Consider the following 112668-nt stretch of genomic DNA (forward strand, 5'->3'; position numbering starts at 1 on the left):
ATCCCAGACTTTTTGGGGTTATATGGTCAAGCGACTAAGCGCATACGGTGGATGCCTAGGCGGTAGGAGGCGATGAAGGACGTGGTAGCCTGCGATAAGCCTCGGGGAGTCGGCAAACTGACTTTGATCCGGGGATTTCCGAATGGGGAAACCCGATTATCGTAAGATAATCATCGTGCACTGAATACATAGGTGTACGAAGCGAACCTGGGGAATTGAAACATCTAAGTACCCAGAGGAAAAGAAATCAACCGAGATTCCGTTAGTAGCGGCGAGCGAAAGCGGATTAGCCCTTAAACCTGACTTGTTTTAGTGGAATGCTCTGGAAAGTGCAGCCATAGTGGGTGATAGCCCCGTACACGAAAAGGCATATCAGGTGAAATCGAGTAGGGCGGGACACGTGAAATCCTGTCTGAACATGGGGGGACCATCCTCCAAGGCTAAATACTACCTACCGACCGATAGTGAACCAGTACCGTGAGGGAAAGGCGAAAAGAACCCCGGAGAGGGGAGTGAAATAGAACCTGAAACCGTATGCGTACAAGCAGTGGGAGCACCTTATGGTGTGACTGCGTACCTTTTGTATAATGGGTCAGCGAGTTACTTTCAGTGGCAAGGTTAACCGTATAGGGAAGCCGTAGGGAAACCGAGTCTGAATAGGGCGATTAGTCGCTGGGAGTAGACCCGAAGCCGGGCGATCTATCCATGGCCAGGTTGAAGGTGGGGTAATTCCCACTGGAGGACCGAACCCACGTCTGTTGAAAAAGACGGGGATGAGCTGTGGATAGGAGTGAAAGGCTAATCAAGCTCGGCGATAGCTGGTTCTCCCCGAAAGCTATTTAGGTAGCGCCTCGTGTCTCACTCTCGGGGTAGAGCACTGTTATGGCTAGGGGGTTCACAAGAACTTACCAAACCATTGCAAACTCCGAATACCGAGAAGTGCAATCACGGGAGACACACGGCGGGTGCTAACGTCCGTCGTGGAGAGGGAAACAACCCAGACCGCCAGCTAAGGTCCCCAAATCATGGCTAAGTGGAAAACGATGTGGGAAGGCATAGACAGCTAGGAGGTTGGCTTAGAAGCAGCCATCCTTTAAAGAAAGCGTAATAGCTCACTAGTCGAGTCGGCCTGCGCGGAAGATTCAACGGGGCTAAGCCATGTACCGAAGCTGCGGATTTGCGCTATGCGCAAGTGGTAGGGGAGCGTTCTGTACGCCTGCGAAGGTGAACTGTAAGGTTTGCTGGAGGTATCAGAAGTGCGAATGCTGACATAAGTAACGATAAGATGGGTGAAAAACCCATCCGCCGAAAGCCCAAGGTTTCCTGCGCAACGTTAATCGGCGCAGGGTTAGTCGGCCCCTAAGGCGAGGCAGAAATGCGTAGTCGATGGGAAACAGGTTAATATTCCTGTACTTTTTGTTACTGCGATGGGGTGACGAAGCAGGTTAGACCATCCGGGCGTTGGTTGTCCCGGTCTAAGCGTGTAGGGAGTGTGTCTTGGCAAATCCGGACATGCAATTCTGAGGCGTGATGGCGAGTCCCATTATGGGATGAAGTGGTTGATACCAAACTTCCAGGAAAATCCTCTAAGCTTCAGGTAACAAGGAACCGTACCCGAAACCGACACAGGTGGGCAGGGTGAGAATCCCAAGGCGCTTGAGAGAACTCGGGTAAAGGAACTAGGCAAAATGGTACCGTAACTTCGGGAGAAGGTACGCCCCCATTACGTGAAAGGCTTGCGCCTCGAGCGGAAGGGGGTCTCAGAAACCAGGCCGCTGCGACTGTTTATTAAAAACACAGCACTCTGCAAACTCGAAAGAGGACGTATAGGGTGTGACGCCTGCCCGGTGCCGGAAGGTTAATTGATGGGGTTAGCGCAAGCGAAGCTCTTGATCGAAGCCCCGGTAAACGGCGGCCGTAACTATAACGGTCCTAAGGTAGCGAAATTCCTTGTCGGGTAAGTTCCGACCTGCACGAATGGCGTAACGATGGCGGCGCTGTCTCTACCCGAGACTCAGTGAAATTGAAATCGCTGTGAAGATGCAGTGTACCCGCGGCTAGACGGAAAGACCCCGTGAACCTTTACTACAGCTTTACACTGGACTTTGAACCTGCTTGTGTAGGATAGGTGGGAGGCTTTGAAGCTGGGACGCTAGTTCTGGTGGAGCCACCCTTGAAATACCACCCTGGCATGTTCGGAGTTCTAACCTAGGCCCGTTATCCGGGTCAGGGACAGTGTATGGTGGGTAGTTTGACTGGGGCGGTCTCCTCCTAAAGAGTAACGGAGGAGCGCGAAGGTATCCTAAGAACGGTCGGAAATCGTTCGTTTAGTGCAAAGGCATAAGGATGCTTGACTGCGAGACAGACACGTCGAGCAGGTGCGAAAGCAGGTCTTAGTGATCCGGTGGCTCTGTATGGAAGGGCCATCGCTCAACGGATAAAAGGTACTCCGGGGATAACAGGCTGATACCGCCCAAGAGTTCATATCGACGGCGGTGTTTGGCACCTCGATGTCGGCTCATCACATCCTGGGGCTGAAGCAGGTCCCAAGGGTATGGCTGTTCGCCATTTAAAGTGGTACGCGAGCTGGGTTTAGAACGTCGTGAGACAGTTCGGTCCCTATCTGCCGTGGGCGTTTGAGACTTGAGAGGAGCTGCTCCTAGTACGAGAGGACCGGAGTGGACGTATCTCTGGTGTTCCGGTTGTCACGCCAGTGGCATTGCCGGGTAGCTATATACGGACGGGATAACCGCTGAAAGCATCTAAGCGGGAAGCCCCCCTCGAGATGAGGTCTCACTGGACCCTTGAGGTCCCTAAAGGGCCCTTGAAGACTACAAGGTTGATAGGCTGGGTGTGGAAGTGCAGTAATGTATGAAGCTAACCAGTACTAATTGCCCGTGAGGCTTGACCATATAACACCCAAATAGTTTGGGTTGCTGTTTGATGCAACTTGATAACGCCAATGCCTTTTCAGATTCCCAGCGATGCTGGAACCGGTTTGCCTGGCGGCAATAGCGAATGGGAACCACCCGATCCCATCCCGAACTCGGAAGTGAAACCATTCAGCGCCGATGATAGTGTGGGGCTTCTCCATGCGAAAGTAGGTCACTGCCAGGCTCTTAAGTGAAAACCCCGTTAGGCTGTAAAGCCTAGCGGGGTTTTTTTTTAAATCCGAAAAATATAATTGCATATCAAGCTATTGTGATCTGTCAGCAAAGATCATCACCCGCCATTTACTAGTTTTCGATAATGAGCCAAGACCCGTGATACGTAATTTTGTGTCTCCGGGTAAGGCGGTACGCCATCGTATTTGAGGACAGCTGTCGGACCAGCATTATATGCCGCGAGCGAAAGTCTTACGTTGTTTGAAAATCGCCGCATCAATGACTTGAAATAACGCATGCCGGCTTCTAAATTGTTGATTGGATCGTATAAGTCATGTATGCCCATGTGCGCACCGGTTGTGGGCATGAGTTGCATGAGGCCTCGTGCACCCACACTCGATGTCGCGTGTGCGTCATAACACGATTCAACTGTTATTATGGCGCGCATAAGTAGTGGGTCGAGTCGGTTACTGGCCGCGATCCTTTCAACAGTAAGAGCATACGCTCGTGCGCGCTTTTTCAATATAGAGCGTGTGATGCCTAAACATGATGCTGTCGCGGTTGGTCTGCCCATTCTCTTGAGAAGAGTATAGTTATGCTTATTGACGTTTTTATCCGTAAAAAGGTAAGCACCATTAGGCTGTTTGTAGATGTATATATAGCCGTCAGCTCTCGCGGTATGTGTGAGATTCAATGCTGCTGTGGCAACCACAGCAGCCATGATGGAGGCGTATCGCATAGTAATGATGCCGTATCGTGATTAGTAAGTCTTATGCGTACTCATGTAATCATAACAGCTCGTGTATTGAATCGCTAAATGTCGATGGATAGCAACTGTGAATCTATAGAAAAATTGAGCGCTACCGCGATACGTTCAGAAATGTCAGCTAGCGCAAACGCAATTTGCAACGCAATCATCATTCATGATGAAATTCATTCAACTAATCGATGGATGATGGATGAGTTAACTGCGGGGCGGCTTTGCAAAGGGGATATCTGCATCGCGGAATCGCAAACAAATGGCAGAGGACGCCTCGGTCGGAAATGGGAATCGCCGGGTAATAGTGGTCTATATGCTTCATTATTATGGAGTGAAAAAAATGGTGAATTTTCAGAGAAAAACGCTTCATTATTAACGCTGGCTATGGGGGTTGCCGTAGCAAATGCGTTGAAAGGGATTGGCATAAGCGAGATAGGGATTAAGTGGCCTAATGATATTTTGATGCGTGAAAAAAAAATATCAGGCATTCTTGTTGAACGAGTCGTAAAAAATTCTGTTACATATTGGGTTGTTGGTATTGGGTTGAATATAGGGGGAGAAATCCCTGTGGTAGATTCTAGCGCTGTAATGCCAGGCTCCTTAAGCGAGTGCTACCCAGATAGTTTGGAAAAAAGGAATTATATAGCTTCGAAGATCTTTTGCTCAGTGTTTGAGAGTTGTTCTGATTTGTTTATGCGAGGCGGAGAATCTGTCGTGCAGAGCTGGGGCAGTTATGATTATTTGAATGGAAAAAAAATTGTCATCAAAAACGCGGATGGCACGGTGCTTCGTGGAATGGCGGGTGGTGTATTTGATGATGGAAGTCTAAGAGTTTTCCATGGCAGTGTAATAGCGAGGTATTACTCCGGGGAAACGAGTGTGAGAATACAATGACCGATCTTCTTGTGGATATCGGTAACACAAGAGTTAAATGGTGTTACCGGGAGCTTGGTTGTTTTTATGGAGCTGGCGCGTGTGCGAGTGATTTGGCTAATTTTAAAGATTCAATATTAAATATAATTCACAAAAAAAATCCTGACCGCATTGCTGTGTCATGTGTTTTAGATGGCAATCGCATGGCTCAATTTAAAGATGTGCTGTCCATGTTGGTTGGTGTGCCCCTGATATTCGTTGACTCCATAATGCCTGCCGTTTCGCTGCTCGCAACAAATTACTCGGACTATACTGCACTAGGGGTGGACCGGTATTTTGCTTCCGCAGCCGCGTTTTCTGATGCATCTAGTGCTGTGGTTGTCGTCAATGCAGGCACTGCGACCACTGTCGATTCTGTTTCAGTCAATGGCATCCACCTTGGTGGTGTTATTATGCCAGGTAAATACATGATGCTTGCTTGTTTGGGAGAAAAAATACCACGACTACACAAACCATTCATTAATAAAGATGATTTAAATAATTCTCCTTTTCAGCGAGATACGGTTTCATGTATGTATCGCGGTGCAATGTACGCCTGGTTGGGCGGTATTTCTGCTGCGATTTCTGCTATTTTTGAAAGAATGGAAGTGAGACCAAGGATATATGTGACGGGGGGGATGGGGGGATATTGAATGACTATTTCGATGGTCAAGTGACTTACGATCCGCTTCTCGTTTTGAAGGGACTTGCTGCATATATTGATGGGGGTTGAATGCGAACCCTTTTTTTATTGTTGATTTTGCTGAATGTTATGTTTTTATGGTTGCGTGACTCGGATGGCGGTCGAAGTCAAAATCTTAGTCTGGCGAAAAATTTGGCGGTAATCCCCAGGTGATGGCGCTTGATGTCGTTCATGTTGAATTGCCAGCTGCCAGACAACCTGTAGCCGATAATGAATCGCATACGAGAGGTTATACGCCTTCTAAGAATGGCATCCAGCACGCCATTTTGAGTAAAAAGCGGAGCGCTGTCACCGAACATAGTCTGGCCGATGAGAGCTGTTTCTCATTGGGGCCATTTTCGAATCGGGCGAGCCTAATAAAAGCAAAAGCCATTTTGCTTGGCAAAGTAAGGCCTGTTTCTGTAAGGGCGATAAATCAGCAGGCGGCTGCTGCATACTGGGTGTATCTCCCTCCATATGCTTCATTGGCGCAGGCGCAAGGAGTGGCTAGGAGATTGAAGAAAAAAGGTTACTTGGACTATTTCATAGTCGCAGGCAATCAGAATGCGAATGCAATTTCATTGGGATTGTTCAAAGAGCAGCGCGGTGCTGAGCGTCGCCTCACTAGAGTGAAGGGTTTGGGCTTCCCTGCTCGTATTGCAACTCAATACCAAACCGTCACGCTATACTGGCTAGATTATGTGCAATCCAGCAATGTCCCTTTGGATTCCAATAAATGGCGAGGGGTTAATGGTGGGGCAGGAGAGTTACAGATATTACATAGAAGTTGTCCAGTGAGCGCTAAATCGCTTTCATAGTTTACTTAATGGTATCTGGTTGACTACAATCGCAATGCGTATGGCTGGCGTAGCTCAGTTGGTAGAGCGGCTGATTTGTAATCAGTAGGTCGCGGGTTCGATTCCTGCCGCCAGCACCATTCAAAGCGGTTCTTGCTGTACTTCCCGTACCTTGCTCAGCTTGCATTCTTAAAATTAGCAAACACAATCAATCCTTTTCATGCGATTCCCAACTGTGAATACTACCCATTAGGGTGGTGCGGCCCGCTACTGCGTACGTTTTGCAATAGCTGCTATTTGCGCATTTTCCCACCGCATTGCCTATCATTATTTATTCTGTGTGCGGAGCTTTCATGGAGATCATGACTGACCAATAGGGGTATGCGATGTCGGATGAAAAGCGAGACTATGATGAGAAACGCGACTTTATTCGCATGACGATCGATTGTGACGTTAGCTATCATCTTGTGGATGGGTCGGTTATCGATCAAGGGCGAGTAAGGAATTTAAGCGGCCGTGGTGTGTTGTTCCAGACAGGCCGATTTTTAGATATCGGCGCGGTTTTGGATCTTTCCATCACTTCTCGGAGTTCTTCGATACCGCCCTTGAATGCCCGTGTGGAGGTGGTTCGTGTACATGAGGTCAAATCGGGGCTTGTATATGAAATCGGTGCGGTATTCCATGAGCTCCTCTAGAGTTCGTGAGGATAAGCTGGTGGATTGTCGGTACACTTCGTGATGATACAAAAAACACTGCAACAAACAACGCCAGAGCAAATTCTGGCGTATTGGTACTCCGAATCGATACGCGCTCAATGGTTCTGTGCGACGCCTGAATTGGATGCTGAAATCCGTCAGCGTTATGAGGAGGTGTGGCGCCAGGCACATGCTGGCGGTATGGCTGCCTGGCGTGATACGCCTGAGGGGGCTTTGGCGCTGGCCATCATCCTGGATCAGTTTCCTTTGAACATGTTTCGTGGCTCCGCGCGGGCATTTTCGAGCGAACGGGAAGCTGTGCAACTTGTGCATGCGTCGATAGCACGAGGATTTGACAAGAAACTTCCGGTGTCGAAGCGCATCTTTATGTATATGCCCTTGATGCACAGCGAGGTGTTGGCTGATCAAGATGCATCCGTTTGCCTATTCGAGGTTGCAGGCCTGCTCGACAATCTCAAGTTCGCCAAACACCACCGCGAAATTGTACGCCGTTTTGGCCGCTTCCCACATCGCAATGCTTTGCTCGGTCGTGTGAGTACGCAAGAGGAACATGCCTATCTCAATTCGGAAGAGGCCTTCAAGGGTTAATCAGCGTAACCCCGTAAGTTAGATGAGATTCGCGCCGTAATAAATGTCGGTAAGGACGGGCGCCGCCGCCGCCGACACAGGCCCGCGGTGGCGTTTTTATGTCTCTCCGTGCGTTGGGAATTCTTCCAGACTTCGGCGGGTGGACACGCGCTTCTAGATATCTGCAGTATGGTTGCGGTTCTGTAGGTGACCGAGTGGTTAACGTCTGGCGCTGCGTCGCTACAAACGTTGTGGTACGCCATATTAGTGGCTAGTGTGGTAACCACTTTGCCACGAAGGCTCTTAGTTCGTTCTCGGCGATCACACCGGTAAACGAATCGACAACCTCTCCGTCAATATAAATCCGTACGTCCGGTATCCCACGTATGCGATTTAACCGATGCAGTTGTGGGTTGGCATCGAGATTGACTTTGACGAATCGTAGCTTGTCGGTGAAGAACGGGTCATCTGCGAGTTTGGCAATCATCGGGCCGATGATACGGCAGGGGGCGCACAGAACTGGACCCACCTGATTGGACAGTGATTGAACGCTGATAAGTGCTTCCTTCATCATGAGCGAGACGCTCTGGAGAGAAGCGATGAGACGGAAAAGACGAAACCATTCGCCTGAGTTCAAGGCCAAGGTAGCGCTTGCAGCGCTACAGGGTGACCTGACGATGGCTGAGTTGGTCAAGAAGTTCGATGTACATGCCAATCAGATCGCGGACTGGAAGAAGCAGCTGCTGAGCAACGCCTCGGATGTGTTCGGCAAGGGCGCACAGAAGGCTGAACAGTCGGCCGAAACCATTGAGCAGTTGCACGCCAAGATCGGCCAGCTGACGATGGAGAATGATTTTTTAGAACGCGGGCTCGAACGGATTCACGGGCCCAGAGGAAAGCAATGATAGATCGTCAGGATCCGCTGCCGGTAAGGCGGCAATGCGCGTTGCTGGACCTGCCGCGCTCGACGTTCTACCGCGTGGCCAAGCCGGTTACAGACGAGGAACTGGAACTCATGGCGCTGATTGATCGCTGCCACCTGAAGTATCCTTTCTATGGCAGCCGACGCATCCACGACTGGTTGGAAGACCAGGGTCACCGCGTAAACCGCAAGCGGGTTCAGCGCCTGATGCGCACGATGGACCTGAGGGCACAGTACCCGAAGCGCAACCTCAGCTTGGCCAATCAGGCGCACAAGGTCTATCCGTACCTGCTGCGGGATCGGGTTATCGACCGCCCGAACCAGGTCTGGGCGACCGACGTGACCTACATCCCGATGGCGCGGGGCTTTGTGTATCTGGTGGCCATCATGGACTGGCACTCGCGCAAGGTGCTCTCCTGGCGCGTATCGAACACGCTCGATGTGAGCTTCTGCGTCGATGCGCTTGAGGAGGCGATCGAGGCCTACGGCGCCCCGGAGATCTTCAATACCGACCAGGGGAGTCAGTTCACGAGCGAGGCGTTCACCGGCGTTCTCAAGCACCATGGCATCCGCATCAGCATGGATGGCAAGGGTCGGTGGGTCGATAACGTGTTCGTCGAGCGCCTGTGGCGCAGCGTGAAATATGAGGAGGTGTATCTGAAGGCCTACGACAATATCGCCGATGCACGAAGGTCACTGGGGCGATACCTGGCCTTCTACAACGCTGAGAGGCGGCACCAGTCACTGGACCGGCGCACCCCCGACAGCGTGTACTACGAATCCGCCGCCAGACTGGCGGCATAACCCGAGAGAGCACTTAGCGGGCTGTCCAATTTCCCGGGTCCACTTCTCACCAAGGTGCCCAAAAATCCACGAGCACGGGCAATCTGGCGGATGTGTCGATCACGGCGTGGTCAAAATCCGTAGTGTCGACATCGATGGGGGCTGATACAGGAGGCAGAGAAGCGGTTCGATTCGGCATGATCGATACCTCGGTCATAGTTTGGATCAGCGGCTGACATAGCCGAATTCGCCGCGCCATTGTCCGGCTTTGAAGTCAAGGCGGAGCCAGCGAGGGAGGAATGGTTCTATGCGTTTGATCGGAAATGTTTGTAGATCCGGTACCGGCTGGTCCGAGATCAGGCAAGTCTTGGTTCCGACAGCGCGGAACCAAGCTTGTACAGCCTTGTTGCCGCAGTCGAGTGGCCGTGCGTCGGGGTGAGTAGATTCTGGAAATGACACCTGTTTTCGGATCATGCAGCTGAACAGCAGCTCCAAATGTACCGTTAGAGGATGATCGCGTGCGGCCAGCGCGCGTGCCGCAGGGCCGGACAAGCGGAGTTCGACTGATCTGACGAATGCAGGTGTGGTGTCGAGTACTGGTGCAGTTTCAATCATGTGTGTGTTCTCCGGTCGCGACAGATGAGGCGCGGAGGGCCTCGCCGACTACCTGTACGCCGAGGCTATAGGCCGGCATGCCGCCGACAACCGCAGCGGTCTCGCAGACGCCATGTAGCTCGGCTGGGCTTGCCCCGGCATTGACGGCGGCGTGCGCATGCAATTGTGCGGGCGCCTCTCGTCCAAGTGCTAACAACATCCCCAGATGGACCATTTGCTGGATTTTTCGTTCGAGTGGGTTGTGGTGAATCAGTGCGTCGCGGAAATTTTCAATGGCCTCAAGTGCGGACTCGCGGCCAGCGAGACGGGCTAATTCGATGCGCTGGCGCACGCCATCGGGCACCTTGCCAAACAGATCGATATGGCGCGTCTCAATGGGAGATTGATTCATGTTGCGGTTTCCTTGAGCGTTGGGGTCGAATGAACTTCCAGGGCATCGTATCGTTGGATGAAGAGATCAAATGCCTCGCGCCGTCTTGCGATGTCTTCACGCCACTCGCCTAGCTCCTTGAGGCCGGCAGGCGTGATCTCGTAAACGCGTCGGGCAGCACCGGCACCTTCGGTGCGCCAGCCGGAGCGCAACGAGCCACGCGCCTCCATTTCGCGTAGTAGCCGATATAGATTGCCGGCATCAACCTTGAGGCCATCGGGGAGTAGCGTGTTGATATCGCGGTGCAGGCCAAGTCCGTGCGCTGGCTCCTCCGCGAGGAGGAGCAACGCAAAACTTGCCAGATGCCGACCCTGGCGATTGGTTTCCTTGGGGCTCACGAAGCTTGCCGAAATTGCTGCATGCGATCGGCTACTTCGCGGTAGGCGATCTCTGGAAGCGCCTTGGCGCCACCAAGTGCGCGGGCATGTATCACCAGTTCTGCGGCCTCTTCAAGTGCGGTCAAGCGGTTGAGGGCGTCATCTGCCGTGGCGCCGGTGACCAGCACGCCGTGATTGGCCAGGAGTACGGCGACGGTAGAGGACGTGTTGAATGCCTCAAGGATGCCGTTGACTGAAGCGGTTGAGCCGCGTGGTGCCCATGCAACGACCGGTACATCGGTGTGCATGCCCTGACGCAACATGGGTTCATATACTGCGGGGATAGCCTGGTGAGCGACGGCGAAGGCGGTAATGTGCGTAGGGTGGCAGTGGACTATCGCGCCAATGTCTGCCCTGTGTCGGTACAGCCTTGTATGCATATCAATGATTTCGCGGTGATTGGCGTCGAAGCCTTCTTGCATGCCTTCCGCAGAAATCGGCAACCACGCAAGGTCGTCCGTGCGTAGGTTGGCAACCGAGCCGCCGCGGGTGATCAACATGCGATCGTTTGCGCGAGCGGAAAGATTGGCGTGGGCACCGCGGAATAGCAGGCCACGTTGACGCAGCGTGTCGGCGACACGAATCAAGATGTTTTCAAGGGCTGGGGTATGGTCGGTCATGGGGGCCTCGGTATTGGATGCTATGTGTATATATATGTGAATTACATATATTAGCCGTCAGACTATACTTGTCTGCTCAGGAATACAACGATGTTTTAGAAGCTGAGGCGCATTCCGGCGAAAATGTGGCGCTTGTCGGCGGTGTGAAAATTGCGAAAGCTGGGGCGGCGCGTGTGGGCAGGCGTAAAGCGGCTGGCGCCACGTAGTGTGTAGTGCGCGCTGTCGAACCACGGAGCAGAATATTCGTGATAGGGGAATGGCTTGAAGCCGGCGTAGGGAAAGAATGTGTTGTCGCACCACTCCCAAACTTGTCCGGCCAGTGAGAGCCGCCCCTGTCGGGCGGCGGTTTCCCACGCAAGCTCGTGTGGCAATGTGGCTTGCGCCCAACGTGCGAATGCGCGTGCTTCGTGTAGGTTGATCCCGTACACGGCAGCGCGAGGTTCAAGGTCATGAGGGCCATCGAGGCCGATGCCATACCACCAGCCCCGGCCATCACGGCGCCAGTGATCGGGTGCCTCGATCGGATGCTGGCTGAGCCATGCGCGACCGTCGTCCTCCCAAAGGTTCATGTCGGTATAGCCGCCGGCCTCAATGAATCCTAGGTACTCGGCGTTGCTGACGGGGCGTAGGCCTATGGCACTGGCCTCAAGGCGCGCGGAACCCGCATTCAGTTCATTATCGAAGGCTAGAGGTTTGGAACCGCCGATGGGGTAGTCGCCACTTGCGATGGGGATGGCGTCGCGCGCGAGGACGGAGGGTCGTAGCCGGGTTTGCGGATGGAAGGCGTTGCGGTGACGCGACAGCGCTCTCTGGGTCAGCACCATCCTCAGGGTTTCAAGGTGTTGGCTGTGATGCTGGAGCAGGAATAGTGGCAGGTAGTTGTCCACCATCAGTGGGTGCTTTGGATCGAGCTGCCCCGCTTCGCCCGCGAGCAGCAGAATGTTGTCCTCAAAGCCGGCGGCAACGGTATTCAGCAGATGGTCTTGGTGCGGTAGTTTGGCGCCGCGTTCGGGTTTGGCGCTGTACTGGGGCTGATAGTAACGGGCGTCGGCCCGGGTGCGTCGGGCGTCGCCTTGTACAATCGCACGCAACCAGTGATTCTCGACCCACAGGCAATGACCGAGGTGCCAGCCACATGGGCTGAGATCGAAGTGATATTGCTGGCGGTAATCGGTATCGTTCAGTGTGCCGACGACGCCGAGCAGGTGCCGATGTAGCGCCCTGAACTGCGTCAGCATTGCCAACGGTGTCATAGGGCGAGTAACTCCGGTGGGGCATCCGGGTCGAGAATCAGGATGTGGTGTTCGGGTACGGTTTGCCAGAACGCACGGTCGTTGAGTGGCTCGGAGGCAACTAATTGAGCACCCTCCGGGAAGCGTTCGTCATCGATGCTGTAATACAGGCTGGGGCATTCGCCGTTGACCGCGTGTCGGGCGGCATAGACGCGTTCGCCGTCGCTGATCACGAGGTTGAGCAGCGCAGTGCCGCCTTCGCCAGCCCAGTCGCCGATGAGTCCCAGAGCCTCTCCGATAGCGGCCTCAATGGCCAATTCCTCGTCGTCCGTGAGCAGTTGCCGAATGAGCGCGAAGATATATTCGGAGTCAGTGTTGCCAAGTATCCCCGATTCGATCTCAGCGGAAAGCTCACGCTGGAGAATTGGGCGGGCGGTCTCGCGGAAGCGCTCAATATAACCGTTGTGCGTAAAGAGCAGTTCGCCATCGCGGTAGGGCTGGGTATTGGCGATATGGTTGCCGAATCCCGGTGTGGCGCTGCGGACCATGGCCAGCCAGAGGTCGCTGCGTAGTGTGCGCGCCAGCGTTGGCAAATTGTGGTCGGCCCATATCGGGGCAGGATTGAGGTAAATCTCTGGCTGGCCTTCGCGATCGAACCAGCCGAAGCCGAAGCCATCGGCATTGAGGCGCGCGAAACGCAGTTCGCGAGGCGCCCAAGACTGAATGAGCAGGCTGTGCTCGGGGTCGATGAGGAGCCTTTCGAGTGGAATTTCAGGGCCAAGATAGGCGGCGATCCGGCACATGCGGGCTTCCTCTTGCGGTGTCCTCAATCTGGTGCCCATGTTAGCCTGAAGCGACATCTCATGCATCCGGGGACGGGATATATGGTGATCAGCCACGAACAGGGAAGGTGTCAGCGGGTGAGGCCAGCCCGACGAGTGAAAACATTGGCGGAGGATGCGCGCGAAGGCTTGATCGAGCCACCCCGCACCTTGCCGCCAAAATACTTCTACGACGCGCGTGGCTCGGCATTATTCGATCGTATCTGCGATACCGAGGATTACTATCCAACCCGCACCGAGGATGCCTTGCTGGCACGCTACGCGGGTGAAATCATGTGCAAGGTACAGCCGCGCCATATCCTCGAATTGGGTAGCGGGACCTCGCGTAAGACGCGTCACCTGTTGAGCGCATGCGAGGGGCAGGAGGGTATGATTTACTGGCCATTCGACGTTTGCCGCGAGGTACTGGAAGAGACGGGGGAGGTCCTTATGACCGACTACCCTTGGCTCGAAATCAACCCCTTGTTGGGCGATTACTCGGCGGGTCTTGATCATCTGCCGTGCCCGGATGGTGGTTGCCTGTATGTCTTTCTGGGCGGGACACTGGGCAATTTCGAAGAGCGGGAGGCTATCACATTGCTACGCGAGCTCGCGGTCCGGATGTCGCCGCTGGATCGCCTGTTACTCGGCGTCGACCGGGTCAAATCCGTACATGTGTTGCATGCAGCCTACGACGATGGCGAGGGTATCACCGCTGCGTTCAACCGCAATGTATTGCATGTGCTTAATCGCGAACTGAGGGGAGATTTTCAACCGGATGCCTTTGCCCACCGTGCCGTATACAACGAAGATGCGGCGCGTATCGAGATGTACCTGGTCGCGGATACTCAGCAACAGGTGCATCTCGACGAGCTGGACGCCACGTTGCGGTTTGCTGCAGGCGAAACCATACTTACAGAGATCAGTCGCAAGTTCACGCTGGAATCTGTGACGCAGCTGCTGGCACGTGCGGGCATGGCGATTGAGGGTCACTACGCACCTGAGAATGAATATTTCTCGCTGCTGATCGCGGCACCGCAACGCAATGTTCATGTGGCGGTCATTTAAGCGGCGGCATGTAACAGGTCTGTAACCTTGGTGGGCTCTAATAAGATGATTCAAGCCATACCGGGTAAACACATGACGGCGAATGACATCCTGCTAGTGGAGGACGAGCCAGCCATCCGCGAGATGGTCGGATTTGCATTGGGGCGTGCCGGTCTCGAGGTGCGCGAGGCGGCGGATGTAGGTCAGGCACAGACGCTGCTGGCGGAGCGCCTGCCGGACCTTGTGCTGCTCGACTGGATGCTGCCAGGGGTCAGCGGGATCGACTATGCCCGCCGTCTCAAGCGCGAGGAATACACGCGCGAACTGCCGATTATCATGTTGACGGCGCGCGGCGACGAAAATGACAAGGTCGGTGGTCTGGATGCGGGTGTGGACGACTATGTGACCAAGCCCTTCTCACCGCGTGAACTGGTGGCGCGGATACGAGCGGTATTGCGTCGGGCGAAGCCGGAGCCGGGAGAGCAGCCACTTGAGGTTGCCGGGCTCGCGCTTGACGGATCCAGCCATCGGGTGACGGCCGATGGTACCGAGTTGGAAATGGGCCCTACCGAGTTTCGTTTATTGCAGTTTTTTATGGCCCACCCAGAGCGGGTGTACAGCCGTGAGCAGCTGCTAGATCGCGTCTGGGGACGCAATGCATATGTCGAGGAGCGCACGGTGGATGTCCACATCCTGCGCCTGCGCAAGGCACTTAATCCCTATGGTTACGATAGCTTGGTGCAGACCGTCCGCGGCGCGGGTTACCGCTTTTCCGCTCGAGATTGAGTCATGACAAAGGCCTGGCTTGCAGAGCTTGGCCGACTGGCGCTCATCTTGTTGGCGGCCGCGATTTTGGGCGGGATTGCCGGGCAGCTTGTGTGGATGCTGCTCGCAGGCTTGTTATTCGCCCTGTGTTTCCATCTGTATCAACTTTATCGTGTCCACCACTGGATACTGCATGTGGAGGATCGCGGCAATCCGCCAGATGCGATGGGTGTGTGGGGCGAGCTGGTGGACAGCCTCTATCGCTTCGGCAAGCGTCATCGAAAGCGAAAGGAACGCCTAGCTTCGCTGCTCGAGCGTTTCAACGAGTTTACTTCCGCAATGCCGGATGCCACCGTGGTTATCGGCCCTAACAACGAAATTCGCTGGCTCAATGAGGCGGCGACGGATTTGTTTGGGCTCCGTAATCCGCAGGATATCGGGCAGCGATTGAGCAACCTGATTCGCCACCCGGATTTCATCAGTTACCTGGCCGGGGGCGATTATCATGAACCCATCGAGATCACTTCACCGGTGCGCGACGATGTGCGTCTGAGCTTGCGTATCGTTCCCTTTGGCAATCACGAGCGGCTGCTGGCGGCACGCGATATTTCCCATCTTTATCGCTTGGAGCAGATGCGCCGCGATTTCGTCGCGAACGTATCCCATGAGCTACGCACGCCGCTAACCGTGCTGATGGGGTATCTCGAGACATTTGAAGACATGGAGGACGAGTTCCCGTCGCCCCTCAAACGCTCGTTGTCGCATATGCAGGGCCAGGCGACCCGTATGCAGGGCATCATTGAAGACTTGCTAATGCTTTCCCGGCTTGATGGCGAGGGGCCCATGGCTAGCGAACAATCGGCGGTTGCAATTCCGGGGCTGGTATCCGCGTTAAGGGAAGATGCAGAGGCCTTGAGTGGCACTGCAGGGCATCGGATCAGCGCCGAAATCGATGAAATGCTCTGGTTGAGAGGCGACGCCAAGGAGCTACATAGTGCATTTGCCAACCTGGTTTCGAACGCTGTGCGCTATACGCCTATGGGAGGGGAGATCGCGCTGCGTTGGGTCAGGGATGGCGCGGGTGCTAGTTTCGAAGTGCGCGATACCGGCATCGGAATCGATCCCGAGCATATCCCGAGATTGACCGAGCGCTTCTACCGGGTCAACAAGGATCGTTCTCGCGATACGGGCGGTACAGGTCTGGGCTTGGCAATCGTCAAGCACGTGCTGCAGCGGCATGGCGCAAAACTGGTTATTCGCAGTCGTCCCGGTGAGGGCAGTGCGTTTGTTTGCCTCTTCCCCTCCGCTCGCGTGGTGCATAAAGTCAGGGAGTCACATATCGCCTAGGCCTGATGTCCGTGCGTGTTAGAATCGGCTTCCTCGCGGCATGGCCGCCTTCTAACCCGGTCGACATTCATGTGGGTTAAACGCCGCGTCCCTGAGTCGGTGGCTGCCATTGACCTGGGCTCCAATAGTTTTCATATGGTCGTCGCCAGTGTCTTGCCGGGTGGCGAGCTGCGTGTGGTTGATCGCCTCAAGGAGATGGTCCGGCTCGCGGGTGGGCTGGATGAGTCGAATCAGCTCACCGCTGAGGCACAAAATCGGGCGATCGAGTGCTTGCAGCGTTTCGGGGAACGTATCCGTGGATTTCCGCGTGGTTCCGTACGCGCAGTAGGTACAAATACGCTGCGCCAGGCGCGCAATTCCGCTGTGTTTCTCGACCGAGTGGCAGAGGCGCTCGGGCATCCCGTTGAGGTCATTGCTGGGCGTGAAGAGGCTCGCTTGGTCTACCTGGGCGTGGCGCATTCCCTAGCGGCGGGTAATGAGCAGCGGTTGGTCGTCGACATTGGCGGCGGCAGCACCGAGCTGATCATAGGCCAGGGCTATGAAACCCTGATCACGGAAAGCGTATACATGGGATGCGTCAGCACGAGCGCCGAATGGTTCGCCGATGGGCAGATTACCGCCCCAAACTGGTCACGAGCGGTGTTGGCGGCCCGGCTGGAGCTGGAGCCGCTGGTGGAGTCCTACCGGCAGATGGGGTGGGGGCATGCCATCGGCGCATCAGGGACGATCATCACAACGGAACGCGTAATCAGCGAGGCTGGTTTGGGGGCATATATCACGCTGGCGGCGTTGCATGCTCTGCGTGATCGATTCATTGAGGCCGGCGAGATAGGGAAATTAAAATTGTCCGGGGTCAGTCGTGAGCGATTGCCGGTCTTTCCCGGAGGTGTGGCGGTGCTACAAGGTGTGTTCGAAGCGCTGGGAATCGAACGCATGGAGGCGGCGACAGGGGCGCTCCGCGAAGGCGTGCTTAACGATCTTGTGGGGCGCATTCGACACGAGGATGTTCGCCTGCGCACGGTTCAGGGGTTTTCGAAGCGCTACCATGTAGATGCTGATCATGCGGCGCGTATCGCACGGACGGCAGCTGAGCTGCTCACGCAAGTGAGCGAAGCATGGCAATTGGACGAAGAGGACGCGGATCACCTCAATTGGGCAGCGCAACTGCATGAAATCGGCCTGGATGTCGCGCATAGCGAGTATCACAAGCACGGGGCTTATTTGTTGGAACATGCGGATCTGCCGGGTTTTTCGCGGCAGGATCAGATGGTTCTTGCGGTTCTGGTGCGTACGCATCGTCGCAAATTCGCACCGCGGTTGTTTGAGTGCTTGCCGGCCGAACTTCGCGGCCGCGTCATGCGACTGTCGACGCTATTGCGCCTAGCGGTCGTGTTGCATCGCAGTCGCGTCCCTGACGGCTTGCCTGAGACTTTATCGCTTCAGGTTGACGGCGACGTTCTGTCGCTGCGACTGGACAGCGCCTGGCGCGAGACCCATCCCCTGATCGAGGCGGATATCGAGAACGAGCGACAGTTCCTCCGCGGGGCGAAGTTCAAACTGGCCGTGACCTGACGAGCGGGTGTCCGGGCGCGGCGCCGACTTCAGTGAGGCATTTGCGCTTGATGTATGTAGTAGCGTGCGCGGCGAACCTTGTTGATGCAGTTCGGGTATTTGCCGAATTGCTGCTGAACCTTGGCCGCGGTGAGCAGGCCGGCGGCCTTGGTCCATTCCACGCTGCCATCGAATCCGTGCGCGCGGGCCTGTTCGAGCTCCGAATAGGCGGTGCGTAACCCATCCGAACATTCGTTTGCCTGATTCTGGTGCAGGGGGGCACCGGCGCATGCGCTCAGCAGCAGAGGGAGGGCAAGCGCGAACAGCGGTAGGCTCAGTCGGGACATGGTGATTCTCCTTGGTAGACGGCTGCCTGAAAACACGTCAGGCAGCCGCGAAAGGGTTCCGAAGGACGGGGGTCAGGTGTGTTCGGCAGCGTTAATCTGTTGCAGCAGCAGCCCCTGTGCAGGACGTGGTTTTGAACGGTCGCCGCCCACGCGGTGATAGCTGCCATCGGATTGCAGCACCCAGGCTTGGGCATTGTCCTTGAGATAAATTTCAAGACCTTCGTGGTAGACCCGTTGGGCCAAGCTGCGATCCTCAATGGGAAATGCGCTTTCGACACGACGAAAGAAATTACGCGGCATCCAGTCGGCCGATGAGCAGAAGACTTCGGGCTCCGCGCCATCGTTCTGGAAATAAAATACGCGCGAGTGTTCAAGGAAGCGGCCAAGCACCGAGCGGACGCGGATGTTTTCAGAGGCGCCAGGCACGCCTGGGCGCAGGCAGCAAATACCGCGCACGATCAGGTCGATTGATACGCCAGCGCGCGAAGCCTGATAGAGAGCCTGGATGATCTGCGGATCGATCAGTGCATTCATGCGGGCGATGATCCGGGATGGGCGTCCGGCCTTGGCTGCCTCGGCTTCACGGCTGATGCGTGCAAGGATGCCCTTGTGCAGGGTGAAGGGAGCCTGCAGTAACTTTTTGGGGCGTGAAACACGACCCAGACCGGTGAGTTGCTGGAATATTTTGTGTACGTCTTCCCCGATAACCTTGTCTGCCGTGAACAGGCCGAAGTCCGTGTAGTGTCGCGCGGTGCCAGCGTGATAATTGCCGGTACCCAGATGGACATAGCGCTTTACGCGTCCCTTATGGCGCCGAACCACCATTGATATCTTGGCGTGGGTCTTATACCCGACCACGCCGTAGACCACATGTGCGCCGGCGTCTTGCAGATGGCTGGCGAGTTCGATATTGGCTGCTTCGTCGAAGCGTGCGCGTAGTTCGACCACGACGGTAACTTCCTTGCCCGCGCGCGCGGCTTCGACGAGGAGGCCGACGATGCGCGAGCCGGCGCCCGTGCGGTAGAGCGTTTGCTTGATTGCCAGTACTTCCGGGTCGCGCGCGGCCTGACGGATGAATTCGATCACCGGATTGAAGGATTCAAAGGGATGATGCAGCAAGACATCGCCCTTGTCCAAGGCCTCGAAGTAATTGCTGCCTAGCTGCAACGCGGTGGGCAGCACCGGTGTGAACGGCGTGAATTTGAGGTCGTTTCGGTCGACCAGATCCACTACGGCGAGCAGGCGATTGAGGTTGACGGGGCCATTGACCTGGAACAGGTCGGCTTGTCCGAGTCCGAACTGACGCAGCAAGTATTCGGCGGTATGTGCGGTGCAGTTGTCGGCCACCTCAAGACGCACGGCCTCGCCGAAATTGCGAGATGGCAGTTCCCCTTCGAGCGCATGCAAGAGGTCATCGATTTCCTCTTCATCGACGAAGAGGTCGCTGTTTCGGGTGACTCGGAATTGATAGCACCCCGTTACCCTCATGCCAGGAAAGAGGTCGCCGACGTGGGCATGGATGATGGATGACAGGAATACAAATCCATACTCGCTACGGGAAATTTCGTCGGGCAGGCGGATCAGGCGGGGTAACGAGCGGGGTGCCTGTACGATGGCAAGCCCGCTGTCGCGCCCAAAGGCGTCCTTGCCCTCCAGGGTAATGACGAAATTCAAGCTCTTGTTGAGGGTGCGCGGAAAGGGGTGCGAGGGGTCAAGACCGAGTGGACTGAGCACGGGCAGTAGCTCTCGGTTGAAGTAGCGCTTGATCCATTCCGCCTGTTCTGTATTCCAGTGCGTGCGGCGCACAAAGCGGATGCCCTTTTCCGCAAGAGCGGGTACCAATACTTCGTTAAAGATACGGTATTGGTCGTCGACCAGGGCATGGGCCTGAACACTGACGCGATCAAACTGCTCGTTGGCAGATAACCCGTCAGCGCCGGGCGTGGATACACCAAGGGCGATCTGTTGCTTGAGGCCGGACACCCGAATTTCGAAGAATTCGTCGAGATTCGTGCTCGATATACACAAAAAGCGCAGACGCTCCAGAAGCGGGATGCTCGCATCCTTGGCCAAGTCGAGCACGCGACGGTTGAATTCGAGCAGGCTTAGTTCGCGATTGATGTAGAGATCTTTGCTTGCGAGGTCGATCTCCGCGGTCATTGGGGATATTCCGATACTGGTTGTCACGGCGCTGTCATGATCCCTCGGGTAGGCTAGCCGGGAAGCTGCCCGCTACGCCCTTGGCAGGCTAGCACGGCCACATGGAGTTTGCCATTATAGCCATATAGGCCCGGATGGCCTTCCCCCAATCAGGTGACGTCGATGAATCAAGACATGCTCAAGAAACACATCTCGCAGCAATTCAACGCGGAGCTCGAGGATGTGCGCAACCGCGTGTTGACCATGGGTGGCCTCGTCGAGAAAAACGTTGGCGAGGCGATCGAAGCATTGGTCAATGGCGATGCCGCGCTGGGTGAACTGGCGGCAAAATCCGATTATCAGGTCAATCGGATGGAGCTGAGTATCGACGAAGAGTGTTCGCGCATTCTGGCGCGTCGTCAGCCGGCGGCGCTGGATCTGCGCTTGGTGATGACGGTCATCAAAACGATCACGGATCTTGAACGCGTAGGCGATAAGGCGGAAAAGATCGGCCGCTTGGCCATCGAGTTGGCGAATCAGGAACGTCTCGATCGCTACAAGGAGCTGCGTTACATGGGCGATCTCGCCCGTGAAGCGCTACATCAGGCGCTAGACGCGTTTGCACGTATGGACGTCGAGCTGGCCATGCAGGTCGTGCGCGGAGACGAGGTGATCGATGATGCCTACGACGGGTTGACCCGACAGCTGGTGACCTACATGATGGAAGACCCACGTAATATTCGCCGAGGCATCGATGTGCTGTGGTGCGCGCGTGCCCTGGAGCGGGTGGGCGATCACGCCAAGAATATCGCGGAATATGTGGTCTATATGGTTCTTGGCAAGGATGTGCGCCACGTGACCCCTGAGCAGATCGAGGACGAGGTTCGCAAGGCCGGGCATTGAGTTCGCCGCCTGTGTTCTGTGAGTCTTAGCCCAATAGGGAAATCCTGCTGGCCAAGGTCACGACATCAAGTTCCAGCAGGATTTCGCAGTATTCGTTTTGGGGTTCGATCGGAGTGGGGTCGTCGGCGCAACTGCAGCCCGCCACGATGCCAGTATAGAAAACGCCCGCCTTTACCCGAATCTTGTCCCCACGACGCTCGGTCTTGAGAAGCGTTGTCTCGATGGGGGCGTCCAGCGCATAGCTAGTGGCACGGAGCCCCTGCTGTAGGGGCAGCGCCTCGGGGCCCATCTGGGTCAGCGCGTGTTTGATCTCGGTTTCAAAGTGATCGGTACCCCAAGCATCGATCACACTGTCGAAGTCAGTCATCTCAGCGTCCCGTGGTGACGGTTTGTCCAATGTGTTGTCCGTCTATTGCTCATTGAGCCTGTTCGTGAGTGGTACCCACCACGCCGCTTGGGTCGCGTCCGCCGACGTCTATGTAGTCTGCAATCTCCCTCAGCACAGTGGTGGCGAAGGCGCCTGCCGGGAGGCTGAAATCGAGCACCAGACTGAGGCCGTCGTTTTCCCAGCCCCAAGTCAGCTCGCTGGGCCTCAATCTCAGTGGTCTGCGTTCCTGTCGCAGACCTGCGGCGCTCAGGCCCGCGGCAATGTCTTGGAAGTCCGCGGCAACGGCATGCTCGATTGCCCTGGCCTCCCCACTGCTGGGTGGCTCGCCGGTGCCCCATAGCGCGCCGCTGGGATGTATGTCCCAATCGGCGAGCCGCAGATCGAGTGCAGCATCGCCTGGGGTGGCCGTAAAGTAGCTGCGACTGCCATCGAGCAGGACTGCCTCGCCGGGCAGTAAGCAATTCCAGCTGTGCTGTCGGACGCGCTCGGCGAGAATGGCATTGAACAAGGCGCTGCGGGCGGCCGAAAGGTACAAGCTGCGCCGGTTGCGGTCACGCTCTGGGCGCCCCGCGAACATGGCTCTAGCCCTGGCTAAGTTACCTCCGGCGCGTCCAAAGCGCTGTTCGCCAAAGTAGTTAGGCACGCCTTGCATCGCGATCTGTTGGATGCGCTCCGTGACCGCGTCCCGATTCCCGGTCACGTCACATAAGCGCAGCCGGAAGCGATTGCCGCGCAAGGCCCCGACCTTGAGCTTACGAGAGTGACGTGCTTGGCGAAGTATTCGCAGACTGCTTTCAGCCAGGGTTTCTGCGGTTGGGTCATCACGACCGGGGAGGTGCAGGCTGAACCACTGGCGCGCGATCGCGTGCTTGTCCTTACGTCCGGCATAACCGACCGCAGCAGGGGGAATGCCGGTGGCGCGGGCCAGCCGTCGCGCCAGATCATCGGTGTTTTCGCCGCGTTTTTCGATCAGCAGCCAAAGGTGTTCACCTTCGCCTTCGGGCTCGGTCAGCGGGATTTCCTCGACCAGGAAGTCGTCTTGCCCGCGACGGATGATGGCGCTGATCGGGGGGGCACGCAGTATGGCAGAGCGTCGGATTGTTCATGAGGAGCGGGCAAACGTTCGTTCACGCGGTGGCTATCCTTTATGCTGAATCAGGGTGGGGATGGGCAAGGTGGTGGCAATTTAACTGGAATAAACCGAATCGTCGCCACGTCTTACGCAACCGTACACCAACAACAAAGCCTGGGGTGACGCCCCCGTGGTCTATAGGATGAATAACCGGTGCCTTGTGCGGGCGACACTGCGTCAGCCAGACCGGCGAGGCATTTCATACCAATGCAGTTAGGAGGGTCGCAACCCCATGAGTATATCGCGCCGAGAGTTCATGCAAATGATGGCCGTAGCAGGCATCGCCGGCTTCCTGAGCCCCCGCTTCGCACAGGCGGCTGGTAAAAGCGCCGAGGATTTTTATGCGATCCCCGACTACGGGAACGTGACGCTGCTGCACTTCACGGACTGTCATGCTCAGCTCAATCCAGTGTACTGGCGCGAACCCGATACCAACATTGGCGTCGGCGCGGCGATCGGCCGGCCGCCGCATCTGACGGGTGATCACTTCCTCAAGTTCTACCATGAGATGGCCGGCACCCAAGACGCCTACGCCTTCGACTGCCTGGATTACACCGAACTGGCGCATAAATACGGCAAGATGGGCGGCTTCGCGCATCTGACCAGCCTGATCAAGCGCTATCGCGAGGAGCGCAAGGATCGCACGCTGCTGCTCGATGCCGGCGATACTTGGCAGGGTTCCGCCACCTCGCTGTGGACCAAGGGCGCGGACATGGTGGGCGCGCAGAACCTGATGGGCGTGGATGCCATGGTCGGTCACTGGGAGTTCACCTACGGTCAGGCGCGGGTCAAAGAGCTGGTCGAAAAGCACCTCAAGGCCGAATTCCTGGCCCAGAACGTCAACGACAGCACCTGGGGCGATCTGGTCTTCAAGCCGTACACGATCCGCGAGGTGAGTGGGCGCAAGATCGCGATCATCGGTCAGGCCTTCCCATATACGCCGATCGCCAACCCGCGGTACATGATTCCCGACTGGACCTTCGGCATCAAGCAGGATCACATGCAGAAGATGGTCGACGAGTGCAAGCAGAAGCACGCCGCCGATCTCATCGTGCTGCTCTCGCATAACGGCGCCGACGTCGACATGAAGATGGCCGCCAACGTCAAGGGCATCGACATCATCCTCGGTGGCCACACCCACGACATCATGGGGCCGCGCCCGGTCAAGATCGGTAACACCTTGGTCATCAACACATCGACCAACGGCAAGATCCTGGCCCGCTTCGATCTCGACGTCGGCAAGGGTCGTCTCAAGGGCTATCGCTTCCACTACATGCCGGTCTTCTCCAATCTGATTAAACCGGACGAGGAAATGGCAGCCTACATCCAGAAGGTGCGTGCGCCCTACGAGAAGAAGCTCTCCGAGCCGCTCGCGGTGACGGAAAGCCTGCTGTACCGCCGTGACAACTTCAACGGCACCTTCGATCAACTGCTGGTGCAGGCACTGATGGAGGAGATGGATGCCGAGGCGGCGTTCTCGCCAGGTTTCCGCTGGGGTTACGCCAAGCTGCCGGGCGAAACCATTACCTTCGACGACGTGATGGGGCAGACGGCGATCACCTATCCGCAGGTAACCATCAACGAATACACCGGCGAGACCATCAAGACCATTATGGAGGATGTCGGCGACAACCTGTTCAACAAGGATCCCTACTATCAGCAAGGTGGCGACATGATTCGCGTCGGCAACATCCAGTACGTGATGGACCCGAACAAAAAGATCGGTCACCGCATTAAGGAGCTGCATGTTGGCGGCAAACCGATGTCCATGAAGAAGAAGTACAAGGTTGCGGGATGGGCGGCCGTATCCCGCCCGGTCGAAGGCACGCCAGTATGGGACGTGTTTGCCAAATGGTTACGTGACCAGAAACATGTCCGCGTGGACAAGCTCGATGTCCCACGTCTGGTCGGGGTCAAGGACAATCCGGGTATCGCCTTCCCGAAGGACTACGGGCTTTAAGCCCGCGCTTTGTCTTAAGCGCTATGACCCGCGGTGCCGTGCTGATCGGTGCGGCACCGCATGTGGCGGGAGGTGCCAGAGGCATCATTGCCCGCCGATTCGCCGGCCCCGCGGGGTCGGTTCGCTTGGAGAATGATCGTGAGTTGTCATGCACTGCGTGCCCCATCCCTGCGTGCCCTGTGGTTGGGTTTGTGTTTTTGGCTCGGTCTCACGGGGGTGTCGCAAGCGGCAGCATCCGGCGAGCCCGCCTTGATCCGTGAAGCGGCACAATCGCACTGGATCGCGGAGGGGCACGGCGATCGCGTGATTTACGTTATTTTCGATCCCAATTGTCCCTATTGCCACTTGGTATATGTCGACTCCCAAGCTTATCTGAAGCATTACCAGTTCCGTTGGGTGCCGGTGGCAATATTGACCCCGACGAGTCCGGGCAAGGCGGCGGCCATGCTGGAAGCTCATGACCGTAACGCTGCGCTCAAGGAAAACGAAGATCATTTCGTGCGTGCGCACGGCAAGCTGGGTGGGCTCAAGCCGCTGGCGCGGATGACCGCCGAGACGCGTCGTGAGTTGGCCGAAAACAAGGCACTGTTGACGAAGACGGGTATAGAGGTCGTGCCTACCATCGTGTTTCTTAACAAGCATGGCAAGGCGAAGGTTATCAAGGGCGCGCCTGCAAAAGCGGATTTCCCGACCCTGCTGAATGAAGTGGCCAAGTCCTCGAGTAAATCTCCACACGCCAAGTGATGCTTCTGGCTTCGTTTAGTCGACTGCCGGCAGCATCCTGATTGCAGTGGGCGCGCAGGATAGCGTGACCTCACTGCCGACATGAAGAGGGTCGTGACGAGGCGTGCGCCTCGGAATTTGAACCTCCAGGGCAACGGCGAGGCCGGCATCACAGCACAGGTGCAAGCCGAGCCCGTGCATGCGTAAGCGGGCGATGCGGGCGGGTAGTTGATTGTGGCCATGCGTGGGCACGGTATCCGCGTATCCTAGGTCAATATCATCGGCACGCAGGGCAAGGATGACCCGCCCGTGTGAAGGCGCGCCATGCGCCAAAGCCACATTCAGGCCAATGTCGTCGCAAGACACGCGCGTTTCCGTTTGGGTCCGTTGCGTAATCCTACCCTCGAACAGGTTGTGATAACCGACCAGCCGCGCTACCTCGACCCCCGCTGGGGCGCCGAAGACCTCGGATGGTGTTCCTTGCTGGACGATCCGCCCGCGTGACAGGACCGCCATGCGATCCGCCATCGCGGCCAGATGTGGGTCGTGCGTGACCGCGAGTGCCGGGATACCCAGGGCGCCGATCAACTCGATCAACTCGCCGAGAATCTGATCTCGTGTGGTTGCGTCCAGGGCCGAAGTAGGCTCATCCAGCAGCAGCAGTTCCGGTTTCCTGGCCAGTGCCCGGGCAAGCGCTATGCGTTGCTGTTGACCGCCGGAAAGGGTATGCGGTCGGCGGTCGGCGAGGTCGGCGAGGCGGACGCGTTCAAGCAATGTCTGTGCCTCGGCGCGTTGCGCCGATTTCGGACCACGCAATGCGAAGGCGATGTTTTCCCAGACGCTCAGGTGGGGGAAGAGCGCATAACCCTGGGGTAGGTAGCCAATCGGACGCCGCTCTGGAGGCAGATTGTCGTAGGGTGTGCCGCGTGCCGAGAGCAGACCGGCGACGGCCTTGAGCAGCGTGCTTTTGCCTTCGCCACTCCGCCCGAGCAGGACACAGAAGCCCTCGATGTCCAACGAAATGTCGAGGGCGATCGGCTGAGGCACGCGATAGTCGATGCGGATCATGTGCCGAGTGCACTCTGTCGGCGGGATAGTATGCCCAGCAGCAGAGGGACGGGCATGGCGATCAGAAAGAACAGCCATAGCAGCGGGTAGACCGCAGACAGGCCGTAGTCCTGCAGGTTGACCCAGAGCTTCACGGGGATTCCCTGGGGGAAGTAGGCAATGATGAGGACCACGCCGAATTCGCCCAATGCGCGTACCCAGGCGAGTGCCGCGCCAGCAGCCAGCCCGAGTCTGGCTAGCGGGAGTGTGACGGAGACAAAGCATTGCCAACGTGTTTTCCCAAGCGTCAAGGCGACCTGTTCGAGCTCGCCGGGCACCGCTTCGAAGGCAGCGCGGGCCGCGACGATGTAATACGGTGCGGCGCTATAGACTTGGGCGAGCACAAAAGCATAAGCGGAATTGGAGAGTTCCACGCCAATCTTCGCGAACGGCGCGCCGGCCCAGCCATAGGGTCCGTAGAGCGTACTGAGCAAGATGCCCATCGCCAATGGCGGCGTCAGTAACGGCAGCAGGATCAGCAGTTCGGCAAGCCACTTGCCGTGGAATCGATGGCGAGCCAGCCAGTAGGCGACTGGGGTCCCGAACCCGATGATGATGGCCAGTGCGGCAGCGGTATAGATTAGCGAAACCCGGACGGCATCGAAATCGCCCGGTACCAGCCGGAAGTGCGTCCATTCGGTGGAATGGACCAAACCGGCGAAGGGCAGAATCAGCAGGACGAGTCCGAGGCCACCGCAGGCGGCAAGGAGATGTCGCGCGCGGCTCACGAAAGTGGATGGCCCTGGGGCGGGCTATAGCCCGTGGCGTGGAACATCGCTTGTGCTGCAGGGCTGCGCAGGAAATTGACGAAGTCATGCGCCAGTCGGGGGTGGCGGGCCTTACCCAGGACGGCGGCATAGAATACCAGTGGTTGGGGTTTTACCTGAACAGTTTTGCCACCAGCCGCTTGGACACTGAAGCTGGCGCGGTTGTACCAGCTTTGCATGTAGGCCGGTTCGCCCAGATTGATTTCATCGGGTAGCCGGATATAGGGCAGATGATGGGAACGCACGGCACTCAGATAACCGGCCACGGCATCGATCTGTCCTGACTCCAGTCGACTGAGCAGTGATGGCTCGGTAAATATCTGACGCGGGTTGCGCAAGGGGCCCAATATCGTCTTCACCAGATTGGGTTGGCGGTAGTACAACGCGGCGAGCTGGAAGCTCAGGATGATGTTGCGGCCCTGAGGGTCGGTCGCGGGATCGGTGCGGCCAAAGCGCAATCCCTTGCTTTCCAGTATCCGGTACCAGGCTTGCTTGCCTTGGGCAGCCTGGGCAAATCGCGCGGCGAAGCGTGATTTAGGACTATACGCGATGACCATTTGGGTGCTCGCAACCGGTACCGCGTGCTGCACCAAGCCCTCGCTGATCAGCAGCTGCATCGGCCCAGGTGTCACCGAGACGAAGACGTCGGCGTGTAGCTGTCCCGCCGCCAGCAGCCGGGCCAAGGCCCAGGCGCCTTGGCCGATACCGTGGATACTTGCATCATGGGTCTGTGCGAAGTTTGGGTCGATGTGACGGTCCATCACCACGCCCATGGAGCCGGCATAGGCAACGGTCAGGGTGGGCTTGGCCTGCGCCACCGAGCAGGCGACGGTCAGCAGGCCGAGCAGCAGTATGAATGGCGATTTACGCATGAGGTGATTCCTGGTTGGCGCGGTCGGCTTCGGTGGGGCTCTATCATAGAGCCGTTGGGTTCGAAATATATCACCGTATATAGCGACCGTCACCGTCATCGCGCAGATGCTCAAGAAGTCGATGGGCGTTCTGGAAGTAGAGGAGAAGTGCCTCGCCGCGCGAAGACGGTTATTCCGGGTCGCGCGGGGGATTGAGCAACAGCTCAAGTGCTTCGATATCGTCGGCGATAGCCATGCGGGCCTTGTGCTCCATGCTGCGATAGCGTTGCAGGATTTCGCGCCCGCCTGGCGTCAGCTGCGCGCCACCGCCACCGCTGCCGCCGGTCGCGGTATCAACGAGAGGGGTGCGGAAGCTTTGGTTCATGGTGTCGACCAGCACCCAGGCACGCCGGTAAGACATGTTCATGTGACGCGCGGCCGCTGAGATGGAACCGGTGGATTCGATGGCTTCAAGCAGATCGGCTTTGCCCGGCCCTAGGGCGATAACCGTGCCGAGCAGTATGCGGATACGAGGTCCGCGCGAACTCATCCGCGTAATGAAACGTCGAGCAGGAATTCCAGTAGCGACTTCTGCGCGTGCAGGCGGTTTTCCGCTTCATCCCAGACGACGCTTTGCGGACCGTCGATCACGCCGGCAGCGACTTCTTCTCCGCGGTGCGCGGGCAGGCAGTGCATGAATAGCGCGCCGTGTGCCGCGCAGGCCATCACCGCTTCGTCGATCTGGTAGGCGGTAAAGGCCTCGGCACGCCGCGCCTGCTCCTCTTCCTGGCCCATGCTCGCCCAGACGTCGGTGACCAGAAGATCGGCATTCGTAGCGGCGAGTTTTGCATCCTGCATGAGGGTGACGTGGTCACCGGCCTTCTCGATGAAGCGCGTATCCGGTTCGTAGCCTGGGGGGCAAGCAATGCGAAGGTGGAAGTCGAGCAGGCGCGCGGCATTCATCCAGGAGTGGCACATGTTGTTGCCGTCGCCGATCCAGGCGACGGTTCGGCCGCTGATGTCGCCACGGTGTTCGGTATAGGTCTGCAGGTCGGCAAGTAATTGACAAGGATGTACGTCGTCGCTGAGGCCGTTGATCACCGGCACCCGCGAGTGTGCGGCGAAGCGTTCCAGCGTTTCATGCGCGAAGGTACGGATCATGACCACGTCGACCATACGCGAGAGGACGCGGGCGGTATCCTCGATCGGTTCGCCGCGGCCGAGTTGAGTATCGCGTGGCGACAGAAACAGGGCGTGACCGCCGAGCTGAGCCATGCCGACCTCGAAGGATACGCGGGTACGCGTCGAGGCCTTTTCGAAGATCATGCCAAGGGTTTTGCCCTGTAGAGGGGCATGGCGATCACCTCGGTGCTGGATCGCTTTAAGCTCGCTCGCGCGTTTGATCACGGCACGGAGTTCGTCCGTGTCCAGGTCGTCCAGGGTCAGGAAGTGGCGCCGTTTCATGCTTGCGCAATCTCCGGGGAGGTGGCCAGAAAGTCCTCGATCAGCTCGCAGAGGGTCGTGACCAGCGTGTTTGCCTGGATGTCGTCCAGCACCAGTGGTGGCAGTAGGCGGATCACATTGCCGGCGGTGACATTGATGAGCAAGTGACGTTCCAGTGCCTGCTGCACGAGTGCGCCGCACGGGCGGTCGAGTTCGATGCCGAGGAGCAGACCGCAACCGCGGATCGCTACGACTCCAGGCAGGCCGGCGAGGCGCTCGCGCAGTGCGTCAAGCAGGTGTGTGCCGAGTGCGGCGGCCCGCTCGACCAGGCCCTGGGTCTCGATGGTCTCAATGACCGCTTCCGCGGCGCGACAGGCCAAGGGATTGCCGCCAAATGTGGAGCCGTGATTACCGGGGCCGAGCACTTCGGCGGCATGGCCGCGTGCAAGGCAGGCGCCTATCGGTACGCCATTGCCCAGCGCCTTGGCGACCGTCATCACATCGGGGCGGATGCCGCTGAGCTGGTGCGCGAACCAGCGCCCGGCCCGGCCCATGCCGGTCTGTATTTCATCGAGCATCAGTAACCAGCCGAATTCGTCGCATAGCGCTCGTAGGGCCGGCAGGTAAGTCTCTGACGGGATGCGGATACCACCTTCGCCCTGTATTGGCTCGACGAGTACGGCCACAACATTGGGGCGATTGGCTGCGATGGTGCGCAGCGCGTCGATGTCGTCGTAGGGCGCGCGCACGAAGCCGCGCACTAGCGGTTCGAATCCGGCCTGAACCTTGCGGTTGCCGGTAGCAGAGAGTGTCGCGAGGGTGCGACCGTGGAAGCTGTTTTCCATGACCACGATCTCGGGCAGGTCGATCCCGCGCTGATGTCCATGCAGGCGTGCGAGCTTGATGGCGGCCTCGTTGGCTTCGGCACCGGAGTTGCCGAAGAACACACGGTCCATGCGTGCGATTGCACACAGGCGGTCACCCAGGCGCTCCTGCAGGGGAATGTGGTACAGATTCGAGGTATGCAACAGCGTGGCGGCCTGGTCCGACAATGCGGCCCCGATGGCAGGGTGTGCGTGCCCGAGTCCGCAGACAGCGATGCCTGAAAGGGCATCCAGGTATGCCGTGCCCTGATCGTCGTACAACCAGGCACCTTCGCCGCGTACGAAGCTGACGGGTAGCCGTGCATAGGTATGCATCAGTGTGTCACTCATGGGTATAGGCCGCCATAAACGAAAACGGCAGCACTCGGGCTGCCGGAAAAGCCGATTATAAGCGTCGTCCGCCGAAATAAAAGCCCCTGCCCAGCGTGTGGCTGGGCAGGGGCTTGGTGCGATTAGGCGCCGAGGTTCTTCGCGACGAAGGACCAGTCGACCAGATTCCACCAGCCTTCCAGGTATTTCGGGCGGGCGTTGCGATAATCGATGTAGTACGCATGCTCCCAGACGTCCACGGTCATCAACGGTGTGAGACCGTCGCGCAGCGGGTTGGCGGCATTGCCGGTGTTGACGATTTCGAGGTTACCGGCGGCGTTCTTGACCAGCCAGGTCCAGCCTGAGCCGAAGTTGGTGGTAGCGGACTGGGCGAATTTTTCCTTGAACGAGGCAAAATCGCCAAAGGCCTTGGTGATGGCCTCAGCCAGGGCGCCGGTGGGTTCGCCGCCGCCATTGGGCGACAGACCATTGAAATAGAAGGTGTGGTTCCATACCTGCGCGGCATTGTTGAAGATACCGCCGGCTGGCGCCTTGCGAATGATATCTTCCAGGCTGGCGCCCTCGAATTCGGTGCCGGGCACAAGCTTGTTGAGATTGGCCACGTAGGTGGCATGGTGCTTGTCGTGATGGAACTCCAGCGTCTCGGCTGAAATATGGGGTTCCAGGGCATTCTTGGCGTAGGCCAGAGGTGGCAGTTCGAAGGCCATCTGATTTTCTCCTTTGGGTTGTCGGGGGTTTCTGCGTGGGCAGGCGTGACGCCCGGCCCGACGTTCTGGATGAGGGTGCCTAACATAGGCCAGGCAGGTCGGACATGCAATAATGCCTCGCCTTTGAACTGCCGATGAGGACGCTATGTGTGGGATCGCCGGTGAACTGGGTTTTGGAGGCAGACTTCCCGAGTCGGCCGTTTTGCAACGCATGCTCGACCGCCTGCGTCGGCGCGGGCCCGATCACGAGGGGCATTATCGCGAGGGGCCGGTACTGCTGGGCCACCGCCGGCTGGCGATCATTGATCTGTCGTCCGCAGCCGACCAGCCGATGGTCGATGCCGCGACGGGTGCCACGATCGTATTCAACGGCACCATCTACAACTATCCGGCCTTGCGCAATGAGCTGATCGGGAGAGGGCATAGCTTCCGTTCCACGGGAGATACGGAGGTCATTCTCAAGGCCTATGCGGAATGGGGAGAGGCCTGCGTCGAAAGGCTGATTGGCATGTTTGCCTTCGCCATCTGGGACGTGCGTGCGCAGCGATTGTTCCTGGCACGGGATCGGCTGGGCATCAAGCCCCTGTATTACAGCGAAACGCGCAATGGTTTCCGATTCGCCTCCAACGTTCAGGCGTTGCTGGCAGGGGGGGATGTCGACAGTGGAATCGATCCGATCGCGCTGCACCACCATCTGAGTCTACACGCCGTGGTACCGGCACCGCGGACTTTGCTCAAGGGCGTGCGCAAGCTGCCGCCCGCTCATACGTTGAGCATTGGCTCCGACGGGCGTCAGCAAATGCGTGCCTATTGGCGGCTAGAGGCGCGTCGCCCGGCCGAGCCGCGCAGCGAGCAGGAGTGGATCGAGGCCGTTCACGGTGCCTTACGCACGGCGGTCGAGCGGCGTATGCGCATTGCCGATGTGCCGGTCGGCGTGCTGCTCTCTGGTGGGCTGGACTCCAGCCTGTTGGTGGCCTTGCTGGCCGAATCCGGTGTCGACAAGCTCAAAACCTTTACCGTGGGTTTTGAGGATCAGCCCGAGGAAAAGGGTAGCGAGTTCGAGTATTCAGACCCGGTTGCCGAACGCTACGCTACCGAACATTACAAGTTTGAAATTCCCAATGGCGAGGTGCTTACGCGCCTGCCCGAGGCGGTCGATCAAATGTCCGAGCCGATGGTGGCGCAGGATGCGGTGGCCTTCTATCTGCTATCCGGCCAAGTGTCGCGTCACGTCAAGGCCGTGCAATCCGGCCAGGGCGCGGACGAGGTCTTCGGCGGCTATTTCTGGTATTCGCAAATGGCTGAGGCTCAGGGGACGCCGATTGAGCGTTTCCGGCCGCGCTATTTCGACCGAGACCATGCCGAATACCTGCGCACGGTCATGCCCGCCTATGCCACCGAGGATGTCACATCAGCCTATATCGCCGAGCGTCTTGCCGAACCCGGTGCCGATGAATTCATCGATCAGGTGCTGCGCCTCGACACCACCACGCTGATCGTCGACGATCCGGTCAAGCGCGTGGACAACATGACCATGGCCTGGGGCTTGGAGGCGCGTGTGCCTTTCCTCGATCACGAACTCGTCGAGCTGGCCGCGAGCATGCCACCTGAACTCAAGCTGCGTGGCGGCGGTAAATATGTACTCAAGCAGATCGCGCGTGGGCGCATCCCAGATGCCGTCATCGACCGCCCCAAGGGGTATTTCCCGGTGCCCGCGCTCAAGTACGTGCGTGGGGAGGCCTTCGATTTCATGGCCGATATCGTCAATTCGCAGGCGAGCCGGGAGCGCGGTCTGTTCCGACGCGAGTATGTCGATGCGCTGTTGGCGGATCCCGAGGGCGAGGACAGTTTCACGGCCATTCGCGGCAACAAGCTCTGGCATATGGCCTTGCTGGAGTTGTGGCTGCAACGCCACCTGGGTGGAGATGCCCTATGACGGGTCGAATACTCGATGCGTCATAGGGGGCTGCCCACTATCAGCTACGCGAAAATTTCATACTAAATCGGGGTGCCGATAAAGATGGTTTTGGCATGCCGAGACTTCGTTAGAGGCCATGTGAAACCCGATTTCTGCATCACCGGGGTGCCAGTCATGCCGGCGCAGCAAACGACCGTCCGTAATCGGATATCGGACGGCTGCTGCATACAGACCGCTGCGCTTTCGCCCGTTGCGCACGCCTGATGCGTCATCGGCCGATCCAAGCGGTATTTCGGGGTGCCGGCGCAAATATGTTCGTGGCGAAGCCTTCTATTTCATGATGGGTGCCGTCAAGCCGCGGACGTTTCCAGAGCCGATCTGCCCTGATGCGCGTATGTTGATGCTCGATTGGCTGATCTTGAGGGCAGCATCACGGCTATCCGAAGTCACAAACTCTGGCATCTGGAGTTTCTACCGTGACACCGTGACACCCGGGCGACGATGCCGGTCTAACGCCGTGACCGCAAAACCGCGTGAACAGCGGGCTTAATTTTCCGGGTTAACGCGGTAGACTGCTTGCGTCACGGAATTTCCTTTCCGCTCCCAAACCAGACCGAACGAGGTGACGCATGGACGTCATGGAACGAATTGACCAGCAGGTGAAAAGCAATCCCGTGGTGTTGTTCATGAAGGGCACGCCGCAGTTTCCCATGTGCGGCTTCTCCAGTCGCACAGCCGAGGCGCTCAAGCGCTGCAGCGAAGATTTTGCCTACGTGAATGTATTGGCGGACCCCGAAGTGTTCGAGAATCTGCCCCGTTATGCCAATTGGCCAACCTTCCCGCAGCTCTATATTAATGGCGAGTTGGTGGGTGGGTGCGACATCACGCTCGAGATGTACCAGAGCGGCGAACTGGAGACGGCCGTGAAAGCCGCGATCACGCGCAGCAGCGGGGTGGCCTGATCTGAATTCGGATTTGGGGTGGTCGGTTCAGCGGTAAATGAAGCCGTTGCGTCCGGCCACCTTGGCGGCGGCCAGATTGTCCTCGGCTGCACCGATGAAGGTGCTTAGCGGCTCAATCGCCTGATCCGAATGGTGACAATGGGCGCCCACCGAGACCGTGATCTCGATGTCGCCCATGTCGCTGTGATACGCGCGCATGCCTGTGGTTTCGACGAGGCGGGCAAACAGATCGGGGCGCGGCAGGCTCGGTTCCTGATAGGCCATCGCGATTGCGAAGGTATCTTCCCCGTGGCGGGTGATTACATCGGTGGGTCTCACCGCGTTGCGTAGACGCAGGGCGACGTTGTTTAGCATGTCGTCGCCGATGTCGTAGCTGTAGCGCTCGTTGATGCGCTTGAAATGGTCGATGGCCACCAGGGCGACGCAGACGCCGCCGTGGCGTGCCTGGGCCACTCGCAGCATGGCCTCGATCCGCTGTTCCAGATAACGACGATTGCCAAGTCCGGTCAGGGCGTCTATCTGGTTCGAGGCGATGAGTTCGCGATTGGCGGCCTGGACCGCATCGGCGGTTTGCAGCAGGGCGTTGTGTAGCGATGCAATACGCCCCGCGCCGTAGACGCGGGCGGCGAGCGCATTGGCTTCCGGCGGCTTGACCAGATAGTCGTCAACGCCACGCCTGAAGGCCTCAAGTAAGGCCTCGTTCTCGCCTTTGGCGGTGAACAGCAGGACGGCGGTATACCAGTGGCGGCGCTCGTCCAGACGTCGAATTTCGTCAAGCAGGTCGAGCCCGCTCATGCCGGGCATAACCCAGTCGGCAAGGATCACGTCGGCGCGGCGCTCGGTGGCCATTTTGAGCGCCTCGGCGCCGGTGGGAGCCAAGCGTATGTCGGTATAACCGATCTTCCGTAGGCTCTGTTCGAGCACCACGCGGGAGAAGCGCATGTCATCGACGACGATCAGGCTAAGTTCCGGCGGCAACGTTCCCCCTCACGCTTATGCGAACGGTTGGTAGTTGATCATAATAAACGATTATCGCCGTATAATGCGTGCCTTGATGCCTTGCTCGTGGTAGGCAGTTTCAGTTCGCTTCGCCGATCGTGTGTCCGTGGCTTTTTTGCCAGCGATTGAGTACACCGCAGAACAGTTCGGCGGTCATCTCTGCATCATAGGTCGCGCTATGCGCCTGCGCCGTATTCCACTCCAACCCGGCCGCGCGTACGGCGCGCGCCAGCACGGTCTGACCATAGGCCATCGCGGCGAGTGTGACCGTGTCGAAATTGCTGAATGGATGAAAGGGGTTGCGCTTCAGCCCGGTGCGGGAGACTGCGGCGTTGACGAAGCCTAGGTCGAAGGCCGCGTTATGTCCCACTAGGATGGCGCGGGTGCACTCGTTCTCGCCGACTGCGCGTCGCACTTCCTTGAACACGTCGCTCAAGGCCTCTTTCTCGGGAATGGCCAGACGTAGCGGATGCCAAGGATCGATGCCGTTGACCTCCAGCGACGCGGGTTCGAGATTGGCGCCATCGAAGGGTACGACATGGCGACTGATCGTCTGGTCGCGATGGATGTAGCCCGACTCGTCCATGCGCAGCGTGATCGCAGCGATCTGCAGCAGGGCGTCGGTCTGGGCGTTGAAACCGCCTGTTTCGACATCGACAACTACAGGTAGGAAACCGCGAAAGCGCTGGCCGATCGGGACGTATTCACTCATTTGAGGCAGGTTCGTGGCATATGGCATATCACCCAGCTTACCCTAGCGGGATGCTGCGGGGGAATCGTTGTTTCATGTGCCCTAGGCGTGCTATGTCGCTGGGAGGGTTCTTGACCACCTCAGGAAAAAACATGATGATGGCGCCGCTTCTTGAAGGCACCCGTATTCCGTTGCACGGCCGGCGCATTGACGTCGGGCGTGCACGCCTGCGCTGGATCCGGTGAGGGTCCAACGCCAAGCTTGGAGGTTCGCCATGAATACTCATGTCCAGTTGCAGGACGCCGATGCCATCGAGACCCAGGAGTGGATCGATGCACTGGAATCCGTGATCGAGCAGGAGGGTGTCGAACGCGCGCATTACCTGCTGGAACAACTGATAGACAAGGCCCGCCGCTCAGGTGCCTACCTGCCATATTCCGCCAACACGGCTTACGTCAATACGATCCCGCCGCATTTGGAAGCGATTCTACCCGGCGACCAGGCGATGGAGCGGCGTATCCGCTCGCTGATCCGCTGGAACGCGCTGGCCATGGTCGTCAAGGCCAACCGTAAGAGCTCCGAGCTGGGTGGGCATATTGCCAGCTTTGCTTCCATCGCCACGCTGTATGACGTTGGCTTTAACCATTTCTGGCGCGCGCCGACGCATGAACACGGTGGTGATCTTGTGTACTTTCAGGGGCATTCATCCCCAGGCAACTATGCCCGCGCCTTCCTCGAAGGTCGACTGAGCGAGGAGCAGCTCGACAACTTCCGCCAAGAGGTCGACGGCAAGGGTATTCCTTCTTACCCACATCCTTGGTCGATGCCAGACTTCTGGCAATTCCCTACAGTTTCGATGGGACTTGGCCCGTTGCAGGCGGTCTATCAGGCTCGCTTCATGAAGTACTTGAGCGATCGCGGTCTGGCCGACACGCGCGACCGCAAGGTCTGGTGCTTCATCGGTGACGGCGAGATGGATGAGCCCGAGAGCATGGCCGGTATCTCGCTGGCGTCGCGCGAGAAACTCGACAATCTGATCTTCGTCATCAACTGTAACTTGCAGCGCCTGGACGGGCCTGTGCGCGGCAATGGCAAGGTCGTCCAGGAATTCGAGGCACTGTTCCGCGGGGCCGGCTGGAATGCCCTGAAGGTGCTCTGGGGGCGTTACTGGGATCCGTTGCTCGCACGCGACCAGGACGGCCTGCTGCAGCGCCGTATGATGGAGGCGGTCGACGGCGAGTATCAAAATTACAAATCCAAGGATGGTGCCTACGTCCGCGAGCATTTCTTCGGCAAATATCCGGAGCTCAAGGCGATGGTCGCGACCATGTCAGACGAGGATGTGTGGCGTCTGAACCGTGGGGGCCACGATCCATACAAGGTCTACGCGGCCTATGCGGCGGCGGCCAAACACACCGGCGAACCCACGGTCATTTTGGCGCACACCGTCAAGGGCTATGGTATGGGGCGCGCAGGACAAGGGCAAAATCGTACCCATCAGCAGAAAAAGCTGCACGACGAGGAACTGCTGGCCTTTCGCGACCGCTTCGACATCCCACTGTCTGACGAGGACGTGGTGGCTTGCAAGTACTTCCGCCCAGCCGAAGACAGCGAAGAGATGCGCTACCTGCGGGCACGTCGTGAGGCCTTGGGTGGTTACTTGCCAATGCGTAAGCGGCTGGCAGCACCGCTGGAGGTGCCTGGCCTGGATGCATTCGCGCCGCTACTGGAGGACAGTGGCGACCGCGAACTGTCGACCACCATGGCCTTCGTGCGCATGCTCACCGTGCTCACCCGCGACAAGAAAATCGGCAAGAACATTGTGCCGATCATTCCCGACGAGGCGCGTACCTTCGGCATGGAAGGCATGTTCCGGCAGCTCGGGATCTATTCCTCCGTCGGCCAGCTCTACACGCCGGAGGACAAGGACCAGATCATGTTCTACAAGGAGGACAAGAGCGGTCAGATCATCGAAGAAGGCCTCAACGAGGCCGGCGCGATCGCCTCTTGGATCGCCGCCGCCACGGCCTACAGCAACCATGACGTGAACATGGTGCCGTTCTTCACCTTCTACTCCATGTTTGGCTTCCAGCGCGTGGGCGACTTCATCTGGGCCGCCGGCGACATGCAGGCGCGCGGCTTCCTGATGGGCGCGACCGCCGGGCGCACCACCCTGGCCGGAGAGGGTTTGCAGCATCAGGACGGCCATAGCCATGTGATGGCCGGTTTCATCCCCAACTGCGTCAGCTATGACCCGACCTTCGCTTACGAGCTCGCGGTGATCGTGCAAGACGGCATGCGCCGGATGTACGACGAGCAGGAGAATGTCTTCTACTACATCACCGTGATGAACGAGAACTACCACCACCCGGCGATGCCCAAGGGTGCGGAAGAAGGCATCATCAAGGGCCTGTACTTGTTCCGGCAGGGAGGGCGCAAGAAGAAAAAGGTACAGTTGCTTGGCTCCGGTACGATCCTGCGTGAGGTCATCGCCGCCGCTGAATTGCTGGAACAGGACTTCGGTGTGACCGCGGATATCTGGAGTGCGACCAGCTTCAACGAACTCCGCCGCGAAGCGGACGATGCCGAGCGCTGGAGTCGCCTGCACCCGGAGGCCCCTGCGCGCGAGGCCTACGTATCGGCTTGCCTCAAGGGACGTGCCGGGCCGTTCGTCGTCGCCACCGATTACATCAAACAGTACGCCGACCAAATCCGGGCCTGGATACCAGGGCGCTACGTGGTGCTCGGGACCGATGGCTTCGGCCGCAGCGATACACGCCAGCAGCTGCGTAAATATTTCGAGGTGGATCGTTACCACGTCGCGGTCGCCGCGCTCAAGGCGCTGGCCGACGAGGGCACGATTTCGGCCACAGAGGTCAGCCGCGCTATAGCGCTTTATGGTGTGGATCCGAACAAGCCGCATCCGACCACCGCCTGACGAGCCCGGGAGCAAGCGCATGGCAGAATTGAAGGAAATTCGCGTCCCCGATATCGGGGACTTCAAGACCGTTGAGGTCATTGAGGTGTTGGTCAACCCCGGCGACGTAATTTCGGTCGACAGCTCGTTGATCACGCTGGAGTCGGACAAGGCGAGTATGGAGATTCCCGCCCCCGAGGGTGGACTGGTGCGCGAGGTGCGCGTCAAGGTGGGGGATCATGTCGCGCAAGGTTCGCCTATCTTGGTGCTTGAGCCGCAGGCGGAGGCTGTTCCCGCGGCCACCGCACCGAAAGCGGAGGCGTCGCCGCCGGCTGCCGCAGTGAGTAAGCCGTCTGCGCCGACAAGCGATGCGCCCCCGATATCCTCCCCGCCGGCCTCCGTGCAGGGCACAACGCCCAAGCCCTCACCGACGGCACATCTGAACGAACGGCGATTCCGCAAGGCGCATGCAAGCCCTGCCGTACGGCGATTCGCGCGTGAGCTGGGGGTGGATCTTGGCGAGGTGAGTGGCAGTGGCCCCAAGGGCCGCGTGCTCCGCGAAGACGTGCAGGGTTACGTTAAGCGTGCCTTGAGTCAGGGGGCCGCGACGGGTGGGCTTGGCGTGGCGGCGATGCCTGAGATCGATTTCAGTCAGTTTGGCGAAATCGAGATGCAAGGCTTAACCAAAATTAACCGCCTGACCGGTCAGAATCTGCATCGTAACTGGGTGACGGTGCCCCACGTCACGCAGTTCGATGAGGCCGATGTGACGGAGCTGGAATCCTTCCGTAAGCAGATGGTTGAGGAGTATGCCGCCAGGGGCGTGAAGCTGACCCTGCTGGCCTTTCTGATGAAGGCAGTGGTTTCGGCGCTACGCGAGTTTCCGCGCGTGAATGCTTCGCTGGATCCGACTCAGCAGCAGCTGATTCTAAAAAAATATTTTCATATCGGTATCGCCGTCGATACGGCCGATGGCCTCGTCGTGCCTGTGATCCGCGACGTGGATCGTAAGAGTCTGATCGATCTGGCCCGTGAGCTCGGCGAGATTTCGATCAAGGCGCGTGAAAAGAAGCTCAAGCCCTCGGACATGCAGGGTGGCTGCTTCTCCATTTCCAGTCTCGGCGGACTCGGCGGCACTGCGTTTACGCCCATCGTCAATGCGCCCGAGGTGGCCATTCTGGGCGTATCGCGCGCACGTTGGCAGCCGGTCTACGAGGACGGCGAGTTCGTGCCGCGCCTGATGTTGCCGCTATCGCTGTCCTACGACCACCGCGTCATAGACGGCGCGTTGGGCGCGCGTTTCACTACCTTCCTGAGCAAGCTGCTGTCCGATACGCGACGCATGCTGCTCTAGTGCTTCCGGGAGTCGCGGATCATGGGTCAAATCATCACCATAACAGTCCCTGATATTGGGGATTTTAAGGACGTCGAGGTGATCGAGGTACTGGTCGCGCCGGGCGACACCGTCGTTCCGGATGCTTCTCTGATCACCTTGGAGTCGGACAAGGCCAGCATGGAAATTCCCGCGCCGCAGGGCGGCGTGGTACATGAATTGTTGGTCAAAGTGGGCGACCGTATCGCTCAAGGGGCCGCAATTCTGACTTTGGAACCCAGCGAAGCTGATGCGCCCACACCTGCGGCAACAGCACCGCCGGACAACTCTGCCGTCACCCCATCAGCGACGTCTGCTCCCGCAGACGAAAACGGCATCGTGGATTGGGAGGCCGAGGTTTTGGTGCTCGGCTCCGGCCCCGGCGGTTACACGGCGGCCTTCCGCGCGGCGGATCTCGGCAAGCGGGTGGTGCTGGTGGAGCGCCACGCGGTGATCGGCGGCGTCTGCCTCAACGTTGGCTGTATCCCTTCCAAGGCGTTGTTGCACACCGCGCAGGTGATCAACGAGGCAGCCGAGTTCGCCGAACATGGCGTGCGCTTCGGTGCGCCTGAGATCGATCTCGGTACCATCCGCGCCTACAAGGACGGGATCATCGGCAAGCTTACGGGTGGCCTTGCGCAGCTGGCCAAGCAGCGCAAGGTGCAGATCGTGCACGGTGAGGGGCGATTCTCCTCACCCAATACGGTGTCGGTGGAAACCGCCGAGGGTGTGAAGCGGGTTCGCTTCGAACAGGCAATCATTGCTGTGGGTTCCCGTGTAGCCAAACTGCCGTTCGTGCCCTGGGACGATCCGCGTGTGATGGATTCCACCGATGCGCTGGAGATCGAGGAAGTACCGGATCGCCTGCTGGTGATCGGCGGCGGCATCATTGGTCTGGAAATGGCCACGGTCTACCACGCCCTGGGCGCGAAGGTCAGCGTGGTCGAACTGGCCGACGGTCTCATCCCTGGCGCCGACCGTGACATCGTGCGGCCGCTGGAGCGGCGCATCAAGGCGCGCTACGAAAGCATCTTCCTCAAGACACAGGTGACCGCGATCGAGCCACGTGAGGATGGCTTGCTGTGTCGATTCGAGGGTGACAAGGCGCCGGCCGAGGATCTGTTCGATCGCGTTCTGGTAGCTGTTGGGCGCTCGCCCAACGGTAAGTCGATCGGTGCCGAGGCGGCCGGCGTGAGCGTGGACGAGCGCGGTTTCATCGCAGTCGACAGCCAGCAACGCACCAACGTGCCGCACATCTACGCTATCGGTGATGTCGTCGGCCAGCCCATGCTCGCACACAAGGCAACGCACGAGGGCAAGGTGGCGGCTGAGGTTGCCGCTGGGCAGCCGTCGCACTTCGATGCCCGCGCCATTCCTTCGGTGGCCTACACCGATCCCGAGGTCGCCTGGATGGGCCTGACCGAGACGGAAGCCAAGGCTCAGGGTATTGCCTACCAGAAGGGCGCCTTTCCGTGGGCGGCGAGTGGACGCTCGTTATCGCTGGGGCGCGACGAGGGGCTGACCAAGATATTGTTCGATCCAGAGACGCATCGCGTACTTGGGGCCGGCATCGTAGGCCCGAATGCTGGCGAATTGATTGCCGAGGCAGTATTGGCGCTGGAAATGGATGCCGAGGCCGGCGATCTGGCGTTGACGGTGCATCCACACCCCACGCTGTCGGAAACACTGAATTTTGCCGCTGAGATGGCGGAGGGCACTATTACCGACCTGTATGTGCCGAGGCGTGGCTAGCTCGGCGCCTGGATACCTTGGAGCGAAAGGCCTGCCTCGACCTTTGCGGAGCGCGGCGGGCGGTGGTGCACCGGGGATCGGGGATCGGGAGCAAATATTGATCGCATCGGATCAGCTTGGGATGGACGGAGGGCTGTGACAGTGCTTTCCGCCAGCCCAGAATCAAAACCTGGCTCGTGAGAACCTTGAGTGCTCCAGAACCTTGAGTGTGCGGCTGACGTTAGCTGGCTTGACTCAGCATGCCGGCACGGTTGCAACGCAGTACGTGAAACCAAAACCCGCGAGTGCCATGCCGAAAAACCATAGCATCGACGGCTCGGAGACACGCGATTCGGTGACCGCTGCGAGCTTTTGATCAAATCGATGTGGGTATCGCTGACGATGCTAGAAATGCCCGCTTGCGTCGATCTGGCCAGTACCTCGCCGTTGCTCAGTCCATCGCCAAAATCAACGGCAGCCGGTGCGCCGCCAAAGCCGGCCGTGCCGCCGCTGGCATCGCCGGTTTCTCATTGCATGCGCTCGTAAAAAAAATCCGATGCCGTCCCGACCGCTGGGAATTGCGTAACCAGGGCCGTGTAGTACCAGCGGGAAGTAATTCAGCTTGTCGGCATGCGAGTGATAGTCGCCGACGCCATCCCTGGTCACGATCACTTCGCTCGGTATGTCGTACATCAGCCTGCTGGAGGGGTTGCGCGTGCCGACGTCGGAGATGAAGGGGGCGATGGCCGGTTGTGACGCGTCTTACGGGCCGGGGGGGGCGTAACGGCATATACCCTACCATTGAAGCCGATATTGCCGTTTTCGTATGCCCGCTTGTGTTGATCCGGGATGGCCTGCCAAGCCCTTCAGGGCGAGGCATTCGGGTCCGGTTTGGGCACCCATCCTGACACCCAGCCAAGTGGCGTCAGCAATTCATAGAGTCCCTGAAAGGCGGCAGGGTCGGCGGGGATGAAATGGGTTGCGCTCCTGGCGAATCGATGGAAAATTGGAGCAGCCGGCTTGGCGCCTTCGGGGTTGCTCAGTGCTGCGATAATGCGCGCGCGCGCGGCTGCAGGGATATCCGGGCTAGCCGTCAGTGTTTGGTTGGGCATTGGTGTGGCTGATGTGTAGATAACCCGCAGCTTGGAGCGCTGAACTGCGCTCAGATGGTGTTTGAAGTATGAATCTCGATAGATCGCCGTACTGCATTTTCCAGCCAGTTGGGCACGGTAGATCGCTGGGAAACCGCCGCTGTCGATGGCTACGATGATCGGTTGTTGCAGTGGGTCGCTATACCGGCTCATGAAGCTAAGCGTTAACAGGTTTGGAGAGTCAAGCCCGCAGACGCGACTGCCGATAAGATCTTTGAGCGCATTGATTTGTGGATTTGAGGTTGCGACGACATAGGCAAGATGCCCGGGCAGGCTGACCAGCGGAACATCGTGCAAGTACTTCATGCGCCAAGAGACGAACTGAGGGCCGTCGAAGACGAAGGTGAAGGCGCCTTTTTGCATGCGATGGCTATAGGTGCCCCAGTCGCCCATATACAGTCCGGGATATTTGTAGACGACCGGTTGGCCGACGAGCTTGGTCAGTTCAGCGGCAAGCGGCCCATATAGCTGCTCTGCGGCGGCCGGCGTTTCGCGCGGCGGAGCGGTCAGAATCAGAGGTTGGGCCGCTTGCGCGAGGCTTGGGGCTACCAACAGGCATGCGAGCAGCATGCGAGGGAATATCCGTGTATTCATGCCAATACCTTTGTCTTCGTTCGGTTGCATTCTTATGCGGTGGCAAGGGCATTAATAACATAGTTGCGGTAACCCTGCATGACCTCTCCGTGTTTGGAATTCCGAGTATCAAGGTGTCCTGCGATGAGGATAGGTCGCCACCTATTCATCATTCGAATCACGGTCTTGCCCATGCCTGGAGGCACGATGTCGATAGATTGATGCGGCTTGCGTGTGATTCGCGCAACATGCTGGCACATTGATGGGAACCACGCCACGTTGTTGCGGGCGATACATGATTTTGCGGAAGCCGTTTTTCTAGCTGTCGACCTAAAGTCTTTGTCGTTGGCGATCGGTTCGATAATAGAGGTAATTGGCGGAAAAAATCTTGATAGATAATCCCGGGCGGTCGCTAGAGTGCCCGGGATTATCCGTCTTGCACATGCTTATTTGTTTCCGCGCAGAAAGCGATAAGCGAACTCGATCGCAAAGCGCAAGACATATTGGGTCTTGCGAGAGAATACGATGCCGAGCAGGCCGAAGATGCCGCCACCTTTCTTCTCGGTACCTTCCATGGCCTTGAGTGCGCCATCGAGCGCGGGTAGTGCACCGGCAATTTGAGGTTGATAGCGCTGCGCCAGGACGGTACCTTGTTCCAACCAACGCTTGAGTTCGTCGTCGGCGGGCATATGGGGTTCGAGCGTGCTCAGCAGCATGTTCATTTTGCGCAGTAGGCCCGTCCGATTGACCGTGCCGAGCATGACCATCAAATCGGGGATCATCTGATCAAGACCGGCCTCTCGGGCGCCTTCGAGCATCAAGCGGACGCGTGCGGCCAGTGATTCGCTATCGCCCTTGACTAGGCTGTGGGCCTGTACGCCGACCTCGATCCATTCGATGGCGCCGCTGGTGATCTTGGCGGCGATGGTAGAAAAGTCGATGGACTTGAGTGCTTCGGGCGCCAGTTCGGCGAGCGCCCCGACCACGGGCCCGATTTGCGCGCTGAGCCGTTCGGCATGTCCCAGCAGCCATTCGACGCGGTCGCCGAGACTTTCGTCGTCTCCCTGAGCCAAGCGCTTGGCACGCAGGGCGATGTGCCACCATTGATCGGCGAGGTCTTCAAGCTTGGCGAGTTGCCCGGGGATATCGAGCTCGCCGAGCTGGTCACCGGCGATACGCAGTCCTTCCCGCGCACTATCGGCCCAATACGACAGGGAGGCATTGAATCCGGCGATGCGCTCGCCCAGGCGGTCTGCATCAATGCCGTCCGTAACGCCGCCCAGTTGGGTCAGGATGGGCGGTAGCAGCTTGAGTAGGCCACTATCGTGCAGGCTGCCGATCAGTGCCAGCAGCTCCGGCGCCGCTTCGATCACGTGTGATGCCTGTAGCGTCTGAACGCTCGCGTGGACCTTCTCGTGCAGTGTCTGCACGGAATCCACCTCGATCAGGCGCATGATCTCGCCCAGCGTCTGGACCAGTGCTTCCATCTCGGGGCCGATGCGATCGGCGATGGCATCCACATCAATGCCGTCACGTAGATCCTCCAGCACGGTCTGAGACATTTTGAGTAGATCGGTGACCTGATTGGCGGTTTCCCCGATCTTGCCCAGGCCAGACAGTTGTTCAGCGGTGAGTTCGACTCCGGTTGTAGCGTCTTGCAGTGTTCTTGCAGCGTTGGACATGTTGCGTGGCCTCGCTTGTGTAGTAGTTCATCCGACGGGATGGGTCGGGCGTCATGTCGCCTAACGACTTGCCGTGGCGGCAGGTTATTTTGCCATTTTTTGTCGTGCAGGTGAGGCGGAGAGGGTTCTGTAGGGCATCCCCGACATCGCTTCGACAGTGTTTAATTATGCGCGTTCCCGCCATTGGGTGTTAAAGGTCTTGGGTCGGCGGCCGATATTCTGATCGTCCGGAATCGGAGTTGATGACACATGTATGCCCGTATACGAGCGGCCCTGACGGCTGTGATTTCGTTGGCGTCCTTGGGCGTACACGCGGCTCCGCTGTTGGCCTTCGCGGCCCCGATGAGCGATGTGCGCTGGGACTTACGGAGCGGGCCGTTCGAATGTCGCCTTGAACAATCGATACCCGATTTCGGCCGAGTGAGTCTGATTCAGCGAGCCGACGGCCATCTGTCTTTCGTGGTCAGTGTACGCAGGGGCCTTTATCAAGGGCAGTCGATGCGCCTGCGCGTGCAGGCGGCGCCCTGGCAGCCTGGGCAAGAGGTAGCGCGCAGTACCCTGGCCAGCGACAGCGTCTCGGGTGGCAACCTTGTGAGCTTTGGCGAGTCGCCGGCGCGCGCGGTGATGTTGGCGTTGCGTCGAGGGCATTTCGCGGCCCTCGATTACACGATTGACGATCAGGCGCAGATACACGCCGAGGTGTCGTCCTTACGATTCGCGGCCGCCATGAGGCGCCTGCAGAAGTGCACGGCAAGTCTCAAGCCCGCGCGCTTCGCGGACTATGAAAAAACGATGATTCATTTTGCCAGCGGCAGCTCGCAGCTTAATGCCAAGGTTAAGGCGCGTTTGAGACGCTTGGCCGAATATCTGCATATATTCGGCGGTAGTGTCCGTATTATTCGGGCCACCGGCAATACGGACAATGTTGGTACGGCCTATGCCAATTACGGTTTGGGTTTGCGCCGAGCTGAAACCGTATCCGGATATCTCAAGGCCCAAGGTGTTACGCAATCCATCCGGATCGCCTCCCAGGGCGAATACAGCCCTGTCGCGACCAACCGCACAGCACAGGGGCGTGCGCGCAATCGCCGGGTCTCGGTGCTGCTTATCCGATGAGCCAACGCTAAGTTATAATCGCCTTTTCCCCTTCGTCGAAGATGGGGATGCGTACTCAAGCGGAGCAAAGCAACATGGCTGATGTGAACAAGATCGTGCTCGCCTATTCAGGCGGCCTCGACACCTCTGTGATTCTCAAGTGGCTGCAGGAAACCTATGGCTGCGAGGTGGTGACCTTCACTGCAGATCTTGGGCAGGGCGAGGAGGTCGAGCCGGCGCGTGTCAAGGCGCAGCAGCTGGGTGTGAAGGAGATATACATCGAGGATCTGCGCGAGGAATTCGTGCGCGACTTCGTGTTTCCGATGTTCCGCGCCAATGCGATCTACGAGGGTGAGTACCTGCTGGGCACCTCGATTGCGCGTCCGTTGATCGCCAAGCGCTTGGTCGAGATCGCCAATCAGACTGGCGCTGACGCGGTGTCCCATGGCGCGACCGGCAAGGGCAACGATCAGGTGCGTTTCGAACTGGGCGCTTATGCCCTGAAGCCGGGCATCCAGGTGATCGCGCCTTGGCGCGAGTGGGATTTGACCTCGCGCGAGCGTCTGCTGGCCTATGCCGAGCAGCATGGCATCCCTATCGAGCGCCATGGCCACAAGTCGCCGTACTCGATGGACGCCAATTTGCTGCATATCTCTTACGAAGGCGGCATTCTGGAGGATACCTGGGCCGAAGCCGAGGAATCGATGTGGCGCTGGAGTGTGGCGCCTGAGCAGGCGCCGGATACCCCCGCCTATATTGAACTCACCTTTGCCCGAGGCGATGTGGTTGCCATTGATGGGGAGGCGATGAGTCCGGCCACGGTGCTGACGACACTCAACAAGATCGGTGGCGCCAACGGTATCGGCCGGCTTGATATCGTCGAAAACCGTTACGTGGGCATGAAGTCGCGCGGCTGCTACGAAACACCCGGTGGCACAATTCTGCTCAAGGCGCACCGCGCAATCGAATCCATTACCCTGGACCGCGAGGCGGCGCACCTCAAGGACGAGTTGATGCCGCGTTACGCCAGCCTGATCTACAACGGTTACTGGTGGAGTCCGGAGCGGCGGATGCTACAGTCGATGATCGATATCTCACAGACACCGGTGAACGGTGTGGTGAGACTCAAGCTCTACAAGGGCGGCGTCAGCGTGGTCGGGCGCAAGTCCGACGACAGTCTGTTCGATGCCAGCATCGCGACCTTTGAAGACGATGCCGGCGCTTATGATCAGAAGGACGCGGCGGGATTCATCAAGCTCAACGCGCTACGTCTGCGTATCGCGGCCGCGCGCGGCCGATCCGCCTGAGTTCTGAGGACCTCACCCGCGTCGTTCCGGCGCGGGTTGAGTTCGAGGTCTGTGTCGATCGCGCCCCGGCGGACCCCGGCGCGCGAGCCAGCCGCTGATTAGGCTCCAGAACCATTCCTTGATGCGCGTACGCCGGCTGCGCGCACGCCATGCGGACAGCGTGATCTCGCGCGCTTGTGCGAGATCATCCTCGAAGGCAAGTTGTGCGACTTCCGCGAACGATGCACCGTCCACCTCCAGGTTGGCCTCCAGGTTCCAGCGCAGCGTCCAGTGGTCGAGATTGGCCGAGCCAAGGCTCACCCAGTCGTCGCAGATCATCAGCTTTACGTGGGTGAAGCGTGGCGTGTATTCGTGGATGTGTACGCCAGCGCGCAATAGTTGCGTGTAGAAGCGTCTTCCAGCATAGCGCGCCGCCTGATGGTCGGTGTGGAGGCCGGGGACGATCAAATGTACTTCGACGCCGCGCAGGGCGGCGCGTCGTAGGGCCGCGCGAATGCGTAGCGGCGGGACGAAATAAGCGACGCTGATCGATATTCGATGGTGCGCCTGCGTGATGCAGCGGGCCAGGCGGCGCTGGATGTCGCGCCGACGCCCATCGTTAACCACCACGCGCGCGACGTGTGGACCGGCGGCGCTGGGTGCAGGCCTCGGCAGCGCCGGTACGTCGTCAGAAATCGATCGATGCCAAGCGTTTTCGAATAAGTGCTGCCAGTCTGCTGTTACCGGACCCTCGATGCGTAACATCAGATCATGCCACCAGCCTTGCGGGCGGACCGTGGGATCGAAGTCGTCGGTGATGCCGCTACCGCCGGTAAAGGCTACCTGGCCATCGACCAGTAGCAACTTGCGATGATCGCGGTGCAAATTGGCGGAAAGCCGGCCCACTCGAAGGGGATTGTAGAAGGCGAGCGTGACGCCACCCTCGCGGAGCCGCGATCGGTCTTGTGCTTGCAGGCCTAGGGCGCCGAAGTCGTCGATCAGCAGCCGCACGGTCACATCGCGCGCGGCGGCCGCCAGCAAGGCATCAATGAAGCGCTCGGCCAAGGCGCCTGATTCGAACAGATACATCTCCATCAGGATGTATTGACGTGCCTCGGCAATGGTTTCAAGCATGGCCGGGAAGAAGCGCTGTCCATCCACAAGCAGATCCAGCCGGTGTCCGCTTCGTTTGGGGAAGCTCGCCGCGCCGTGTTTGCGTGTGAAGGGGGGGCGTATCATTATGGGGCGGTAGTCACGTGTTATCCTAAACAATTTGTATCATGCCAGACGCCGTGTCATTTCTCAGTTTCCTCAAGCGCATACTCAATCTCTGCATGATGCGAGCGGGGCCGCAGGACATGCCGGCATCGTTCGGCTGGATGGCGTTCAGCCTTGCGGCTTACCTGATGGTGAGCGCCGTCAACGTGTTGCCGCTTTCGGGTTGGTGGGGCGGACTGTTGCAGGCCGTGGTCGAGACGGCGGTGTTGGTGGCTTGGGTCTATGGTGCGCTGATGCTGACCCAGCATCCACAGCGTCTGGTGCAGACGCTCACCGCGTTGGCCGGTAGCGGTGCTGTAATGGGTCTGCTGTTGGATGCCGCAACTGCTCACGCTTTATCACGCTGAAGCCGCCGAAACGCCGGCGCCGTTCGCCGCTATCGCGTATCTGATTACGCTCGGCTGGATGATCGCCGTATTCGGACGTATTTTTCGCCACGCGCTGGACTTGCGGCAGGGTTGGCTTGGAGTGGCGACCGCGCTCGGTTTCATGTTCACGGCATCGCTGCTGATCATCGGGTTTTTCGGCGGCACCATGGGCGGCTGACGCCAGTCCATGGGCGACAGGATAAATAATCGCATGCATATACACATACTGGGCATTGGCGGCACCTTCATGGGCGGGCTCGCACAGCTCGCGCGCGCGGCGGGGCACACCGTCAGTGGCGCGGACGGGCCGCTGTACCCGCCGATGAGCACCCAGCTTGCCGCCGTGGGTATTGAGGTTCATACGGGCTATGATCCAGAGCAGCTCGCGCCGGTGCCGGATCAGGTGGTGGTGGGTAACGTCATGCGCCGCGGCTTGCCGGTGGTCGAGGCGCTGCTAGATCGCGGCATCGACTATACCTCGGGCCCGCAGTGGTTGGCCGAGCATGTGCTGCGCGGACGCTGGGTGCTCGCGGTGGCAGGGACCCACGGTAAGACCACCACGGCCAGCTTGCTGGCGCATATTCTGGAGCATGCCGGGCTGTCGCCGGGGTTTTTGATCGGTGGCGTGCCCGCGAATTTCGGCGTTTCCGCGCGTCTGACGGAAAGCCCATTCTTTGTGGTCGAGGCCGACGAATACGATACCGCTTTCTTCGACAAGCGATCCAAGTTCGTACATTATCGTCCACGGACCCTGGTGCTCAACAATCTTGAGTTCGATCATGCGGACATCTTCCCCGATATCGAGGCGATACAGCGGCAATTTCACCATTTGGTGCGTACCGTGCCAGGTAATGGTCTGATCGTCGACAATACGGACGATGCCTGCCTGCGGGGCGTGCTGGCACAGGGCTGCTGGACGCCCACCGAGGATTTCGGTGCGGCGGAGATGGGAGACCAGGGCTGGCGTGTCCGCCTCTTGCGACCCGACGGGAGCCGCTTCGAGATATTGCAGGATGGCGAGTCGCGGGGGGCGGTGTCGTGGGATCTGCTCGGCCGCCATAATGCCAGCAATGCACTCGCGGCATTACTGGCCGCGCGCCATGCGGGGGTGCCGCTCGCGGTCGGATTAGACGCGTTGCCGGGCTTCCGCGGCGTGGCCCGTCGTCTGGAAATGTTGGGCGAGGTGGCAGGCGTACACCTGTACGACGATTTTGCCCATCATCCCACTGCGATCGCCACAACACTGGAGGGGCTGCGCGCACGCGTTGGCGCCGCGCGCTTGGTGGCGGTGCTCGAGCCGCGGTCCAACACCATGCGCATGGGTGTGCATCGGGATCGACTTGCCGCTGCCCTGCGGGAGGCAGATCGAAGCTGGCTATATCGGCCGGCGGATCTTGGCTGGTCGTTGGATGAGGTGGCCACCGCATTGGGCACGCGGGCACGCGTCGAACCGGATATCGATCGCTTGGCCGCGGAGCTGGTCGATACGCTGGTGCCTGGTGACCACGTCGTATTCATGAGCAATGGTGGTTTCGGTGGTCTGCCGGCCAGGGTTCGCGCAGCGTTGGCCGAGCGCGAGGCGCGGTCGTGAATACGGCAACGACACGGCGGCGTATTGCGCTGGCGATGACCGGTGCCTCCGGGGTGCAGTATGGCCTGCGCCTGCTGGAGTGCCTGATCCAGGCCGATGTGCATGTTTATCTGATGTTGTCGCAACCGGCACGGGTGGTGATCGGCATGGAAACCGATCTCAGTTTGCCCGGTCGTCCCGCCGAACTGGCACGGACGCTGTCGGCGCTTTATGGCGCCGCGCCCGGCCAGCTCGAGGTCTTCGGCGAGCAGCAGTGGACGGCACCGGTTGCCAGTGGTTCGGGGGCGCCTGAGTCAATGGTGATCTGCCCTTGCACGACGGGGACGTTGTCCGCGGTGGCGGTAGGCGCTTCGCGTTCGTTGATCGAGCGCGCCGCCGATGTGATGCTCAAGGAACGCCGGCGCCTGATTGTGGTGTTACGGGAAACCCCGTTGTCTGAGATTCACCTGGAGAACATGCTCAGACTTACCCGCATGGGTGCGGTGATGATGCCGGCCAATCCTGGGTTCTATCACCGCCCGCAAAGCATCGAGGACTTAATCGATTTCATGGTTGCCCGTGTGCTTGATCATTTGTCGGTGCCGCAAGGGCTGTTGCCGCCCTGGGGCGAGCCCAGCGCAGGCGACTGAGTATGCCGCTGCCCTTATTTCCACTGCACAGCGTGCTCTTCCCGGGGGGCCTGTTGCCGCTGCGCATCTTCGAGGCGCGTTATCTGGACATGGTCAGAGATTGTCTAAGAGACGACAGCGGTTTCGGAATCTGTCTCATTGAATCTGGCGATGAAGTCGGTCCCGCACCACGTATTTACCGCTTCGGTACTATGGTGCGTATCGTCGACTGGGATCGCCGCGCTGACGGCTTGCTCGGTATCGTGGTGCAGGGCGAACAGCGTTTACACGTACTTGATTATGCACCTGCACCGAACGGACTCTTGCGCGCCGAGGTCGCCTTGCTGCCGTCGGAGGCCGCGGTGCCAATGCCGGCAGACCAGCTAACCCTGTCCGAGCTGTTACGACGTATGCTCGATCAATTGGGCCCCCCATTCAGCACCTTGGAGGGTCACTATGAGGATGCGGTTTGGGTGGGCGCTCGGCTGACTGAGTTGCTGCCGTTGCAACCGGCAGCGAAGCAGCATCTCTATGAGCTGAAGGATCCGCTTCTGCGTCTGGACGAGTTGCGTACCGCACTGCGTCGAGGGCTTGCCTGAACCAAGGCTAGATTCTGCGCTCAGGATTTGGTCGGTTGTCTGACTTGTTGTATCATAAAACGCTAATAAACCCTCAACAGACGAGGAGGCCATCATGGCTGTAATGGAACTGACCCAGGACGACTTCGAGCCGACGATACAGAACAATGACATCGTGATTATCGATTTCTGGGCCCCCTGGTGCGCGCCCTGCCGCGCCTTTGCGCCGACCTTTGAGGCTGCGGCCGGGAATCATCCCGATATCGTGTTTTCGAAGGTGAATACGGAGGAGCAGCAGGGCCTTGCCGCAGCCTTCCAGATTCGGTCGATTCCCACCCTGATGATCTTCCGCGAGCAGGTCATCTTGTTTTCCCAACCGGGCATGCTATCGGCTGGTCAGCTGGAGGATGTGATCGGTAAGGTGCGTGAGATCGATATGGCGCAGGTACACGAGGACGTGCGGCGTCAGCAGGCAGAACAGGCTCCGGCAACGTCTGAATAGGCACTGGAATGCGCTACCGCGTCAGCGCTGGCTACCGAAGCGTAAACACTGTCTGCGCCCATTATCGTCGACACCGCCGTTGCGATAGGCGACCTGCCTGCTGACGATCGTGGCCTGGATGCTGGAGCGGAAGGTGGAGTCGACGAAGGGCGAGCAGCCGCACTTATAGAGAGTGGGTTTTCGCGGAGTACTTCGAATGATCTGCGTACCCAGGCGCTCGAAATCGCGGTCGTCGAAGGCCAGAAAGTGCACGCATGCCTCAGCGGTGGTCAACTTGTCGGCTATCGGGCCCGGCTCGAACAGTTCGAGTTCCCGTGCGGTGGAGATATGCAATACGTGCAGTGGGGCGCCGTGGTAGCGGGCCAGAGACACAGCCATCTCGCGCTGGACAGGTAACAGGTCTCGGCGCTGCGTATCAGCGAGTGGGCGGCGATGGGCACTTCCTCGTCGTAGCGCTCGCGATAGCGTGCCTCGTTGGCGAGATACGCCGGTGTGTGCCCGCAGTGGTTAGCGATTAGCGATTAGCGCCGGTGCCTCGGCGAAGATACGTTCAAGCACATCGGTTGAGTCGAGCAGCATGTTGCCGGTGGAGGCGCCCATGAAGACCTTGATGCCGCAGGCCGCGCCTACCGGCAGGCGCCGTATATCATCGAGATTGTCATTGCTGGCACCGAGAAAGAAGGCGAAATTGGCGACCAAGCATTCCGCGGCACGGGCATACTTGGCCTCCAGCGCATCGATATTGAGCGCGAGCAGACGAGTATTCGGCATATCCATGAAGCTGGAGATGCCCGCCTTGTCCGGCATGCCGGGTTCGCGGAAGTGGACCTGATCGCCGAACATCTCCGGCATGAAGACCAGCCCAACGGCATCGATGACGATGTCCGCGGTGCGTCCAGCCAGGTCGCCGCCGATGGCCTCGATGGGCCGTCGCGAACGAATACGTCCAGTTTCCAGGTCTAGCTCTCATTCACAATCTGTGCATTGGCGATCAGCCGAGACGTCATCTTGATCTCGTCAGGCTTGCGCGCGCAGCTATGCTACAGAGGGTATGCCAGCAGGCAGGACATTAGCCTTGTAAACTTAGAATCCGAAACGACCGTCCGACTACGAATGCGAAACGGAGAATCACAATGGACGTCTACAACCTGTTGTCGCTGGGACCGGGGCTTATCTGGGAATCCATGGTGTTATGGGGATTGTTTGCGTTGGTCCTCCTGTACCTCGCCAGGACTCATGCGCACCGATTGCTGCTGGGTTTGAGTCGGGCGCTGGCCCGCGCGCTTCGTGGCCTGGCAGCGCTACTCTGGCGACTGCGGCGCAGCGGGCAATCCCTCCAAGCCGAGGTGATGGAGGCCGCAGCCCGCGCGGAGGCAGAGCGACGGCTGACGCGAGATTTTCGGCGTTTGGCCGATGTTGTACGCAATGAACTTGGCGAATATCCCAGTCTGCACCGTCAGGCGACCGAGCAGATCACACGCATCGAACGCGACTACGATGCCAGCGTTGAGATCCCACCCGCTCCGCCCAACTGGCTAGAGGCGGTGGATGCGGTGGCGCATACGTCGGGTGGAGCGGAGCCGGCACTGGTCAAGATACTAGATGCAATGCATTCGACCCTGACCCGCGCGAGTCACGATGCCCTGGAAGAATATCGTTACGCCAGTCGTAAGCGTCACCTGTTGCTGCGCCGTGCGGCACCGCAATGGCGCAAGACGGCAGCCATACTCGAACGCATGGAGCGTACGGTGATGGAGCTGGCAGATCGCGTAGCGTTGACCGACACGCATATGGGGGAGTTCGAGCGCGTACGCAGCGAGCCGCCCGTGCCAGGGTTGGCTTTACAGCTGCGCTACCTGACACGCTTTACGCTGGCAATACTGATGCTCGGTGGCTTCGGCGTGTTGGTTGCAGGGGAGCTCTCACTGCTGAAACTTCCGCTGACACACCTACTCGCTGCGCAACCGCAAGTGTTCGGGTGGTCGTTACCGGAAATCAGCGCTTGGGCACTGGTGAGTGCGCCCATACTGCTCGGTGCGCTCTTGCTGGAGCTCGGACGTATGACGCGGCTGTTGCCTGGGCTCGGCGTCTTGCAGGAACGGGTGCGCGGTCGGCTCATGGCGGTACTTGTGATCTTGGTTTTTCTACAGCTTGCATTCATGGCCGCACTGGTGGTCTTCGGCAGTCCTGTGCCAGTCGGCCCGGTTCCGCCGGGTGCAGCGCCGGTCTTCGCCGCAGGAGGTCTGAGCATCCTGCTCGCGCTGCTGCTGCTGGCGACCGAGTTGCCGTTCGAAGCAGCGTTGCGCAGCGGTCGTCAGGTGGGGATGAGCCTGTTGGTAGCGGTGTTGGGGCTGTTCGCCATGCTGTCTCGGATGCTGGCCTGGTCGGCTCATCTGGGCGGCCAGATAGCCGTGCGGATTTATGATCTGGTGATTTTTCTGCCCCTGGTTATCGACGAGGCCTGGGCCGCACGTCGCCAACGCAATGCACAGGCCTCGTCCACTATCGAGCGCCTGGAATCCTAGCCATTCGCCTTAGTGAATGCTGCCGCTAGCGCCAGGTTCGATGCCGCGTTTGCGGCGATGCATCTCGACGAGGGTGAGCAGGGGCTTGAGGTTGGCTTTCTCGACGGCAGAGATCTTGCGGTCGCGCTCAATGGCGTCGCGCCCGAGCCGCTCAAGGGTGAGCAGCTCCTCGTCGCTGAGGCGGTCGAAGCTGAACTGGTCGCCATAGCGGGTTTCCAGTTCATCGAAGTAGACCGCTAGCGGTGGTTGGTAATCCGAGGTTGCGTTCATGTTGGTTCCCTCGCGTGATTTCCGGCACACACGACGTTTTAGTTCGCCGGTTTGGTCTCGCTGGCCAGGGTCACGTTCAATTCTAGAATTTCCCGTCCACCGGCCTTGTCGACGCGCAGATCGACCTGTTCGTCGGTAATGGCGTGGTAGCGGCGGATGACCTCCAGGATGTCCTGCTTGAGGCGTGGCAGGTAATCCGGACTGCCTCGGGCAGCACGTTCGTGGGAAATGACGATCTGCAGGCGCTCCTTGGCGATCTGCGCGCTGGTCGTCGGTTTGGTCTTGCGGAAGAGATCGAACAGGCCCATGGCGTTATCCGAACAGTCGGTTCAGGAGGCCGCGCTTCTCGGTCTTGATGAAGCGGAGAGGCCGATCATCGCCGAGGAATCTGGCGACTACGTCGGTGTAGGCCTGGCCCGCGTCGGTCTTGTCCTCAAGAATGACGGGGGTGCCGGCATTCGAAGCCTTGAGCACCGCAGGCGATTCAGGGATCACGCCGAGCAGCGGGATGGCGAGAATTTCAAGGATATCCTCCATGCTGAGCATGTCGCCAGAGGAGACGCGGCCGGGGTTGTAGCGGGTGATCAGTAGGTGTTCCTTGACCGGGTCCATGCCTTCCTCGGCGCGCTTGGATTTGCTCTGCAAAATGCCGAGGATACGGTCGGAATCGCGCACCGACGAGACCTCGGGATTGGTGACCACCAGCGCCTCGTCGGCGTGATACAGGGCCATCTGCGCGCCTTGTTCGATACCGGCTGGCGAATCGCAGACGACGTAATCGAAGCCCATGTCGTGCAGTTCCTGGAGCACCCGCGCCACACCCTCGCGGCTGAGCGCATCCTTGTCGCGCGTTTGCGAGGCAGGGAGGATGTGCAGGGTATCGATGCGCTTGTCGCGGATCAGCGCCTGCTTGAGGTTGGCCTCGCCTTGGGTGACGTTGATGAGGTCATACACCACGCGTCGCTCGCAGCCCATGATGAGATCGAGGTTGCGCAAGCCGACATCGAAGTCGATGACGGCGGTCTTGTGCCCGCGCAGGGCGAGCCCGGTGGAAAAAGCTGCGGCGGTCGTGGTCTTGCCGACGCCGCCCTTGCCCGAGGTTACGACAATAATCCTGGCCACGCGTGTCTCCAGTGTGCCAAAGGTCGATGCGATGTTGCGGGATGCCTGTCCCGACGGGGTGGGGCGGGTTGTCGGTCGAGCCGCAATCCCACCGGCAAGCGGGGATCGTCACCCGCCTGTCACAGAATAGATCATAACGGCGCGAAGTATATCAGAGCATGTCGATCATCAGGCGTTCGCCGTTGAGCCAAGCATGCGCTGGACGTCCCCGAGCCTCGCTCGGTTGGGCATCGAGTACGCGGTAGCAACCGGCGATGGAGAGCAGTTCGGCTTCGAGCGACTGGCAGAAGATACGTGCCGATTCGTTGCCGCGCGCGCCGGCGAGGGCTCGCCCTCGTAGTGCACCGTAAACGTGGATGCTGCCATCGGCAATGACCTCGGCACCGGCGCTAACCGCGCCCAGTATGACCAGATCGCCTCCCTCGGCGTAGATTTGCTGACCCGAGCGTACTGGCCGTGTGATAGTGCGCGGCCCTGTTTCGGCCATTCCCTGATGCGGCGTTTCGGCGGGTTCGGCCGTCTGTGCGTTCGGCGCCGGCGTTGGCGTCGACGCGGAGGGCGACCCTGGCATCATGGCCAACCCGGCGCGCGCGGCGCGCGCACGTAGCGCGTCACTGCCGCCACGCAGGGCGACGGGGATCAGCGCGTGTGATCGCAACAGCGCGGCTAACGCGTCCAGATCGAGTGCGTCCGGGTCGTCAAGGGGGCCGGGCTCAAGTACCACGGGGGCCTGGTCGAGAAAGCCAGGCGCCTGCGCCAGCAGGCCCGCGAGCTGGGCGTCGATGGCGGCAAGATCAGTGCTGTGCAGATTGAGCACCGACAGTGTGAAGCGGCTGCCCTTGAGTTCGCAGGCTGGCGAGCCGCTGCCGCGGGTCGGTGCGTGACTCAATGCCGCGCGCCCAGCAGCTCAATGGCGTAGCCGTCGGGGTCCTCGACGAAGGCGATAATCGTGCTGCCGGCATTCATCGGACCGGGCTCGCGGATAATCTTGCCGCCGCGCGCGCGAATCGCCTCGGCGGCTTGGTAGATGTCGTCGACCTCGATGGCGACGTGGCCGAAGCCCGAGCCGAGATCGTAGTGGTCCTGGTCCCAGTTGTAGGTCAGTTCCAACACGGTGTTGCTGTCTTCGTCACCGTAGCCGACGAAGGCGAGGGTGAATTGCCCCTCTGGGTATTCCTGACGGCGCAGCAGCTTCATGCCGAGCATTTCGGTGTAAAAGCCGATGGAGCGATCGAGGTCGCCGACACGAAGCATGGTATGCAGCATGCGCATGGGAGTCTCCTGAATTTGATGAAGATGGGGCCGGCGCGAAGGCGCCCGCGAGCGAGTGGGGCGATTGTAAATTCTGCGGCCCGGTGTGGCCAGTACGAAGGCCAGAGGGAGCCCCTAATCCAGCGACTTGAGGAAGATTCTCGAGTTGCGTTGGTAGTTGTAGAGCGCCCGGCGGGCCACAGGCAGATGATCGATCTGCCCCGGTACGAAGCCACGTTCGCGGAACCAGTGCGCGGTGCGCGTGGTGAGCACGAAGAGGCGACGCAGGCCTTGCGCACGTGCCCGCTCTTCGATGTGGCCGAGCAGGGTGTCGCCGTGACCGTTGTGTCGGTAGTCCGAATGAACCACGAGGCAGGCCAGTTCGCCGACGTCCTCGTCGGGGAATCCGTAAAGCGCGGCGCAGGCGATGACGAGGCCGTCGCGCTCGATGACGCTGAAGTGGCCAATTTCGAGTTCGAGCTGCTCGCGCGACCGGCGCACCAGCACGCCTTCGGCCTCCAGCGGCGCGATCAAGGAGAGGATGCCGCCGACGTCGTCGATGATCGCCGGCCGCAGGTGCTCGTAGCCGCCGACCGAAATCAGGGTGCCGATGCCGTCGCGGGTATACAGCTCCAGCAGTAGTGCGCCGTCGATGCGCCGGTCGACCAGATGGGCGCGGCGCACGCCGTTGAGGCAGGCGTCTATCGCGCCGCGCAGATGCTGGCGCGCTTCATCCGTCAGGCGGCGACGGCCGCCAAGCAACGCCTGGGCTTCGGCCAGTCCGAACTGGCGCAGCGGTCGTCTGCGCGCGTCGCGCAGTCCTGCGGTTTCTTCCAGGAAGATGAGCTTGTCGGCGCGTAGCGCGCAGGCCACGGCGGTGGCGATCTCGGCGGCGCTCAGGTTGAACATCTCGCCAGTGGGCGAGTAGCCGAGCGGCGAGATCAGCACAAGCTGGCCGAGTTCGAGCTGGGCCCGGATCGCGGCGGCCTCGACACGCCGTACCTCGCCGGTGTGCTGATAGTCGACGCCATCGCGCACGCCGACCGGCTTGGCGATCACGTGATTGCCGCCGACCACGGTCAGGCGCATGCCGGACATGGGCGTGTTGGCCACGCTCATCGACAGCCGCGCCTCGATCTCCGCGCGTGCGCTGGCGGCGCCGGCGATGACCGAGGTCATGGCTTCGGTGTCGGTGACGCGCAGGCCGTTGACGTAGTGCAGCTCGCCGCCGGCCGCTTTGAGTCGCGCCTCGATCTGCGGGCGCGCACCGTGCACCAGCACCACGCGCACGCCGAGGCTGGCGAGTAGCGCGATGTCGTGGACCAGATCGTGGAAGGTGGCGTCTGCCACGGCCTCGCCGCCGAAGGCGACCACAAAGGTGCGGCCGCGATGGGCGTGGATGTACGGCGCGGCATGACGGAACCAGGCGATATTCGGGCTGGGCGAAGCGGCTTGACTCACGCTGGGCGGTCCTTGGCAATCATTGAAAATAACGCATTACTATAACCAATTCCCCAGCGCGTGCGCTTGGGGCGGATGGGCTTCAGGCCGTTACGCACAAGCGCTGAATCAGCGTCCGCAAGATATCGACGGTCTGCCCCAGCGCGGCCTGCTCGATGTACTCGTCCGGCTGATGCGCTTGATCGATGCTGCCGGGGCCGATGACCACGGTTTCGATGCCCAGATCGCGGAAGAAGGGCGCCTCGGTGCCGAAGGCGACGGCCTGTGCCGGGTGGCCGGTCAGCTCCGTGAGCATGGTGACCAAGGTGGCGTCCGCCGGCGTCTCGAAGGCCTCGATGCCGCAGAACAGGGGATGAGTCTCGAAGGCGAGACCGCGCCCGGCAAGCGCGCGACCCACGCGATGCTGCAATTCGCTGCGCAGGGCATCGATCTCCATCCCCGGTAGCGGGCGTAGATCGAAGTGCAGCTCGCAGCTGGGACAGATACGGTTGGGGTTGTCGCCGCCATGCACGTGCCCGAGATTGAGCGTGGGGTAGGGCACGGCGAAGGCGGGGTGATGGTGCCCGCGCAATTCGTCGCGCCAGGCGAGCAGCTCGCCCATGACGTGATACATACCTTCCAGCGCGTTGCGCCCGCGGTCGGGGTCGCTTGAGTGACCGCTGCGGCCGGTGACACGGACGGCCTCCATGATGATGCCTTTGTGCATGCGCACCGGGCGCAGATCGGTGGGCTCGCCGATGACGCAGTAGCGGGCGCGAGGGCGGCCCAGGCGCGTGAGCATGCGAGCGCCATCCATACTGCTTTCTTCATCGGCGGTGCCAACGATGATCAGCGGGTGTTTGAGCTGTGCCGGATCGAGGCCGCGTGCGGCCTCGATGGCGAGCGCCAGGAAGCTCTTCATGTCGGCCGTGCCAAGGCCGTATAAGCGTCCATTGTCAGCGGTCAGACGGAATGGGTCGTGGGTCCACAGGCCGTCGTCAAAAGGCACGGTGTCGGTGTGACCTGAGAGCACGAAGCCATCCTCGCCCTCGCCCAAGGTCGCGATCAGGTTGGCCTTATCCGGGAAGTGCTCCAGCGGGATGATTTCGACGCGAAAACCGGCATCCTCCAGCCAGGCCGCGAGTTTTTCCACCAGCGCGAGGTTACCGCCGTCGAATTCTGGCGAGACGCTGCTTACCGTCGGTGTGGCGATTAGTTCGGCGAGCATGTGGTCGAGCGAGGGCGCGGGCATCGAGAGGGTTCCGGTCGGGGGCGTGAAGTCATAGCATAGGCGGTTGCGCACGCCGGCTGGAAGCCTGCGGCGTGAAGTCACCCGGCGGACCCACGCCGCACTGCGAGGATTGCCCTCCAATGATCCGCCCCGCCACGCTTGACGATGTCGATGCCTTGCTGCGTCTGGAGGAAAGCTGCTTCCAGACCGACCGGCTGAGCCGTCGCCAGTTCCGATACATGATTTTACGGGCGCACGCCGACGTGCTGGTGCACGAGCACGAAGGTGTGTCCGCCGCTTACGTGCTGACGCTCTACAGCCGGGGCACCTCGATGGCGCGGATTTATTCGATCGCGGTGAGCGACGCCTTGCGTGGCCAGGGGGTGGGCCGCGCGCTGGTACAGGCCGCCGAGGACCGGGCGCGAGCGGAAGGGCGGGTCAGCTTGCGGCTTGAGATCCGGCGCGACAACGAAGCCTCGCTGGCGCTGTTTCGTGCCCTGGGCTATCGCCAGTTCGCGCAGGTGCCGGATTATTATGAGGACCACATGGAGGCGCTGCGTTTTGAGAAGTCGCTGGCGCCTCACCTCAAGGCCGAGCAAGTCGGCGTGCCCTATTATGAACAGACGCTTGATTTCACCTGTGGGCCGGCCGCGCTGATGATGGCGATGAGTACCTTGCAGTCGGGGCAACCCATGAATCGCACCCTGGAACTGCGTATCTGGCGCGAAGCGACCACGATCTTCATGACCTCGGGACATGGTGGTTGTGGTCCCTTCGGACTGGCACTATCGGCCTGGCATCGAGGCTTCGATGTCGAGATATTCGTTAGCGACGGGGCGAATTTCCTGGTCGACTCGGTGCGCAGCGAACTCAAGAAAGAAGTCATGCGCCTGGTGCAGGAAGACTTCCTCGACGAACTGCGTACTCACGAAGTGCCGATAAACTTTACCCCCTTGCGTGTGGCGGAGCTCAAGTCGCGCTTCGAGGCGGGCAGTATTCCGGTGGTGCTGATCAGCTCGTATCAGATCTATGGCGAAAAATTTCCGCACTGGGTGGTAGTGACCGGCTTCGACGAACGCTTCGTCTACGTCCACGACCCCTTCATCGATTACGAACAGGGTGAAACTGCCCTCGATTCCATCAATATGCCGATTTTGCAGAAGGAGTTCGAACATATGACCCGCTATGGCCGCGCCGGCCTCAAGGCCGTTCTGATCGTCAGCCGCAGGGAGCCCTCGCATGCCTGAACCGCTTGTTGTCGTCGAAAATCTGACGGACTGGAAGGATAGTTATCCAGCGCTCAAGGTCGTCACCGTGCGCGACTATCTGAGCGGTGCCATGGATGGGGCGGAAGATGATCTGCAGGTTATCAATCTTGCGCGCACCTACCGTTATCTCAGCGTGGGCTACTACACTTCCCTGCTCGCCGAGGCGCGCGGGCACCGGGTGATCCCGAGCGTGCGCACCATCCAGGATCTGAGCCGCAAGGCGATTTACACCCTGGACACCGCCGACCTCGAACGCCTGGCGCGCAAGACCGTCGGGCGGACACGCCAGGACGTCATCGTCAACGGCTTGGAGCTGATGCTTTACTTCGGGCAGACGCCGGCGCCGGAGTGGCAGGATCTGGCGCGTCAGATATTTGATGCCTTCCGTTGTCCGGTGTTGCGCGTAGAGCTGCGCCGTCAAGGCGAATGGCGCATCAGCGCTATCCAGGCCGTGCACCTGCAGACCCTGACCGTCGAGCAACAAGCCGCTTTTGCCGAAGCCATAGGCGTTTTTCTCGCGCGGCGCTGGCGCAAGCCGCGCAGCCGCACGCGTTACCGCTACGATCTGGCCATCCTGCAGAACCCGGACGAAAAGCTGCCGCCGTCCAACCGTGGCGCGTTGGCGCAGATGGTGCGCGCGGGCAAGGCCGTGGGTGTGGACGTCGAGCTGATCACGCGCAAGGACTACGGGCGCCTCGCCGAATACGATGCGCTGCTCATCCGCGAAACCACCAGCATCGATCACTACACCTACCAGTTCGCCAAAAAAGCCGAGAGCGAAGGCATGGTGGTGATCGATGACCCGGATTCGATCCTGCGCTGCACCAACAAGGTCTATCTCGCCGAACTGCTCAAGGCGCACCGTATTCCGCGCCCGCGTACCATCATTGTCAGCCGCGACAACCTCAATGAGTTGGAGGCAGCACTGGGCTTTCCCATGGTGCTCAAAATTCCGGACGGTTCGTTCTCGCGCGGCGTGGTCAAAGCCAATAACGCGGCTGAACTCAAGCGCCTTGCCGGCCAGTTCTTCAAGGATTCAGATCTGATCCTCGCGCAGGAATTCATGTATACCGAATTCGACTGGCGCGTAGGAATTCTCAACAACAAGCTATTGTTCGTTTGCCAGTATTTCATGTCCAAAAAACACTGGCAGATCCTCAAGCACGACGACAAGGGCGGTAGTGCGCAGGTTGGGAACTTCAAGACCTGGAACCTCGACGAAGTGCCCACCAAGGTGGTCAAGACCGCGCTGCGTGCAGCCAAATTATTAGGAGACGGTCTTTATGGCGTCGACCTCAAACAGGATGGCGACCACGTCGTGGTGATCGAGGTCAATGACAACCCCAATATCGATGCCGGGGTTGAGGACGGTGTACTGGGCGATGCCCTCTATCGGACCTTGATGGAGGAATTCGTACGTCGCATCGAAATGCGGGCGTCCTAACCCGCGGCGACAACGCGGCAATCGGGAGAATGCTTATGGGCAAGCTCAAGCTGGTGATCGGCAACAAGAATTATTCCTCCTGGTCGCTTCGGCCCTGGTTGCTGTTGCGTTGGCACGGCCTTGCCTTCGAGGAAATTCGGGTGCCGCTGTACACCCCGGATTCAGCGGCACTGATCGAAGGATATTCGCCCTCGGGCAAGGTGCCGGTACTCCTGCACGACGATCTCGCAGTCTGGGATTCGCTGGCGATCTGCGAATACGTGTCGGAAAGTCTGCTTGACGGGCACGGTTGGCCGGCCGATTCGACCGCGCGCGCGGTGGCGCGTGCGGTCAGTGCGGAGATGCATGCGGGTTTTCAGGCCGTGCGTACCGGCCTGCCGATGAACCTACGGGGACAATTCCTGTGGCGCTCGCCGGGTCCCGAGATAGAGGCTGAAGTCGCCCGCATTGCGGGGCTATGGGCGGATTGCCGGGCGCGCTTCGGGGCGGCCGGACCCTGGCTGTTCGGTGAATTCACGATTGCCGACGCGATGTACATACCGGTCGTACTGCGCTTTCGCACCTACGGTGTGCCTCTGCCAGGCGATGCAGCGGCCTATGTGCAACACTGCCTGGAGCAGCAGGACGTGCGTGCCTGGTGCGAGGATGCCCGGCACGAGGTTGAAGTGCTTCCGCAATTCGAAGCGCGTGAGCTTTGGGAGCCGATGCCCGGCGGGGCGACCTGAGCGCGATCCTTCAGCCAGCGGCCGCACCTTCGCGAACCCGCTGGCGCCACTTGTAGAGGGCGATGCCGCCCCAAATCAGCTCGATCACGCCGAATGGCCAGGTGCCGGCCAGCCAGCCGTAAGCCGACGACGCGAAACAGGAAAGAGCGAACAGCAGCGTGAACCTCGGTGCGCGCGCCTCCAGCGCGTAGAACAGCATCATCAGGGTTACGGCGACGGCGCCGAATAGGGTCAGCATGAGGTGGTCCTCGGGAGCGTGGCGGTTGTTGTGAACCTTTGTGTGTCCATGGGGTCGATAAGGTATTTCTATTTGCTTGGGAGGTTGTGAACCCCTGAGGCAGTTTATCGACTGTGGTGGGATTGTTTCACGCGTCTTGAGCGGTGGTGTTCTTTATGTGACTTGAGTGGGGATAGTCGGGTCGATTTGTTGGAAGCATCCATCCGCGTCGGTTAACTGGGATTGAAGGTGCTGTTAGTTGAAACGGAGGCATGATTTCACACGCCTTCTGCGACGGAGTGCTTTCATGGCTCCGGCGCGGGCGTGCGAGTGACTTTCTTTGGACGAACAAAGAAAGTCACCAAAGAAATTCGCCCCAAATCGCCTTGGCCCTACGGGCAACCTCGCGTGAATACGGCTGGCCGGGGTCGCAGCCAAGCGCCATCCGGGCGCAGGCTGCTCGGCCCGGGTCCTCCGGGCCGATCCCGTCCAGCCGCATCCCCGCGAGGCAAGGCGATAAGGGGATAAATAAGGGACAAGCGAAGCGCGTCACAGACGCGAGGCGGCTTCGCCTTTGATCTTGATACCCGTTACGTCTTGCCTCGCCCGCAGGGACAAGGCGTAACGGGTACATTCCTTCCCCGGTTTCTTTGGGCGAGCGAAGAAAAAATCGCCGGGAGCAACTATCGCGCAAGCCCCGGAGGAGTGAGGCGCAGGGATGCGTCGAACAAAGGGACTCGGGCGCGTCGCCGAGTCAGATCAAAGGCAAGGAAGCCGATTCGTGCCCGAAACCCTGCGCTGGTATTTAATGATTGGTGGGTGAGGTGGTAATGTTTAAGGGAAACAAATGTCGGATTGCACGACTTCGGATATGCGCGCCGCGCTGGGTCAATGCAACAAAGCGAGACCTGAGCCTAATTTTTTCATGACCCTACTTTTTGCACGCAGGGGCTTGAAATCCAAAAAGGGATCTGATCCTTGTTTGCGCAATATCTAGCCGATGGATGAGGTGATCTGAGATGATCGACTGGAACGAGATTTCAGCCATAGCGACTGCGTGTGCTGCAAGTTTCACTGCTTGGATGGCATTACTCACCAGAAAGGCGATCAATCAATCGAGATATGCCCTCCATCAGGGAAAAGAACAACACATGGATAACTTTCGTCCGGTCTGTGTTCTGGAGGCATATTCCGATGAGCACATGGATGTTACCAAAAGGAACCAGATCGTGATGGTTTCTCGTTGTGATGATAATTATCACTGTGTCATCAAGGCTCATCTGATTACTCATAAGTCAGTAGATTAGGGAACAAATGGCGTCGACTTCGGTCATAATTGGGTATGAAGAACGATGGACGGACATTGACCCGCGAGACGCTGGAAGCGATGCGCTTCATGGCGCTGGAGCGGATGGTGGAAGGCGAATCGCCGGCAGCGGTCTCGGCGTCGTTCGGGATGCACCGGACTTGGGCGTACAAGGTACGGCTGAAGGCGCGCGGGCGCGGCCAAGGCAAGCGGGCCCTGCAGTTGCGGCGGGCCCCCGGGCGGCGCCGGAAGTTGACCGATGCCCAAGGACGGCAAGTGTTCCGGTGGGTCAACGGCAAGAACCCGCGGCAGTATGGCTTCGACTTCGGTTTATGGACACGCCAGATCGTGCGCGAACTGATCGCACAGCGATTGGGCGTTTCGCTGAGCTTGGCCTCAGTGGGCGCGTTGCTGGCGCGGGTCGGCTTGACTGCGCAAAAGCCACTCCAGCGTGCGTATCAGAGGGACCCTGACGCGATCGAGCGCTGGCAACGGGAAACCTATCCGGCGATTGCTCGCCAAGCCAAGCGGGACAAGGCCGATATCTATTTTTGGGACGAGTCAGGTTTTCGTGCCGACTCGGTGCACGGCAAGACCTGGGGCGCCAAAGGACACACGCCGGTCGTCTCGGTGCCCGGACAACGGCAAGGGATCAGTGCCGCCTCGGCGGTCAGTGCCAAGGGGGCGTTCTGGTTCGCGACTTACAAAGGCGGCTTGAACGGCGACCTGTTCGTGACCTTCCTGCAGCGCCTGATGCGCGGCCGACGCAAGCCGCTGCATCTGATCCTCGATAATCTGCCTGCGCACAAGACCCGCGCCGTCAAAACGTATGTCGCCAAGTCAAAGGGCAAGTTGACGTTGCACTTCCTGCCCGGCTATGCCCCGAACTCAATCCCGACGAGCTGGTCTGGAGCCACGCCAAGCGCACGGGCAATGCCCGCCGGCCGTTGCGGGCCGGAGAACGTCTGGAAGATCGCATCCAGTTTCAACTCGCCAACATGGCCGCACAGCCGAATCTGATCCGCTCGTTCTTCAGGCACCCAAGTGTTGCCTATATTACTGACTGCTGAGTAATGTAGGTAGTGGGCCCGCAACGGACATTCTCCTGAAAATCTATTTTTTGCCATCGAGTGAGAATCCATTAATAAAAAATCTGGGAATTGTACTCGCGGCAGGTAATAAAATTGATGAGGTGAGTATCCTGTTCTCACGGGATATTCACAAGGAGCTGAATCTTAGTTTGACAACACTGCCTGAAAGGTCAGGCGGCCAAGCAGCAGCGCGAGAGTCGTGGAACATCATATTGACCTACAAAGACATCTTCGGCAGGACATTTGAAACCCACCACACGAGTTGCGCAACTCAGCCATGGACTGTTCTGTCTCCTGCTGGTGGATTTTGAGCTGGCAAGGTGCTTTGCAAGAGAAATTCATGGGTTTGCACATCGAGGATATCCGGGGTTGGATTCTGAATCCAATCATCTATAGAGCTTTATGTATGGTTTCTGACACGAATCAAGATCCTGAGGTTGACGCACGCAATGGGGTCGAGAGCACGTAATGGGGTTGGGTCTCGTATTGTGGCATTAACTATCATTCGCTATGGCGGCCTCTATGGCGCGCGTTCTGCGTATTAAATTTCTCGGAGTGCGACAAGTCGAGGCCTGAGCCAGATATTATTATTGGTTAACTTAAATTCGATTAAGTTGATGACTTCGTCCTAAGTCGCCACCAGTTGGCTAGATATTTTCTGATTGTTAAACAGCTCAGAGCGTCCGCAAAGTGCAAACTGGCCGACGATCTGGTGGGGGAATGTGAATAATCGGTCAGCGACGTGTTGCCATTTTATCCCCCAACTTTTCCCCATCCCCATGGTCTGACCAACCAGCACTTATCGGAATGTTCTGACCGGGAGAGTGAATGAAAACACAGGCAGGATGGATGATCGGGCTGGTGGTCGCGACCGCGACGCTGGCCGGTTGCGATGTGCCGGTGGGTTACCCAGGTCCGGTGTTGTATCCGGTGGTGCCGATCTATGGTGGCAGGTCGCATGATGAGGATCACCGGGACGGGCGTGATGGGCCGCCGCGGGGTCGTTATGCGCAGCCGATGGGCTCTGTCGACGGGCGTGGGTATGACCCGCAGCATATGCCGCCGCCGGCTCCACCGGTGGGAGCGTATCCAGATCGCTATCCACCAGCGGACCGTGGGCGTCCGGGCGATCAGCGGCGGGCCGGGCAGGTAGATCGGCGTCGAGAGCCTGCGCCGCCGCACGATGAGCATCATCAGCGGCAGGATCAGCGCCAACAAGACCGCCACCCGCGACAGGACGAGCGCAAGCGCGAGGATCAGCAGTCGCAGCAGCAGGATTACCCGTCGCAGGACGGAGCGGGGCAGCGCGCGTATCCCCTGTTGCCCACCACGCGCCCCTGAGACGGGCGTAATCGGTCGGTGCACGCGGCCGGATTCAGATGTTCAGGAACTCGTTCGCCTTCCCTGTTGTCGACAGGCCGGGGTCGCTCGATGCGATCCCACCGGCGCCCGGACCTCGGGTGCGCCGGTCTTTTGTTTGGCAACAGAGGAGGTTTCATGTCTGGACATCGACCAGCGAGAATGATTTTGGGGGCCGCACTGGCTATGGGCATGCTCGCGAGCACGGCGGCGTTTGCTGGATCGCAGAGCAGCGCGAGCGCCGGGCCTGATATGCATGGTTCGTTCAAGATGTACGCCAAGCCGTCCCACGGCCAAAGCACGATGCCGGGCTCGGCGGGTGCGGGCGGTAACAGCGGTGGCACGAAGCACAAGCTCAGCCTGTACGGTCAGGGTGGCATGCAAAGCCAGTTCGGCTCCTCCGGCATGGCCGTCAAAGGCGGCGCGCAAGGCTCCAACGGTTAGCCCTCCCGACTGACGGGGCTGTTCTGGCCCCGCCTCTCCAGCGCGAAGCGCACGCTTCGCGCTGGTTTCCGCTCCCAGCCGTCCGTCGTAGGCGGCGTTACTTCCCGCCGAGCAGATCCTCGACCAGCGTGAGCCACAGGCCGATGCCGTGGCCGATGGCGGCATCGTTGAAGTCGTAGGCGCAGCTGTGCAGCGAGGACGGATGCGCGGCGTCCTGTACGCCCAGCCAGAGATAGGCGCCGGGCAGGCGCTGGGTGTAGAAGGAAAAATCCTCGGCGCCCATCGAGGGCGTCGGTGGGATTTCGCTCTCGTGCAGACCTGCGACGCGCGCGGTGGCGCGGCGCAGGTCTACGACCTCGGCGGCGTGGTTGAAGGTCACCGGATACTGCGGCCGGTAGTCGAGTTCGATCTCCATGCCGTAGAGCGTGGCGACACTGCGGGCGGCTTCTTCCATCGCCTCGCGGATGCGCGCCTGGGTGTCCGGCTGCAGGGTGCGTACGGTGCCGGCGATGTGCGCCTCGGCCGGGATCACGTTGTACGCAGTGCCGGCATGGATCTGGGTGACGGTGATCACTGCCGGGTCGGTGGGGGCTGCGATGCGTCGCGTGAGCCCGGACAGGGCGCCGACCAGCGCGGCGGTGGCGCCGGCGGTGTCCTGGGTGCGGTGTGGCCAGCCGGCGTGGCCGCCGCGGCCGCGCAGGTGGATGTCCCAGGCGTCGGAGGCGGCCATGCATGGGCCTTCGAGCACCGCGAACTGGCCGAGCGGGAGGTCGGGCCAGTTGTGCAACCCGTAGATACGTTCGATGCCGAAGTTCGGCCAGCGCGGATCTTCGAGCATGGCGCGGGCGCCAGCTTCGCCCTCCTCGGCAGGTTGGAACACGAAGGCCACGGTGCCAGCGAAGTCGCGCCGGGTGGCCAGTGCGCTGGCGGCGCCGAGCAGCATTGCGGTGTGCCCGTCGTGCCCGCAGGCGTGCATCACGCCGTCGCGGGTGGAGCGGTGTTCGCGCTGCGCGCACTCGGTCAGCGGCAGCGCGTCCATGTCCGCGCGCAGGCCGATGGTCGGGCCAGGGCGCTCGCCGTGGAGCAGGGCGACGACGCCGGTGCCGCCGATGCCGAAGTGGGGCTCGTACCCGGCTTCGCGTAGGCGTTCGGTGACGTAGGCGGCGGTTTCGAATTCGCGGAAGGCAAGCTCCGGGTGGCGGTGGAGGTGTTGACGCCAGCCGATGGCGGTGTCGATGAACTGGGAATCGGGATAGCGGATGGTCATGGCGTGATCTGCGACTCCTGTGGGACGGGGCGGTGCGGCCCCTGAAAAACGCAATGCATGCGGCGTGCCGCCGCAGCGGCGCCTGCATCCGCAGGGAAGCGGGCGGGAATGCAGGCTCGATGCACCACTCGGACGCGGGCATGCACCGGGATCGACGGTGAGCCTGCAGCGTATCCTCATGAGGTATAGCGTAAAAACTGTGTGGAATGTCGCTTGGAAGGCGGTTACGCGCGCTGACGCCGTTGGTTGGGGATTTTTTTACTGGTTTTCTCGATCATATGCAGGGTGTGCGTACCTCCTCCTGCAGCCAAATCAGCGGGTAGCGCTAGTACGGATTGACCATGAACACGGTTCGGTTTGGCGTAATAGTGCGGCGTTCGTTATCGAGCGTGGCGACGTTGGGGCTGAATGGGGCTGAATAGAGACGTGAGTTTGCTCATGGATATTTCCCGTGAGCGTGGCGGATAGCAGGGGCATGATTGCGTGGAGTAATTTGGGAAGCCGAAATGAATGCCCATCAGAATGCTCGGCCAACCGGCGGATGCCCCTTTTCCATTGACTGATAGTATAAACATCGTGCAGGTGGGGGGCGGAATCACATTCCAGCACCCCAACTTGCTGAACGAAAACGAGAGAAGGGATGGACCCGCATCTAAGCCTGGAATTGCTCGCATTATTGTTTTCAGCTGCGGTACTGGCTGGTTTCGTCGACACGTTGGCGGGTGGCGGCGGTCTGATCACCTTGCCGGTGCTCCTGCTCGCGCAGGTGCCGCCGGTACATGCGCTGGCAACGAACAAGCTGCAGGGTAGCTTCGGCACGCTGACTGCGTCCTTCGCCATGCTGCGGCGGCGGTTGGTGCAATGGCATGAGATTCGCGGTTTGTTTGCCGTTGTCTTTGTCGGCGCGGCGCTGGGTGCGGTGGCTGTGCAGTTCGTGCATGCGGGGGCGCTGGACGTGGCGATTCCACTGGTGCTGACGCTCATTGGCGTGTATTTCCTGCTCGCGCCGCAGGCGGGCGAGATCGAACGCCGGCCGCGCATGGGGCTGCCGCTCTACCGCAATCTGATGCTGCCGTTGATCGGTGCCTATGACGGTTTCTTCGGACCAGGGACCGGATCATTCTTTGCGTTGGCCGGGGTCGCCCTACGCGGACAGCCACTGGTTGCGGCGACGGCGCGGGCCAAATTGCTGAATTTTGCCAGCAATATCGCCTCACTAGGCGTCTTCGCGTTGGGCGGCAAGGTGTTGTGGTTTGTCGGCGGTGTGATGGTGGCGGGGCAGATATTCGGTGCCTGGCTCGGTTCGCACATGATGGTGCGTGGCGGGGCGCGTCTGATTAGGCCGCTGATCGTATCGATGTGCATGATCATGATTGCGCGCTACGCCTGGCAAAAGGGCCTATTCGCGACTTTGTTTGCGGGAATATAGCCGCAGGGTTGTGGGTGATCGCGAATCGCTCCCTATACTAGCGTTGAGGCGAAGGCCGCCGCATCGTCCGATTGCGGGTGAGCGCGGGTCGCCATGGGCAAGGGGGACGGCATGAATAGCACAGCGGAAGAGGTCTTGGTGGGCGGCGCGTCGGGCACACAGGTGATGCAGTTGGCGCGCATGAGCAACCGCCACGGCTTGATCGCCGGGGCGACCGGCACGGGCAAGACGGTCAGTCTGCAGATTCTCGCCGAGGGTTTCTCGCGTCTGGATGTGCCGGTATTCGCGGCGGATATCAAGGGAGATCTCTCGGGTCTTGCCGCTGCGGCGGCGCCCCATCCGAAGATTCAGGCGCGGGTGGACGGTATTCCGGTTCCAGATTACCGGGCCGAGGCGTCGCCGGTGCTGTTCTGGGACCTGTTCGGGGAAACCGGCCACCCCATTCGCACGACGGTCTCGGAAATGGGGCCATTGTTGCTCGCCAATTTGCTCGAGCTCAACGAGACGCAGGAAGGTGTGCTTTACGCGGCCTTCCGCATTGCCGACGAACAAGGTCTGTTGCTGCTCGATCTCAAGGATTTACGCGCCCTGTTGAGCTGGCTGAGCGAGAATCGCGCCACGCTTTCGCAGGCCTATGGCTTGCTCGCATCCTCTAGTATCGCCGCCATCCAGCGTCGCTTGCTGGTGTTGGATGAGCAGGGCGGTGATCATTTTTTCGGTGAACCTGCACTGCATCTGGCCGATCTCATGCAGCGCGATTTTTCCGGGCGCGGCGTGATCAGTCTGCTCGATGCGACACGGTTATATAGCCAGGCACCGCGTCTGTACAGCGCATTTCTGTTGTGGTTGCTCGCCGAGTTGTTCGAGGATTTGCCCGAGGTGGGTGATGCGCCACTGCCGCGACTGGTGTTTTTCTTCGACGAGGCGCACCTGCTGTTCGAGAATGCGCCGCGTGCGTTACAGGAAAAAATCGAACAAGTGGTGCGCCTCATCCGCTCCAAGGGCGTGGGTATCTATTTCGTGACGCAAAGCCCGACGGACGTGCCCGACGACGTACTTGGCCAGCTCGGCCTTAAGCTACAGCATGCTCTGCGCGCATTCACACCCAAGGATCGCAAGGCCATTCGCGCGGCGGCTGAAAATTTCCCCTCGAATCCAGACCTCGATGTGGCCGCGGTGCTAACCGATCTGGGCACCGGCGAGGCATTGGTTTCCTGTCTCGATGCTAAGGGGCGTCCGCAGGCGGTCGAACGCACGTTGATCGTGCCGCCACATTCGCGTATCGGTCCGCTGAGCCCAGAGGAGCGGCGCGAAGTCATCGGGCGTTCGCCGTTGTCCGGGCGCTATGATGCGGTGCAGGATCGCGACTCCGCCTACGAGGAGCTTAATCGCCGCGCACAGCAGCGGCAGACCGAAAGTGCCGCGCAGGCCCGCGCCGAGGCCAAAGCCAAGACCGCTGCCGCGCGCAAGCGCGTCCCGGCGGCCAGCCGCCGGCAGTCGGCTGGTGAGGCCTTGGTCAAAAGTGCCGCGCGAAGCATTGGCAGTCAGCTCGGTCGCCAGCTCATGCGCGGCGTGCTGGGGGCCTTGCTCGGGCGAGGTTGAGTGCGATGATCCACCGATCACCAGAAGGTGACTGGCGAAAAACATAAGGATATACCCGATGACCGTTTTGCCTCACACAGCCCTGGCGGGCGTCCTTGCGCCCGCGGTCTCGGTCTGCCCATCCCCGGTCTGCCTGGGCCTCTCAATGTCATTATCGATGTGCCTGGTGTGACGATGAGTTACACGAAGCTCATGGAGGGCGATGCGGTGCGTACAGGCTGGCATTTTGCCACATCCGTCGACGGCGTTGTTGCGCCCGCTATGGGCCGGGATCTTCACGATGAGCGGGTGCGGTGGACGCCGTGTCGAGGCGCTCGATCCAGCCCGCCTACAAGTACTGTTTGCGCACGCCGGTGGCCATCTTGATATCTAAACCCATCAGGTGCGCCTATTGGCTACCTGCGTGCGGGATAAGATGAACCGGGGTCAGATGGGTTGGCAGGGTTGCTTGGGAATGTATATCTTGTCTTGCTGGTTTATGCTTAAGCACTGCAGTTGAAGGAATATCACGATCACATTCCATTTCGTGACTGAGGGTCAATAATAAATCGTGACAAACGAACCGAAAAAAACGCTTGAAAATAAAACGGATATTTTTGTAGGAGGGCTCGATAAGGCGATCGATACGCACATGGATTGGACGCGCAGAATCCTGCGTTGCGCCGTTCTTGGAGAATCGCCTGGAAATGACGTGTTGAGACATAACGCGCATACACTGTGTCAGTTTGGGATTTGGTTTAACAAGGAAAGAGGTTTTTTTGATCTCGTCGATGCCAATGCAGCCAACTGTATAGAAAGAAATCATCTTGAAATGCATAACGCGATACGCATCCTCTGTGAAGACTTGATTGCTGGTCGAAAAGGGCAAGAGAGTGATTTGAAAACATTTGAGAAAACACAAGCCGAGTTGATTACGCTGTTATCGAAAATCAAGACCCTCGTACTCACGACCGTGGCCAGACGTGATCCGCTGACCGACCTGCCAATGCGATTTGGGATCGATGATGCATTTGATATTTTTCGGAAGGATGCCAAGCGTCGCGGCGAACGACTGTTTGTCGTGCTCATCGACGTCGATCACTTTAAGGATATCAACGACACCTATGGACATGGAGTCGGCGATGCTGCGCTGCGGCAAATCGCGGCTAGGTTAACCGCCACGGTTCGTGAAAATGAATCCTTGTATCGCTATGGTGGCGAAGAATTTTTGATACTGCTGCGCTGCCCGAAGCTCGATTGTCAAATTCATGCATCGAGACGTATCCATGAGGCCATCAGGAGCACTCCAATCACCCTGGACGAAGGCGCCACTCTTCATGTCACGATAACCCAGGGTGTTGCGGAGGTCGGCGTAAACGAGAGCTTTGCCAGTGCGGTCGAGCGCGCTGATATGGCGCTTTATGAAGGCAAGCGCGCCGGGCGCGATCGTTACGTCGTCGCGCAGGGTGAACCCGTTTGAATGGCTGAAGTGGGACGCGGCTCGGAGGGTGGGTTTACGGGTTACTTGATGCGAGCTTAATACCGAAACCGATCAGCGCGAGACCTGCCAGCCGCGTAGCCAATTTGCGGGCGAAGGGCAGACTCTTGAGTCGTTTCGCCACCGAATTGCCGAGCAACACCAGCCCCGCCTGATAGAGGAGACTGATAAGCGTGACATACACCATCATGGGGATCAGCGTCGTGTGGCTGGCCGTCGGACTCAGGAATAGCGGGAAAAAGGCGACGAAGAACAGCATCACCTTGGGGTTGGTGAGGCTTACGGCCAGCGCCTGCCGGAAATAGGTCCAGCCCGATTTGTCCGCTTCGGATCCGGTCGCTACTTCGTTCACCGGTTTGCGCAGCAACTGAATGCCCATCCAGATCAGGTAGCCTGCGCCAAACCACTGTATTGCGCGGAACAGCTCCGGATTGGCGTGCATCACGGCCGCGAGTCCAGCCATCGCGGCGAGCATATACACGAAATCCCCGCACAGTGTGCCGAACACCGCGCCCAGGCCTGCGCCGACGCCGTTGCGTGCGGTCGCGTTGAGGATGGCAATGGTGCCGGCGCCCGGAATGAGCTGAAACACGAGGATGGCGGCGATGAAACTACCGTAGTTCTGGATGTCGAACATCTGTTGTTCTCCGGGAAGGTATCGGTTCCGTGTGACCGTTATTTTAGCCCGATCCGGCGAAACAGTGAGGCATCCGGCGTGGCTCGAGTGGGCGTCAGGGTGATCGTCAATCGAATTCAAAGTGCATGCCCACCTTCATTGTTCCATCCGATAGCACGTTCGCGCGCAGACCACCATGACCGATCCAGGCCTTGATGACGTCCTTTTGAGTCGTGCCATCATTGGCCAGCAGCTCACCAAGAAAAGCGCAGGGCTCGCACAGCTCGACGCCGCGGAAGCGCACGCCGCCGATGCGAAATTCACGTCCCATCAGTTCGTTTAGGCGCACGCCTTCGGTGATCACGTTGCGACGCGTTGCGTGTTCGGCAATGACCTGCCTGTAGGCCGTGTTGTAGCGCGCGATCTCCTCCGTCTCGACGAAGGTGATGTTCTGCCCTGGCCACCGGCTCTTGTCGAAATTGCGGTCGCCAATGATGCCGCGGCCGGCGATCAGGCGGATTTCGGGCAGCGCCTGCTGTGTCCCGCGGGATTTATTGGCGATGTAGAGGGACTTGATCACCGCTGCCGTATTCTCTCGGTTGTGTTGTTCGGAGTCATTGGGCGCACGCTGATGCGAAGGCGCTGACGAGCGGCGCGGATTCGCCGCGCAATGCGACGCGTTCGGGCTGAAACAGCGTGGCGACGAAGAACGGGTGATCGTCTAGTTCCACCGCGCGCACCTCGCCATTGTCGGCGTCGGTCGCCGTCAGGCGCAGAGGGCCGCGTAGCAATTCTTTACGGAACACCTCGCTCAAGCCGAAGCTGCAGCGGTATTCCGCCGTGGCGCGCAGATCGCCGTAGATGGCCGCGAGTCGGCTGCCGGGGGTCAGATCGACCGTGCCGGTGGCTTCGATCAGCGCGCAGGCCAGTGGCGCGATGACCACCCGTGCGGCATCGGGCGCGGTTTCGGCATGGTCGGCATCGGCCCAGCCGAGCACGTTGCGGGCGTATTCCAGGATGGCGTGCTGGCAGCCGCCGCAGGTGCCGAGATAAGGAGTGCCGTTTTCGCGTGCGTGGCGGATGGCGAGGAGAGCACCGTCCATATTGCGGTAGGGGCTGGCGGGCACACACCAGAGTCCGTCGAAGCCGGCGATGCGCTCGGCCGCGCTGATTTCCTCGGTGGGCACCCATTCGAAGCCGATACCGAGACCGAGCTTGTCGGAAGCTTGTGCCAGAGCGTAAGGAATGGCGCGGTGGGCGGCCACGTTCGGGTTGTAGTCGCCGATCAGACCGATGTTGACGGTGGTGTTCATGTCGATTTTCTGCGTTGGTTTTGTCTGCTTGCGCGCCGGGAAGATGGCGTGGCGCGGACCTGAGCGAGAGGCCGGGCGCTCGGTGCGCGAGTGTATCGGTTCGTAGAGCGCCAGTAATTGGAAGCAACAATCCGTCAGGAGTTCCAGTCAGCTGCCGAGGGTGCTGAAATATTAGGGCGCATAGGGCGCGGGTTGCAAAAGTCCGGCGCTGCACCCGCTCCACGGGCCAGTGCGCTAGCCGTCGTGGTAAGCCTGATCGCCCGTGGCGAATACCGGGTGCTGGGTCTGTACGAACAGTCGGCCGCTTGGGTTGAGCAAGGCGGTGTTGATCGACGCCAGGCTACCGGGTAAGGGAGCGTATGCGCAGGCGTATGCCCGTACGTTACGTGCAGGCATGGTAAACGACAGCCGCGTGCGGCAAAACAGGCGCGGTACGGCTACGGTGCGTGAGTGCGGGAAGGCCCTGGTCGGTGTGTGTTGTGCCGTCGTCGGCGCAGGGCGTCTCGTCTGGGAGAATGAGGGTTCAGGGCTCACGGTGGCGAAACCTTGTCTGGGCGCCACCGGCGGGGGCCGGTGGCGCTAACGTCTGCCGATTCGGGCTGAGTGGGATTCGGTCTGGATCAACCGAACCTGGCTCCGGGGGTTTCGGGATCGCCCATCAGGGCCCGGGTCGTGAGCGCGGAAGGCGCCATCGCGACGGTAGCCGTGTGGCTCATCGACGCTGCCGGGCGAGGCCCGACGTAACGTCCCTCGGGTGTTTGCGGATCGCCCAGTAACGCCCGCGCGTTCAGTGCGTTGGGGATCAGTGCCGTGGCCACGTGCGGCATGCCGGTCGCGACGTCATGCATTGCGACGTAACGGCCTTCCGGCGTTTGCGGATTACCCATCAACGCCCGGGTCGCGACATGGTTGGTTGCCGATTGCGGCTGCGGCATGGCAGCAAGAGCCACTGGTATGGTCGCCGGTAGTGCCAGCGTGGCCAGTATTGCGGCCAATGCGGGTGCGGAGTGTGTGGAGCGTGCAGTTTTCATCGAGTGTCTGTACATGGTCGTACCTCCATGAGCAAGGGCACCGGTCGGTAGCCTTGCGAATATTGTTGGAATGTGTATAAAAACATATGGAAAAAATTGATTTTTATACACAAATATATCGACACCGGGTTGTGGTGAAGGTTTCATAGATCCTGTTTATGGCGCGAAAGTACGGGGGAGATGCACCGTGTCGGCTGTGAATGGAGGCGGCAGCAGCGACAGGGAGTGGGTCGGGGCACGCGCGCGAACCACTGACAGGTGGCACAGCCCATGCCCGTGGCGGTTGCCGAGTGCAGCGGATTTTCGGGGATGATCGGAGGGGGCGTCGGCGCTCGGAGGTAAGGACGGTGGCCGCGATTATGAAGGCGGGCGCCGTAGGGGGATTTAGCGCGCGGAGCAGGACGGGACGCCGGCTATCACTCGGAGGTGATCGATGTTTTCGTGCCGAGCAAGCCACCGGATTCCGACAGCGCCAGTTGCGTGCCGGGGGGCGTGTGCACCTCAGTCGCCAGGCGCGCGTCGCATGACCACCATCACCGCCATGGCCAGCATGCCGAGCAGCACGGTGACCGAGGCGATCCCGAGTATCGGCCCGAGCACCGGCTCGGGTACCCACCTGGCATAAAGCAGGAACAGGCAGATGAGTAGCACCAGCGTGCCGGCTTGGTGGGCATAGAATTGTAGGGTAGCCAGTCGGCAGTTCGCTTCGTGAAGCCAGAGTTTATGGCAGAGCGCGTAGAAGAACGACACCACGAAGCCGAGCAGCATGATGTGGGCATGCGTGACGAGTTGGCCGTGATCTTGCGAGGCGGCCATGTGAATGCCCAGCCCCAGGCCGACGATAGCGTAGACCAGCGCGGTAAACAGGTATTTTCTATCCATGTGCCGATTCCCCCTCGTTTGTTATTCGGGGGCGTCATCGTATCCCTGCCTGCGCCGCCTCCCGCCAGCCTTATTCCCTAGCCAGTCGCCGGTAGGCTGTCAAGTCGGCGCGCTTGCGTCGCCGCCATGATCGCGTAGACTCAGCTCCGTACTTGACTACGGACATGACGATGACGAACAGCCTGGCATCCCTGACTATCGGCGGCTTCGCGAAGGCCGCTGGCGTCGGAATCGAGACCATCCGTTTCTATCAGCGAAAGGGTCTCCTCGGCAAACCGACGCGCCCGCCGGGCAGCGTCCGTCGCTATGGCGAGGCCGACGTCGCGCGGTTGAAATTCATCAAATCCGCCCAGCGGATCGGTTTCAACCTGGAGGAAATTGGACATCTGCTGCACCTGGACGACGGTGCGCACTGCGAGGAGGCCGCGCTGCTCGCAGCCCAGCGTTTGCGAGATGTGCGCGAACGGCTGCAGGATCTGACGCGTATGGAAGCGGCGCTGGCTGGCCTGGTCGAGCGCTGCGCCGGACAGCATGAAGAGGCAGCTTGCCCGCTCATTGCGGCCCTGCATGGCGGGGCGGACGTGATCGGCGGATGACCCACTGGGTGTTCGGCGTGTTCGCCTGAGGTAGGCTCGCCTAGCGGATGAAGAAGCAATCGGTTCCGAACAAATAATGAAGCTGGTCGGTTTTCCGATACATTCAACCTACCCTCAAGATGAATGCCTCGCATTAACTTGTGATGCCCCATCTCACGCGGCGCGAAAAATAGGATTGAGGTACTCTGGAAAAGGCTTATTTTCGGTTACCCGGGTGGCGTCGCGCATGCCATTGTCGAATGTGTAGAGAGCTATTTGGCCCATTCAATGTGCGTGTGTTGTGGCAGCAGCGCAGAGGCGAAATCTAATGTGGATTTGACGATCTGTGCTCCTTCTGGGGTCGAAATCCAGACCAGAGCACCGCAGTTGATGACCACGGTCACCCAGAAAAACACGCGAAATGAGCGTTTCCTGGATTTGTGTCTGAGTAGTTGCTGGGCAACCCAGGCACCCGGCCAGCCACCTATCAAAGCAAACAGATGGAGTCTATTTTCAGGAGTACGCCGGCGGTTCGTTTTTGCCGCGGATTTGTCTTTTGCATAGAGCAGGAAAGTGATCGGGCTGGCGAGCAAATAGAGCCACATGATTTCATGCGTTAATTCTGCAGTTAGGGACAAAGCGACGACACAGGCAAGGAATGCCAGCGGTATGGCGATGGTGGATAGTCGCCATCCCGCTGCGGCGCACCTCCTCAGGGAGCGACCAGAGAATTTCACATTTTCCGCACGCACGCGTCCACGCGAGTCGCCTTTAAGCTCGTACGTCACGGATGCTTTTGCAGCAGGACGTCCCTGTGTTCGATCAAAAGACGTAATGTGCACGAAAATCTGTTCGCCGCCATCGCTAGGTGTGATGAAGCCGAAGCCCTTGTCGTCGATCCAGTTCGTGATTTTACCTTTGCGGCGCATGGGTGTGTCCTGACTGGCCATTTGGTCATTTATCAATATAGTCACGTTCCAAGTAGTTGCCCAGAGACCCTGTGCATGACAGTCGGGCAGGTGCTGCGGAAGCATGTGCTGGTATTCTTGTCATTATATTTTCAGACCGAAGCATTCTGTCGGCAACCGATTTCTTGTCGTGCATGGTGATGCGTCGATTAAGTGATGTCGACCGCATTGCCTATAAAACCGCGATGGGTGTAGCGGTTTGCCGGGTCGCGTATCATCGGGCGAATTTATCTTCGATGAAGAACAGAAATTGCTGACCACATTTCCTTGCCGCGATAGGCGTTGACCAGAGGCGAAAGGTAGTGAGGTGGTAAGCGCTGAGAAGGATGATTTTCAGTCGGTCGCGACAGCATTCATAAGCCAATCGACAAAACTGTGCCTCCCTGGGGGAGGGCGCTGTAACTGCAGCTGATCAGCCAGGACATCCCGTCAGAGATGGAAATATGAAAGGATGGGCCGGATCGCCGCGCGTAAGACACCTTGCTCAGTAGAAATTCAAAATGGCGCGTTTTTTTAAAATTAAAAATTTGCGCTGCATTGAGTTGTCCGCTGGACCTTATTGTTAACCCCGGACCACAATTTAATCTTTAGGTTAATGTAAAATTAACTAATTGATCCATGCCTTTTCCTATGCGATCGGGTTTGACGCCCAGTTTCTCTGTGGGGCTCCCCAGTCTGTTAACCCAAACTGTAGGATAGCCAAACCATTTGGCACCTGCCGCATCCCATCCCGCAAAAGCCGCGAAGGCTATGTTTTCTTTAGGGAGAGCAAACGCGTCGACCCCCATTTGGTATGCCCGAGCGCTTGGTTTGTAGGCTTGGACCCTGTCAGTGCTAAGATAAAATTCAAATGCATCTCCTATATTTGAATTTTTCGCGTTGATTCTCAGCATTTCTTCAGTTAGATTTGAAAGAAAACCAAGTCGAATATTGTTTTTATTGAGTAATTCAAGGGCTGGTTCGACATCTGGCCAAGGTTTCAAGTTCAACCAAATTCCCATTAATTGTTCTTTCTTTTCTGGCGTCAAGTCGAGTTTTAGGCTTTCCGCAGAAAATATTAGGGCCTCCTCAATAACAGAATTAAAATCCTTATAATGATCGCCTGCTGTGCGTAGCCACGTATAGCCAAATATTTTGGTGAACCAGAGCTTGGCGAGTGGGTTTCCTTGCTCTGGATATAGTGTTTTGGATAATCCAAAAATTGGTCTCGGATCAAATATAGGGAAGCCGTCAAAAGCAATGGCTTTGATGTTGTGTTTGGTTGCTGCTCGAGTTAGCGCGGAAGTGGTGAGTAAGCCTGCAGCCACACTTCCAGCCATGAGTTTGAGAAGTTGCCGGCGATCTAAAGACATGGGGTTTGCTCCACAAAGTTAGACTAAAAATAGCGTATACGCCTTACATAGATGCTGTTGTTTGCAACAATATTCCATGGCATCAGCGATTTCATGTCCTTCGTGTAGGTCTGATGCTTGAATTAAGCGACGGCCTAGCCGTCCATTTGAGCGAACGCAAACGCTCATTACTTCATGTGGCGTAAGGAGCCTTCACCACGCGTTGAGAGATCCACCATATGTTACCAAATGGATCTTTTATGCCGCCCTGCCGATCACCATACGGCATGTCGCTGACCTCCATTTCCAGAGCGCCACCGGCAGCAAGCGCCTGCACCATAGCGTTATCGGCGTCATCGACGTAGATATAGCAAGCGGTTGGCATGGGCGCATAGCGACCGCTTGCCTCACTTGCCATAATCATGGACGTGCCGATACGAACCTGTGCGTTGGCGATACGTCCGTCTGGGCGTAGGCTGCGAAGCACCTCGGTACCACCAAATGCTTCGACCAGGAATGTAATGAACTGATCTGCGTCCTTTACGAAAAAATAGGGCGTGACCGTGTTGAAGCTAGGCGGAATGTACATAAACACCTCGCTGCCTCGTGAGCGCGCTCACGCCGCTGTTTAGAGTCAAGGTGTGTTGGCGTGGTTGTTGTGTATGTAAAAGGTATTCCGACATATTTTGATCGCTCTGGAGCGGCTCCTTATAGGGCATATTCAAGCTTGATCCCTCCGTCAACTTCATCCGTAACACTTAAGCTCTATCGCAAACGAAAATCAAGTGCGGGATTGATTTTTATCACGCTTAATTTTGAGGGCGTAATTTTATTTAATGCAGGATTCGTTGATTTATTGTTTATCATTTTATCTGTCTAGGCGTGTTGAAATTTTGTGTCGACAAGTGGGGTTTTTAGGTGTGGCTGTCTAGCGCTTCATTGGTTGAGTGTACGAATTTGTTAATGTCATCGAAAGAGAAAATTCTGAACTTTTTAACAAGTAGTTTTGTGATGAATGTATTTTCAGAAATATGCATGCCAATCCCATTGCTTTGCAGGGTTAATTTTGGGGTGGGTTTTATATGGATCTCATGCTCAGGCCTTATCTGTATCTGTTGCTTGTCTTTCAGTTGATGTTGATATTCAATTGTTCTTGTGGCGCTTGAATTGGGCGGCACCGAAGTTGCCCACCTCGAATGAGTCGTTAGGTCATCACTCAGTGAGCTGTCAGGCATTTGTGTGTCGTGAATTAAGCAAGAAAGCGGTCAATCTCTTGTTTGCTGCTCTCGCAGCAAAGAATCCTAGGGCGAGGCCTGGAAGGCTCGTAAGCCAAGGAAGGCCAACCATATTGCCGAGTAGATACGGGATTCCCAACCCGATACTGGCGAACACAACCACAAAGGTCGTCATGCTGAGTGCAATGGAGTAGAGCCCAAACAAAAGTGCTGGGAGCCAACCGAGCTTCCTCCCTAGCTGCATTGACTCCCTTCGTAGGGCCTGTGCTTCAAATGGCGCCATCAACGCAATAATCGATACGTATACGATACCAAGAGATGCCAGTGTGAAACTGTCCATGAATGACCTAATGATCAAGCTCAGGGGCGCTGTGCTTTTTGCGGCGTCCCTTGGAGCGCGTTGTTTGACATCTTTGCAGTCCATCGCCCGAATGTTCCTGGGGCTAATTCCTTACGGGGAACTTGGCTTCAGAGGACGCTCTTGAAGACGGGCGTAAATACAAGTCTATTCCTGGCCTGATGTGGCTCGGCGTAACGTTCATAGAGGGCGTTTTCGAAACAAATTCCATGCGGCTGAAGTTTGAGGTCGCTGGGCCGCGTGCTGATGCGGCATGTTCCTCTCAGTCTGGCACTTTTTTGCTGTCCTGGCAGAAAGGGGGCCATCCCATCAGTTCAACGTGTGATTGAGCACGGCGATGATCTGGCTATCGGTGAGATGGGGCTTCTTCATGGAACCTACTCGGGTCAGATTACGAGAGAATTTCACTTCTGGAAACCGCTAATCCGTGGGGGGATTACCGTGGCAGTATGTGTTTCCCGTGGGGAGTTATTCGCTGGATACGTGCAACGGCGTCGAATGGTGTCAGCGCATCGATGCGAAATTGTTGCAGCGTGCAATGAAAAAAGCGGTGCGGGTTGCGGGTATCGTCAAGTGGGCCGCACCGCATACACTACGCCACTTCTTTGTCACGCATTTGCCAGAGCGCGGGCAGGATATCCGCACTATTCAAGAATTGCTCGGTCACAAGGATGTGGCTACGACGATGATCTATACCCCTGTCATGAACAAAGGCGGGCGTAGCGTGGGTAGCCCTTTGAATATGTAATTCGAACACATCATTGATACTGGAGCATATGGACATGGCGGATATTCGCATCGGCCACGGTTACGACGTTCACGCCTTCGAAGCGGGTGATTACCTGATGCTCGGCGGGGTGCGCGTGCCGCACGACCGGGCGTTCAAGGCGCATTCGGACGGCGACGTGCTGATCCACGCGCTGTGCGATGCGTTGATCGGTGCGGCGGCGCTGGGCGACATCGGGCGACACTTCCCGGATACGGACCCGCGCTACGCGGGGGCGGATAGCCGCGCGCTGCTACGGGCGGTACTGCAGAAGTTGGTGGAGCGCGGCTGGCGCGTGGGCAACGTGGATTGCACGGTGATCGCGCAGATGCCGAAGCTGGCGCCACACATTGAGGCGATGCGCACCCACTTGGCAGCGGATCTGGCGATCGAGCCCGAGCGGGTGAACGTGAAGGCAACGACAACCGAGCGACTGGGCTTCACCGGCCGCGAGGAGGGCGTGGCAGCGCATGCGGTGGTGCTGATCGAGCGGGGCTGAGCTCGCTTGGACCCAGCCGGCCGTGCTGTGAGGGGCGGCGGATAGGCGTATACTGCACCGCTTTTCCAGCCAGGATTTCCGAGGGACGGCCGATGTTTTCGATTCATATGGGTATTGCCGGATACGACGACGAGCTGTGGAGCTCCATCGAGGGCGAAGCCCGGCGGCAGGAAGAATATATTGAGCTGATCGCCTCGGAGAACTACGCAAGCCCCCGCGTGCTCGAGGCGCAGGGTTCGGTGCTCACCAATAAATACGCCGAAGGCTATCCGGGCAAGCGCTATTACGGCGGCTGCGAGTTCGTGGACATCGCAGAACAGCTCGCCATCGACCGCGCCAAGCAGCTCTTCGGCGCCGATTACGCCAACGTGCAGCCGCACTCCGGCTCGCAGGCCAACGGCGCGGTCTACATGGCGCTGCTCAACCCCGGCGACACGGTGCTCGGCATGAGCCTCGCCCACGGCGGGCATTTGACCCACGGTGCCAAGGTCAGTTTCTCGGGCAAGACTTACCACGCGGTGCAATACGGCATCGATGTCCTGACCGGTGAGATCGATTACGACGAGGTACGCCGTTTGGCGCTAGAGCACCGTCCGCGCATGATCGTAGCCGGCTTCTCAGCCTATTCGCGCATCGTCAACTGGCAACGTTTCCGCGATATCGCCGACGAGGTGGGTGCCTACCTGATGGTCGACATGGCCCACGTCGCTGGGCTGGTCGCTGCGGGCGTGTATCCCAGCCCGGTTGGGATCGCCGACGTGACCACATCGACCACGCACAAGACCCTGCGCGGCCCGCGCGGCGGCCTGATCTTGGCCAAAGCAAACCCAGAGATCGAGAAGAAGCTCAATTCCGCGATCTTCCCCGGCACCCAGGGCGGACCGCTGATGCACGTGATCGCGGCCAAGGCGGTGGCCTTCAAGGAGGCGCTGGAACCCGGATTCAAGGACTATCAGAAGCAGGTCGTGGTGAATGCGCGGGCGATGGCGAAGGTGTTCATCGAGCGCGGCTATGACGTCGTCTCCGGCGGCACCGACAACCATCTGTTCCTGCTCAGCCTGATTACCCGAGGGCTGACCGGCAAGGATGCAGAGGCGGCACTGGAGCGTGCGCATATCACGGTGAACAAAAACGCGGTGCCCAACGATCCGCAGAAGCCTTTCGTCACCAGCGGCCTGCGCATCGGCACCCCGGCGGCGACCACGCGCGGTTTCGGCGAGGCGGAATGCGCATCGTTGGCCGGCTGGATGTGCGACGTACTCGATAACCTCGGAGATGAGTCGGTCGAGGCCTCGGTGCGTGAGCAGGCGATGGCGCTGTGCCGTCGCTTCCCGGTGTACGGCGAATAAGGCGCCGGACGACGCGCCGCCGCCGTGCGCTGCCCCTTCTGCCAGCACCCCGACACTCGGGTGATTGATTCACGGTTGTCGAATGAAGGCGACCAGGTGCGTCGTCGCCGCGAGTGTGTGGCCTGCAGCGAGCGTTTCACCACCTATGAAACCGCGGAGCTGAACCTGCCGCGCGTGATCAAGCGCGGCGGCGCGCGAGAGCCATTCAGCGAGACCAAGTTGCGCGGTGGCATGCTGCATGCGCTGGAAAAGCGTCCGGTGCCGACCGAGCTGGTTGAGGCGGCGATCAACCGCATCAAACGCCACGTACTCGCGCAGGGCGAGCGCGAGGTGGACGCCCAACGCATCGGCGATTGGGTGATGGACGAATTGCGCGCGCTCGACGAGGTTGCCTACGTGCGCTTTGCTTCCGTTTATATGAGCTTCGAGGATGTCACGGCCTTCCGCGAGGTGATTGAACGGCTGGAGCGCGAGCCGCCACCTGCGGCGCGCGAGGATCAGATGCCATTGCTGGAAGCGGACGATCGGCCACTGGGCGGCGGCTGAGCACATGCCCTTCACACCTGCCGATGCTGAATACATGAGCCGGGCGCTGCGCTTGGCGCGGCGAGGCCTATATACCACCCACCCGAACCCGCGTGTCGGCTGCGTGCTGGTGCGCGACGGAGTCGTGGTCGGGGAGGGTTTTCACGCACGTGCAGGCGAACCGCATGCGGAGGCGCATGCCTTGCGCATCGCCGGTTCGCAGGCGCGCGGCGCCACGGCCTATGTGTCGCTGGAACCCTGCTGTCATCACGGGCGTACACCGCCCTGCGCGGACGCGTTGATCGAGGCGGGGGTGACGCGTGTGGTTGCGGCCATGCGTGATCCGAATCCATTGGTCGCCGGGCGTGGGCTCGCACAGCTGTCGGCAGCCGGTATCGAAGTGTCCAGCGGGTTGCTGGAAAGCTCGGCGCAGGCAATCAACCCTGGCTTTATTAATCGCATGACGCGCGGCGTGCCCTGGGTGCGCGTGAAGAGCGCGATGAGTCTGGATGCCTGCACCGCGCTCGCCACTGGCGAGAGCCGCTGGATCACTGGCGCCGCCGCGCGCCAGGACGTGCAGCGTTGGCGCGCGCGGGCGGATGCGGTGCTCACTGGCGTCGACACGGTGCTGGCCGACGATCCGAGCCTGAATGTGCGCCTCGAAGCCGCCGACTTGGGCATCGACGGGATCGTGGCGCAGCCGTTGCGGGTGATACTCGACAGCGATCTGCGCGTGTCGCCCGAGGCCCGATTGTTTCGCCTGCCGGGACAAGTGCTGGTGATCGCCGCGGAGGGCCGGGTGTCGCCGGCGACACGGAAAACCCTGGAGTCGCGCGGGGCCGAGGTCGCCAGCGTCCCGGCGGCGAAGGTCGGGCGGGGTCTGGATTTGCCCGAGGTGCTGCGTCTGCTCGCACGGCGCGGTATCAACGAGATACACGTGGAGGCGGGCGCCACGCTGGCCGGTGCGCTGGTCCGGGAAGGCTTGGCGGACGAACTGGTGATTTACGTTGCGCCGCACCTGCTGGGGGGCGGTGCGCGTGCGGTATTCGCCCTGCCGGCGCTTGAATCCATAGGTGAACGGACGCATCTGGAAATCTCCCAGGCACGCCGTGTCGGTGACGACTGGCGTTTGATTGCCCAACTGCAAAGAGACTGACGGTATGTTCACAGGCATTATCGAAGCGGTCGGCTCGCTGCGCCGTGTGACGCCGCGCGGCGGCGATGCTCGCCTGGTCATCGACGTGGCTGGGCTGGACCTTACCGACGCGTCGGTCGGCGACAGCATCGCGGTCAACGGCGTCTGTCTGACGGCTGTCGAGTTGCAATCGGGGGCCTTCGCGGCCGACGTTTCGGCCGAGACATTGTCACGCAGCACCCTGGGTGCGCTCGGTGTGGGCGCGTCGCTCAATCTGGAATTGGCGATGAGGCCCACGACACGACTTGGCGGGCATTTGGTCAGCGGCCACGTCGATGGTGTGGGCGAGATCGTCGAGCGTCGCGCCGATGCGCGCTCGGTACGCTTTGTGTTGCGCGCACCGGACCGACTTGCACGCTATATCGCGGAAAAAGGCTCAATCTGCGTCGATGGCATCAGCCTGACCGTGAATGACGTGGATGGTGCGCGCTTCGACATCAATATCGTCCCGCATACGCTGGAAAAGACCACCCTCGGACAGGCCCGTGTCGGTCAGTCGGTGAACCTGGAGGTGGATGTCATCGCACGTTACCTGGAACGACTGCTACTGGGCGATGGCGCGGCCCGAGAGGGTGGCGCCATCACGCGCGAATTACTGGCCAGACATGGCTATCTGACGGACACGGACTGAAGGCAGCGCAATGGCCCTGAATAGTATCGATGAAATCCTGGACGACCTGCGCCAGGGCAAAATGGTCGTCATCATGGACGACGAGGATCGCGAGAACGAGGGCGATTTGCTGATGGTGGCTTCGCTGGTGCGACCGGAAGACATCAACTTCATGGCGCGTTATGGTCGCGGGCTGATCTGCCTACCGATGACGCGCGAGCGTTGCCGGCAACTCAACCTGCCGCTGATGGTGGCGAGCACGGGTGACCAGCACGGCACCAATTTCACCTTGTCCATTGAGGCCGCCGAGGGCGTGACCACCGGTATCTCGGCCTATGATCGTGCGCATACCGTACGCATGGCCGTAGCGCCTAACGCGCAACCCCTGGACATCGTGCAGCCGGGCCACATCTTTCCGCTGATGGCGCAGCCCGGCGGTGTGCTAACCCGTGCCGGGCACACCGAGGCGGGCGTGGATCTCGCGCGTCTGGCCGGTTTCGAGCCGGCGGCAGTGATCGTCGAAGTGCTCAACGAGGACGGCAGCATGGCACGCCGCCCGGACCTCGAACGCATTGCGGCCGAACACGGCCTCAAAATCGGTACCATCGAGGATCTGATCCGTTATCGTCTGGCGAACGAACACACCATCGAGCGCGTCGCCGAGACGGCAGTAGAGACCGAATTCGGCGAATTCACGCTGACGGCCTATCAGGAGTTGGGCAGCCGTGCCGTGCACATGGCATTGAGCCGAGGCAGCATTCATCCCGACGAATCGACGCTGGTGCGCGTGCATGTGACCGACGCCATCAACGACCGCATCCCATTCACCACCTCGCCATTGGGTTGGCCGCTGCGCGACGCACTGCGGCGGGTGGGTACTGAGGGCGGTGTGGTGGTTGTGTTGTGTCATCCAGAAGATCCGCGCGAAATGGTCAAGCGTATTCGCAGTCTTGGCCTACAGGGGGTCGATACCGCGTCGACAGAGGAGAAGCCAGCTACTCCGCAGGAGTTGCGGACCTATGGCATCGGTGCGCAGATATTGCGCGATCTGGGTGTCAGGCGCATGTGTCTGCTGAGTGCGCCCAAGCGCATGCATGGCCTTGGCGGCTTCGGTCTGGAAGTGACGGAATATGTCGGCGCCTGAGGTCGTCGCTACGCTACGATCCGGGCCGATGGTTGCCCCGGACCGTAGCGTCCCCATCAAGTCCGGAAGTTATAATCCAGATAGGCCCAAGCAGCCTGGGTGTTGACCGCGAATTTATCGGCACGGTAATCGGCATACTGAATACCGCCGGAAACATTCTTGAGCAATTTCCCCGTGAGCGATAGGTCGACCTCGTCTCCGTAATGGAGGCTGCCGCGCGCTGCGCTGAAACGATAATAATCGGCCATGAGGTTCGCCTTGCCGATTTTCGCCGCCAGGGTGTACTCGTAACTTTTTAGGCCGGTTATTGGAGTGGTGAGAAATATTTCAGCCCAGCCGTTATAGGCGTGCTTGGTAGCCAGCGGCGTCTGAAAGCCGTAAGTCCCATTCGAATTACTGCTCATCAACATATAGGAAAACCGGCCGGTCAATGCCTGCCAGTTCAGGCCGGCTGCCAGATGGGTATATTCCGCATTGATCGCTGCGGGACCGCCATGATAAGGCAGTTGTTTTGCGTAGGCGGCGGTATATAGCAAATGGGTATCTGGGGCGAGCGTGGCCTCCCCATGCCAGCTAGCACCGACGATGCCGCTGTTGCAAGCATCCGGTCCGCCAGGTAGATAACAGCCCGCCTGCCCGGTGACTGGATGCGGCGATGTATTCGCATACCAATAACCGTAAATACCCATGCGATTGCCGGGTAGTACTTCGTAACTGAGGTCCGCGAGCGTGGTTTTCATGGGCACGAGCTGATTGAAGATATTCTTGATGCGCCAGCTATATCCAGCGAAGAGATCCAGGCCTGGAATTGCGGTGTTTTCGATCGTTGCGGCATCGTAGGTTTGCATGTTTTGTCTGAAGCCAACATTGCCGACAAAGCGGGCGTCTCCCAAGATTATGATTTGTCTGCCAATTTTGACGCTGGTGTGATCGAGGCCTTGATAGCCTACGAAGGCTTGATTGATCGCCGTGGCCTGTGGGTCCGGAATGACGGAATAAGCGGCATTTTTATTGAGGACACTGTTGTACTGGGTGTCGAGGCTGCTGACATCGATAAATTGAAGATTGGCATACCAATGATGGAACGCTCCGGTTTGATAGCCGAGTAGTGTGCGAATCGTCTGTGCATTTGCCTGCTGCTTGCCGTGTTGTTTGAGTTGTTCGTAGCGCGGCCTGACGTTCAGATCCAGCGTGCCGGCTGACATCATGGCGTCAGTGGCCGCTTGGCATTGCTGAAACCATCCTCCAAATGCACAGAGCGCAAGTGATCCGCTTGCAATATAAGTTTTGATTAATAATTTTTTCATAATGATTTCCGTGGTCTTGATTCCAGGCAAAAAAAAGCGCTACCCGCACTGTCTGCGCGGGAAACGCCGCTGTTTGTTTTCGGAATCGTCATTGATCCCGCCTGCATGGCCGCCCGTCGCTGGGGGTCGGGCTTTTACTCAGGAGTCAGGAATATAGGCAACAGTTGGATGCTTGAAGAAAGATCGAATCAAGGATCGCCGGATAGGTTTCCCGTTGCCAGCGCTCGATCGCGTCAGGGTCCCTCTGATACGCACGCTGGAGTGGCTTTTGCGCAGTCAAGCCGACCCGCGCCAGCAACGCGCCCACTGAGGCCAAGCTCAGCGAAACGCCCAATCGCTGTGCGATCAGTTCGCGCACGATCTGGCGTGTCCATAAACCGAAGTCGAAGCCATACTGCCGCGGGTTCTTGCCGTTGACCCACCGGAACACTTGCCGTCCTTGGGCATCGGTCAACTTCCGGCGCCGCCCGGGTGCCCGCCGCAACTGTAGGGCCCGCTTGCCTTGGCCGCGCCCGCGCACCTTCAGCCGTACCTTGTACGCCCAAGTCCGGTGCATCCCGAACGACGCCGAGACCGCTGCCGGCGATTCGCCTTCCGCCATCCGCTCCAGCGCCATGAAGCGCATCGCTTCCAGCGTCTCGCGGGTCAATGTCCGTCCATCGTTCTTCATACCCAATTATGACCGAAGTCGACGCCATTTGTTCCCTAATCTACTGACTTATGAGTAAAGCAATAATTAAACCAGGTGTGGTTATTATTTAAATATCGAGTGGATTTGTTGGTTTTTGGTGTTTGTGTGCAGGTGCGGAATGGTCGCGATGAGGTGGGGTTGCATCATGTATGTGCGTGAAGCAGCGAGCACGCACTGGTATGGCGCGCGTGGATCAACCGCGATGGCAGGTTTAGACGAAATCGCAAAAGGGCTCGACCATGACCCATTCGCCGGTATCGACCGGTCCACGGTCGTTGTCGAGGATCACGAAGCAGTCGGCGAGGCTCATCGATCGTAATACCCCGGAACCTTGCGCTCCGGTCAGGTGTACTCCGATTTCACCGTCGCCCCCGGTTTCGATCTGGCCACGCAGGAATTCGGTGCGCCCGCGACGTTTGCGCATGGGTTCCAGCGCCCGGGCACGCAGTTGGCGGCGAGGATTTGGCGTTGCACCACTGAGCCTTACCAGCGCGGGCTGGACGAGCTGATAGAAGGTCACCATCACCGCCACCGGGTTGCCGGGCAAGCCGAAGAACAAGGTGTCGCCGATGTGTCCGAAGGCCAGTGGCCGACCGGGGCGGATGGCGATGCGCCAGAATCCTATCGTGCCCAGTGTGGCCAGTACCTCACGGGTATGGTCCGCGTCGCCGACGGAGACGCCGCCGGTGCTGATCACGACGTCATGCGTGGCGGCGGCCGTCGAGAAGGCTTCGCGCAGGGCATCAGGCCGGTCCGGCACGACACCCAGATCATGCACGTCCACGCCGAGACGCGTCAGGGCGCCGAACAGGGTGTAGCGATTGCTGTCGTGGATTTCGCCTTCGCCGAGCGGACGGCCGAGGCCGCGCAGCTCGTCCCCGGTGGACAGGAAGGCCACACGCGGGCGGCGCAGCGCGTCGATTTCGGGGCAGCCGAGTGAGGCAAGTAGGCCGAGATCGGCGGGATTCAGGCGATGTCCACGCGGTAGCGCGACTGCGCCGCGCGCCAGATCCTCGCCGGCCAGGCGGATGTTCTGTCCGGCTCGGTGCCCGCTGCCGATGGTCACGCGTCCTTCGCTCACGGTGACGTCTTCTTGAATGACCACGGTGTCGGCGCCCGGCGGCAGTAGGGCGCCGGTGGTGATGCGCACGCATTCACCGGGCGCAATTTCGGCGCGATAGCCCACGCCGGCAAGGGATTGGCCAGCGAGGCGCAAGGAGATGTTCTGCGTCGTGTGTGATGGCAGGTCGGCGGCGCGCAGGGCGTAACCGTCCATCGCGGAATTGGTGTACGGCGGAACGTCGATTGCGCTGACGACATCGTGTGCCAGTACGCGGCCGAGCGCGGTGCGTAGCGGCAGGCGTTCGGCGGCTTCGAGTGGGCGAACTGCAGCGAGGATGCGATCACGCGCTTCCTCGAAGGGCAGGGCATCGTCCTGCGGGTTCTGGCAGCTGGACGGTGAGGTCGGGCGGGCGTTCATGGGGCGGATCTCCGTTGTGTAGGCTCCGCGGGTGCGCGTCGCAGGCGCTCTTCGAGGTCGGCAAGCGCGTCGGCGTCGTTGATGTTCAGGAAGGCATCGACGACGTCGGCACAGTCGACTGCGATGCAGTGCCGAGTGTCGAACCAGCGCTCGATCTTGCGCTCGCCGGCGGCGAGATAGGCTTCCAGCGAGGCGCGCAGCTCGCCGCGCAGCAGTGCGAATACGGGGTGAATACGTTCGCCATCGTGGGCTACGGCCACCTCGGCGTCGGCCGCAGCGAGGGCGCGATAGAGGCGGGTGGCCAGATCAACAGGTAACAACGGACTGTCGCAAGGCACGGTGAGCAGCAGCGGGGTGTGGGTGTGGGCAAGGGCGCAGGCCACGCCGGCCAGCGGGCCTTGAAAGTCGCTCAGACGATCACTGAGTACGGGGGGGCCGAGGCGTCCATATTCGGCTGTATTGCGGTTGGCGTTGACGATCACGGTGCCGACCTGAGGGATGAGCCGCTCAAGGACATGGGCCGCCATCGGTCGGCCGGCGAGGTGGGTCAGTCCCTTGTCTTGCCCACCCATGCGACGCCCAAGGCCACCGGCCAGGATGACCGCGGTGATGCGGGCGCGTTCCTCGGGGCTGAGCGGCAGCATGATCGGGTTCCGGTACGGAGGGGCGGGGTCCAAAGGTATGCCGTCGCGCGGTGCTAATCAAGTTGGCCGGGTCGGAGCTCCAAGGCAATGCCTGGGTATACACGGATGCGTTCGTGGCGGATGAGGGTGGGTAGTTCCGTGGCTTCGAAGGACGCGGCGATTTCAAGGGCGTTGCCGCCGCGATCTATGTTGGGCAAGGGGTGCCGGGCTTGCGCGCGCGGCGGGTGCTGTGCTATGATTCGCGCCCATTGTATCGCGATAATGCGGGAACGGCACATGTCACAACTCAAGGTTTTTGAAGGCGATTTCCATGTTGATCAAGCGGTTTTCGGCATTGCCGTTGCCCGCTTCAACGGCTTTATCGTGGAGCGCCTCCTCGAAGGCGCGGTCGATGCACTCAAGCGTCACGGCGTGGCCGAAACGGATATCGAGGTGGTTCGCGTGCCGGGCGCCTTCGAGCTGCCGCTGGTCGTGCAGGCCATGGCGCGACGTGCACGTTACGATGCGGTTATCGCCCTGGGTGCGGTCATCCGCGGGGCCACCCCGCACTTTGATTATGTTGCCGGCGAAAGCGCCAAGGGTTTGGCGGGACTCGCCCTGCAGGCAAGCCTGCCAGTAATCAACGGCGTGCTCACCACGGACACCATCGAACAGGCCATCGAGCGCGCGGGCACCAAGGCGGGTAACAAGGGTTGGGACGCTGGCATGACGGCGCTGGAAATGGTCAGCCTGCTGCGCCAGTTGAATGACTGAGCCCGAAGCCCCCCGCCAGAGCGCCCGCCAGCTCAGCCGCGCTCGCCATGCGGCGCGCCGGCTTGCCGTGCAGTCGCTGTATCAGTGGCAGCTCACCGGCGACCATCCCAAGGACATCCTCGCCCAGTTCAAAGAGGAGCGTCCCCTGGGTGATGCAGACATGGACTATTTCCGCGAGTTGCTGTTGGGCGTGCCGGAACATTTGCAGGCGATCGACGCGGCCATCGCGCCCTATCTCGATCGTCCGCTGGACCGTGTCGACCCGGTCGAGCGTGCCATCCTCAGGCTCGCTGGCTACGAAATGATGCAACGTCTCGACGTGCCCTATCGCGTGGTCATCAATGAGGCGGTGGATCTGGCCAAGGTTTTTGGTGCGGAGCAAGGTCACCGCTTCATCAATGGCGTGTTGGACAAAGCGGTGCGCCAGCTGCGCGCCGTCGAGACCGGCGGCATACGCTGAGGCACACCACCTGCGAGGTCGCCATGTCCGGCGAATTCGACTTGATCGCCCGCCACTTCTCACGCTGTCCGCCGCGCGACGATGTGTGCCTGGGCGTGGGCGACGATGCGGCGTTGTTACGCCCGCCGTCCGGGCAGGTGCTGGTCGCTACGGTGGATACGCTGATCGCCGGCGTGCACTTTCCGGAGCAAACCGCTCCCGAGGACATCGGCCACAAATCATTGGCGGTAAACCTCAGCGATCTGGCCGCGATGGGTGCCGAACCCGCTTGGGTCACACTTGCTATTTCCCTGCCCAAGGTCGACGACCGCTGGTTGTATGCCTTCGCGGAGGGTTTTTATGCACTCGCTGCCCGCCACCGCGTCGCCCTGGTCGGCGGCGACACCACGCGTGGCCCGCTCTGTATCACCGTGCAAGCGCTCGGTTGGGTACCAGAGGGCGAGGCGCTGCGTCGCACTGGCGCAAGGCCGGGCGACGACATTTATGTCACCGGCACGCTTGGCGATGCTGGCCTCGGGCTTGCCGTGGTGCAATCGCGCATACAGGTCGATCCGGCGCACCGCGAGGCCCTGCTGGCACGCCTTAACCGCCCCGAGCCTCGCATCGAGACCGGGTTGGCCCTGCGCGGGCTGGCCAGTGCGGCGATCGATATCTCGGACGGACTGGCGGCCGACCTCGGGCATCTGCTTGAGGCCAGCGGCGTTGGCGCACGAGTCGAGCTTGATCGACTGCCGCGTAGCGATGCCGTACGCCTGGCCGATCCGCACGGTCGCTTGGCGCTGACCGCCGGCGACGACTACGAGCTGGCCTTCACGCTACCGCCCGGTTGCGAAGCGGATCTGGCTCGATACGCCGAGCGATTACCGCCATACACGCGGATTGGTCGGGTCGAAGCGGTACCAGGTCTGCGTTTGATCGACGCTCAGGGCAACCCATTCGCCTTCAGCCACCGTGGTTACGATCACTTTCGGGAGTCTTGATCCATGCGTCCTTTCGAACATCCGCCCGTGCGTACCGTCTTCGGTCATCCAGCGCACTTTCTTGCCTTCGGGTTTGGTTCCGGCCTGTCGCCGGTGGCGCCGGGGACGGCAGGGACGTTGGTGGCGATACCGCTGTATCTGCTGCTGGCGCCGCTGCCCCTTTATGCTTATGTTCTGATCACGCTGCTGGCTATGGTTGCGGGGTTCTGGATTTGCGGGCGGTCTTCCGCGATGCTGGGTGTACACGATCATCGCGGTATTGTCTGGGACGAGATTGTGGGTTACTTCATCACCATGGCTGCAGCCCCACGCGGCTGGATTTGGGTGACCGCTGGTTTTGTCTTATTCCGTATCTTCGACGTGCTCAAACCCTGGCCGGCCAACTGGGCAGACCGCCAGCTGCACGGGGGCGTTGGTATCGTCATGGACGATGTGTTCGCCGGCCTTTACGCGCTCATCGTGATGCAGCTCGTGGTCCACGCAGGTTGGCTCCCGGTCTGATCCGAGCGTCCTGCGCGCCGGGTTGTGTGTTTGTTACTATCGCGCCCTTTCCCGAATCAAACTGGTATCGCCATGACCGTTCGCACCCGCTTTGCCCCCAGCCCCACCGGCTATCTGCACATTGGCGGCGCGCGTACCGCGCTGTTTTCCTGGTTACATGCCCGCAAGCATGGCGGTGTCTTCGTGCTGCGCATCGAGGACACCGACCTGGAGCGATCAAATGCCGAGTCGGTCAACGCTATCCTCGAAGGTATGGCTTGGCTGGGGCTGGAATACGATGAGGGCCCGTTCTACCAGACCCAGCGCTTCGACCGCTATAAGGAGGTGGTAGACCGCCTGCTGGCGGCCGGGAACGCTTACCACTGCTACTGCAGTCGCGAGGAGCTGGACGAGATGCGCGAGGCGCAGCGCGCACGCGGCGAGAAGCCGCGCTACGACGGGCGCTGCCGGCACCGCGATGCGCCACGCGAGGGCGTCAACCCGGTCGTGCGCTTTCGCAATCCGGACGAGGGCAAGGTGATCGTCGACGATCTGATCCATGGCCCCATCGTGTTTGACAACACGGAGCTCGACGACCTCATCATCGCGCGTTCGGATGGCACGCCGACCTACAATCTCACCGTGGTGGTCGACGACATGGATATGGCGATCACCCATGTTGTGCGCGGCGACGATCACATCAACAACACGCCACGGCAGATCAACATCCTGCGCGCGCTGGGCGCGACGATCCCGCAATATGCCCACGTCGCCATGATCCTCGGTGAAGACGGCAAGAAACTATCCAAGCGTACGGGCGCGGCCAGCGTAATGGAGTACCGTGATATGGGGCTGCTGCCAGAGGTGGTGCTCAATTACCTCGTCCGGCTAGGCTGGTCGCACGGCGATCAGGAGGTCTTCTCGCTCGACGAGATGATCGAGTTGTTCGACCTGAACGCGGTGAATAAGGCCGCCTCGGCGCTGAACCACCAGAAGCTGCTGTGGCTGAATCAGCACTACTTCAAAAACAGCCCGCCGGAACACGTTGCGCGGCACCTGGGGTGGCACCTCGGCCAACGCGGTGTCGATCCGAGCGATGGGCCGGCGCTCGAGGGGGTGGTTGTGGCCCTGCGCGAGCGTTGCAAGACGCTGGTGGAAATGGCCGACGGCAGCGTGATCTTCTATCGCGATTTCGACACCTACGATGCCAAGGCCGCGTCCAAAAATCTGACCGCTGCAACCGAACCGGCACTCAGGGCATTGCGCGAGGCGCTGGTCGGGTTATTGGTATGGGACGCGGCAGCCATCAATGCTTGTGTCGAGGCCGTGGCACAAGCGCTTGAACTCGGTATGGGCAAGGTGGCGCAACCCTTACGGGTAGCCTGCACCGGCGGTAGCGTTTCCCCGCCCATCGATCAGACACTGGTATTGCTCGGGCGTGACCGCACACTGAATGGTATCGACCGCGCGCTTCGCTATATTGCGGAAAATCAGGCTTGACGGTTTGGGAGGCAGCCTTTAAAGTACGCGCCTCCGTTCGTACGGGGCTATAGCTCAGCTGGGAGAGCGCCTGCATGGCATGCAGGAGGTCGGCGGTTCGATCCCGCCTAGCTCCACCAAATTTTGAGGGCGGAGAGTCGTGATGCGCCGTTTGGGTAGAGTCCTGGCATACCTGGGCGCGGCATTGACGGCTATCGGTATCATTGCCGGTTTTTACTACATGGTGCGCGGAGACGAACGGCCTGCGGAGTTTTTCTTCACCATGGTGCCGGTCGGGTTTCTGACCCTGTTTACCGGCGTGATGACCGCCCTGCTTTTCGGTCCGCGTCGCTGACGAAAAGAAGAAGACGTCAAGGCGAGCGTGACCAGTATCATTGTCCCCATCGTCTAGAGGCCCAGGACACCGCCCTTTCACGGCGGTAACAGGGGTTCGAATCCCCTTGGGGACGCCATCTGTGGACAATCACGGCCCGGACTGCAACAGCAGCCCGGGCCGTTTTTTTATGTGATTGAGTATTGGGTCATGAAATTGACGGCGAAGCGATTCAGTACATTCTTGGTAAATCTCCGGGCCCAGCGTTGATCTAAAACGTTAGGACTCGACCCTCTCCGGCCAGTTGCGTGACGGCTTATAATCCGTCGGTTGTAAGTCAGTAAGCCGCCGATGAACGCTCACAACATCCGGCGTTGAGAGACAGTGCAACGAAGGATCGCCACCTTTCGCTGCTCGATCTGATGGCGGCATTAGGAGCCGATTTGCTTGATTTCATTCTGCCCAACATCAAACGCAGCGCACAGTGTCGCATGAAGGGTTTCTTCTGTCTCGCTGAACACCATACGAGGCGGCTTATGATCGTCTAGCCAAATATACAGATGAACCCTTTCTTTTTCATTCTTAATGCGACCGTTTGAGAATTTCCGATAAATCGGGTGTACTGTTCCATCGTCAGCGTAGAAATTTCCCGTTATTACTGCAAGCAGGTCGTTGAAGCCGCACATAACGTCGTGATTCACAAACACAAGAACATTTGGATGTGTTTGGCCTTCGTTCACTGCATCAAACTGCTTCATGGCCCCATGGATGTGATTTTCAAGGCGGTTGAATATTGGGTCGCTTCTTCCGCCGCCCACCAGCTCACCAGGAACCGCATGCTTTAGCTGTTCGTCGAGCCACTGATTTTGAGAGCTAGATTTGACTTCGCAATAAAACAGGAACTCACCGTTCCGAAATACCTGAAAGTCAGGTGTTTTTCCTACGCGTGTGTCCTCCTTGGGGAAACGCTCCACGATGAACCCACGCTCTTCGAGGTAGTCCTTAACCTTCGTTTCGTCGGGGTCCAAGGGCAATCTCCCCATTATCAATCGCGATCAGAAGTCGAGGGTTATGTCGCAAGAGTAGCTACTTAACCTGATTCGCGACGATGAAGCCTAGGATTGTGATACCAATGATCCGAACTAACAGCTGAAACGAATCAATGTGGACACCGATAACTCCAACGGTCAACGGCATGTTCGGCGGATTGAATAACTGTAACGCGATAATCGCTGCGGTGATCCACCACACCACTTTCGGCTTATTAGTCGTGACGTATTGCCACAGCCGTTTCAATTGCTTTCTAAGCAGATACAAAGCAATAAGCGCGACAATCAGTGCCCCGGCTGGCACGGCATAATGAATAAGAACTCCACGAGTCGATGGCGACATATAGCCGGGTGGCATACTCGTCGGGAGCTTAGGTGGCCGAACGTACCCTGGCATGCCCGGCAGAGGCGAGGGCGGTGGGGCGGCGGTTGTTTCACTCATGGCTCAAGTACACAAACATGGGTATTCCTTGTCAATTAGCAAACCCATTATACAGACCAAATTTGATTACCGAATTTCCACAAGAACCGGTCATTCAAACAACGACGACGCGAAGATTTCGACCGGCAGAGGTTGGCCGATAGCAGTCTCGCAGGATACCCAATCAATTCCGATTTAATTCAAGGATGGAGCGCTGTGATGTCAGCGTCTGGTTTCCGAACTGGATTCCGGATACCCGCTCTCTATCGCTCATTCTTGTGGTGTCCAGACATGATTGCTTTTTCACCCGCTGATGCTTGTGTGTCTGGCCGGTCGGTCAGCGTGCCGAGGAAGGCGACGATGTCCTGCATGTCGCGGCGGGTGAGGGCAGGGCGTTCGCCGGCGTGGCGGTTGAGGGGCGGGTCGATGGTATCGACGTTGCCGCGGTCGTCGGTCGGGAGATCGTTGAATTTCTCGACGCGGCCCTGTGCGTCGCGCGGATAGATCCGTTCTGGGTCGGTGTCGCGGAAGTTGTAGAAAGCCAGCACCTGCATCAGGGTGTGGTAGACCCCGTTGTGGAAAAACGTATGGCGCGTGGCGACGTTGCGCAACGTGGGCGTGAGGAAAAGGCCGCAATATCGGTGCTGCCGGGCCAGATCCTTGCGGAAGGGCCCGCACAGACCGAGGTCGTAGTAGTGCGGGTCACGGTTGGCCGGGATGGCGGGGTTGCGCGGCACGCCGAGCGCCTCGTACTGGTGGTCGGTAAACAATGGCGGCAGGCCGTCGGGTGTCGGCCGGTCCACATGACAGGCTGCGCAGTCGCCCTTGGCGGGATCGTTGAACAAGAGATAGCCGCGTAGCTCGGCGCTATCCAGCCGGGCCTTGCCGCCCAGCCAGGCGTCGTAGCGGCTGCGGTAGGGGTGGAAGCTCGGGTCCTCGATCTGATAGCGGGCGAGCGCGAAAAGCGCCTCGGAGACCAGGAAATTCGGATTGTCGAAGATGCCGGGGCCGAACAGGCGGCGGAAGTCGCGGGCATAGGGCGAGACGGCGAGCCGTGCGGCGACCTGTTGCGGCGAGCCTGCGTCCATCTCGAAGGTGTTGAACAGCGGACCGTCGGCCTGCTGCTGCAGGGTGTCGACACGTCCGTCCCAGAACAGGCCGCCCTGCGGCACGAGGTTGTGCGCGGTGCCGGCGGTGTCGCCGGCGGTCTTGGTCAGACGCGGCGCACCGACGCTGCGCGCGATCTTCTGGCGCAGGGTTAGGGTCTCGTTGACGGCGTTGTCCGGCCCGACGCTGAAGGGCGGCTGGCGTTCCAGGTACATCAGGCTGGGTACGGCACGGTAGCCGGGGGACTGACCGTCCGGGCCGCCGAACATGACCGCGGCATCGCCCGGCGGGCCGTAGGCGTGCTGCGGGCTGTGGCAGCTGGCGCAGGACATGCGTCCGGAGCCGGACAGGGTGCGGTCGTAGAAGAGGTCCCGACCGAGCCGGGCCATGGCCGATAGCGGTGCGACGGGTGGGCGCATCAGGCGGACCGGGTGCGGGTTCTCGCCGTGGGCAAGGCGCCAGGTGTCGACGGGGTGGTGCAGCCAGGAGGCGAGCGGAATCAGTGGGTAGAAGGCGACGACGGGTTCGATCAGCGCATAGGCGCCGGCGAGCAGCGCGAATACGGCCGCGACACCCAGCGTGCGGCGTAGCCGGCGGCTCGGTCGGTCGTGACGAAACATGTCGTGCGAAGCCGTGGCCCGGCACCGCGTCGCTGCGGTGCCGGGCCGGTCGGGATCAGCTGTGGACGACCGGCGTGCCGGTCTTTTCGTTCAGGAACAGCTTGGGCGCGTCGCCTTTGCCGGTGAAGTCGAACATGTCCATGATGCTGCCCGCGCTGGCGTCGAACGAGCCGCCGCCGAGGCGCGTGCCGCCGAGCCAATTGTCCTCGATGAAACGCACCACGGACGCCTGTGAGACGCGCGTGTGAGCCACGTAGTTCTGCTTGGCCCAGGGCGAGATCACCAGGAAGGGAATACGTGTGCCGGGGCCGCAGCGGCCGTTGACCGGTTTGCCGCGCAGGCCCGCCATCGGCGTGCCGCGCCCGCAATGCCCCGCGCCGTCGAGCTGGTCGGCCTGCGCGTCGAAGGACGGGTTGGTGGTATAGGCGAAGGCGTGATCGTACCAGCCGTCGGAGTCGTCCCAGGTGACGATTACGGCGGTGTCCTTCCAGCCGGGCTGGTGCTCGAGGAAGTTGACCACGTGGGTGACGAAGGCCTGCTCGTCTAGCGGGTCGGAGTAGCCGGCGTGGCCATCCTCGTAAGCCGGTGCCTTAAGGTAGCTCACCGCCGGGTAGTGGCCTGTCTTGACCGCGGCAAAGAAGTCGCGCAGCGCGTACTCGTGGTTGGCCGGGTCGCGCTTGTGCGTGCCGGGCTCGTAGGTATGGCCGATGGCGGCGATCGAGCTGGGGCGCGCGTGGGTGGGGTTGGCGGTCGACTTGAAGTACTGGAACCAGTCGTGGTGCGGAATGTAGTCCTTCACCGTTTCATGCACGGTGGCGGAATAGGTGCTGCGCTTGCAGCCGGTGGTGCCGTTGGCGTTCTTGGCCTTGAGGTCGAAGCCGCCCATGAACCCGCCCCAGGTGATGTCCTTGGCGTTGAGCAGGTCGCCGATGTTGCGGCCTTCCAGCATCACCTGGTTCTTGGCGTTGGAGCACACGTCGTAGGCCGGATCGACGTCGTTGATCAGGGTGTAGCCGCCCTGTCCGTCCTTGATGTAGTACGAGTAGGCGTCCATGCGGAACGGCTTGTGCGTGGTGTGCACGAGCTTGAGGCCGTCGGTCTGCCCTGAGACCACTTCCAGCGCGCCCGGCGTCGAGGGGCCGTAGGTGTCGGTGTAGGCGTTGTCGCTCATCGCGAAGTGCTGGGCGTACTGCCACATGGCCATCACCGTGTTGCCGTCGAAATAACCCATGACTTGGCCCTTGGTGCCGAAGGCGCCGGCGCCGCCGGACGTGCCCTTGCCGGTGTATTTCGGGAACAGGTCGGCCTTGCCGCCGTCGTAGGCTAGTTGTTCGGCGGTGTAGGCGTGGTTCTGGTCGGCGGTGGCCGCCTGTGTGCGGTCGAGGCGGAAGGGCTCCGTGGCATCCGCGCCGTTGGCAGGATTCAACGCGTTGGGATTGTGCGTGAGTAGCCCCGCATGGGCGAGGTTGTTCACCTTTGGCGTGCCCGGTAGCGCATGGAAGGTCGGCTCGCCCGGCGGGTTGGCGGCCTTGGGGTAGGTCGCGAAATAGTGATCGAAGGAGACGTTCTCCTGGTAGATCACCACGACGTGCTTGATCGGGGTGAGGGTGTCGGCGTGCGCGGTCCCGGCGGCGAGCAGCAGCGCGGGGACGAGGGCGTGGGTGAAGCGCATGTGAATCTCCTATGTGTCCATGGCCCGGCGGAATCCCACGGCGAGGCAAGCTTTACACCATATCCGATGGTTGAGCATCGTGGGATGCGATAACGCCGGGTAGCATGACGCACGCCTGTGATGTTTTTATTTAGCGCGCCTTACGCTTGAAGTTCGTCCGGTAGGTACATTGCCTTGTGCTTACCGGGATTCTCCGCTAGGCCACTGCGCGCGCTGATGACCGTGCACGCAGGCCTATCGTCTGCCCTGTTTTGCTTGTAGCCCGCTGCGGCGGGCTGTCGAACCGGGTATTGAGTGTATGAAGTGTTGCTGCGTTTATACCCTGAATTTTGATACCAACCGCTGCAGCTCGGTTGCGAGATCGGACATTTTGCGGCCGGCTTCTGCGATCTGGTGAGCGGATTCCTCGGTTTGTTCGGTTGCAACGCTGATGTTCGATATGTTTTCGTTCATTTCAGTGGTGACGGCGCTCTGCTCCTCGGCTGCGGTGGCAATTTGTGTGGTCATGTCCGATATTTTTCCGACAGCGCCCGAAATGGCGGTCAGGCGATCACCCGATGTGCCAGCGAGAGTGACGCTGCGTTCGACGCCTTGCTGGCTGACCTTCATGGCTTTTACGGCATTTTTGGCCGCTGCCTGCAGGTTTGCAATCATGTTCTGGATTTCCTGGGTCGATTGCTGCGTCCGTTTGGCAAGCGTGCGGACTTCATCGGATACGACGGCAAAGCCTCGGCCCATCTCACCCGCTCGAGCGGCTTCTATGGCTGCATTCAGTGCCAGCAGATTGGTTTGGTCGGTGATGTCCCGGATGACGTCTAGTATGGTTCCGATTTCATCACTGCTCTTGTCGACCTGATAGATGACGCTGGAGACGTTCTCGATGTCGTTTGCAGCCGAGCGTATCGCTTGAATTGCTTCCTCGACGGCATGATTCCCGGCATCAACTTCCTGGTTGGCTTGTTGTGCTGCGCTAGCCGAATCGGTGGCGTTTTTGGCAACTTCGTGTGACGTAGCGCTCATTTCGTGCATTGCGGCGGCGATTTGGGAGATTTCGGATACCTGCTTGGAAATTGCATTTTCCGTTTGACCGATCGAGGCGGAAAGTTGGGTCGAGAATGTTGCGATGTGGGTCGATGATTCTGAAACGTCGCGCATGATCGTCTTCAACTGCGTGCGCATCGCGTTGAGTCCGGAGCACAGCTGCCCGATTTCATCTTGGCTGTGATGCGTGAGTTCCTTGCCACCCAGGTCGCCGGATGCGATCCGATTGAGTTCGGATGAGACAACGGGGATTTTGCGAACGATGCGGAATAGGGCAGCGCCGCTTGCTGTGAGTACAGCGAGTATGACGAGCAGCGCGAAAATGAGTGTCCATTGCGTACTAACCACGGTGGCTTGTTGTTGTGCGAGTAGCGCGTGCGCCTTGCCTTGGCTGGACGTGAGGAACGGGTTTACTGTTTCGAAGATGCTGCCGGCGGCACTGTCGAATCCGGTCATTAATTGGTTGCCGGCCGCTGTCCCTTGGTTGACATAGGCGTCGGCCATATCCTTGCCGACCTGATAGTAGCGGTCGAATTTGGTTAGCATCGAATGGTACTCATTCCTGCGTTCCGGATTGAGTGCGATCAGTTTGTCGATGAGGGCGTGAAAACGGTCGCGATATTCGGCTGCCGATTTCAGGTCGTCCTGTAGGCTATCCTGTTGTCGCATTGCGCCAGCATCGGAAAAGAACTGCTGCACCTGAATGACCGAGATCTGCATCTGGTAGGCGTATTCCATAATCGGAATGTCGCGGTGTCTGAGGTTGGCGCTATCAACTCTAATCCTATCGGCGTTGGCAATGATCAGAGCAAAAGAGATGAGCAGCACGGCGGCGATCGAGGCGCCCATCAGCCCGAATTTGAAATTCAGAGATTTGTTTTTCATGTGACCCCTTGCTCTAGAGTTGGGTTGGCGATATGACCTTGCCGCTTCCCGTTCACCGCGATGGAAATTCGCGAGAGCCGGAATGCTTGCCCATTTTGCTTGATGTGGTTGCTTCGCCCGATTTGGATCACGCAGGTGCGTGTCCCATTTGTGAGTTATTGGTCAGGGCTTGTGCCAAGCATGCCACTGTTGAGTGGATTTATAAATATTATGATTTATACGTGAATAAATATTGGTAATATTATGATTTTCTGCATTCTGACGCACGCAGTTGATCCGCGAGCACGCAGGCATTGTTGCGCCGGTCATCGCGCGTGGCGTAAAGAAGAGTCAGCGTGCCTGTTTCGGCGAGCGCGCGCAGTTGTCCGAGGCGCTCGGCCTGACCCGCGAGTTCCAGACGGTAACGTTGGGTGAATTCATCGAAGCGCTGTGGTTCGTGCGCGAACCAGCGCCGTAGTTCGTTGGAGGGTGCGATCTCGGGAAGCCATAATTCGAGTTGCGCCTCGGTGCGCCGAATGCCACGCGGCCACAGTCGGTCCACTAGGACTCGATGCCCATCAAGCGGCGCTGGGTGTTCGTATATGCGTTTGCAGCGGATGTCCATGAGGATGCTCCCGCCCGTTACTCGTGCCCGAGTGTCGGGTTGCGGCTTCGGATAAGCCGTTTGCGCATGGTAGCGTGTGGCGGGTTAGATGTGCAGGCCGGGCTGCATCTCGTGGCGGGGTGGAAAAGCGAGAGACTTGCCGCGCTAACTTGAGGGATTGGGGCGCTTTGGTGCGGCGCGAGTTGTTGGCACGGGTTTTCTCACCAAGCGCCTGATTTGGAAGGCTTTGTTGAGGTGTTTGGGTAGTTGTGTGATATCTTGGATGGTGCCGAGGAGAGGACTTGAACCTCCACGGGGTTTCCCCCACTAGCACCTGAAGCTAGCGCGTCTACCAGTTTCGCCACCTCGGCATTGCAGCAGTGCCGCAAACGAGCGCGAAATCTACAGCGCCCATTTCTGCTTGTCAATCCATTATGATGCCAGGATTGCTCTTTGCGTTCGATCTTGGTCCGGTATGAGGCCGGGATCGGGTGCCTTTGAATGGATACTTATGACCAAACGTACAAAAAATGGCTTAAAAGACCCCCACCTCGATCGTGAATCGTCCAAATATGAGCGGCCGATTCCCAGCCGTGAGCTGATTCTACAGGTACTGGCGGAAGGGGAGGGGCCGATGCGCTTCGACGACCTATCCGGCGCGTTACAGCTCTCGGAGGCTGTGGATCTGGAGGCGTTGGATCGCCGCTTGCGGGCCATGCAGCGGGATGGGCAGCTCGTACGTAATCGCGTGGGGGCGTTTTTGCCCGTCACGGAAAAGGGTTTGATCCGCGGGCGCGTGATTGCACATCCGGACGGGTTTGGTTTCATGGTGCCCGACGAGGGTGGCGACGATATATTCCTCTCGCCACGCCAAATGAGCGGCCTCTTCCACGGCGACCGCGCGGTCGCTCGAGTGATGGGGTTGGATCATCGCGGACGCCAGGAGGGGGCCGTGGTCGAGGTGCTGGAGCGGAATACGCGTCAGGTCGTCGGCCGTTTCTGCGAGGAACGCGGCATGGCCTTTGTGGCCCCGGACAACAAGCGGATTCCGTTGAATGTAATGATCCCGCCGGACGATCGCGCTGACGCGCAGCCGGGGCATATCGTGCTGGCCGCTATCGTGGAGCAGCCAAGCCGTCACTCGCCACCGATTGGGCGGGTGATCGAGGTGTTGGGCGAGCATATGGATCCCGGCATGGAGATCGATATCGCCATCCGCAGTCACGAGCTGCCGCACCAATGGTCCGAAGACGTACTGGCCGAGGCTCAGCGCTATGGTGAGCACGTAGCGCCAGAAGCAAAGCAGAATCGCGTGGATCTGCGCCAGACGCCCTTGGTGACCATCGATGGCGAGGACGCAAAGGACTTTGACGATGCGGTGTACTGCGAGCCGGACGGCGAGGGTGGGTGGCGCCTGATCGTGGCCATTGCCGATGTCAGCCATTATGTCTCACCGGGCAGCGCGCTGGACAACGAGGGACGTCGCCGGGGTACTTCCGTCTACTTCCCGGGGCAGGTGATCCCGATGCTGCCCGAGACCCTGTCGAACGGTTTGTGTTCGCTTAACCCGAAGGTGGATCGCCTGGCGTTGGTGGCGGATATGTCTGTTTCCAAGGGCGGAGCGCTGAAGGAATACCGTTTTTACGAAGCAGTGATTCGCTCAGCGGCACGCCTGACCTATACGCAGGTGGCCGCGATGGTGGTCGAGGGCGACGATTCGGCCCGTGCCGAGCATCCGGGTCTGGTCGCGCATCTGGACGCGTTGTATGCGCTCTATCGGGTGCTGGATAAGGCGCGCCGCCGCCGCGGTGCAATCGATTTCGACACCCAGGAGACCCGCATCGTCTTTGGCGAAGGTCGCAAGATCGAGCGCATCGTGCCGGTGCAGCGCAACAATGCCCATCGACTGATAGAAGAATGCATGATTCTGGCCAACGTGGCTGCGGCACGGTTGTTGGCCAAGCACAAGATGCCCGCACTCTACCGCGTGCACGGTGGGCCCAAGGCTGATCGGATCGACGATTTGCGCGCCTTTCTGGCCGGTATGGGGCTAAACCTCGGCGGCGGCGAAACGCCCAAGCCCAAAGATTTCGCCGCGGTGCTCAAGCTTGCGGCGGCGCGCCCAGAGGCCGGGCTGATTCAGACTATGCTGCTGCGTACGCTGCAGCAGGCGGTTTATAGTCCTGATAACGAAGGACATTTCGGATTGGCTCTGCCGGCCTATGCCCATTTCACATCGCCAATCCGACGCTACCCCGATTTGCTGGTGCACCGCGCCATCCGTCATGTCGCCGGCGGTGGGACACCGGGTAATTTCGATTACGATCGCAACGACATGGTTGGTCTGGGCGAGCACTGCTCAATGGCAGAGCGACGCGCGGACGATGCCGTGCGCGACGCCGTCGACTGGCTCAAGTGTGAATTCATGCTGGATAAGGTTGGGCAGGTATTCGAGGGGCTGGTCAGTACGGTAACGGGCTTCGGCGTGTTCGTGCAGCTGCGAGATGTGTACGTCGAAGGGCTGGTGCATGTGACCTCGCTGAGCAACGATTATTATCGCTTCGATCCGGTGGGCCAATGCCTGCGTGGCGAACGCAGTGGTCGGATCTATCGTATTGGCGATCAGATGAACGTACGCATTGCCCGTGTCGATCTTGACGAGCGCAAGATCGATTTCGTACCCGAGGAAGCGGTGCGTGCTGCGGCCGCCGACGGCGGAGAAGAGGGCGCGCCGTCACGCAGCAAGCGTCGTCGCAAGAGCCGTCGAGGACGTCGATGAGCGAGTTGCTCCACGGCATCAATGCCGTCGAGTCGGCGCTGCGCAACGATCCAGAGCGTATCAAGGTCATTTGGTTGGACGCCGCGCGGGACGATCGTCGACTCCGGACGCTCGCTGAATTGGCGGAGCAGGCGGGAATTGCGGTGCAGCGCACCTCGAAGAAAGCGCTGGACCGGCGTGCTCCCGATGGGCGCCATCAGGGGGTGGTAGCCGACTACCGACCGCCCCCGCCACCCGGCGAGGGTGATCTGCTCGATCTCGTCGAGTCTGCCGAGCGTCCGCTGTTGCTGGTGTTGGACGGTGTGACCGATCCGCATAACCTGGGTGCCTGCCTGCGTACCGCTGCGGCGGCGGGGGCGATCGCGGTGGTTGCGCCACGCGACCGTGCGGCACCTTTGACGCCGGCCGCGCGCAAGGCGGCATCAGGTGCCGCCGAAATTATTCCCTTCGTGCCGGTGACCAATCTGGTACGTACGCTGGAGGCGCTGAAGGCGCGTGGTGTCTGGGTGGTTGGGACGGCAGGCAGCGCGGAGTCGAGTCTGTATGAGCAGGACTTGAAGGGGGCGCATGCCATCGTGCTCGGTGCCGAGGGTGAGGGGCTACGTCGCTTGACTACGGAGGCCTGCGACGTCGTGGTTCGCATTCCGCTCAGTCCCGCTATGGAAAGTCTGAATGTCTCTGTTGCGGCTGGTGTGTGCCTGTTTGAAGTGGTGCGCCAGGGTATTGTCGCGCCCACCCGTATCAGGTCGTGACATCCGCGCCGAATGGGCGGCTATATTCAGCGGCTATATTCAAGTAAGCGGGCGTGGCGGACACCCGGTTTCAGCAGGTGGGCGAGGTATGAGGACGGTTGGCGAGAATGATGATCCACTAGATGACGCCACAGGCGATGCCGGTGGCGATGATGGGTATCGCGAGCGCTATCGGCAGCTGGTGCAGGAATTCGATGCCGCTGAGACCGATTGGCAGCGTGATCGCGCGGCTGGCATGCGGCTGCTTGCGAACATGGTGCTCAAGCTTTCCGCCACTCAGCCAGAACTCTCTGGTCTGCTCAAGAGCTTTGGGGACGCTTTGCAGGCCGGGCGTTTCGAGGCAGAGACGGAGACGCTGTCTTCGTTGATAGACGATCTCCTCGCGGAGGTGGCGCCAGGCCCAGATCTGGACAGTCTGGGATCTGCAATCGGACGATTGGAGGCGCTGCTCGATGTCATGCCGAGCGATCCCGATGCATTGACCGATTCCGCGGGCATCGGCCGAGTTCTGGCGAAGCTCGAGGCGGCCTTGGGCGAGCGGCTTCAGATGTTGCAGCGAGATTTGCGAGTGCTGGCGAACACGTTATACGAAGTACCAGGCTGGCCGGATGCATTGGCCGCCGAGCGTGACCGACAGCGCAACCAATTCGCCGGTCGTCAGCTGGTTGATGTGGATGCCCTCGCGGATTTGATCGAACGCGGATTTTCCTCGATCGATCAAGAACGTGGTGAAATATGTCGGTTTCTCGGTGATCTGGTTGGGCGCCTCGACGTATTGGAAAAGACGTTCAGCGAACGAGATAGTCGTCGGCGCGACCTGCTGATTCAGGCTGGTGAGGTCAATCGTCATATCGAGACTTCGGTGAAAGATCTGCTCTCAGAAAGCCAGGTGGCAACCGATATCGATAGTCTGAGAACCGCGATCGATAGGCGACTACACAGCTTGACCGACGATCTGCTGACTTTGCGCGGCCTCGGCGAGGATGCCATCAGTCAATCCGATCAGGCGGCCCAGGAGTTGTTGGGGCGTCTACGTTCGCTGGAAGCCGAGCGCGATCAGCTCAGCCGGAGCCTGGCGCAGACACATCGAGAGGCGCGTATCGATATGCTGACGGCGCTACCTAACCGGCGCGCGTTGGATGAGCGTCTCGAGGAGGAGGAGGCGCGGGCGGGTCGACAGGGAGAGGTTTTTTCGGTTGCGCTGGTCGATATTGATCATTTCAAGCAGATCAATGACCGTTTTGGTCATACCAGCGGGGACCGCGCCCTGCAGATCATCGCCAAGCTGCTGCGCACAAAACTACGCCGCGCGGATGTGCTCGGTCGGTGGGGGGGCGAAGAGTTTCTCATCCTGTTCCCGGCAACCGTACTCGAATCCGCCCGCGAGATTGCGGAGCGTGTGCGGCTTGGACTTTCAAATGCACCCACCCATTTCAAGGGTGAGCAGGTCCGCCTCACCGCGTCATTCGGCCTTGCCGCATGGGATGGCCAGTCGGACACGATTCCAGCCTTGGTCGAGCGTGCCGACAAATCCCTGTACGAAGCCAAGCAAGCCGGTCGGGATACCCTGCGCGGCTAGGCTCTCTGATCCAGTGCTGCGAGGTATCGATTCATGCGTCCGGGCTTGCCTGGATACTCATTCGCTCGTAGAATCACTGCCCCTTTATGCCGGGCGCGAGTAGCGTCCTGCTTCTCCTTGCCTCACCGCTACATGGCGGGAGGCTTGTAACCCGTAAGGAGCTTTTAAGTCCATGCGTCACTATGAAGTGGTATTCCTGGTCCACCCAGACCAGAGCGAACAGGTTCCCGCCATGATCGAGCGGTATCGCGGCATGATCGAAGGTGACGGCGGCACGATCCACCGTCTTGAGGACTGGGGTCGGCGTCAGTTGGCCTATCCCATCAACAAGGTGCATAAGGCGCACTACGTGCTCATGAACATCGAGTGCAGTGACGCGGCGCTGGCTGAGCTGGAAACCGCCTTCAGGTTCAACGATGCAGTGCTGCGCAAGCTGGTGGTCCGTGAAAATCAGGCGATCACCGAAGCGTCCCCGTTGGTTAAATCCAAGGACGAAGGTGATTCCAGTGACTCGCGCCCGGCACGTGGTGATTCCGATTCTGATGCGGATGTGAGCTCGGATGATACGCGCGAAGAAGGCGATAGCGCCGCCTGAGTATTGCACCGGCGGGCTATTGCGCCGCCATCAAACCGAACTGAGGTAAATACCCATGTCACGATTTTTTCGTCGCCGCCGTTACTGCCGCTTTACCGCCGAAGGTATTGCGCGTATCGATTACAAAGATCTCAATATGCTCAAGGGCTATGTCACGGAAACCGGCAAAATCGTGCCGAGCCGTGTGACCGGCACGAGCGCACGTTACCAGCGCCAGCTGGCCCAGGCGGTCAAGCGCGCTCGTTTTCTGGCGCTGCTGCCCTACTCGGATCAGCATTGATCGACTCGCCAAGTTGAGATCACGCCGGTGCTGATGCACCGCCTTGCCGCATTCGTTATGTCGGGGCGGATGCAAGCCGTTGTCATCGCCGTCTCGCTGGCGATGATCGGTGTCGTATTTCCCCCGCCGCGCTGGTCAGTGCGGCGGTGGTTGGGCTGGTTGTCCTGCGCCATGGCATCGATCAGGGATTGATCGTCATGGGCTGGGGTGGCGTCGCGATGGCGGTGCTGGCGGGTTTGATACTGAGTGCGCCGGTCGCAGGCGCGATATACGCCGTCGCACAATGGCTGCCGGTGTTGTTGTTTGCGCAGCTGTTGCGCCGTACCGCATCATGGTCATGGGTTATGACCACCTTGGCGGCAATCGGCTTGGTCGTGGTTTTAGGTGTGCATCTGCTGGTGCCCAACACTACCGAAATGTGGTTGGGGGTACTGCAGCAGGGGCTGAGCGGGCTCTTGCAGCGTGCAGGGATGTCGCCGACGGACGTGTCAACGACCATCGAGCGGGCGGCACATTACGCTACCGGGGCATTTGCCATGTCCTTAGTATTAAGCGTGTCCCTGAGTCTGATGTTGGCCCGGGCCTGGCAGGCTTCGTTGTTCAATCCAGGCGGCTTTCGTGGCGAGTACACGGCCTGGAGACTTAGCCATTGGTTGGCGGGTGTGGCGGCGTTGCTGGTCGTGTTGGTGTTGGTGATGCACAATGCCTTGTTTGTCGAGCTGGCCATGGTTGTTCTGACGCCTTTTCTGCTGCAGGCCATCGGTCTGTTGCACGGACTGGTGAAGCAGGGTGGCATGAGTATCGGCTGGCTGTTTGGCCTGTACGTACTGTTGTTTCTGGCACCGCCGCAGATGGGCAGCTTGCTCGCGGCGGTGGGTGTGATCGACAGCTTTGCGGATCTGCGTGGTCGCTTCAAGCGTGGCGCATGATGCCTGAAATTGGGTTTTATTGAATCTTTAGGGTAGCTATCATGGAAATCATCCTGTTAGACAAGGTAGAAAATCTGGGCGGTCTCGGCGATAAGGTCAAGGTCAAGTCGGGCTATGCTCGCAACTACCTGATCCCGACCGGTAGGGCCAAATACGCCACGCCCGCGAATATGGCGGAATTCGAGGCACGTCGTGCGGATCTCGAGAAGATTTCAGCCGAAGCAATGGCCGTTGCCGAAGCGCGTCGCGGTAAGATTGAGGGCATGGTAATCACCCTGAGTGCGCTGGCGGGGGCCGAAGGCAAGCTTTTTGGCTCGATCGGCACCCAGGATATCGCCGATGCGGTGACCGCTGCCGGTGTTGAGATCGAACGCAAGGAAGTCCGCTTACCGGAAGGTGCCCTGCGTCAGGTTGGTGAATATGAGGTCGAGCTGCATCTGCACTCCGACATCAATGTTGCCATCAAGGTAGTGGTTAACGGCGAATCCGCCGCCTGATTTTGGACGCCCCGTTCACGATCCGGGCGGATCGTGAACGGGGTTCCACTACGGGTAGTGATTGGGGCGTCGGGGAATGGCTTACGGCCTGACTCGGGGCCGCAAGTGTGTGAATTCGGCGATCCGATATCCGGCCTTTCCATACTGAGTATTTGCCGCATGGGCTTATGGCCGAAGTGATTTCTAAATCGCGCGGCGACCAGTCCGCCACCGATGCCTTGCGCGTTCCGCCTCATTCAATCGAAGCGGAGCAGGCCGTCTTGGGCGGTCTGATGCTGGATAATTCGAGCTGGGACCAAGTCGCAGACCGTATCAATGAAGTCGATTTCTACCGATTTGATCACCGACTGATTTTCCGCGCAGCTGAACGTCTGG

General features: G+C 59.6%; 112 protein-coding genes, 4 tRNA genes, 2 rRNA genes and 2 pseudogenes (1 of these 120 only partly in view). 64 read left to right on the top strand and 56 right to left on the bottom strand.

What is annotated here, in order from left to right:
• Window positions 1-24: 24 nt before the first annotated feature.
• Window positions 25-2912 (top strand): 23S ribosomal RNA (locus tag BI364_RS03700).
• Between the two features lie 89 nt (window positions 2913-3001).
• A 5S ribosomal RNA gene (rrf, locus tag BI364_RS03705) occupies window positions 3002-3117 on the top strand.
• A 105-nt stretch (window positions 3118-3222) separates the two neighbouring features.
• Here the strand turns inward: rrf and BI364_RS19070 are convergent.
• Entirely contained in the window at window positions 3223-3843 is a 621-nt protein-coding gene (locus BI364_RS19070; protein WP_083251139.1) for a lytic transglycosylase domain-containing protein, read from the bottom strand.
• A gap of 78 nt (window positions 3844-3921) precedes the next feature.
• Here BI364_RS19070 and BI364_RS17220 point away from each other — a divergent pair, with 78 nt between their 5' ends.
• The 6 genes from BI364_RS17220 to BI364_RS03730 all read left to right on the top strand — a co-directional run bounded on the left by BI364_RS17220 (window position 3922) and on the right by BI364_RS03730 (window position 7559).
• Window positions 3922-4758 carry a biotin--[acetyl-CoA-carboxylase] ligase gene (locus tag BI364_RS17220; protein WP_083251140.1) on the top strand — a complete coding sequence of 279 codons (837 nt, stop codon included), beginning with the start codon at window positions 3922-3924 and terminating at the stop codon, window positions 4756-4758.
• A complete protein-coding gene (locus BI364_RS17225) occupies window positions 4755-5429 on the top strand; it encodes a type III pantothenate kinase (protein WP_083251141.1) in 675 nt (224 codons plus the stop codon). Before BI364_RS17220 ends, BI364_RS17225 begins: the two co-directional genes overlap by 4 nt.
• Window positions 5430-5631: 202 nt before the next feature.
• Window positions 5632-6276, top strand: a complete 645-nt coding sequence (locus BI364_RS17230) for an SPOR domain-containing protein (RefSeq protein WP_083251142.1) — start codon at window positions 5632-5634, stop codon at window positions 6274-6276.
• Window positions 6277-6319: 43 nt separating this feature from the next.
• Window positions 6320-6395: transfer RNA gene (locus tag BI364_RS03720), tRNA-Thr, on the top strand.
• A 246-nt stretch (window positions 6396-6641) separates the two neighbouring features.
• Window positions 6642-6950, top strand: coding sequence for a PilZ domain-containing protein (locus BI364_RS03725; RefSeq protein ID WP_070077611.1), 309 nt, complete (start codon window positions 6642-6644; stop codon window positions 6948-6950).
• Window positions 6951-6992: 42 nt separating this feature from the next.
• Window positions 6993-7559, top strand: coding sequence for a DUF924 family protein (locus tag BI364_RS03730; protein ID WP_070077612.1), 567 nt, complete (start codon window positions 6993-6995; stop codon window positions 7557-7559).
• Between the two features lie 250 nt (window positions 7560-7809).
• Here BI364_RS03730 and BI364_RS03735 read toward each other — a convergent pair whose 3' ends face one another.
• Window positions 7810-8112, bottom strand: coding sequence for a thioredoxin family protein (locus BI364_RS03735; protein WP_083251143.1), 303 nt, complete (start codon window positions 8110-8112; stop codon window positions 7810-7812).
• Between the two features lie 25 nt (window positions 8113-8137).
• Between BI364_RS03735 and BI364_RS03745 the strand changes: the two genes are divergently transcribed.
• A protein-coding gene (locus BI364_RS03745; RefSeq protein WP_233279523.1) for an IS3 family transposase occupies window positions 8138-9264 on the top strand; the annotation gives its coding sequence in 2 pieces (ribosomal slippage) (window positions 8138-8399 and window positions 8399-9264; 1128 coding nt in all).
• Between the two features lie 204 nt (window positions 9265-9468).
• Here BI364_RS03745 and BI364_RS03750 read toward each other — a convergent pair.
• The 6 genes from BI364_RS03750 to egtC all read right to left on the bottom strand — a co-directional run bounded on the left by BI364_RS03750 (window position 9469) and on the right by egtC (window position 13320).
• On the bottom strand, window positions 9469-9858 hold the full coding sequence (locus BI364_RS03750; RefSeq protein ID WP_070077615.1) for a hypothetical protein: 390 nt from the start codon (window positions 9856-9858) through the stop codon (window positions 9469-9471).
• Window positions 9851-10249 (bottom strand): carboxymuconolactone decarboxylase family protein, encoded by a 399-nt coding sequence (locus tag BI364_RS03755; protein WP_070077616.1) that lies wholly within the window; start codon window positions 10247-10249, stop codon window positions 9851-9853. The genes BI364_RS03750 and BI364_RS03755 overlap by 8 nt, the downstream gene beginning before the upstream one ends.
• Entirely contained in the window at window positions 10246-10626 is a 381-nt protein-coding gene (locus BI364_RS03760; protein ID WP_070077617.1) for a PadR family transcriptional regulator, read from the bottom strand. Before BI364_RS03760 ends, BI364_RS03755 begins: the two co-directional genes overlap by 4 nt.
• Window positions 10623-11285 carry a class II aldolase/adducin family protein gene (locus BI364_RS03765; protein WP_070077618.1) on the bottom strand — a complete coding sequence of 221 codons (663 nt, stop codon included), beginning with the start codon at window positions 11283-11285 and terminating at the stop codon, window positions 10623-10625. Before BI364_RS03765 ends, BI364_RS03760 begins: the two co-directional genes overlap by 4 nt.
• A gap of 95 nt (window positions 11286-11380) precedes the next feature.
• Window positions 11381-12538 carry an SUMF1/EgtB/PvdO family nonheme iron enzyme gene (locus tag BI364_RS03770; protein WP_070077619.1) on the bottom strand — a complete coding sequence of 386 codons (1158 nt, stop codon included), beginning with the start codon at window positions 12536-12538 and terminating at the stop codon, window positions 11381-11383.
• Complete coding sequence (egtC, locus tag BI364_RS03775) at window positions 12535-13320, bottom strand: ergothioneine biosynthesis protein EgtC (protein ID WP_070077620.1); 786 nt, start codon at window positions 13318-13320, stop codon at window positions 12535-12537. The genes BI364_RS03770 and egtC overlap by 4 nt, the downstream gene beginning before the upstream one ends.
• A gap of 135 nt (window positions 13321-13455) precedes the next feature.
• On the opposite strand from egtC, the gene egtD reads away from it, so the two are divergent.
• From egtD to BI364_RS03795, 4 genes are all read left to right on the top strand, one after another.
• Entirely contained in the window at window positions 13456-14406 is a 951-nt protein-coding gene (gene egtD, locus BI364_RS03780) for an L-histidine N(alpha)-methyltransferase (protein ID WP_197495845.1), read from the top strand.
• Between the two features lie 72 nt (window positions 14407-14478).
• Window positions 14479-15171, top strand: a complete 693-nt coding sequence (gene phoB / locus BI364_RS03785; RefSeq protein WP_070077621.1) for a phosphate regulon transcriptional regulator PhoB — start codon at window positions 14479-14481, stop codon at window positions 15169-15171.
• 3 nt (window positions 15172-15174) lie between these two features.
• Window positions 15175-16497: a phosphate regulon sensor histidine kinase PhoR gene (gene phoR / locus BI364_RS03790; protein WP_070077622.1), complete on the top strand. Its 1323-nt coding sequence runs from the start codon at window positions 15175-15177 to the stop codon at window positions 16495-16497.
• 69 nt (window positions 16498-16566) lie between these two features.
• On the top strand, window positions 16567-18069 hold the full coding sequence (locus BI364_RS03795; RefSeq protein ID WP_070077623.1) for a Ppx/GppA phosphatase family protein: 1503 nt from the start codon (window positions 16567-16569) through the stop codon (window positions 18067-18069).
• A gap of 29 nt (window positions 18070-18098) precedes the next feature.
• Here the strand turns inward: BI364_RS03795 and BI364_RS03800 are convergent, their stop codons facing one another.
• Window positions 18099-18395 carry a hypothetical protein gene (locus tag BI364_RS03800; protein WP_070077624.1) on the bottom strand — a complete coding sequence of 99 codons (297 nt, stop codon included), beginning with the start codon at window positions 18393-18395 and terminating at the stop codon, window positions 18099-18101.
• 72 nt (window positions 18396-18467) lie between these two features.
• The gene (ppk1, locus tag BI364_RS03805; RefSeq protein ID WP_070077625.1) at window positions 18468-20555 is read right to left on the bottom strand and encodes a polyphosphate kinase 1; all 2088 of its coding nucleotides are present in this window, start codon (window positions 20553-20555) and stop codon (window positions 18468-18470) included.
• 162 nt (window positions 20556-20717) lie between these two features.
• Between ppk1 and phoU the strand changes: the two genes are divergently transcribed.
• Window positions 20718-21437 carry a phosphate signaling complex protein PhoU gene (gene phoU, locus BI364_RS03810; protein WP_070077626.1) on the top strand — a complete coding sequence of 240 codons (720 nt, stop codon included), beginning with the start codon at window positions 20718-20720 and terminating at the stop codon, window positions 21435-21437.
• A 25-nt stretch (window positions 21438-21462) separates the two neighbouring features.
• On the opposite strand, the gene BI364_RS03815 is transcribed toward phoU, so the two are convergent.
• Both BI364_RS03815 and truD read right to left on the bottom strand, forming a co-directional pair.
• Window positions 21463-21804 carry a hypothetical protein gene (locus tag BI364_RS03815; RefSeq protein WP_070077627.1) on the bottom strand — a complete coding sequence of 114 codons (342 nt, stop codon included), beginning with the start codon at window positions 21802-21804 and terminating at the stop codon, window positions 21463-21465.
• 49 nt (window positions 21805-21853) lie between these two features.
• On the bottom strand, window positions 21854-22924 hold the full coding sequence (gene truD / locus BI364_RS03820) for a tRNA pseudouridine(13) synthase TruD (RefSeq protein ID WP_070077628.1): 1071 nt from the start codon (window positions 22922-22924) through the stop codon (window positions 21854-21856).
• Between the two features lie 265 nt (window positions 22925-23189).
• Between truD and soxB the strand changes: the two genes are divergently transcribed.
• Both soxB and BI364_RS03830 read left to right on the top strand, forming a co-directional pair.
• The gene (gene soxB / locus BI364_RS03825; protein WP_070077629.1) at window positions 23190-24917 is read left to right on the top strand and encodes a thiosulfohydrolase SoxB; all 1728 of its coding nucleotides are present in this window, start codon (window positions 23190-23192) and stop codon (window positions 24915-24917) included.
• Between the two features lie 138 nt (window positions 24918-25055).
• Window positions 25056-25661, top strand: a complete 606-nt coding sequence (locus BI364_RS03830) for a thioredoxin fold domain-containing protein (protein ID WP_197495847.1) — start codon at window positions 25056-25058, stop codon at window positions 25659-25661.
• Between the two features lie 15 nt (window positions 25662-25676).
• On the opposite strand, the gene BI364_RS19075 is transcribed toward BI364_RS03830, so the two are convergent.
• The 8 genes and pseudogenes from BI364_RS19075 to BI364_RS03865 all read right to left on the bottom strand — a co-directional run bounded on the left by BI364_RS19075 (window position 25677) and on the right by BI364_RS03865 (window position 31729).
• Window positions 25677-26168 carry a TOBE domain-containing protein gene (locus BI364_RS19075; protein ID WP_407639345.1) on the bottom strand — a complete coding sequence of 164 codons (492 nt, stop codon included), beginning with the start codon at window positions 26166-26168 and terminating at the stop codon, window positions 25677-25679.
• Between the two features lie 98 nt (window positions 26169-26266).
• A pseudogene (locus BI364_RS19080) lies at window positions 26267-26786 on the bottom strand (ABC transporter ATP-binding protein); the annotation flags it as partial.
• Window positions 26705-27475, bottom strand: a complete 771-nt coding sequence (locus BI364_RS03840; protein WP_070077631.1) for an ABC transporter permease subunit — start codon at window positions 27473-27475, stop codon at window positions 26705-26707. The pseudogene BI364_RS19080 and the gene BI364_RS03840, both read right to left, overlap by 82 nt.
• The gene (locus tag BI364_RS03845; protein WP_070077632.1) at window positions 27472-28386 is read right to left on the bottom strand and encodes an extracellular solute-binding protein; all 915 of its coding nucleotides are present in this window, start codon (window positions 28384-28386) and stop codon (window positions 27472-27474) included. Before BI364_RS03845 ends, BI364_RS03840 begins: the two co-directional genes overlap by 4 nt.
• Window positions 28387-28555: 169 nt before the next feature.
• A complete protein-coding gene (locus tag BI364_RS03850) occupies window positions 28556-28915 on the bottom strand; it encodes a winged helix-turn-helix domain-containing protein (RefSeq protein WP_070077633.1) in 360 nt (119 codons plus the stop codon).
• Window positions 28912-29829 (bottom strand): ornithine carbamoyltransferase, encoded by a 918-nt coding sequence (gene argF / locus BI364_RS03855; protein ID WP_070077634.1) that lies wholly within the window; start codon window positions 29827-29829, stop codon window positions 28912-28914. The genes BI364_RS03850 and argF overlap by 4 nt, the downstream gene beginning before the upstream one ends.
• Complete coding sequence (locus BI364_RS03860) at window positions 29826-31022, bottom strand: aspartate aminotransferase family protein (RefSeq protein ID WP_070077635.1); 1197 nt, start codon at window positions 31020-31022, stop codon at window positions 29826-29828. Before BI364_RS03860 ends, argF begins: the two co-directional genes overlap by 4 nt.
• Before the next feature lie 122 nt (window positions 31023-31144).
• Window positions 31145-31729 (bottom strand): superoxide dismutase, encoded by a 585-nt coding sequence (locus BI364_RS03865; RefSeq protein ID WP_070077636.1) that lies wholly within the window; start codon window positions 31727-31729, stop codon window positions 31145-31147.
• Window positions 31730-31874: 145 nt separating this feature from the next.
• Here BI364_RS03865 and BI364_RS03870 point away from each other — a divergent pair, with 145 nt between their 5' ends.
• Window positions 31875-33665, top strand: a complete 1791-nt coding sequence (locus tag BI364_RS03870) for an N-acetylglutaminylglutamine amidotransferase (protein WP_070077637.1) — start codon at window positions 31875-31877, stop codon at window positions 33663-33665.
• 611 nt (window positions 33666-34276) lie between these two features.
• Window positions 34277-34609, top strand: a complete 333-nt coding sequence (gene grxD / locus BI364_RS03875) for a Grx4 family monothiol glutaredoxin (RefSeq protein ID WP_070077638.1) — start codon at window positions 34277-34279, stop codon at window positions 34607-34609.
• Between the two features lie 27 nt (window positions 34610-34636).
• Here the strand turns inward: grxD and BI364_RS03880 are convergent, their stop codons facing one another.
• Complete coding sequence (locus BI364_RS03880) at window positions 34637-35587, bottom strand: diguanylate cyclase (RefSeq protein WP_083251148.1); 951 nt, start codon at window positions 35585-35587, stop codon at window positions 34637-34639.
• Window positions 35588-35687: 100 nt separating this feature from the next.
• The gene (rnt, locus tag BI364_RS03885; protein ID WP_197495851.1) at window positions 35688-36320 is read right to left on the bottom strand and encodes a ribonuclease T; all 633 of its coding nucleotides are present in this window, start codon (window positions 36318-36320) and stop codon (window positions 35688-35690) included.
• A 253-nt stretch (window positions 36321-36573) separates the two neighbouring features.
• Between rnt and aceE the strand changes: the two genes are divergently transcribed.
• From aceE to lpdA, 3 genes are read left to right on the top strand one after another with little or no spacing between them, the layout of a single operon-like run.
• Window positions 36574-39237: a pyruvate dehydrogenase (acetyl-transferring), homodimeric type gene (gene aceE / locus BI364_RS03890; protein ID WP_070077639.1), complete on the top strand. Its 2664-nt coding sequence runs from the start codon at window positions 36574-36576 to the stop codon at window positions 39235-39237.
• A 19-nt stretch (window positions 39238-39256) separates the two neighbouring features.
• Window positions 39257-40570, top strand: coding sequence for a dihydrolipoyllysine-residue acetyltransferase (gene aceF, locus BI364_RS03895; RefSeq protein ID WP_070077640.1), 1314 nt, complete (start codon window positions 39257-39259; stop codon window positions 40568-40570).
• Window positions 40571-40591: 21 nt separating this feature from the next.
• Entirely contained in the window at window positions 40592-42340 is a 1749-nt protein-coding gene (gene lpdA, locus BI364_RS03900) for a dihydrolipoyl dehydrogenase (protein WP_070077641.1), read from the top strand.
• Between the two features lie 845 nt (window positions 42341-43185).
• Here the strand turns inward: lpdA and BI364_RS03905 are convergent.
• A complete protein-coding gene (locus tag BI364_RS03905) occupies window positions 43186-44064 on the bottom strand; it encodes a phosphate/phosphite/phosphonate ABC transporter substrate-binding protein (protein WP_197495853.1) in 879 nt (292 codons plus the stop codon).
• Between the two features lie 425 nt (window positions 44065-44489).
• Window positions 44490-45725: a hypothetical protein gene (locus BI364_RS03910; RefSeq protein WP_070077643.1), complete on the bottom strand. Its 1236-nt coding sequence runs from the start codon at window positions 45723-45725 to the stop codon at window positions 44490-44492.
• Between the two features lie 249 nt (window positions 45726-45974).
• Between BI364_RS03910 and BI364_RS03915 the strand changes: the two genes are divergently transcribed.
• A complete protein-coding gene (locus BI364_RS03915; protein WP_070077644.1) occupies window positions 45975-46841 on the top strand; it encodes a MotY family protein in 867 nt (288 codons plus the stop codon).
• A gap of 74 nt (window positions 46842-46915) precedes the next feature.
• Window positions 46916-48127 (top strand): argininosuccinate synthase, encoded by a 1212-nt coding sequence (locus BI364_RS03920; protein WP_070079870.1) that lies wholly within the window; start codon window positions 46916-46918, stop codon window positions 48125-48127.
• 12 nt (window positions 48128-48139) lie between these two features.
• Here BI364_RS03920 and BI364_RS03925 read toward each other — a convergent pair whose 3' ends face one another.
• On the bottom strand, window positions 48140-49345 hold the full coding sequence (locus BI364_RS03925; protein ID WP_070077645.1) for a phospholipase D-like domain-containing protein: 1206 nt from the start codon (window positions 49343-49345) through the stop codon (window positions 48140-48142).
• Between the two features lie 41 nt (window positions 49346-49386).
• On the opposite strand from BI364_RS03925, the gene BI364_RS03930 reads away from it, so the two are divergent.
• From BI364_RS03930 to BI364_RS03955, 6 genes are all read left to right on the top strand, one after another.
• Window positions 49387-49731, top strand: coding sequence for a hypothetical protein (locus BI364_RS03930; RefSeq protein ID WP_070077646.1), 345 nt, complete (start codon window positions 49387-49389; stop codon window positions 49729-49731).
• Window positions 49700-49930, top strand: coding sequence for a hypothetical protein (locus BI364_RS03935; protein WP_070077647.1), 231 nt, complete (start codon window positions 49700-49702; stop codon window positions 49928-49930). Before BI364_RS03930 ends, BI364_RS03935 begins: the two co-directional genes overlap by 32 nt.
• A gap of 33 nt (window positions 49931-49963) precedes the next feature.
• Window positions 49964-51343 (top strand): UDP-N-acetylmuramate:L-alanyl-gamma-D-glutamyl-meso-diaminopimelate ligase, encoded by a 1380-nt coding sequence (mpl, locus tag BI364_RS03940; RefSeq protein WP_070077648.1) that lies wholly within the window; start codon window positions 49964-49966, stop codon window positions 51341-51343.
• On the top strand, window positions 51340-51972 hold the full coding sequence (locus tag BI364_RS03945) for a flavin prenyltransferase UbiX (RefSeq protein WP_267887968.1): 633 nt from the start codon (window positions 51340-51342) through the stop codon (window positions 51970-51972). Before mpl ends, BI364_RS03945 begins: the two co-directional genes overlap by 4 nt.
• A 2-nt stretch (window positions 51973-51974) precedes the next feature.
• Window positions 51975-52550 (top strand): LON peptidase substrate-binding domain-containing protein, encoded by a 576-nt coding sequence (locus tag BI364_RS03950; RefSeq protein ID WP_070077650.1) that lies wholly within the window; start codon window positions 51975-51977, stop codon window positions 52548-52550.
• A 94-nt stretch (window positions 52551-52644) separates the two neighbouring features.
• Window positions 52645-53031: a thioredoxin family protein gene (locus BI364_RS03955; RefSeq protein WP_070077651.1), complete on the top strand. Its 387-nt coding sequence runs from the start codon at window positions 52645-52647 to the stop codon at window positions 53029-53031.
• 21 nt (window positions 53032-53052) lie between these two features.
• On the opposite strand, the gene BI364_RS18205 is transcribed toward BI364_RS03955, so the two are convergent.
• On the bottom strand, window positions 53053-53409 hold the full coding sequence (locus BI364_RS18205; RefSeq protein WP_070077652.1) for an amidohydrolase family protein: 357 nt from the start codon (window positions 53407-53409) through the stop codon (window positions 53053-53055).
• Window positions 53410-53538: 129 nt separating this feature from the next.
• Complete coding sequence (locus BI364_RS18210) at window positions 53539-53883, bottom strand: amidohydrolase family protein (protein ID WP_070077653.1); 345 nt, start codon at window positions 53881-53883, stop codon at window positions 53539-53541.
• A gap of 281 nt (window positions 53884-54164) precedes the next feature.
• On the opposite strand from BI364_RS18210, the gene BI364_RS03970 reads away from it, so the two are divergent.
• Window positions 54165-55556 carry a hypothetical protein gene (locus BI364_RS03970; RefSeq protein WP_070077654.1) on the top strand — a complete coding sequence of 464 codons (1392 nt, stop codon included), beginning with the start codon at window positions 54165-54167 and terminating at the stop codon, window positions 55554-55556.
• Between the two features lie 9 nt (window positions 55557-55565).
• Here BI364_RS03970 and BI364_RS03975 read toward each other — a convergent pair whose 3' ends face one another.
• The 7 genes from BI364_RS03975 to argE form a co-directional block, all read right to left on the bottom strand.
• A complete protein-coding gene (locus BI364_RS03975; protein ID WP_070077655.1) occupies window positions 55566-55826 on the bottom strand; it encodes a hypothetical protein in 261 nt (86 codons plus the stop codon).
• A gap of 38 nt (window positions 55827-55864) precedes the next feature.
• Complete coding sequence (minE, locus tag BI364_RS03980; protein ID WP_070077656.1) at window positions 55865-56134, bottom strand: cell division topological specificity factor MinE; 270 nt, start codon at window positions 56132-56134, stop codon at window positions 55865-55867.
• 4 nt (window positions 56135-56138) lie between these two features.
• Window positions 56139-56948, bottom strand: coding sequence for a septum site-determining protein MinD (gene minD, locus BI364_RS03985; protein WP_070077657.1), 810 nt, complete (start codon window positions 56946-56948; stop codon window positions 56139-56141).
• A gap of 151 nt (window positions 56949-57099) precedes the next feature.
• Window positions 57100-57837, bottom strand: coding sequence for a septum site-determining protein MinC (gene minC / locus BI364_RS03990; RefSeq protein ID WP_070077658.1), 738 nt, complete (start codon window positions 57835-57837; stop codon window positions 57100-57102).
• Window positions 57834-58220, bottom strand: coding sequence for a lactoylglutathione lyase (gene gloA, locus BI364_RS03995; RefSeq protein ID WP_070077659.1), 387 nt, complete (start codon window positions 58218-58220; stop codon window positions 57834-57836). The genes minC and gloA overlap by 4 nt, the downstream gene beginning before the upstream one ends.
• 114 nt (window positions 58221-58334) lie before the next feature.
• Window positions 58335-59660, bottom strand: coding sequence for an amino-acid N-acetyltransferase (gene argA, locus BI364_RS04000; protein ID WP_070077660.1), 1326 nt, complete (start codon window positions 59658-59660; stop codon window positions 58335-58337).
• Between the two features lie 82 nt (window positions 59661-59742).
• Entirely contained in the window at window positions 59743-60891 is a 1149-nt protein-coding gene (gene argE, locus BI364_RS04005; protein ID WP_083251149.1) for an acetylornithine deacetylase, read from the bottom strand.
• A 119-nt stretch (window positions 60892-61010) separates the two neighbouring features.
• Between argE and BI364_RS04010 the strand changes: the two genes are divergently transcribed.
• From BI364_RS04010 to BI364_RS04020, 3 genes are read left to right on the top strand one after another with little or no spacing between them, the layout of a single operon-like run.
• Window positions 61011-62117 carry a GNAT family N-acetyltransferase/peptidase C39 family protein gene (locus BI364_RS04010; protein WP_070077661.1) on the top strand — a complete coding sequence of 369 codons (1107 nt, stop codon included), beginning with the start codon at window positions 61011-61013 and terminating at the stop codon, window positions 62115-62117.
• Window positions 62110-63582 carry a RimK family protein gene (locus BI364_RS04015; RefSeq protein WP_070077662.1) on the top strand — a complete coding sequence of 491 codons (1473 nt, stop codon included), beginning with the start codon at window positions 62110-62112 and terminating at the stop codon, window positions 63580-63582. Before BI364_RS04010 ends, BI364_RS04015 begins: the two co-directional genes overlap by 8 nt.
• A 35-nt stretch (window positions 63583-63617) precedes the next feature.
• Complete coding sequence (locus BI364_RS04020) at window positions 63618-64307, top strand: glutathione S-transferase family protein (protein ID WP_070077663.1); 690 nt, start codon at window positions 63618-63620, stop codon at window positions 64305-64307.
• Between the two features lie 10 nt (window positions 64308-64317).
• On the opposite strand, the gene BI364_RS04025 is transcribed toward BI364_RS04020, so the two are convergent.
• Window positions 64318-64545, bottom strand: a complete 228-nt coding sequence (locus BI364_RS04025) for a hypothetical protein (protein WP_070077664.1) — start codon at window positions 64543-64545, stop codon at window positions 64318-64320.
• A gap of 998 nt (window positions 64546-65543) precedes the next feature.
• On the opposite strand from BI364_RS04025, the gene BI364_RS17765 reads away from it, so the two are divergent.
• The 4 genes from BI364_RS17765 (at window position 65544) to BI364_RS04045 (ending at window position 68724) form a co-directional block, all read left to right on the top strand.
• Window positions 65544-65831: a hypothetical protein gene (locus BI364_RS17765; RefSeq protein ID WP_156782610.1), complete on the top strand. Its 288-nt coding sequence runs from the start codon at window positions 65544-65546 to the stop codon at window positions 65829-65831.
• Window positions 65832-65866: 35 nt separating this feature from the next.
• Window positions 65867-66900 (top strand): IS630 family transposase gene (locus BI364_RS04035; protein WP_207644998.1). Its coding sequence is split into 2 segments (ribosomal slippage): window positions 65867-66716 and window positions 66716-66900, totalling 1035 coding nucleotides; the frame shifts between segments, so codons are not numbered across the junction.
• An 849-nt stretch (window positions 66901-67749) separates the two neighbouring features.
• Window positions 67750-68262, top strand: a complete 513-nt coding sequence (locus BI364_RS04040) for a hypothetical protein (RefSeq protein WP_156782612.1) — start codon at window positions 67750-67752, stop codon at window positions 68260-68262.
• 156 nt (window positions 68263-68418) lie between these two features.
• A complete protein-coding gene (locus BI364_RS04045; protein WP_156782613.1) occupies window positions 68419-68724 on the top strand; it encodes a hypothetical protein in 306 nt (101 codons plus the stop codon).
• Between the two features lie 97 nt (window positions 68725-68821).
• On the opposite strand, the gene BI364_RS04050 is transcribed toward BI364_RS04045, so the two are convergent.
• The gene (locus tag BI364_RS04050; protein ID WP_070077668.1) at window positions 68822-69991 is read right to left on the bottom strand and encodes an amidohydrolase; all 1170 of its coding nucleotides are present in this window, start codon (window positions 69989-69991) and stop codon (window positions 68822-68824) included.
• Window positions 69992-70631: 640 nt separating this feature from the next.
• On the opposite strand from BI364_RS04050, the gene BI364_RS04055 reads away from it, so the two are divergent.
• The 3 genes from BI364_RS04055 (at window position 70632) to BI364_RS04065 (ending at window position 74481) form a co-directional block, all read left to right on the top strand.
• Window positions 70632-71420: a TSUP family transporter gene (locus BI364_RS04055; RefSeq protein WP_070077669.1), complete on the top strand. Its 789-nt coding sequence runs from the start codon at window positions 70632-70634 to the stop codon at window positions 71418-71420.
• Window positions 71421-71531: 111 nt separating this feature from the next.
• Complete coding sequence (locus tag BI364_RS04060) at window positions 71532-73022, top strand: helicase HerA-like domain-containing protein (protein ID WP_070079872.1); 1491 nt, start codon at window positions 71532-71534, stop codon at window positions 73020-73022.
• 550 nt (window positions 73023-73572) lie between these two features.
• Complete coding sequence (locus BI364_RS04065) at window positions 73573-74481, top strand: diguanylate cyclase (protein WP_070077670.1); 909 nt, start codon at window positions 73573-73575, stop codon at window positions 74479-74481.
• 34 nt (window positions 74482-74515) lie between these two features.
• On the opposite strand, the gene BI364_RS04070 is transcribed toward BI364_RS04065, so the two are convergent.
• The 6 genes from BI364_RS04070 to BI364_RS04090 form a co-directional block, all read right to left on the bottom strand.
• Window positions 74516-75136 carry a LysE family translocator gene (locus BI364_RS04070; RefSeq protein ID WP_070077671.1) on the bottom strand — a complete coding sequence of 207 codons (621 nt, stop codon included), beginning with the start codon at window positions 75134-75136 and terminating at the stop codon, window positions 74516-74518.
• 106 nt (window positions 75137-75242) lie between these two features.
• Complete coding sequence (locus BI364_RS04075; RefSeq protein ID WP_070077672.1) at window positions 75243-75695, bottom strand: MOSC domain-containing protein; 453 nt, start codon at window positions 75693-75695, stop codon at window positions 75243-75245.
• Window positions 75696-75729: 34 nt separating this feature from the next.
• Window positions 75730-76428, bottom strand: a complete 699-nt coding sequence (locus tag BI364_RS04080; protein WP_070077673.1) for a CTP synthase C-terminal region-related (seleno)protein — start codon at window positions 76426-76428, stop codon at window positions 75730-75732.
• Window positions 76429-76662: 234 nt separating this feature from the next.
• Window positions 76663-76824 (bottom strand): hypothetical protein, encoded by a 162-nt coding sequence (locus BI364_RS17770; RefSeq protein WP_156782614.1) that lies wholly within the window; start codon window positions 76822-76824, stop codon window positions 76663-76665.
• 224 nt (window positions 76825-77048) lie between these two features.
• Window positions 77049-77474: a hypothetical protein gene (locus tag BI364_RS04085; RefSeq protein ID WP_156782615.1), complete on the bottom strand. Its 426-nt coding sequence runs from the start codon at window positions 77472-77474 to the stop codon at window positions 77049-77051.
• Window positions 77475-77960: 486 nt separating this feature from the next.
• The gene (locus tag BI364_RS04090; protein WP_070077675.1) at window positions 77961-78341 is read right to left on the bottom strand and encodes a TonB-dependent receptor; all 381 of its coding nucleotides are present in this window, start codon (window positions 78339-78341) and stop codon (window positions 77961-77963) included.
• Window positions 78342-78511: 170 nt separating this feature from the next.
• Here BI364_RS04090 and merR point away from each other — a divergent pair, with 170 nt between their 5' ends.
• On the top strand, window positions 78512-78937 hold the full coding sequence (gene merR / locus BI364_RS04095; protein ID WP_070079873.1) for an Hg(II)-responsive transcriptional regulator: 426 nt from the start codon (window positions 78512-78514) through the stop codon (window positions 78935-78937).
• A 251-nt stretch (window positions 78938-79188) separates the two neighbouring features.
• On the opposite strand, the gene BI364_RS04100 is transcribed toward merR, so the two are convergent.
• The 3 genes from BI364_RS04100 to BI364_RS04110 form a co-directional block, all read right to left on the bottom strand.
• Complete coding sequence (locus tag BI364_RS04100; RefSeq protein WP_070079874.1) at window positions 79189-79845, bottom strand: DUF1294 domain-containing protein; 657 nt, start codon at window positions 79843-79845, stop codon at window positions 79189-79191.
• Between the two features lie 626 nt (window positions 79846-80471).
• Window positions 80472-81236, bottom strand: coding sequence for a haloacid dehalogenase type II (locus tag BI364_RS04105; protein ID WP_070077676.1), 765 nt, complete (start codon window positions 81234-81236; stop codon window positions 80472-80474).
• Window positions 81237-81408: 172 nt separating this feature from the next.
• Window positions 81409-81804 (bottom strand): VOC family protein, encoded by a 396-nt coding sequence (locus tag BI364_RS04110; protein ID WP_070077677.1) that lies wholly within the window; start codon window positions 81802-81804, stop codon window positions 81409-81411.
• 1431 nt (window positions 81805-83235) lie between these two features.
• Here BI364_RS04110 and BI364_RS04125 point away from each other — a divergent pair.
• From BI364_RS04125 to ribBA, 7 genes are all read left to right on the top strand, one after another.
• Entirely contained in the window at window positions 83236-83556 is a 321-nt protein-coding gene (locus BI364_RS04125; protein WP_083251151.1) for a tyrosine-type recombinase/integrase, read from the top strand.
• Window positions 83557-83590: 34 nt separating this feature from the next.
• A complete protein-coding gene (gene ispF / locus BI364_RS04130; RefSeq protein ID WP_156782616.1) occupies window positions 83591-84073 on the top strand; it encodes a 2-C-methyl-D-erythritol 2,4-cyclodiphosphate synthase in 483 nt (160 codons plus the stop codon).
• 92 nt (window positions 84074-84165) lie between these two features.
• Entirely contained in the window at window positions 84166-85422 is a 1257-nt protein-coding gene (glyA, locus tag BI364_RS04135; protein ID WP_070077680.1) for a serine hydroxymethyltransferase, read from the top strand.
• Window positions 85423-85446: 24 nt separating this feature from the next.
• Window positions 85447-85968, top strand: a complete 522-nt coding sequence (gene nrdR, locus BI364_RS04140) for a transcriptional regulator NrdR (RefSeq protein WP_070077681.1) — start codon at window positions 85447-85449, stop codon at window positions 85966-85968.
• A gap of 4 nt (window positions 85969-85972) precedes the next feature.
• Window positions 85973-87103, top strand: coding sequence for a bifunctional diaminohydroxyphosphoribosylaminopyrimidine deaminase/5-amino-6-(5-phosphoribosylamino)uracil reductase RibD (ribD, locus tag BI364_RS04145; RefSeq protein ID WP_233279574.1), 1131 nt, complete (start codon window positions 85973-85975; stop codon window positions 87101-87103).
• A gap of 4 nt (window positions 87104-87107) precedes the next feature.
• Window positions 87108-87773 (top strand): riboflavin synthase, encoded by a 666-nt coding sequence (locus BI364_RS04150; protein ID WP_070077682.1) that lies wholly within the window; start codon window positions 87108-87110, stop codon window positions 87771-87773.
• A 10-nt stretch (window positions 87774-87783) separates the two neighbouring features.
• On the top strand, window positions 87784-88896 hold the full coding sequence (gene ribBA / locus BI364_RS04155; RefSeq protein WP_070077683.1) for a bifunctional 3,4-dihydroxy-2-butanone-4-phosphate synthase/GTP cyclohydrolase II: 1113 nt from the start codon (window positions 87784-87786) through the stop codon (window positions 88894-88896).
• A gap of 56 nt (window positions 88897-88952) precedes the next feature.
• Here the strand turns inward: ribBA and BI364_RS04160 are convergent, their stop codons facing one another.
• From BI364_RS04160 to mobA, 4 genes and pseudogenes are all read right to left on the bottom strand, one after another.
• The gene (locus tag BI364_RS04160; RefSeq protein WP_156782617.1) at window positions 88953-90233 is read right to left on the bottom strand and encodes an alginate export family protein; all 1281 of its coding nucleotides are present in this window, start codon (window positions 90231-90233) and stop codon (window positions 88953-88955) included.
• 160 nt (window positions 90234-90393) lie between these two features.
• Window positions 90394-90717 (bottom strand): annotated as a pseudogene (locus tag BI364_RS19300) (winged helix-turn-helix domain-containing protein); the annotation flags it as partial.
• A gap of 388 nt (window positions 90718-91105) precedes the next feature.
• The gene (moeA, locus tag BI364_RS04170; RefSeq protein WP_070077686.1) at window positions 91106-92374 is read right to left on the bottom strand and encodes a molybdopterin molybdotransferase MoeA; all 1269 of its coding nucleotides are present in this window, start codon (window positions 92372-92374) and stop codon (window positions 91106-91108) included.
• On the bottom strand, window positions 92371-93018 hold the full coding sequence (mobA, locus tag BI364_RS04175) for a molybdenum cofactor guanylyltransferase MobA (protein WP_083251152.1): 648 nt from the start codon (window positions 93016-93018) through the stop codon (window positions 92371-92373). The genes moeA and mobA overlap by 4 nt, the downstream gene beginning before the upstream one ends.
• A gap of 276 nt (window positions 93019-93294) precedes the next feature.
• On the opposite strand from mobA, the gene ribH reads away from it, so the two are divergent.
• From ribH to BI364_RS04220, 8 genes are all read left to right on the top strand, one after another.
• On the top strand, window positions 93295-93771 hold the full coding sequence (gene ribH, locus BI364_RS04185) for a 6,7-dimethyl-8-ribityllumazine synthase (protein WP_070077688.1): 477 nt from the start codon (window positions 93295-93297) through the stop codon (window positions 93769-93771).
• Window positions 93764-94231, top strand: a complete 468-nt coding sequence (gene nusB / locus BI364_RS04190) for a transcription antitermination factor NusB (RefSeq protein WP_070077689.1) — start codon at window positions 93764-93766, stop codon at window positions 94229-94231. The genes ribH and nusB overlap by 8 nt, the downstream gene beginning before the upstream one ends.
• A 23-nt stretch (window positions 94232-94254) precedes the next feature.
• A complete protein-coding gene (gene thiL / locus BI364_RS04195) occupies window positions 94255-95211 on the top strand; it encodes a thiamine-phosphate kinase (RefSeq protein WP_070077690.1) in 957 nt (318 codons plus the stop codon).
• A gap of 3 nt (window positions 95212-95214) precedes the next feature.
• The gene (locus BI364_RS04200) at window positions 95215-95712 is read left to right on the top strand and encodes a phosphatidylglycerophosphatase A family protein (RefSeq protein WP_070077691.1); all 498 of its coding nucleotides are present in this window, start codon (window positions 95215-95217) and stop codon (window positions 95710-95712) included.
• 72 nt (window positions 95713-95784) lie between these two features.
• A complete protein-coding gene (gene gltX / locus BI364_RS04205; RefSeq protein ID WP_070077692.1) occupies window positions 95785-97191 on the top strand; it encodes a glutamate--tRNA ligase in 1407 nt (468 codons plus the stop codon).
• 43 nt (window positions 97192-97234) lie between these two features.
• Window positions 97235-97310, top strand: a tRNA-Ala gene (locus tag BI364_RS04210).
• A gap of 23 nt (window positions 97311-97333) precedes the next feature.
• Window positions 97334-97525, top strand: a complete 192-nt coding sequence (locus tag BI364_RS04215; RefSeq protein ID WP_038091135.1) for a hypothetical protein — start codon at window positions 97334-97336, stop codon at window positions 97523-97525.
• 42 nt (window positions 97526-97567) lie between these two features.
• Window positions 97568-97643: transfer RNA gene (locus tag BI364_RS04220), tRNA-Glu, on the top strand.
• Between the two features lie 292 nt (window positions 97644-97935).
• On the opposite strand, the gene BI364_RS04225 is transcribed toward BI364_RS04220, so the two are convergent.
• The 7 genes from BI364_RS04225 to BI364_RS04255 all read right to left on the bottom strand — a co-directional run bounded on the left by BI364_RS04225 (window position 97936) and on the right by BI364_RS04255 (window position 105253).
• A complete protein-coding gene (locus tag BI364_RS04225; RefSeq protein WP_070079878.1) occupies window positions 97936-98532 on the bottom strand; it encodes a hypothetical protein in 597 nt (198 codons plus the stop codon).
• Between the two features lie 58 nt (window positions 98533-98590).
• Entirely contained in the window at window positions 98591-98995 is a 405-nt protein-coding gene (locus BI364_RS04230; RefSeq protein WP_156782618.1) for a hypothetical protein, read from the bottom strand.
• A gap of 242 nt (window positions 98996-99237) precedes the next feature.
• Entirely contained in the window at window positions 99238-100701 is a 1464-nt protein-coding gene (locus BI364_RS04235) for a cytochrome-c peroxidase (RefSeq protein WP_070077694.1), read from the bottom strand.
• Between the two features lie 55 nt (window positions 100702-100756).
• On the bottom strand, window positions 100757-102373 hold the full coding sequence (locus BI364_RS04240) for a phospholipase C (protein ID WP_083251153.1): 1617 nt from the start codon (window positions 102371-102373) through the stop codon (window positions 100757-100759).
• A gap of 315 nt (window positions 102374-102688) precedes the next feature.
• Window positions 102689-104299: a methyl-accepting chemotaxis protein gene (locus tag BI364_RS04245; protein WP_070077695.1), complete on the bottom strand. Its 1611-nt coding sequence runs from the start codon at window positions 104297-104299 to the stop codon at window positions 102689-102691.
• A gap of 241 nt (window positions 104300-104540) precedes the next feature.
• Window positions 104541-104903: a DUF488 domain-containing protein gene (locus BI364_RS04250; RefSeq protein WP_070077696.1), complete on the bottom strand. Its 363-nt coding sequence runs from the start codon at window positions 104901-104903 to the stop codon at window positions 104541-104543.
• A 263-nt stretch (window positions 104904-105166) separates the two neighbouring features.
• A tRNA-Leu gene (locus BI364_RS04255) sits at window positions 105167-105253 on the bottom strand.
• Between the two features lie 140 nt (window positions 105254-105393).
• Here BI364_RS04255 and rnr point away from each other — a divergent pair.
• From rnr to dnaB, 8 genes are all read left to right on the top strand, one after another.
• The gene (gene rnr / locus BI364_RS04260) at window positions 105394-107661 is read left to right on the top strand and encodes a ribonuclease R (protein WP_070077697.1); all 2268 of its coding nucleotides are present in this window, start codon (window positions 105394-105396) and stop codon (window positions 107659-107661) included.
• Window positions 107658-108413: a 23S rRNA (guanosine(2251)-2'-O)-methyltransferase RlmB gene (gene rlmB, locus BI364_RS04265; RefSeq protein WP_070077698.1), complete on the top strand. Its 756-nt coding sequence runs from the start codon at window positions 107658-107660 to the stop codon at window positions 108411-108413. Before rnr ends, rlmB begins: the two co-directional genes overlap by 4 nt.
• Window positions 108414-108501: 88 nt before the next feature.
• Window positions 108502-109992: a GGDEF domain-containing protein gene (locus tag BI364_RS04270; protein WP_070077699.1), complete on the top strand. Its 1491-nt coding sequence runs from the start codon at window positions 108502-108504 to the stop codon at window positions 109990-109992.
• A 172-nt stretch (window positions 109993-110164) separates the two neighbouring features.
• The gene (gene rpsF, locus BI364_RS04275; RefSeq protein ID WP_070077700.1) at window positions 110165-110587 is read left to right on the top strand and encodes a 30S ribosomal protein S6; all 423 of its coding nucleotides are present in this window, start codon (window positions 110165-110167) and stop codon (window positions 110585-110587) included.
• A gap of 55 nt (window positions 110588-110642) precedes the next feature.
• Window positions 110643-110867, top strand: a complete 225-nt coding sequence (gene rpsR, locus BI364_RS04280; protein WP_070077701.1) for a 30S ribosomal protein S18 — start codon at window positions 110643-110645, stop codon at window positions 110865-110867.
• A 146-nt stretch (window positions 110868-111013) separates the two neighbouring features.
• A complete protein-coding gene (locus BI364_RS04285) occupies window positions 111014-111796 on the top strand; it encodes a hypothetical protein (RefSeq protein WP_083251155.1) in 783 nt (260 codons plus the stop codon).
• Between the two features lie 41 nt (window positions 111797-111837).
• Window positions 111838-112293, top strand: coding sequence for a 50S ribosomal protein L9 (rplI, locus tag BI364_RS04290; RefSeq protein WP_070077702.1), 456 nt, complete (start codon window positions 111838-111840; stop codon window positions 112291-112293).
• 167 nt (window positions 112294-112460) lie between these two features.
• A protein-coding gene (dnaB, locus tag BI364_RS04295; protein ID WP_070077703.1) for a replicative DNA helicase crosses the window boundary here: on the top strand, window positions 112461-112668 show its 5' end (the start). Its footprint extends 1199 nt past the window's final position; 208 of the gene's 1407 nt are visible here — the first part of the coding sequence; its start codon is at window positions 112461-112463; its stop codon lies beyond the right edge, outside the window.

Origin of the sequence: Acidihalobacter yilgarnensis (assembly GCF_001753245.1) — a bacterium.
Taxonomy (GTDB): domain Bacteria; phylum Pseudomonadota; class Gammaproteobacteria; order DSM-5130; family Acidihalobacteraceae; genus Acidihalobacter; species Acidihalobacter yilgarnensis.

What these genes read in the sequence shown, in the direction of transcription:
- BI364_RS19070 (WP_083251139.1), bottom strand. Translation starts at nt 3,843, where the DNA reads ATGCGATACGCCTCCATCATGGCTGCTGTGGTTGCCACAGCAGCATTG.
- BI364_RS17220 (WP_083251140.1), top strand. Translation starts at nt 3,922, where the DNA reads ATGTCGATGGATAGCAACTGTGAATCTATAGAAAAATTGAGCGCTACC.
- BI364_RS17225 (WP_083251141.1), top strand. Translation starts at nt 4,755, where the DNA reads ATGACCGATCTTCTTGTGGATATCGGTAACACAAGAGTTAAATGGTGT.
- BI364_RS17230 (WP_083251142.1), top strand. Translation starts at nt 5,632, where the DNA reads ATGGCGCTTGATGTCGTTCATGTTGAATTGCCAGCTGCCAGACAACCT.
- BI364_RS03725 (WP_070077611.1), top strand. Translation starts at nt 6,642, where the DNA reads ATGTCGGATGAAAAGCGAGACTATGATGAGAAACGCGACTTTATTCGC.
- BI364_RS03730 (WP_070077612.1), top strand. Translation starts at nt 6,993, where the DNA reads ATGATACAAAAAACACTGCAACAAACAACGCCAGAGCAAATTCTGGCG.
- BI364_RS03735 (WP_083251143.1), bottom strand. Translation starts at nt 8,112, where the DNA reads ATGATGAAGGAAGCACTTATCAGCGTTCAATCACTGTCCAATCAGGTG.
- BI364_RS03750 (WP_070077615.1), bottom strand. Translation starts at nt 9,858, where the DNA reads ATGATTGAAACTGCACCAGTACTCGACACCACACCTGCATTCGTCAGA.
- BI364_RS03755 (WP_070077616.1), bottom strand. Translation starts at nt 10,249, where the DNA reads ATGAATCAATCTCCCATTGAGACGCGCCATATCGATCTGTTTGGCAAG.
- BI364_RS03765 (WP_070077618.1), bottom strand. Translation starts at nt 11,285, where the DNA reads ATGACCGACCATACCCCAGCCCTTGAAAACATCTTGATTCGTGTCGCC.
- BI364_RS03770 (WP_070077619.1), bottom strand. Translation starts at nt 12,538, where the DNA reads ATGACACCGTTGGCAATGCTGACGCAGTTCAGGGCGCTACATCGGCAC.
- egtC (WP_070077620.1), bottom strand. Translation starts at nt 13,320, where the DNA reads ATGTGCCGGATCGCCGCCTATCTTGGCCCTGAAATTCCACTCGAAAGG.
- phoB (WP_070077621.1), top strand. Translation starts at nt 14,479, where the DNA reads ATGACGGCGAATGACATCCTGCTAGTGGAGGACGAGCCAGCCATCCGC.
- phoR (WP_070077622.1), top strand. Translation starts at nt 15,175, where the DNA reads ATGACAAAGGCCTGGCTTGCAGAGCTTGGCCGACTGGCGCTCATCTTG.
- BI364_RS03795 (WP_070077623.1), top strand. Translation starts at nt 16,567, where the DNA reads ATGTGGGTTAAACGCCGCGTCCCTGAGTCGGTGGCTGCCATTGACCTG.
- BI364_RS03800 (WP_070077624.1), bottom strand. Translation starts at nt 18,395, where the DNA reads ATGTCCCGACTGAGCCTACCGCTGTTCGCGCTTGCCCTCCCTCTGCTG.
- ppk1 (WP_070077625.1), bottom strand. Translation starts at nt 20,555, where the DNA reads ATGACCGCGGAGATCGACCTCGCAAGCAAAGATCTCTACATCAATCGC.
- phoU (WP_070077626.1), top strand. Translation starts at nt 20,718, where the DNA reads ATGAATCAAGACATGCTCAAGAAACACATCTCGCAGCAATTCAACGCG.
- BI364_RS03815 (WP_070077627.1), bottom strand. Translation starts at nt 21,804, where the DNA reads ATGACTGACTTCGACAGTGTGATCGATGCTTGGGGTACCGATCACTTT.
- soxB (WP_070077629.1), top strand. Translation starts at nt 23,190, where the DNA reads ATGAGTATATCGCGCCGAGAGTTCATGCAAATGATGGCCGTAGCAGGC.
- BI364_RS19075 (WP_407639345.1), bottom strand. Translation starts at nt 26,168, where the DNA reads ATGGCGGATCGCATGGCGGTCCTGTCACGCGGGCGGATCGTCCAGCAA.
- BI364_RS03845 (WP_070077632.1), bottom strand. Translation starts at nt 28,386, where the DNA reads ATGCGTAAATCGCCATTCATACTGCTGCTCGGCCTGCTGACCGTCGCC.
- BI364_RS03850 (WP_070077633.1), bottom strand. Translation starts at nt 28,915, where the DNA reads ATGAGTTCGCGCGGACCTCGTATCCGCATACTGCTCGGCACGGTTATC.
- argF (WP_070077634.1), bottom strand. Translation starts at nt 29,829, where the DNA reads ATGAAACGGCGCCACTTCCTGACCCTGGACGACCTGGACACGGACGAA.
- BI364_RS03860 (WP_070077635.1), bottom strand. Translation starts at nt 31,022, where the DNA reads ATGAGTGACACACTGATGCATACCTATGCACGGCTACCCGTCAGCTTC.
- BI364_RS03865 (WP_070077636.1), bottom strand. Translation starts at nt 31,729, where the DNA reads ATGGCCTTCGAACTGCCACCTCTGGCCTACGCCAAGAATGCCCTGGAA.
- BI364_RS03870 (WP_070077637.1), top strand. Translation starts at nt 31,875, where the DNA reads ATGTGTGGGATCGCCGGTGAACTGGGTTTTGGAGGCAGACTTCCCGAG.
- grxD (WP_070077638.1), top strand. Translation starts at nt 34,277, where the DNA reads ATGGACGTCATGGAACGAATTGACCAGCAGGTGAAAAGCAATCCCGTG.
- rnt (WP_197495851.1), bottom strand. Translation starts at nt 36,320, where the DNA reads ATGAGTGAATACGTCCCGATCGGCCAGCGCTTTCGCGGTTTCCTACCT.
- aceE (WP_070077639.1), top strand. Translation starts at nt 36,574, where the DNA reads ATGAATACTCATGTCCAGTTGCAGGACGCCGATGCCATCGAGACCCAG.
- aceF (WP_070077640.1), top strand. Translation starts at nt 39,257, where the DNA reads ATGGCAGAATTGAAGGAAATTCGCGTCCCCGATATCGGGGACTTCAAG.
- lpdA (WP_070077641.1), top strand. Translation starts at nt 40,592, where the DNA reads ATGGGTCAAATCATCACCATAACAGTCCCTGATATTGGGGATTTTAAG.
- BI364_RS03905 (WP_197495853.1), bottom strand. Translation starts at nt 44,064, where the DNA reads ATGAATACACGGATATTCCCTCGCATGCTGCTCGCATGCCTGTTGGTA.
- BI364_RS03910 (WP_070077643.1), bottom strand. Translation starts at nt 45,725, where the DNA reads ATGTCCAACGCTGCAAGAACACTGCAAGACGCTACAACCGGAGTCGAA.
- BI364_RS03915 (WP_070077644.1), top strand. Translation starts at nt 45,975, where the DNA reads ATGTATGCCCGTATACGAGCGGCCCTGACGGCTGTGATTTCGTTGGCG.
- BI364_RS03920 (WP_070079870.1), top strand. Translation starts at nt 46,916, where the DNA reads ATGGCTGATGTGAACAAGATCGTGCTCGCCTATTCAGGCGGCCTCGAC.
- BI364_RS03925 (WP_070077645.1), bottom strand. Translation starts at nt 49,345, where the DNA reads ATGATACGCCCCCCCTTCACACGCAAACACGGCGCGGCGAGCTTCCCC.
- BI364_RS03930 (WP_070077646.1), top strand. Translation starts at nt 49,387, where the DNA reads ATGCCAGACGCCGTGTCATTTCTCAGTTTCCTCAAGCGCATACTCAAT.
- BI364_RS03935 (WP_070077647.1), top strand. Translation starts at nt 49,700, where the DNA reads ATGCCGCAACTGCTCACGCTTTATCACGCTGAAGCCGCCGAAACGCCG.
- mpl (WP_070077648.1), top strand. Translation starts at nt 49,964, where the DNA reads ATGCATATACACATACTGGGCATTGGCGGCACCTTCATGGGCGGGCTC.
- BI364_RS03950 (WP_070077650.1), top strand. Translation starts at nt 51,975, where the DNA reads ATGCCGCTGCCCTTATTTCCACTGCACAGCGTGCTCTTCCCGGGGGGC.
- BI364_RS03955 (WP_070077651.1), top strand. Translation starts at nt 52,645, where the DNA reads ATGGCTGTAATGGAACTGACCCAGGACGACTTCGAGCCGACGATACAG.
- BI364_RS18205 (WP_070077652.1), bottom strand. Translation starts at nt 53,409, where the DNA reads ATGGCTGTGTCTCTGGCCCGCTACCACGGCGCCCCACTGCACGTATTG.
- BI364_RS18210 (WP_070077653.1), bottom strand. Translation starts at nt 53,883, where the DNA reads ATGCCGGAGATGTTCGGCGATCAGGTCCACTTCCGCGAACCCGGCATG.
- BI364_RS03970 (WP_070077654.1), top strand. Translation starts at nt 54,165, where the DNA reads ATGGACGTCTACAACCTGTTGTCGCTGGGACCGGGGCTTATCTGGGAA.
- BI364_RS03975 (WP_070077655.1), bottom strand. Translation starts at nt 55,826, where the DNA reads ATGAACGCAACCTCGGATTACCAACCACCGCTAGCGGTCTACTTCGAT.
- minE (WP_070077656.1), bottom strand. Translation starts at nt 56,134, where the DNA reads ATGGGCCTGTTCGATCTCTTCCGCAAGACCAAACCGACGACCAGCGCG.
- gloA (WP_070077659.1), bottom strand. Translation starts at nt 58,220, where the DNA reads ATGCGCATGCTGCATACCATGCTTCGTGTCGGCGACCTCGATCGCTCC.
- argE (WP_083251149.1), bottom strand. Translation starts at nt 60,891, where the DNA reads ATGCCCGCGCCCTCGCTCGACCACATGCTCGCCGAACTAATCGCCACA.
- BI364_RS04010 (WP_070077661.1), top strand. Translation starts at nt 61,011, where the DNA reads ATGATCCGCCCCGCCACGCTTGACGATGTCGATGCCTTGCTGCGTCTG.
- BI364_RS04015 (WP_070077662.1), top strand. Translation starts at nt 62,110, where the DNA reads ATGCCTGAACCGCTTGTTGTCGTCGAAAATCTGACGGACTGGAAGGAT.
- BI364_RS04020 (WP_070077663.1), top strand. Translation starts at nt 63,618, where the DNA reads ATGGGCAAGCTCAAGCTGGTGATCGGCAACAAGAATTATTCCTCCTGG.
- BI364_RS04025 (WP_070077664.1), bottom strand. Translation starts at nt 64,545, where the DNA reads ATGCTGACCCTATTCGGCGCCGTCGCCGTAACCCTGATGATGCTGTTC.
- BI364_RS17765 (WP_156782610.1), top strand. Translation starts at nt 65,544, where the DNA reads ATGATCGACTGGAACGAGATTTCAGCCATAGCGACTGCGTGTGCTGCA.
- BI364_RS04040 (WP_156782612.1), top strand. Translation starts at nt 67,750, where the DNA reads ATGAAAACACAGGCAGGATGGATGATCGGGCTGGTGGTCGCGACCGCG.
- BI364_RS04045 (WP_156782613.1), top strand. Translation starts at nt 68,419, where the DNA reads ATGTCTGGACATCGACCAGCGAGAATGATTTTGGGGGCCGCACTGGCT.
- BI364_RS04050 (WP_070077668.1), bottom strand. Translation starts at nt 69,991, where the DNA reads ATGACCATCCGCTATCCCGATTCCCAGTTCATCGACACCGCCATCGGC.
- BI364_RS04055 (WP_070077669.1), top strand. Translation starts at nt 70,632, where the DNA reads ATGGACCCGCATCTAAGCCTGGAATTGCTCGCATTATTGTTTTCAGCT.
- BI364_RS04060 (WP_070079872.1), top strand. Translation starts at nt 71,532, where the DNA reads ATGAATAGCACAGCGGAAGAGGTCTTGGTGGGCGGCGCGTCGGGCACA.
- BI364_RS04070 (WP_070077671.1), bottom strand. Translation starts at nt 75,136, where the DNA reads ATGTTCGACATCCAGAACTACGGTAGTTTCATCGCCGCCATCCTCGTG.
- BI364_RS04080 (WP_070077673.1), bottom strand. Translation starts at nt 76,428, where the DNA reads ATGAACACCACCGTCAACATCGGTCTGATCGGCGACTACAACCCGAAC.
- BI364_RS17770 (WP_156782614.1), bottom strand. Translation starts at nt 76,824, where the DNA reads ATGCCTGCACGTAACGTACGGGCATACGCCTGCGCATACGCTCCCTTA.
- BI364_RS04085 (WP_156782615.1), bottom strand. Translation starts at nt 77,474, where the DNA reads ATGTACAGACACTCGATGAAAACTGCACGCTCCACACACTCCGCACCC.
- BI364_RS04090 (WP_070077675.1), bottom strand. Translation starts at nt 78,341, where the DNA reads ATGGATAGAAAATACCTGTTTACCGCGCTGGTCTACGCTATCGTCGGC.
- merR (WP_070079873.1), top strand. Translation starts at nt 78,512, where the DNA reads ATGACGAACAGCCTGGCATCCCTGACTATCGGCGGCTTCGCGAAGGCC.
- BI364_RS04100 (WP_070079874.1), bottom strand. Translation starts at nt 79,845, where the DNA reads ATGCGCCGCAAAGGTAAAATCACGAACTGGATCGACGACAAGGGCTTC.
- BI364_RS04105 (WP_070077676.1), bottom strand. Translation starts at nt 81,236, where the DNA reads ATGTCTTTAGATCGCCGGCAACTTCTCAAACTCATGGCTGGAAGTGTG.
- BI364_RS04110 (WP_070077677.1), bottom strand. Translation starts at nt 81,804, where the DNA reads ATGTACATTCCGCCTAGCTTCAACACGGTCACGCCCTATTTTTTCGTA.
- ispF (WP_156782616.1), top strand. Translation starts at nt 83,591, where the DNA reads ATGGCGGATATTCGCATCGGCCACGGTTACGACGTTCACGCCTTCGAA.
- glyA (WP_070077680.1), top strand. Translation starts at nt 84,166, where the DNA reads ATGTTTTCGATTCATATGGGTATTGCCGGATACGACGACGAGCTGTGG.
- ribD (WP_233279574.1), top strand. Translation starts at nt 85,973, where the DNA reads ATGCCCTTCACACCTGCCGATGCTGAATACATGAGCCGGGCGCTGCGC.
- BI364_RS04150 (WP_070077682.1), top strand. Translation starts at nt 87,108, where the DNA reads ATGTTCACAGGCATTATCGAAGCGGTCGGCTCGCTGCGCCGTGTGACG.
- ribBA (WP_070077683.1), top strand. Translation starts at nt 87,784, where the DNA reads ATGGCCCTGAATAGTATCGATGAAATCCTGGACGACCTGCGCCAGGGC.
- moeA (WP_070077686.1), bottom strand. Translation starts at nt 92,374, where the DNA reads ATGAACGCCCGCCCGACCTCACCGTCCAGCTGCCAGAACCCGCAGGAC.
- mobA (WP_083251152.1), bottom strand. Translation starts at nt 93,018, where the DNA reads ATGCTGCCGCTCAGCCCCGAGGAACGCGCCCGCATCACCGCGGTCATC.
- ribH (WP_070077688.1), top strand. Translation starts at nt 93,295, where the DNA reads ATGTCACAACTCAAGGTTTTTGAAGGCGATTTCCATGTTGATCAAGCG.
- nusB (WP_070077689.1), top strand. Translation starts at nt 93,764, where the DNA reads ATGACTGAGCCCGAAGCCCCCCGCCAGAGCGCCCGCCAGCTCAGCCGC.
- thiL (WP_070077690.1), top strand. Translation starts at nt 94,255, where the DNA reads ATGTCCGGCGAATTCGACTTGATCGCCCGCCACTTCTCACGCTGTCCG.
- BI364_RS04200 (WP_070077691.1), top strand. Translation starts at nt 95,215, where the DNA reads ATGCGTCCTTTCGAACATCCGCCCGTGCGTACCGTCTTCGGTCATCCA.
- gltX (WP_070077692.1), top strand. Translation starts at nt 95,785, where the DNA reads ATGACCGTTCGCACCCGCTTTGCCCCCAGCCCCACCGGCTATCTGCAC.
- BI364_RS04215 (WP_038091135.1), top strand. Translation starts at nt 97,334, where the DNA reads ATGCGCCGTTTGGGTAGAGTCCTGGCATACCTGGGCGCGGCATTGACG.
- BI364_RS04230 (WP_156782618.1), bottom strand. Translation starts at nt 98,995, where the DNA reads ATGAGTGAAACAACCGCCGCCCCACCGCCCTCGCCTCTGCCGGGCATG.
- BI364_RS04235 (WP_070077694.1), bottom strand. Translation starts at nt 100,701, where the DNA reads ATGTTTCGTCACGACCGACCGAGCCGCCGGCTACGCCGCACGCTGGGT.
- BI364_RS04240 (WP_083251153.1), bottom strand. Translation starts at nt 102,373, where the DNA reads ATGCGCTTCACCCACGCCCTCGTCCCCGCGCTGCTGCTCGCCGCCGGG.
- BI364_RS04245 (WP_070077695.1), bottom strand. Translation starts at nt 104,299, where the DNA reads ATGAAAAACAAATCTCTGAATTTCAAATTCGGGCTGATGGGCGCCTCG.
- BI364_RS04250 (WP_070077696.1), bottom strand. Translation starts at nt 104,903, where the DNA reads ATGGACATCCGCTGCAAACGCATATACGAACACCCAGCGCCGCTTGAT.
- rnr (WP_070077697.1), top strand. Translation starts at nt 105,394, where the DNA reads ATGACCAAACGTACAAAAAATGGCTTAAAAGACCCCCACCTCGATCGT.
- rlmB (WP_070077698.1), top strand. Translation starts at nt 107,658, where the DNA reads ATGAGCGAGTTGCTCCACGGCATCAATGCCGTCGAGTCGGCGCTGCGC.
- BI364_RS04270 (WP_070077699.1), top strand. Translation starts at nt 108,502, where the DNA reads ATGAGGACGGTTGGCGAGAATGATGATCCACTAGATGACGCCACAGGC.
- rpsF (WP_070077700.1), top strand. Translation starts at nt 110,165, where the DNA reads ATGCGTCACTATGAAGTGGTATTCCTGGTCCACCCAGACCAGAGCGAA.
- rpsR (WP_070077701.1), top strand. Translation starts at nt 110,643, where the DNA reads ATGTCACGATTTTTTCGTCGCCGCCGTTACTGCCGCTTTACCGCCGAA.
- rplI (WP_070077702.1), top strand. Translation starts at nt 111,838, where the DNA reads ATGGAAATCATCCTGTTAGACAAGGTAGAAAATCTGGGCGGTCTCGGC.